At 36.0% G+C, this 115,343-nt stretch carries 112 protein-coding genes, 14 tRNA genes, 3 rRNA genes and 4 pseudogenes (1 of these 133 only partly in view); 109 read left to right on the forward strand and 24 right to left on the reverse strand.

The genetic code is table 11. From position 1 onward, the window contains the following. Positions 1-17: 17 nt before the first annotated feature. The gene (locus tag OB_RS04580) at positions 18-1,361 is read right to left on the reverse strand and encodes an FAD-dependent oxidoreductase (protein ID WP_011065265.1); all 1,344 of its coding nucleotides are present in this window, start codon (positions 1,359-1,361) and stop codon (positions 18-20) included. A 105-nt stretch (positions 1,362-1,466) separates the two neighbouring features. After that, the gene (locus OB_RS04585; RefSeq protein ID WP_011065266.1) at positions 1,467-2,810 is read right to left on the reverse strand and encodes a sodium-dependent transporter; all 1,344 of its coding nucleotides are present in this window, start codon (positions 2,808-2,810) and stop codon (positions 1,467-1,469) included. 310 nt (positions 2,811-3,120) lie between these two features. On the opposite strand from OB_RS04585, the gene OB_RS04590 reads away from it, so the two are divergent. From OB_RS04590 to OB_RS04600, 3 genes are all read left to right on the forward strand, one after another. Beyond that, positions 3,121-4,614 carry an aldehyde dehydrogenase family protein gene (locus OB_RS04590; RefSeq protein WP_011065267.1) on the forward strand — a complete coding sequence of 498 codons (1,494 nt, stop codon included), beginning with the start codon at positions 3,121-3,123 and terminating at the stop codon, positions 4,612-4,614. Between the two features lie 61 nt (positions 4,615-4,675). Beyond that, positions 4,676-5,845: a saccharopine dehydrogenase family protein gene (locus OB_RS04595; protein ID WP_011065268.1), complete on the forward strand. Its 1,170-nt coding sequence runs from the start codon at positions 4,676-4,678 to the stop codon at positions 5,843-5,845. Between the two features lie 20 nt (positions 5,846-5,865). Further along, positions 5,866-6,234 carry a DUF3870 domain-containing protein gene (locus tag OB_RS04600; RefSeq protein WP_011065269.1) on the forward strand — a complete coding sequence of 123 codons (369 nt, stop codon included), beginning with the start codon at positions 5,866-5,868 and terminating at the stop codon, positions 6,232-6,234. A 314-nt stretch (positions 6,235-6,548) separates the two neighbouring features. On the opposite strand, the gene OB_RS04605 is transcribed toward OB_RS04600, so the two are convergent. The 3 genes from OB_RS04605 to mreBH form a co-directional block, all read right to left on the reverse strand. Beyond that, positions 6,549-7,745 (reverse strand): acyl-CoA dehydrogenase family protein, encoded by a 1,197-nt coding sequence (locus tag OB_RS04605; protein WP_011065270.1) that lies wholly within the window; start codon positions 7,743-7,745, stop codon positions 6,549-6,551. Positions 7,746-7,751: 6 nt separating this feature from the next. Next, the gene (locus tag OB_RS04610; protein ID WP_011065271.1) at positions 7,752-8,897 is read right to left on the reverse strand and encodes a CaiB/BaiF CoA transferase family protein; all 1,146 of its coding nucleotides are present in this window, start codon (positions 8,895-8,897) and stop codon (positions 7,752-7,754) included. A 369-nt stretch (positions 8,898-9,266) separates the two neighbouring features. Next, on the reverse strand, positions 9,267-10,274 hold the full coding sequence (gene mreBH, locus OB_RS04615; RefSeq protein ID WP_011065272.1) for a rod-share determining protein MreBH: 1,008 nt from the start codon (positions 10,272-10,274) through the stop codon (positions 9,267-9,269). 481 nt (positions 10,275-10,755) lie between these two features. Here mreBH and OB_RS04620 point away from each other — a divergent pair, with 481 nt between their 5' ends. Beyond that, positions 10,756-11,592: a CAP domain-containing protein gene (locus OB_RS04620; RefSeq protein ID WP_011065273.1), complete on the forward strand. Its 837-nt coding sequence runs from the start codon at positions 10,756-10,758 to the stop codon at positions 11,590-11,592. A 173-nt stretch (positions 11,593-11,765) separates the two neighbouring features. On the opposite strand, the gene OB_RS04625 is transcribed toward OB_RS04620, so the two are convergent. Further along, positions 11,766-12,749, reverse strand: coding sequence for an NADPH:quinone oxidoreductase family protein (locus OB_RS04625; RefSeq protein ID WP_011065274.1), 984 nt, complete (start codon positions 12,747-12,749; stop codon positions 11,766-11,768). A 151-nt stretch (positions 12,750-12,900) separates the two neighbouring features. Between OB_RS04625 and OB_RS04630 the strand changes: the two genes are divergently transcribed. The 3 genes from OB_RS04630 (at position 12,901) to OB_RS04640 (ending at position 15,444) form a co-directional block, all read left to right on the forward strand. Next, on the forward strand, positions 12,901-13,620 hold the full coding sequence (locus OB_RS04630) for a lysophospholipid acyltransferase family protein (protein WP_011065275.1): 720 nt from the start codon (positions 12,901-12,903) through the stop codon (positions 13,618-13,620). A gap of 148 nt (positions 13,621-13,768) precedes the next feature. Further along, complete coding sequence (locus tag OB_RS04635) at positions 13,769-14,764, forward strand: glutaminase (RefSeq protein WP_011065276.1); 996 nt, start codon at positions 13,769-13,771, stop codon at positions 14,762-14,764. Between the two features lie 14 nt (positions 14,765-14,778). After that, a complete protein-coding gene (locus OB_RS04640) occupies positions 14,779-15,444 on the forward strand; it encodes an SOS response-associated peptidase (RefSeq protein ID WP_011065277.1) in 666 nt (221 codons plus the stop codon). Positions 15,445-15,642: 198 nt separating this feature from the next. On the opposite strand, the gene OB_RS04645 is transcribed toward OB_RS04640, so the two are convergent. Next, a complete protein-coding gene (locus OB_RS04645) occupies positions 15,643-16,995 on the reverse strand; it encodes an alanine/glycine:cation symporter family protein (protein ID WP_011065278.1) in 1,353 nt (450 codons plus the stop codon). Positions 16,996-17,161: 166 nt separating this feature from the next. Between OB_RS04645 and OB_RS04650 the strand changes: the two genes are divergently transcribed. The 15 genes from OB_RS04650 (at position 17,162) to OB_RS04720 (ending at position 31,013) form a co-directional block, all read left to right on the forward strand. Then, positions 17,162-17,644, forward strand: a complete 483-nt coding sequence (locus OB_RS04650; protein WP_041544093.1) for a low molecular weight protein-tyrosine-phosphatase — start codon at positions 17,162-17,164, stop codon at positions 17,642-17,644. A gap of 3 nt (positions 17,645-17,647) precedes the next feature. After that, positions 17,648-17,944, forward strand: coding sequence for a hypothetical protein (locus tag OB_RS04655; protein ID WP_011065280.1), 297 nt, complete (start codon positions 17,648-17,650; stop codon positions 17,942-17,944). Between the two features lie 33 nt (positions 17,945-17,977). Next, positions 17,978-18,802, forward strand: coding sequence for a YihY/virulence factor BrkB family protein (locus OB_RS04660; RefSeq protein ID WP_011065281.1), 825 nt, complete (start codon positions 17,978-17,980; stop codon positions 18,800-18,802). A 185-nt stretch (positions 18,803-18,987) separates the two neighbouring features. Further along, on the forward strand, positions 18,988-19,866 hold the full coding sequence (locus OB_RS04665; RefSeq protein WP_041544468.1) for a transporter substrate-binding domain-containing protein: 879 nt from the start codon (positions 18,988-18,990) through the stop codon (positions 19,864-19,866). Positions 19,867-19,879: 13 nt separating this feature from the next. Next, complete coding sequence (locus tag OB_RS04670) at positions 19,880-20,572, forward strand: amino acid ABC transporter permease (RefSeq protein ID WP_011065283.1); 693 nt, start codon at positions 19,880-19,882, stop codon at positions 20,570-20,572. A gap of 160 nt (positions 20,573-20,732) precedes the next feature. Then, a complete protein-coding gene (locus tag OB_RS04675; RefSeq protein ID WP_011065284.1) occupies positions 20,733-21,536 on the forward strand; it encodes a YfkD famly protein in 804 nt (267 codons plus the stop codon). Between the two features lie 365 nt (positions 21,537-21,901). Next, on the forward strand, positions 21,902-23,209 hold the full coding sequence (locus OB_RS04680; RefSeq protein WP_011065285.1) for a Na+/H+ antiporter family protein: 1,308 nt from the start codon (positions 21,902-21,904) through the stop codon (positions 23,207-23,209). A gap of 55 nt (positions 23,210-23,264) precedes the next feature. Then, positions 23,265-24,050: a delta-lactam-biosynthetic de-N-acetylase gene (pdaA, locus tag OB_RS04685; RefSeq protein ID WP_011065286.1), complete on the forward strand. Its 786-nt coding sequence runs from the start codon at positions 23,265-23,267 to the stop codon at positions 24,048-24,050. Between the two features lie 260 nt (positions 24,051-24,310). Beyond that, positions 24,311-26,449: an ATP-dependent Clp protease ATP-binding subunit gene (locus tag OB_RS04690; protein WP_011065287.1), complete on the forward strand. Its 2,139-nt coding sequence runs from the start codon at positions 24,311-24,313 to the stop codon at positions 26,447-26,449. A gap of 511 nt (positions 26,450-26,960) precedes the next feature. Further along, positions 26,961-27,833, forward strand: coding sequence for a ComEC/Rec2 family competence protein (locus OB_RS04695; protein ID WP_011065288.1), 873 nt, complete (start codon positions 26,961-26,963; stop codon positions 27,831-27,833). A gap of 75 nt (positions 27,834-27,908) precedes the next feature. After that, on the forward strand, positions 27,909-28,757 hold the full coding sequence (locus tag OB_RS04700; protein ID WP_011065289.1) for an SPFH domain-containing protein: 849 nt from the start codon (positions 27,909-27,911) through the stop codon (positions 28,755-28,757). A 12-nt stretch (positions 28,758-28,769) separates the two neighbouring features. Continuing rightward, entirely contained in the window at positions 28,770-28,949 is a 180-nt protein-coding gene (locus OB_RS04705; RefSeq protein WP_011065290.1) for an Arc family DNA-binding protein, read from the forward strand. 137 nt (positions 28,950-29,086) lie between these two features. Further along, complete coding sequence (locus OB_RS04710) at positions 29,087-29,464, forward strand: GntR family transcriptional regulator (protein ID WP_011065291.1); 378 nt, start codon at positions 29,087-29,089, stop codon at positions 29,462-29,464. Beyond that, the gene (locus tag OB_RS04715; RefSeq protein ID WP_041544094.1) at positions 29,454-30,308 is read left to right on the forward strand and encodes an ABC transporter ATP-binding protein; all 855 of its coding nucleotides are present in this window, start codon (positions 29,454-29,456) and stop codon (positions 30,306-30,308) included. Before OB_RS04710 ends, OB_RS04715 begins: the two co-directional genes overlap by 11 nt. 3 nt (positions 30,309-30,311) lie before the next feature. After that, positions 30,312-31,013 carry a hypothetical protein gene (locus OB_RS04720; RefSeq protein ID WP_011065293.1) on the forward strand — a complete coding sequence of 234 codons (702 nt, stop codon included), beginning with the start codon at positions 30,312-30,314 and terminating at the stop codon, positions 31,011-31,013. Positions 31,014-31,076: 63 nt separating this feature from the next. Here OB_RS04720 and OB_RS04725 read toward each other — a convergent pair whose 3' ends face one another. From OB_RS04725 to OB_RS04745, 6 genes are all read right to left on the reverse strand, one after another. After that, the gene (locus tag OB_RS04725) at positions 31,077-31,853 is read right to left on the reverse strand and encodes an ABC transporter permease (protein WP_011065294.1); all 777 of its coding nucleotides are present in this window, start codon (positions 31,851-31,853) and stop codon (positions 31,077-31,079) included. Then, on the reverse strand, positions 31,853-32,761 hold the full coding sequence (locus OB_RS04730) for an ABC transporter ATP-binding protein (RefSeq protein WP_011065295.1): 909 nt from the start codon (positions 32,759-32,761) through the stop codon (positions 31,853-31,855). Before OB_RS04730 ends, OB_RS04725 begins: the two co-directional genes overlap by 1 nt. Then, a complete protein-coding gene (locus tag OB_RS18750; RefSeq protein ID WP_269445920.1) occupies positions 32,758-32,898 on the reverse strand; it encodes a PLD nuclease N-terminal domain-containing protein in 141 nt (46 codons plus the stop codon). Before OB_RS18750 ends, OB_RS04730 begins: the two co-directional genes overlap by 4 nt. Positions 32,899-33,063: 165 nt before the next feature. Beyond that, the gene (locus OB_RS18285) at positions 33,064-33,192 is read right to left on the reverse strand and encodes a YfhE family protein (RefSeq protein WP_152023694.1); all 129 of its coding nucleotides are present in this window, start codon (positions 33,190-33,192) and stop codon (positions 33,064-33,066) included. A 174-nt stretch (positions 33,193-33,366) separates the two neighbouring features. After that, a complete protein-coding gene (locus tag OB_RS04740) occupies positions 33,367-33,927 on the reverse strand; it encodes a GNAT family N-acetyltransferase (RefSeq protein ID WP_011065297.1) in 561 nt (186 codons plus the stop codon). Between the two features lie 383 nt (positions 33,928-34,310). Further along, the gene (locus OB_RS04745; RefSeq protein WP_011065298.1) at positions 34,311-35,210 is read right to left on the reverse strand and encodes a TIGR01777 family oxidoreductase; all 900 of its coding nucleotides are present in this window, start codon (positions 35,208-35,210) and stop codon (positions 34,311-34,313) included. Between the two features lie 75 nt (positions 35,211-35,285). Between OB_RS04745 and recX the strand changes: the two genes are divergently transcribed. Together recX and OB_RS04755 are read left to right on the forward strand one after the other, a co-directional pair. Continuing rightward, on the forward strand, positions 35,286-36,104 hold the full coding sequence (gene recX, locus OB_RS04750) for a recombination regulator RecX (protein ID WP_011065299.1): 819 nt from the start codon (positions 35,286-35,288) through the stop codon (positions 36,102-36,104). Positions 36,105-36,166: 62 nt separating this feature from the next. Beyond that, positions 36,167-36,496: a YfhH family protein gene (locus tag OB_RS04755; protein ID WP_011065300.1), complete on the forward strand. Its 330-nt coding sequence runs from the start codon at positions 36,167-36,169 to the stop codon at positions 36,494-36,496. 37 nt (positions 36,497-36,533) lie between these two features. Here the strand turns inward: OB_RS04755 and OB_RS04760 are convergent, their stop codons facing one another. Further along, complete coding sequence (locus tag OB_RS04760) at positions 36,534-37,523, reverse strand: metal-dependent hydrolase (protein ID WP_011065301.1); 990 nt, start codon at positions 37,521-37,523, stop codon at positions 36,534-36,536. A gap of 80 nt (positions 37,524-37,603) precedes the next feature. Here OB_RS04760 and mutY point away from each other — a divergent pair, with 80 nt between their 5' ends. Continuing rightward, on the forward strand, positions 37,604-38,668 hold the full coding sequence (gene mutY, locus OB_RS04765) for an A/G-specific adenine glycosylase (protein WP_011065302.1): 1,065 nt from the start codon (positions 37,604-37,606) through the stop codon (positions 38,666-38,668). 13 nt (positions 38,669-38,681) lie between these two features. Here the strand turns inward: mutY and OB_RS04770 are convergent, their stop codons facing one another. Then, positions 38,682-38,846 carry a hypothetical protein gene (locus OB_RS04770; protein WP_231846990.1) on the reverse strand — a complete coding sequence of 55 codons (165 nt, stop codon included), beginning with the start codon at positions 38,844-38,846 and terminating at the stop codon, positions 38,682-38,684. A gap of 176 nt (positions 38,847-39,022) precedes the next feature. Between OB_RS04770 and OB_RS04775 the strand changes: the two genes are divergently transcribed. The 3 genes from OB_RS04775 to OB_RS04785 all read left to right on the forward strand — a co-directional run bounded on the left by OB_RS04775 (position 39,023) and on the right by OB_RS04785 (position 41,859). Continuing rightward, complete coding sequence (locus tag OB_RS04775; protein WP_011065304.1) at positions 39,023-39,205, forward strand: gamma-type small acid-soluble spore protein; 183 nt, start codon at positions 39,023-39,025, stop codon at positions 39,203-39,205. 191 nt (positions 39,206-39,396) lie between these two features. Next, positions 39,397-39,924 (forward strand): nucleoside tri-diphosphate phosphatase, encoded by a 528-nt coding sequence (locus OB_RS04780; RefSeq protein WP_011065305.1) that lies wholly within the window; start codon positions 39,397-39,399, stop codon positions 39,922-39,924. Between the two features lie 180 nt (positions 39,925-40,104). Next, positions 40,105-41,859 carry an ABC transporter ATP-binding protein gene (locus tag OB_RS04785; RefSeq protein WP_011065306.1) on the forward strand — a complete coding sequence of 585 codons (1,755 nt, stop codon included), beginning with the start codon at positions 40,105-40,107 and terminating at the stop codon, positions 41,857-41,859. Positions 41,860-42,344: 485 nt separating this feature from the next. Here OB_RS04785 and OB_RS04790 read toward each other — a convergent pair whose 3' ends face one another. Beyond that, positions 42,345-43,643 (reverse strand): glutamate-1-semialdehyde 2,1-aminomutase, encoded by a 1,299-nt coding sequence (locus OB_RS04790; RefSeq protein WP_011065307.1) that lies wholly within the window; start codon positions 43,641-43,643, stop codon positions 42,345-42,347. 168 nt (positions 43,644-43,811) lie between these two features. Here OB_RS04790 and OB_RS04795 point away from each other — a divergent pair, with 168 nt between their 5' ends. The 4 genes from OB_RS04795 (at position 43,812) to perR (ending at position 46,018) form a co-directional block, all read left to right on the forward strand. After that, positions 43,812-44,237 (forward strand): potassium channel family protein, encoded by a 426-nt coding sequence (locus tag OB_RS04795; protein ID WP_231846991.1) that lies wholly within the window; start codon positions 43,812-43,814, stop codon positions 44,235-44,237. A 58-nt stretch (positions 44,238-44,295) separates the two neighbouring features. Next, on the forward strand, positions 44,296-44,772 hold the full coding sequence (gene bcp / locus OB_RS04800; protein WP_011065309.1) for a thioredoxin-dependent thiol peroxidase: 477 nt from the start codon (positions 44,296-44,298) through the stop codon (positions 44,770-44,772). 10 nt (positions 44,773-44,782) lie between these two features. Further along, the gene (locus OB_RS04805) at positions 44,783-45,346 is read left to right on the forward strand and encodes a cob(I)yrinic acid a,c-diamide adenosyltransferase (RefSeq protein WP_011065310.1); all 564 of its coding nucleotides are present in this window, start codon (positions 44,783-44,785) and stop codon (positions 45,344-45,346) included. A 228-nt stretch (positions 45,347-45,574) separates the two neighbouring features. Beyond that, positions 45,575-46,018, forward strand: coding sequence for a peroxide-responsive transcriptional repressor PerR (perR, locus tag OB_RS04810; RefSeq protein ID WP_011065311.1), 444 nt, complete (start codon positions 45,575-45,577; stop codon positions 46,016-46,018). A gap of 58 nt (positions 46,019-46,076) precedes the next feature. Here the strand turns inward: perR and OB_RS04815 are convergent, their stop codons facing one another. Next, on the reverse strand, positions 46,077-46,442 hold the full coding sequence (locus OB_RS04815; protein ID WP_011065312.1) for a YgzB family protein: 366 nt from the start codon (positions 46,440-46,442) through the stop codon (positions 46,077-46,079). 125 nt (positions 46,443-46,567) lie between these two features. On the opposite strand from OB_RS04815, the gene OB_RS04820 reads away from it, so the two are divergent. The 26 genes and pseudogenes from OB_RS04820 to OB_RS04945 all read left to right on the forward strand — a co-directional run bounded on the left by OB_RS04820 (position 46,568) and on the right by OB_RS04945 (position 60,602). Further along, positions 46,568-47,443, forward strand: coding sequence for a nucleotidyltransferase-like protein (locus OB_RS04820; protein WP_011065313.1), 876 nt, complete (start codon positions 46,568-46,570; stop codon positions 47,441-47,443). Positions 47,444-47,835: 392 nt separating this feature from the next. Continuing rightward, positions 47,836-49,399: ribosomal RNA gene (locus tag OB_RS04825) — 16S ribosomal RNA — on the forward strand. Positions 49,400-49,634: 235 nt separating this feature from the next. Further along, positions 49,635-52,556: ribosomal RNA gene (locus OB_RS04830) — 23S ribosomal RNA — on the forward strand. 133 nt (positions 52,557-52,689) lie between these two features. Continuing rightward, positions 52,690-52,805 (forward strand): 5S ribosomal RNA (gene rrf, locus OB_RS04835). The 16S, 23S and 5S rRNA genes sit together here with 14 tRNA genes alongside, the layout of an rRNA operon. 75 nt (positions 52,806-52,880) lie before the next feature. Beyond that, positions 52,881-52,955, forward strand: a tRNA-Asn gene (locus OB_RS04840). Between the two features lies 1 nt (position 52,956). After that, positions 52,957-53,048 (forward strand) — tRNA-Ser (locus tag OB_RS04845). 9 nt (positions 53,049-53,057) lie between these two features. After that, positions 53,058-53,132, forward strand: a tRNA-Glu gene (locus OB_RS04850). Positions 53,133-53,142: 10 nt separating this feature from the next. After that, positions 53,143-53,218 (forward strand) — tRNA-Val (locus OB_RS04855). Positions 53,219-53,244: 26 nt separating this feature from the next. After that, positions 53,245-53,321 (forward strand) — tRNA-Met (locus OB_RS04860). A 9-nt stretch (positions 53,322-53,330) separates the two neighbouring features. Beyond that, positions 53,331-53,407: transfer RNA gene (locus OB_RS04865), tRNA-Asp, on the forward strand. Between the two features lie 32 nt (positions 53,408-53,439). Next, positions 53,440-53,512, forward strand: a tRNA-Phe gene (locus OB_RS04870). A gap of 15 nt (positions 53,513-53,527) precedes the next feature. Next, positions 53,528-53,611, forward strand: a tRNA-Tyr gene (locus OB_RS04875). Between the two features lie 15 nt (positions 53,612-53,626). Beyond that, positions 53,627-53,700 (forward strand) — tRNA-Trp (locus OB_RS04880). Positions 53,701-53,705: 5 nt separating this feature from the next. Beyond that, positions 53,706-53,778, forward strand: a tRNA-His gene (locus OB_RS04885). 24 nt (positions 53,779-53,802) lie between these two features. Continuing rightward, positions 53,803-53,877: transfer RNA gene (locus OB_RS04890), tRNA-Gln, on the forward strand. Positions 53,878-53,879: 2 nt separating this feature from the next. Beyond that, positions 53,880-53,954, forward strand: a tRNA-Gly gene (locus tag OB_RS04895). Positions 53,955-53,962: 8 nt separating this feature from the next. Next, positions 53,963-54,036 (forward strand) — tRNA-Cys (locus tag OB_RS04900). Positions 54,037-54,040: 4 nt separating this feature from the next. Continuing rightward, positions 54,041-54,122, forward strand: a tRNA-Leu gene (locus tag OB_RS04905). 192 nt (positions 54,123-54,314) lie between these two features. Beyond that, positions 54,315-55,154 (forward strand): annotated as a pseudogene (locus OB_RS18860) (transposase). Positions 55,155-55,557: 403 nt separating this feature from the next. Then, positions 55,558-56,350: pseudogene (locus tag OB_RS04920) on the forward strand (AraC family transcriptional regulator). Positions 56,351-56,446: 96 nt separating this feature from the next. Then, positions 56,447-57,256, forward strand: coding sequence for a DUF899 domain-containing protein (locus OB_RS04925; RefSeq protein ID WP_011065315.1), 810 nt, complete (start codon positions 56,447-56,449; stop codon positions 57,254-57,256). A gap of 135 nt (positions 57,257-57,391) precedes the next feature. Next, positions 57,392-57,844 (forward strand): VOC family protein, encoded by a 453-nt coding sequence (locus tag OB_RS04930; protein WP_011065316.1) that lies wholly within the window; start codon positions 57,392-57,394, stop codon positions 57,842-57,844. A 236-nt stretch (positions 57,845-58,080) separates the two neighbouring features. Further along, entirely contained in the window at positions 58,081-58,620 is a 540-nt protein-coding gene (locus tag OB_RS04935; RefSeq protein WP_011065317.1) for a DUF1572 domain-containing protein, read from the forward strand. Positions 58,621-58,662: 42 nt separating this feature from the next. Beyond that, positions 58,663-59,113 (forward strand): annotated as a pseudogene (locus OB_RS18065) (N-acetyltransferase family protein). A 136-nt stretch (positions 59,114-59,249) separates the two neighbouring features. Beyond that, positions 59,250-59,648 (forward strand): enoyl reductase, encoded by a 399-nt coding sequence (locus OB_RS04940; RefSeq protein WP_011065318.1) that lies wholly within the window; start codon positions 59,250-59,252, stop codon positions 59,646-59,648. A gap of 99 nt (positions 59,649-59,747) precedes the next feature. Further along, on the forward strand, positions 59,748-60,602 hold the full coding sequence (locus tag OB_RS04945; RefSeq protein WP_011065319.1) for a CPBP family intramembrane glutamic endopeptidase: 855 nt from the start codon (positions 59,748-59,750) through the stop codon (positions 60,600-60,602). Positions 60,603-61,526: 924 nt separating this feature from the next. On the opposite strand, the gene OB_RS04950 is transcribed toward OB_RS04945, so the two are convergent. The 4 genes from OB_RS04950 to OB_RS18865 form a co-directional block, all read right to left on the reverse strand. After that, positions 61,527-62,246, reverse strand: coding sequence for an EcsC family protein (locus tag OB_RS04950; RefSeq protein WP_011065321.1), 720 nt, complete (start codon positions 62,244-62,246; stop codon positions 61,527-61,529). Positions 62,247-62,485: 239 nt separating this feature from the next. Then, positions 62,486-62,824: a DUF4097 family beta strand repeat-containing protein gene (locus OB_RS04955; protein WP_041544098.1), complete on the reverse strand. Its 339-nt coding sequence runs from the start codon at positions 62,822-62,824 to the stop codon at positions 62,486-62,488. Between the two features lie 123 nt (positions 62,825-62,947). Continuing rightward, positions 62,948-63,682: a 23S rRNA (adenine(2058)-N(6))-methyltransferase Erm(A) gene (gene erm(A), locus OB_RS04960; protein WP_011065323.1), complete on the reverse strand. Its 735-nt coding sequence runs from the start codon at positions 63,680-63,682 to the stop codon at positions 62,948-62,950. Positions 63,683-63,740: 58 nt separating this feature from the next. Further along, positions 63,741-63,800 carry an erythromycin resistance leader peptide gene (locus tag OB_RS18865; protein ID WP_193778340.1) on the reverse strand — a complete coding sequence of 20 codons (60 nt, stop codon included), beginning with the start codon at positions 63,798-63,800 and terminating at the stop codon, positions 63,741-63,743. Between the two features lie 340 nt (positions 63,801-64,140). Here OB_RS18865 and OB_RS04965 point away from each other — a divergent pair, with 340 nt between their 5' ends. The 14 genes and pseudogenes from OB_RS04965 (at position 64,141) to OB_RS05020 (ending at position 73,808) form a co-directional block, all read left to right on the forward strand. Beyond that, a complete protein-coding gene (locus OB_RS04965; RefSeq protein ID WP_231846992.1) occupies positions 64,141-64,668 on the forward strand; it encodes a GNAT family N-acetyltransferase in 528 nt (175 codons plus the stop codon). 188 nt (positions 64,669-64,856) lie between these two features. Next, positions 64,857-66,056: an alpha/beta hydrolase gene (locus OB_RS04970; RefSeq protein WP_011065325.1), complete on the forward strand. Its 1,200-nt coding sequence runs from the start codon at positions 64,857-64,859 to the stop codon at positions 66,054-66,056. 134 nt (positions 66,057-66,190) lie between these two features. Beyond that, on the forward strand, positions 66,191-67,033 hold the full coding sequence (locus tag OB_RS04975; protein ID WP_011065326.1) for a TraB/GumN family protein: 843 nt from the start codon (positions 66,191-66,193) through the stop codon (positions 67,031-67,033). A 165-nt stretch (positions 67,034-67,198) separates the two neighbouring features. Continuing rightward, positions 67,199-67,486: a CPBP family intramembrane glutamic endopeptidase gene (locus OB_RS18870; protein ID WP_379604990.1), complete on the forward strand. Its 288-nt coding sequence runs from the start codon at positions 67,199-67,201 to the stop codon at positions 67,484-67,486. 187 nt (positions 67,487-67,673) lie between these two features. Then, entirely contained in the window at positions 67,674-68,528 is an 855-nt protein-coding gene (locus OB_RS04980) for an alpha/beta fold hydrolase (RefSeq protein WP_011065327.1), read from the forward strand. A gap of 286 nt (positions 68,529-68,814) precedes the next feature. Then, complete coding sequence (locus tag OB_RS18375) at positions 68,815-68,967, forward strand: hypothetical protein (protein WP_160162346.1); 153 nt, start codon at positions 68,815-68,817, stop codon at positions 68,965-68,967. Between the two features lie 100 nt (positions 68,968-69,067). After that, positions 69,068-69,436: a DUF4181 domain-containing protein gene (locus OB_RS04985; RefSeq protein ID WP_011065328.1), complete on the forward strand. Its 369-nt coding sequence runs from the start codon at positions 69,068-69,070 to the stop codon at positions 69,434-69,436. Positions 69,437-69,540: 104 nt separating this feature from the next. Next, positions 69,541-69,982: pseudogene (locus tag OB_RS04990) on the forward strand (NUDIX hydrolase). A 415-nt stretch (positions 69,983-70,397) separates the two neighbouring features. Further along, positions 70,398-70,616, forward strand: a complete 219-nt coding sequence (locus tag OB_RS04995) for a hypothetical protein (RefSeq protein ID WP_231846993.1) — start codon at positions 70,398-70,400, stop codon at positions 70,614-70,616. Between the two features lie 370 nt (positions 70,617-70,986). After that, positions 70,987-71,448 (forward strand): PH domain-containing protein, encoded by a 462-nt coding sequence (locus OB_RS17845; RefSeq protein WP_160162347.1) that lies wholly within the window; start codon positions 70,987-70,989, stop codon positions 71,446-71,448. A gap of 155 nt (positions 71,449-71,603) precedes the next feature. Beyond that, on the forward strand, positions 71,604-72,278 hold the full coding sequence (locus OB_RS05005; protein WP_011065334.1) for an HAD family hydrolase: 675 nt from the start codon (positions 71,604-71,606) through the stop codon (positions 72,276-72,278). Positions 72,279-72,327: 49 nt separating this feature from the next. Then, entirely contained in the window at positions 72,328-72,864 is a 537-nt protein-coding gene (locus OB_RS05010; RefSeq protein WP_231846994.1) for a GNAT family N-acetyltransferase, read from the forward strand. 25 nt (positions 72,865-72,889) lie between these two features. Beyond that, the gene (locus OB_RS18085) at positions 72,890-73,339 is read left to right on the forward strand and encodes an SMP-30/gluconolactonase/LRE family protein (protein WP_011065336.1); all 450 of its coding nucleotides are present in this window, start codon (positions 72,890-72,892) and stop codon (positions 73,337-73,339) included. Between the two features lie 196 nt (positions 73,340-73,535). Continuing rightward, positions 73,536-73,808, forward strand: a complete 273-nt coding sequence (locus tag OB_RS05020; RefSeq protein WP_011065337.1) for a YesK-like family protein — start codon at positions 73,536-73,538, stop codon at positions 73,806-73,808. Positions 73,809-74,192: 384 nt separating this feature from the next. Here OB_RS05020 and OB_RS05030 read toward each other — a convergent pair whose 3' ends face one another. Then, positions 74,193-74,894, reverse strand: a complete 702-nt coding sequence (locus tag OB_RS05030) for a DUF5694 domain-containing protein (RefSeq protein ID WP_011065338.1) — start codon at positions 74,892-74,894, stop codon at positions 74,193-74,195. A 94-nt stretch (positions 74,895-74,988) separates the two neighbouring features. Between OB_RS05030 and OB_RS05035 the strand changes: the two genes are divergently transcribed. Further along, positions 74,989-75,402, forward strand: coding sequence for a 3-oxoacyl-[acyl-carrier-protein] synthase III C-terminal domain-containing protein (locus OB_RS05035; RefSeq protein WP_011065339.1), 414 nt, complete (start codon positions 74,989-74,991; stop codon positions 75,400-75,402). 374 nt (positions 75,403-75,776) lie between these two features. On the opposite strand, the gene speD is transcribed toward OB_RS05035, so the two are convergent. Next, the gene (speD, locus tag OB_RS05040) at positions 75,777-76,157 is read right to left on the reverse strand and encodes an adenosylmethionine decarboxylase (protein WP_011065340.1); all 381 of its coding nucleotides are present in this window, start codon (positions 76,155-76,157) and stop codon (positions 75,777-75,779) included. Positions 76,158-76,405: 248 nt separating this feature from the next. Here speD and OB_RS05045 point away from each other — a divergent pair, with 248 nt between their 5' ends. The 27 genes from OB_RS05045 (at position 76,406) to OB_RS05175 (ending at position 107,792) form a co-directional block, all read left to right on the forward strand. After that, on the forward strand, positions 76,406-76,918 hold the full coding sequence (locus OB_RS05045; protein ID WP_011065341.1) for a DUF4178 domain-containing protein: 513 nt from the start codon (positions 76,406-76,408) through the stop codon (positions 76,916-76,918). Between the two features lie 87 nt (positions 76,919-77,005). Then, positions 77,006-77,677, forward strand: a complete 672-nt coding sequence (locus OB_RS05050; RefSeq protein ID WP_011065342.1) for a PspA/IM30 family protein — start codon at positions 77,006-77,008, stop codon at positions 77,675-77,677. A 63-nt stretch (positions 77,678-77,740) separates the two neighbouring features. After that, positions 77,741-78,352 carry a DUF4247 domain-containing protein gene (locus OB_RS05055; protein ID WP_011065343.1) on the forward strand — a complete coding sequence of 204 codons (612 nt, stop codon included), beginning with the start codon at positions 77,741-77,743 and terminating at the stop codon, positions 78,350-78,352. A gap of 15 nt (positions 78,353-78,367) precedes the next feature. Continuing rightward, positions 78,368-78,763: a DUF350 domain-containing protein gene (locus OB_RS05060; RefSeq protein ID WP_011065344.1), complete on the forward strand. Its 396-nt coding sequence runs from the start codon at positions 78,368-78,370 to the stop codon at positions 78,761-78,763. 79 nt (positions 78,764-78,842) lie between these two features. Continuing rightward, positions 78,843-80,381: a polyamine aminopropyltransferase gene (locus tag OB_RS05065; RefSeq protein WP_011065345.1), complete on the forward strand. Its 1,539-nt coding sequence runs from the start codon at positions 78,843-78,845 to the stop codon at positions 80,379-80,381. A gap of 147 nt (positions 80,382-80,528) precedes the next feature. After that, a complete protein-coding gene (locus OB_RS05070; protein ID WP_011065346.1) occupies positions 80,529-81,314 on the forward strand; it encodes a MerR family transcriptional regulator in 786 nt (261 codons plus the stop codon). A 97-nt stretch (positions 81,315-81,411) separates the two neighbouring features. After that, positions 81,412-82,197, forward strand: coding sequence for a CPBP family intramembrane glutamic endopeptidase (locus OB_RS05075; protein ID WP_011065347.1), 786 nt, complete (start codon positions 81,412-81,414; stop codon positions 82,195-82,197). A gap of 243 nt (positions 82,198-82,440) precedes the next feature. Then, positions 82,441-83,949, forward strand: coding sequence for a malate dehydrogenase (quinone) (mqo, locus tag OB_RS05080; protein ID WP_011065348.1), 1,509 nt, complete (start codon positions 82,441-82,443; stop codon positions 83,947-83,949). A 187-nt stretch (positions 83,950-84,136) separates the two neighbouring features. Next, positions 84,137-84,658 (forward strand): LysM peptidoglycan-binding domain-containing protein, encoded by a 522-nt coding sequence (locus tag OB_RS05085; RefSeq protein WP_011065349.1) that lies wholly within the window; start codon positions 84,137-84,139, stop codon positions 84,656-84,658. A 318-nt stretch (positions 84,659-84,976) separates the two neighbouring features. Then, a complete protein-coding gene (locus tag OB_RS05090; RefSeq protein WP_011065350.1) occupies positions 84,977-85,324 on the forward strand; it encodes a PadR family transcriptional regulator in 348 nt (115 codons plus the stop codon). Beyond that, positions 85,317-85,958: an HAAS signaling domain-containing protein gene (locus OB_RS05095; RefSeq protein ID WP_011065351.1), complete on the forward strand. Its 642-nt coding sequence runs from the start codon at positions 85,317-85,319 to the stop codon at positions 85,956-85,958. The genes OB_RS05090 and OB_RS05095 overlap by 8 nt, the downstream gene beginning before the upstream one ends. Before the next feature lie 690 nt (positions 85,959-86,648). Beyond that, positions 86,649-86,951 (forward strand): MerR family transcriptional regulator, encoded by a 303-nt coding sequence (locus OB_RS05100; RefSeq protein ID WP_011065352.1) that lies wholly within the window; start codon positions 86,649-86,651, stop codon positions 86,949-86,951. A 189-nt stretch (positions 86,952-87,140) separates the two neighbouring features. Continuing rightward, complete coding sequence (locus OB_RS05105; RefSeq protein WP_011065353.1) at positions 87,141-87,857, forward strand: DUF5058 family protein; 717 nt, start codon at positions 87,141-87,143, stop codon at positions 87,855-87,857. A 27-nt stretch (positions 87,858-87,884) separates the two neighbouring features. Next, on the forward strand, positions 87,885-88,595 hold the full coding sequence (locus tag OB_RS05110) for a hypothetical protein (RefSeq protein ID WP_011065354.1): 711 nt from the start codon (positions 87,885-87,887) through the stop codon (positions 88,593-88,595). Between the two features lie 17 nt (positions 88,596-88,612). Beyond that, on the forward strand, positions 88,613-90,040 hold the full coding sequence (locus tag OB_RS05115) for an amidohydrolase (protein WP_011065355.1): 1,428 nt from the start codon (positions 88,613-88,615) through the stop codon (positions 90,038-90,040). Between the two features lie 621 nt (positions 90,041-90,661). After that, a complete protein-coding gene (locus OB_RS05120) occupies positions 90,662-91,435 on the forward strand; it encodes a 2,3-dihydro-2,3-dihydroxybenzoate dehydrogenase (RefSeq protein WP_041544100.1) in 774 nt (257 codons plus the stop codon). 25 nt (positions 91,436-91,460) lie between these two features. Next, complete coding sequence (gene dhbC / locus OB_RS05125; protein WP_011065357.1) at positions 91,461-92,657, forward strand: isochorismate synthase DhbC; 1,197 nt, start codon at positions 91,461-91,463, stop codon at positions 92,655-92,657. Continuing rightward, the gene (locus tag OB_RS05130; protein WP_011065358.1) at positions 92,651-94,270 is read left to right on the forward strand and encodes a (2,3-dihydroxybenzoyl)adenylate synthase; all 1,620 of its coding nucleotides are present in this window, start codon (positions 92,651-92,653) and stop codon (positions 94,268-94,270) included. Before dhbC ends, OB_RS05130 begins: the two co-directional genes overlap by 7 nt. Positions 94,271-94,283: 13 nt before the next feature. Further along, positions 94,284-95,168, forward strand: coding sequence for an isochorismatase family protein (locus OB_RS05135; protein WP_011065359.1), 885 nt, complete (start codon positions 94,284-94,286; stop codon positions 95,166-95,168). 13 nt (positions 95,169-95,181) lie between these two features. After that, positions 95,182-102,303 carry an amino acid adenylation domain-containing protein gene (locus OB_RS05140; RefSeq protein ID WP_011065360.1) on the forward strand — a complete coding sequence of 2,374 codons (7,122 nt, stop codon included), beginning with the start codon at positions 95,182-95,184 and terminating at the stop codon, positions 102,301-102,303. Then, positions 102,287-102,502 (forward strand): MbtH family protein, encoded by a 216-nt coding sequence (locus tag OB_RS05145; RefSeq protein WP_041544102.1) that lies wholly within the window; start codon positions 102,287-102,289, stop codon positions 102,500-102,502. Before OB_RS05140 ends, OB_RS05145 begins: the two co-directional genes overlap by 17 nt. Before the next feature lie 66 nt (positions 102,503-102,568). Next, positions 102,569-103,930: a DHA2 family efflux MFS transporter permease subunit gene (locus OB_RS05150; RefSeq protein WP_231846995.1), complete on the forward strand. Its 1,362-nt coding sequence runs from the start codon at positions 102,569-102,571 to the stop codon at positions 103,928-103,930. Further along, positions 103,930-104,628, forward strand: coding sequence for a 4'-phosphopantetheinyl transferase family protein (locus OB_RS05155; RefSeq protein WP_011065363.1), 699 nt, complete (start codon positions 103,930-103,932; stop codon positions 104,626-104,628). Before OB_RS05150 ends, OB_RS05155 begins: the two co-directional genes overlap by 1 nt. Before the next feature lie 165 nt (positions 104,629-104,793). Next, positions 104,794-105,111 (forward strand): ArsR/SmtB family transcription factor, encoded by a 318-nt coding sequence (locus tag OB_RS05160; protein ID WP_011065364.1) that lies wholly within the window; start codon positions 104,794-104,796, stop codon positions 105,109-105,111. Positions 105,112-105,221: 110 nt separating this feature from the next. Continuing rightward, on the forward strand, positions 105,222-106,163 hold the full coding sequence (locus tag OB_RS05165) for an alpha/beta hydrolase (protein ID WP_011065365.1): 942 nt from the start codon (positions 105,222-105,224) through the stop codon (positions 106,161-106,163). A gap of 323 nt (positions 106,164-106,486) precedes the next feature. After that, positions 106,487-107,002 carry a DUF2243 domain-containing protein gene (locus OB_RS05170; protein WP_011065366.1) on the forward strand — a complete coding sequence of 172 codons (516 nt, stop codon included), beginning with the start codon at positions 106,487-106,489 and terminating at the stop codon, positions 107,000-107,002. Beyond that, positions 106,992-107,792, forward strand: coding sequence for a cytochrome c oxidase assembly protein (locus OB_RS05175; RefSeq protein WP_011065367.1), 801 nt, complete (start codon positions 106,992-106,994; stop codon positions 107,790-107,792). The genes OB_RS05170 and OB_RS05175 overlap by 11 nt, the downstream gene beginning before the upstream one ends. A gap of 90 nt (positions 107,793-107,882) precedes the next feature. Here the strand turns inward: OB_RS05175 and OB_RS05180 are convergent, their stop codons facing one another. Then, positions 107,883-108,242 carry a Lin0512 family protein gene (locus OB_RS05180; protein WP_011065368.1) on the reverse strand — a complete coding sequence of 120 codons (360 nt, stop codon included), beginning with the start codon at positions 108,240-108,242 and terminating at the stop codon, positions 107,883-107,885. 182 nt (positions 108,243-108,424) lie between these two features. On the opposite strand from OB_RS05180, the gene OB_RS05185 reads away from it, so the two are divergent. The 9 genes from OB_RS05185 to OB_RS05225 all read left to right on the forward strand — a co-directional run. Continuing rightward, positions 108,425-109,141, forward strand: a complete 717-nt coding sequence (locus OB_RS05185; protein WP_011065369.1) for a GntR family transcriptional regulator — start codon at positions 108,425-108,427, stop codon at positions 109,139-109,141. A 186-nt stretch (positions 109,142-109,327) separates the two neighbouring features. Next, on the forward strand, positions 109,328-109,753 hold the full coding sequence (gene phnG, locus OB_RS05190) for a phosphonate C-P lyase system protein PhnG (protein ID WP_011065370.1): 426 nt from the start codon (positions 109,328-109,330) through the stop codon (positions 109,751-109,753). 28 nt (positions 109,754-109,781) lie between these two features. Then, entirely contained in the window at positions 109,782-110,369 is a 588-nt protein-coding gene (gene phnH / locus OB_RS05195; protein WP_011065371.1) for a phosphonate C-P lyase system protein PhnH, read from the forward strand. Continuing rightward, the gene (locus OB_RS05200) at positions 110,369-111,472 is read left to right on the forward strand and encodes a carbon-phosphorus lyase complex subunit PhnI (protein WP_011065372.1); all 1,104 of its coding nucleotides are present in this window, start codon (positions 110,369-110,371) and stop codon (positions 111,470-111,472) included. Before phnH ends, OB_RS05200 begins: the two co-directional genes overlap by 1 nt. Further along, a complete protein-coding gene (locus OB_RS05205; protein WP_011065373.1) occupies positions 111,469-112,338 on the forward strand; it encodes an alpha-D-ribose 1-methylphosphonate 5-phosphate C-P-lyase PhnJ in 870 nt (289 codons plus the stop codon). The genes OB_RS05200 and OB_RS05205 overlap by 4 nt, the downstream gene beginning before the upstream one ends. After that, positions 112,331-113,170, forward strand: a complete 840-nt coding sequence (locus OB_RS05210; RefSeq protein ID WP_041544103.1) for an ATP-binding cassette domain-containing protein — start codon at positions 112,331-112,333, stop codon at positions 113,168-113,170. The genes OB_RS05205 and OB_RS05210 overlap by 8 nt, the downstream gene beginning before the upstream one ends. Before the next feature lie 13 nt (positions 113,171-113,183). Further along, on the forward strand, positions 113,184-114,365 hold the full coding sequence (gene phnM, locus OB_RS05215) for a phosphonate metabolism protein PhnM (RefSeq protein ID WP_041544484.1): 1,182 nt from the start codon (positions 113,184-113,186) through the stop codon (positions 114,363-114,365). A gap of 15 nt (positions 114,366-114,380) precedes the next feature. Further along, complete coding sequence (gene phnL, locus OB_RS05220) at positions 114,381-115,100, forward strand: phosphonate C-P lyase system protein PhnL (RefSeq protein WP_011065376.1); 720 nt, start codon at positions 114,381-114,383, stop codon at positions 115,098-115,100. Continuing rightward, on the forward strand, positions 115,090-115,343 hold the beginning of the coding sequence (locus tag OB_RS05225; RefSeq protein ID WP_011065377.1) for a PHP domain-containing protein. Its footprint extends 553 nt past the window's final position; only the first 254 of its 807 coding nucleotides appear in the window; the start codon lies at positions 115,090-115,092; its stop codon lies off the right edge, out of view. The genes phnL and OB_RS05225 overlap by 11 nt, the downstream gene beginning before the upstream one ends.

Raw genomic sequence — 115,343 nt, forward strand, 5'->3', positions numbered from 1 at the left:
TGCAGACACTGCTTCGACTAATCCTCTAGCTGTTCCATGGCTTTATAGCCTAGTATATTTAAAGGATCTTTTGCGCCTGAATAAATGGGGGAATAACCTAATTCTAATGAAGCCAAATCTGCTACTGTTAACTTACCTTTGATAGCTGTAGCTAGAACAGCCATGCGTTTATCTGCGCCGTCAAATCCAATTACGCTTCCACCAAATAATTGTCCGGTATTTTTATCATAGACAATTTGCATCCAAAGCTCCTTTGAGCCAGGGTAATATGCTGCATGAGAATAACCTTTCATTATCGTTTCTTCGAATGCAATCTCATTATCGATTAACGTCTGTTTGTTTTGCCCAGTAGCTGCAACAGTTAAATCAAAGACACGCAAAATTGATGACCCAATTATTCCATCATCAGATATAGGATTGCCACTTAAGAACGAAGAGATAATGAATGCTTGCCTATGAGCTGGCCAAGCTAAGGCAATATGAGCAGGTTCTCTAGTTATGAAATCAGTAACTTCTACTGCATCACCGAGAGCAAAGATAGTTGGGTCGGTAGTTTGCATATATTGATTTACTTTAATTCCACCAGTTTCTCCAATTTCCAATCCGGCATCAATGGCAAGCTCTGTATTTGGTTTTATTCCTATTGCCATAATAGTCATATCAGCTTGGATCGTTTTATCACTCGAAAGGTGTAAGGTGGTACCATTATCTGAAAAGCTTTTTAATCCATCATTGACATACAAAGCTATTCCTTTTTCTTGTAAATGTTCATCTATATGTATTGCCATTTCTTTATCGATTCGTTTTAATACATGCTCAGAACGATCTACTAGAGAACAGGAGAACCCTCGATGACACAGACTTTCTGCCATTTCTAATCCAATAAAACCTCCGCCAATAATCGCAGCAGATTGCGGATTATTAGATTGAATAAACTGTTCTATATTATCCATATCTTCAATCGTCCTTAACGGAAACGTATTAGATTGTTGTAATCCAGCTATATCAGGTAATACAGGCGATGCTCCTGGGGACAATATAAGAATATCATAGTCAGCTTTGTGTTCTGTTTTATACTTTTCATATACAACGCTTTTTTGTTCCCGGTTAATTTTGGTAACATTTGCATGTGTTTGTACGGTTAGGTCATATTTTTGTGCAAACTTTTCTTCAGGATAAATTAATTTTTGACGATCAGTAATTGTACCTCCCAGATAATATGGCATACCGCAATTTGCAAAAGATACATATCCATTTCGTTCTAGTACAAGAATTTCTGCCGTTTTATTCGTTCTTCTAATTTGTGCGGCAACCGTTGCTCCACCCCCAACACCACCGACAATAATAATTTTTTTAGACATATTATTCACTCCCAATTAGTAAGACTTTTACCAGTTGACTAGTTTAAGCTCGTTATAAAAAACCTCTCATCAAATAGATGAGAGGCACAAAATATCTATTTAGTTTTATATTACCCCGATTGAGTAAAGAAAAACGATAATAATGGTAAAAGGTACTACCCAACGCATGAGTTGATACCATGTTTGGAATATACCGTTACCTAAATTATTTCCATAACTAAATTCTTGCTTAACAAGCTGTTTATCCATTTTGAAGCCAATAAATATAGATATAAATAAACAACCAGCCGGCAACATAACGTTACTGACAAGAAAATCACTGGCATCAAAAACAGTCTTACCAAATATATGAAAATCAGCAAGTAAATTTGAGGATAACGCAGCTGGAATACCAGCAACAAATACAAGAATACCTGCTATCCAAGCAACCGATTTTCGAGAAACATTCTTTTTTTCAGTTACAGCTGCAGTGATGATTTCTAGCATACTGAAAGAAGATGTTAAGATAGCGAATAAGAATAAAAGTAAAAATAGACTTAAGAAGACTTCACCAAACGGCATTTGTGCAAATGCTTCAGGAAGAACAATAAATAGAAGTCCTGGACCTTCTGCTGGCTCTAACCCAAATGAAAATACAATTGGGAAAATCGCAAGTCCTGCTAGCAATGATACAAATATATTCATGATCGAAACGGAAGCTGCTGAGCTGCCTAAGCTTACATCTTTATCTAAATAAGAACTATACGTAACCATCACTGAAATACCCACTGCAAGTGAGAAAAATGCCTGACCTAATGCATATAGAATATTTTCACCATTTAATTTTGAAAAATCGGGTTGAAGGAAGAACTGAATTCCTTCCATAGCACCATCGAAAGTAACAGATCGTATAACAATTATAATAAAGAATATAAATAACAATGGCATTAAAACTTTACTATATTTCTCAATTCCATTTTTTATACCGGAAGATATAACAAAAGAATTAATAAAGATAAATAGTGCAAGACCTACAATAGTTAGTAATGGATTACCTGTTATAGATGCAAATAATTCTGCGTATTGTGCATCATCGGTAATCACCATTCCGGGAATAGAAAGAAGACTGTAAATTAATACCCATCCGCCTACAACGGAATAGAAAGACATTAATATAAAGGCACCAATTACTCCCCAATGACCAATAAAGGAGAATATACTTTTTGGAGCAAGCTTCTGATAGGCTGAAATTGCCTCTTTTTGTGCACCTCTACCTATAATAAATTCGGCAATTAACAAAGGTAATCCGATAATGACTGTGAATAAGATAAAGATAAAGAAGAAAGCTCCTCCACCATTCATCCCAGTCATATATGGGAATTTCCAAATTGCTCCTAATCCAACCGCAGCCCCAGCGGAAGATAAGATAAACCCTAGTTTTGATGCCCATTGATCTTTTTGTTGATCCATAATGTCAAATTCCTTTCGTTATAAAAAAATTATTTTATAAGTATAACATAAAAGAACAAGATGTTAAGAGAAGGTATTAGATTTGTAAATACAATGAAAAAATTAACAGTATTTATTATCAATGTAAGCATTCGTATAAGATTTGACTTTTAGTGAATAAAAGAAAAAAACATCAAATACATTAAGTAATGATTTATTAGTAAATTTACGTATTTTAAAAATAGTTGTAAAATTTAAACATTGTCATTTATACTTGTGTTGGTAAGGTTTATAACTTTTATTGCTTCAAATTTAAAAGGAGGGATTATAAGTGACAGCGCTTACATTAGAGACGGATGTATTAAAAAATTTTATTGATGGTAAATGGGTAGATGTGAATAATACCACTGCCGTTACAAATCCTGCAAATGGTGAACGTATCGTGCAAGTACCATTGTCTGATCAATCTCATGTTGAGGAGGCTGTTCAGGCTGCGATAAAGGCTCAAAAGGAATGGGCACTTGTTCCTGCACCTCAACGTGCAGAAGTATTGTACCGTGTTGGAATGATTATGAAGGATAAAAAAGAACGACTATCTCGTCTGTTGACCATGGAGAATGGAAAGGTACTAGAAGAAGCAAGAGGAGAAGTACAAGAAGGAATCGATATGGCTTTTTATATGGCTGGGGAAGGTCGACGATTGTTTGGCCAAACTACACCAGCGGAATTAAAAGATAAATTCGCGATGAGTCAGCGGGTTCCTGTAGGTGTCGTCGGTATCATTACACCATGGAACTTCCCGATTGCAATTGCTACTTGGAAGTCATTCCCAGCGATTGTAGCTGGAAATGCGGTGGTTTGGAAACCAGCAACGGAAACTCCCATTATGGCATATGAGTTAGCTAAAATATTTGAAGAAGCAGGATTACCAAGTGGTGTCATCAATGTTGTTTTTGGTAAAGGATCAGAAGTGGGAGATTCGATGGTTCAGCATAAAGATATCAGAGTTATATCGTTTACGGGATCGAATGACACAGGGAGAAATATTGCATCAGATTGTGGGAAGCAGTTAAAGAAGGTATCACTTGAAATGGGCGGAAAGAATGCAGTGATTGTTATGGATGATGCAGATTTAGACTTAGCGGTAGAAGGAATTCTCTGGAGTGCGTTTGGAACGAGTGGGCAGCGTTGTACAGCTTGCAGTCGTGTGATTGTTCATCATAAAGTAAAAAAGACGTTGGAAGAGAGACTTTTAGCTGCAATGGATCATTTAACGATTGGTAATGGATTGGAAGACGGAATTAAAGTAGGACCAATTATCAATGAAGCAGGATTAAATAAAATCAAGAAATATATCGAAGTGGGCAAGCAGGAGGGTGCTACTTTATTAGCAGGAGGAACTGAATGGGAAACCAATAATCCAGGGTATTATTTTACTCCGACCTTATTCACCGATGCTAAGCCTGACATGCGGATTGCACAAGAGGAGATTTTTGGGCCTGTTGTTTCATTAATTGAAGTAAGTAGTTTTGAAGAAGCCATTGAAGTAAATAATCAAGTTACGTTTGGCTTATCCAGTTCTATTTTTACAAAGGATGTAAATCGTGTTTTTAAAGCACAACGTGATTTAGATACGGGCATTGTTTATGTGAATGCTGGAACAACAGGTGCTGAGATTCATTTACCTTTTGGTGGAACGAAAGGAACTGGAAATGGACATCGTGACTCTGGCGTCCAGGCGTTAGATGTATTCACTGAATGGAAGGCGATTTATGTTGACTATAGCGGAAAATTACAACGTGCCCAGATAGACACAGAGGAATAATTTCTTAGAATCATTCGCCTTGATTGTAGTGAATTTTTAGTGATTACAGGGAGGGAGTAACATGAAGATTGGTGTATTAGGGTCTGGTTTAATGGGGAAAGAGGCGGCGGTTGATCTAACGCTAAGTGAGGGAGTAAAACAAGTCGGTTTAGCAGACATTGATTTACTAAGAGCGCAGGAAGTCTGTGACCAGTTGAATTCTCAGAAACTAACTGCATATCAAGTAGACGCGAGTAACCAACTGGACCTAGCTAAATTCATGCGGCAATTCGATGTAATTATTAATGCTTTATTTTATTCATTTAATGAAGTAGTGGCTAGAACAGCCATTGAAGTAGGTGTATCCTCAGTTGATTTAGGTGGGCACATTGGGCATGTGACGGATAAGGTATTGACTTATCATGAAGATGCTAAACAAGCACAAGTAACGGTTATTCCTGACTTAGGAGTAGCTCCAGGGATGATTAATATTTTATCTGGATATGGTGTAAGTAAACTGGACCATACGAAGAAAATTAAACTCTATGTAGGCGGAATTCCGGTTAAACCAGAGCCGCCACTTGAGTACAACCATGTTTTTTCCATGGAAGGTGTCTTTGATCATTACACTGACCCATCGTTGATAATAAGAAATGGTCTTGTTCAAGAAGTGTCTTCTCTAAGTGAAGTAGAACCTATTCACTTTGAAAAATTTGGACCATTAGAAGCATTTCATACATCAGGTGGTACATCAACTTTATCATTATCATATCCCTATTTAGACACACTAGAGTATAAAACTATTCGCTATCCAGGGCACGCAGAAAAATTTAAATTACTTGTAGATTTAAATCTTACTCGCTTGGACTATCAAGTTGATATTAATGGAATGAAAGTAAATCCAAGAGAGGTATTTTTAAAAGTACTTGATCCAATAGTCGAATTAGGAGACAGGGAGGACGCGGTACTTTTACGGGTAGTGGTAGAAGGGGAGAAGGACGGGAAATCGACCTCTCATATTTTCGAAATGACCACTTATAAAGATAAAGATACAAAAGTTACTGCAATGGCTAGAGCGACAGCAAATACGATTTCTGTTGTGGCACAAATGATTGCTAATGGAACGATAAATACAAAAGGTGTGTTACCGCCTGAAAAAATGGTGCCTGGAAAGCAGTACATTGATGAAATGAAGAAAAGAGGGGTAACCATCAAAGAAAGTGTATCTATAAACAAGCAAACATCAGTGTAGGTTATAAGGGGATGACTAGGGTGAATACAGTATTTATTGCAGGACACGCAAAATTGCCTTCAGGTATGGCAGCTAAGAGTATCTATGAAACATTAACCATTACTGCAGAAATTGATAAAAAATATGGTGTTATTGTGACTGCTGGTTGTACACTTGCTACAGATCATGGAAAGCAATTTGTACAAACGATATTAAAAGGGCATAGTTTACAAGACGGCATTCAATTCCCACTTGATCACATTAAAAGGCATTATTTAGGGAAAGCAGGCAATGCATTAGCTTCCGCATTAATGGACTTATTTAAGCAATATGAGCAATACCAAAAGTCTGCTTATGTGCAAGAAGAATGCGGTGTAATCTCTGCACCATCGAGCAGAATGAATAGGTGAAAATAGAAAGATAAAACAAAAATCCACTCGGAAAAGCGAACTTGCTTTCTCGAGTGGATTTTTTCAGTGTGGTGTCAGGAAAACATAAAATTAAGCAGCAGTGGATAAACGTACTAAGTGATATAGTCGCACTTATGCCAATGGGGTGAAAATCATCGGTTTGTCGCCTCACTGTGATTCCATTATCTCAGTTGATTCGCTCCAGTCCCTACGTTTCTAAACGGGCGTTTGCGCTTTTGTTCGTGAAATGATATTTTCATCCACCATAATCGACTTCTATTGTCAAAAGCTAAGAATGTATCCTTTTTTTAAAACTATTTTGTTTCCTCCCATGCTGGAAGCATTTGATTAAGCAGCTTATCTTCTCGATAACCTAATACGTATTCCGCTTGCATAATGGTATGGACTTCTCGTGTTCCTTCGTATATAACGGGTGCCTTTGAATTACGTAAAAATCTTTCTACTGGGTATTCATCTGAGTATCCATAAGCTCCATGTATTTGTACAGCGTCATCAGCTGCTTTATTAGCAAAATCACATGCTTGCCATTTTGCTAAAGAAGTTTCTCTTGTATTTCGTTTTCCTTGATTCTTTAATTCGCCAGCGCGGTAAACAAGTAGCTTACTCATTTGATAACCGGCTTCCATTTTAGCGATCATTTGTTGAACTAACTGGTGTTTACCGATTTCTTTTCCGAATGTTTCTCGCTCATGGCAATATTTTACGCTCGCCTCAATACAAGCCATAATTTGCCCAACCGCACCAGCAGCTACCGTAAATCGACCATTATCTAGTGCAGACATGGCAATCTTAAATCCTTCTCCTTCTTTACCGAGCAAATTTTCTTTTGGCACTTTAATATGGTCAAAGAATATTTCCCCAGTATTTCCAGATCGAATACCATGTTTTCCTTTGATTGCTTTAGAAGAGAACCCTTCCCAAGATCTTTCCACGATAAATGCAGATATTCCTTTATGTTTTTCGGATCGGTCCTTTGTATAGGCGAAAACAATGAAATGATCTGCGATATCACAAAGAGAAATCCATGTTTTTTGTCCATTTAAAATATAATGATCTCCTTGCTTTACCGCTGTCGATTGAAGAGCAGCAACATCGGATCCAGCACCGGGCTCTGTTAATCCAAAGGCCCCAATTTTTTCGCCTTTTGCTTGGGGGATAAGGTATTTTTGTTTTTGTTGTTCATTTCCCCATTGCAATAATGTCATACTGTTCAGACCAGTATGCACCGAAACGGCAGTTCGAAAAGCTGTATCGCCACGTTCCAATTCTTCGCATACAATGGCAAGTGAATTATAGTCCATTCCACTACCACCATATTGTTCGGGAATACATACACCCATTAAACCTAATTCCGCTAATTTATTTAATAGAGTCGGGTCAAATTTGCCATTACGATCCCATTCGCTAATATAAGGCATAATTTCCTTGTCAGTAAAATCTCTGACTGTCTTTCTTAATAGTTGTTGTTCCTCGCTAAAATGAAAATCCATTATTTCCTAATCTCCTTTCAAATGTATATAATCGGTGTTATGTTCTCCAGGGTTAGGCGGTGCGTGACGATAGGTAATTGGTGTCCTGGAAAATTTCAGTGGGTTACCAATAAGTTTGATTGGACCTGCCGTTTGATGATGCATAGATACAAACATTTCTCTACTTTGTAATTGTGGGTCTTTGGGAAGTTTATCGATAGTTTGGATTGGACCACATGGAATTTTTTCTTCTTGTAAAGCTTTTATCCAGTAATCAGCTGGTTGGAGTATTAGAGATTCTTGAAGTAATGGGATTAAAATGTCACGATGTTGAACACGGCTGGCGTTTGTTCGAAATCGATTATCGTTTAATAGGTCATCTAATTGGAGTATGTGGCACAATCTCTTAAATTGTGCATCATTTCCTACCGCGATAACAATATCTTTATCTTCGGTCTTAAATGTTTGGTAAGGTACAATATTTGGGTGATTATTTCCTAGTGATTTTGGATTTTGACCTGACATTAAATAATTACTTGCAACATTTACTAAAGAACTAACAGCGGTATCATATAAGGATATATCTATTTTTTGTCCTTTACCTGATTGCTGTCTTTCTAACAAGGCTGCTTGGATTCCAATACAAGTATATAAGCCAGTTAATACATCTGTTATTGCAATACCGACTTTTTGCGGTCCAGATTCGGGGCTACCTGTAATACTCATTAGCCCGCTCATTGCTTGAATAATGAAGTCATATCCAGGCATATCCTTATATGGACCAGTTTCACCAAAGCCAGTTATAGATGCATATATAATACTTGGATTAAGCGTGGAAAGTGTTTGATAATCTAATCCAAAACGTTCCATCGTGCCAGACTTAAAATTATTTACAATTACATCTGATTCTTTAACAAGTTCCTTCAAATAATGAATACCACTTGAGGATTTAAGGTCAATTGTAATACTCTTTTTATTTCGATTTGCACAAAGGTAATATGCACTTACTCCATGTTGAAATGGGGGACCCCAATCTCTAGTTTCATCACTTCCTCCAGGAGCTTCTACTTTAATTACTTCAGCGCCTAAATCAGCCAGAATCATAGTACAATAAGGACCAGCAAGAACACGAGTAAGATCCAAAATCTTTAACCCTTCTAAACTCATCGACAAAATTGTATTCCCTCCTTATACATGAATGAAAAAAGCCAGTTCAAATATCATTGCGTTAAGCAATTATTTGAACTGGCTTTTTGTGGGTAGCTACTCTGGCAATGAGTATGCATACAAAATAGTCAGCATGGCATATAAAAATAGTATATGGTCAAGGTATGACGCATATTACATGACCACAGAGATGAACGTGGAATACGCTTTCATGTGGCTCTAAATTTATTATAAATCGAAAAAGTATATTTGTAAACGCTTTATTTAGAAAAAATAGAATTCCACACAATATTATAGAACAATTTGTGTGGAATTTGTTATAGACGTCGCAGAGTACTGGGGAATCCCCCGTACTTCCACTAGGTTAGTCTTTTTTTATTTTGCAGCTTTTTGTAATTTATGAATCATTTTTAACGCACGTCCAGTTCCGATAGCAACTGATTCTAATGGATTTGGCGCCATATGCACAGGAACGCTGATCTCGTCCGATAGCCATTCTCGCATACCGTTGAGCAATGATCCTCCTCCAGTCAGAACAATTCCGTTGTCTACAATATCGCCACTTAATTCAGGAGGACATTCTTCAAGAGTGGAACGGATCGTTTCTAAAATCTGCTCTAAGGATTCTTTGATAGCTTGATAGATTTCAGTGGAAGTAACTTCGATCGTTTTTGGTAATCCTGTAACCATATCACGTCCACGTATTTCCATAGTAACTTCTTTATGATTCGGATGCGCATAGCCGATTTCCATTTTAATATTTTCAGCAGTACGTTCACCAATTAAAATATTATATTGCTTACGAATATGCTGTATAATTTCATCATCCATTTTATCGCCAGCAGTACGTACAGAATTGCAAGATACAATTCCACCAAATGAGATAATCCCTACCTCAGATGTACCTCCACCAATATCCACAATTACATTAGCGAACGGTTCATCTACCGGTAAATCAGCACCAATAGCTGCTGCTACTGGTTCCTCAATTAGATGAACTTGTTTTGCTCCATAACTAGATACAGCATTATGAATCGCTCTTCTTTCCACGCTTGTACTTCCAGAAGGTGTACACACGACTACATTTGGTTTACGCATAGACATACCGAGCTGTTTACTTACTTTTTTTAATAGTTCTTTCAACATTTGTGCAGTTACATCATAATCCGCAATAACTCCATCCTTTAAAGGACGAATGGGAATGATATTTTTCGGTGTTTTACCGACCATTTCTTTAGCTTCAGCTCCGACAGCCATTACTTGTTTCGTATTAACATCAATTGCCACTACTGATGGCTCGTTTAAAACAATTCCTTTTGTCTTTGAGTATACAAGAATATTAGCAGTACCTAAGTCAATTCCGATTTCAGCATTTGAAAACATATAATAAATCCTCCATTGATGACAGAATATATTTGAAAACATTAAGTTGTAGACAAATTTCTATATAATACTATTCTATTCTACACACATTTTTGTGGGGGTAGTTAATTTTAATCTACAAATCTCAGCAATTCAAAAACATATATATCATTTAATCTAATAATTAGCTAGTATAAGTAACAATTTTGTTACATTCATGCTTAATTTGTAATATATAGCCTATTCCTGAATGATGTCAACACTAACTTTGTAGTAAATTCTTCCTTAGTAAATTAGTTTTTCCAAGCTTGGGTAAGATAACCTGAAATAGAATTATAGAATACATAAGGGATTAATAGACTTGAAGCAATTAGTTATATGCATCTACAGTCGCATTGGTAAAGCATACCACTAATATTTCAATTATTACATCAAAACCCATGCTATAGTGTTATTGCACACAGCAAGACAACACAAAAAACAAAAAGGAGCGTGCGTCTAGATGTTTAAAAAAGTAGGAATTGTTGCTGCGTTATCAGCTTCATTAGTATTTGGAGGAGCTTTTGCAAGTCAAGCAGATGCGTCTGCAAATGAACAACCATCTATTCAAACTTCATATAAATTCTTGTATTCTGTAAATGGTCAGTGGGGTGAGCTTTCCCAAGATCAAATTAACTCTATTAAAGATAAAATATCTAAATTAGATTGGCAGAATATTAATTTGGAAACTATCATAAATAAAGTTAAGCAAGAACAACCTAAACAAGATACTTCTAATAAAGAAGAAAAGCAATCTGAATCTAATGAAACACCTGCTCAACCAGAGCAATCTGAAGAGCAAAATAATGACCAGCAAGCTAATGACTCAGGAGAGCAAGCTTCTGAAGAAGAAGCAACTCCACCATCTCAACAAGAAGAACAAAATAATCAAGATCAACAAGATCAAGAACAAAACGAAGAAGTAAGCCAATTTGAGCAACAAGTTGTTGAACTTACTAACCAAGAAAGAGAAAAGCAAGGATTACAACCACTTGAGCTAGATACTGAGCTTAGTAAAGTAGCTAAAGAAAAGTCTAAAGATATGCAGTCTAGTAACTATTTCGATCACAATAGCCCGAACTATGGTTCTCCATTTGACATGATGCAAAGCTTCGGTATTGATTACAATACTGCTGGAGAAAACATTGCACAAGGTCAAGGTTCTCCAGAAGAAGTAGTTAATGCTTGGATGAACAGTGAAGGTCACCGTGCTAATATCCTAAATGGCGACTACACTCACATTGGGGTAGGACACGTTGAAAATGGAAACTACTGGACTCAAATGTTCATTGGAAAATAATAACGCAATTAAGAAGGATGGTTGATTGATAGCCATCCTTCTTTTTTATGGGCTTGGGGTTCTACGGATGCGAACCTCGCCTAGATAAAACCCTGCTCTATTAACTATTTTTAAGCTTATCAAAATTAAGTCAAGTTTTCCCTGTATTCATCTTACTTTCACCTTAATTCCAATTATAAAGCTACAATCGTTCGTCCTGTTGTTCTACCAGCAAGCATTGCTTCAAAAACTTGATCTAAGTCTTCTAATGTAACTTCTTGAATAGATTCATTCTGGAATATTGTCGGCTTCAAGTCTGTTGCTAATCGATGCCAGGCGGCTGTGCGCTCTTCCATTGAACAAGTAACAGAATCAATTCCTAACCAGTTAACCCCTCTGCCGATAAATGGAAATACGGTGGTCTGTACATCGGTTCCTGCTGTGAAACCACTAGTTGCAACCGATCCACCGCGTTTTAGAGTATTAAGAATATAAGATAATGTATTTCCGCCAACTGGATCAACTGCGCCAGCCCATTTTGTTTTCTGTGGCGAGGAAGGTGCTTCTTCCTGTAAGTCTTGACGGTTAACAACCTCACTTGCTCCGATTTGTAATAAATATTCTTTTTTATCTTCTTTTCCGGTACCTGCAATTACTTCATAACCGAGGTTGGATAGCATATTGACCGCAAGACTTCCTACTCCTCCTGTAGCACCTGGGACAACGACTGGTCCTTGTTCAGGGGTTAATCCATTATTTTCTAGCTTTTGAATAGATAAAGCAGCCGTTAAACCAGCTGTTCCAAGTATCATAGCTTCTTTTAATGTAAGACCATCAGGTAAAGGAATCACCCATTCACTAGGAACTCTAGCTAGCTGTGCATAGCCACCATGATGACCAGTGCCTATTCGATAACTTGTGGCAATAACTTCCTGTCCTTTTTTGAACGAAGGATTGTTTGATTCCCGTACAATTCCTGCTAAATCAATTCCAGGAATCAAAGGAGACTTTTCAGCTAACGAACCATCTTTAACTACATACGCATCTTTATAGTTAATACTGGAGTATGCAACATCAATCCAAACATCGCCTTCTTGCCAATAATCTTCATTTACATTTTCTATTTTGTGGTGTAAGCGATCTTCTTCTTTGTATAAAACAAATGCTTTATAACTCATCATGATTCACTCCTTAATAGGTATTACAAAAAGGATAATATATAATAGCCACTTCAATCAATTTATTCGTTTTTCGACAAATTTCTTCATTATAAATAGTAATCATAGTATAATAACCTTTGTGTGCACGTGCACAGAGGGAGTGTTAAGTATGATGCGAACAATTGGATTCTTTGTTTATGCGTCCTTACTGATTATAGGGACTATCTTTAAATTACAAAAAGTGAAAAACTGGGCTGATACTGGACTTGCTGTAGAAAAACAGGACGAGATATTTGCAACGCCAAAAATAGTATCTCAAAAAGCAATTGCCAAAACAGGAACAGATGTGAATGTAGAAGGGTTACAAAAAGTACCATCAGGACCAGTTTTGTTTGTAGCAAATCATCAAGGAATATTTGATATATTGGCTTTCTTAGGATATCTTGAGCGTCCAGTTGGCTTTATTGCAAAAAAAGAAATCAAAAAGATTCCGATAATCTCTACGTGGATGGAATTTGTCCATTGCGTGTTTATCGACCGGACAGATCGCAGGCAATCGATGAAGGCGATCCAACAAGGGATAAAAAATTTAGAAAATGGAAATTCAATGCTGATTTTTCCTGAAGGTACTAGAAGTAAAGGAAGAGAAGTAAGTAGTTTTAAAGCCGGCAGCTTTCGTTTAGCAACGAAATCTAACGTTCCTATTGTTCCTGTAAGTATAGATGGAACGTATCAAATGTTAGAAGAAGATGGTGGTAGAATTAAAAAATCTTCCATTCAAATTGTTATTGATGATCCAATTATGCCTGCACAATACGAGAAAATGAAAAGTGCAGAAATTGCTAGTAATGTAGAGCGTATAATTAGAAAAAGGTTACATGATAAATAAATGAATAGCATTTGGATAAACACTTTTGAACGGAAGGCATTCCTTTTATTCTGAGTGTTTTTTTGTATGGATTAGAAACAAATAAGGGTAAAATAAAAAAGATAAGGGAATAGGTAGATATAGCAATATAGAAATGAGGTGTTTAAAAATGGTGCAGGGATCGGTTAATTTAAATACAGAGAGAGGGAAAGAGTGGTTACAAGATTATGTTGATAATTGGGTGAACTTCTATCAGAAACAAACAGATGAAGGGAAAGTAGCTAGTTACATACCAAGGCTTGAACATGCTGATCCCAATGCTTTAGGTATTTCTATAATTGGTAAAAATGGTACGGTCATCCGTTCTGGAGATACAGATCTAGAATTTTCCATTCAAAGTATATCGAAAGTGTTAAGTTTTATTGTAGCTTGCATGGAAAGAGGCCTCTCCTATGTCCTTCAAAGGGTTGATGTAGAACCTACTGGAGAATCTTTTAACTCAATTATGCATTTAGAGATCAATCAACCAAAAAAACCATTTAATCCACTTGTGAATTCCGGGGCTATTACAGTTTCTTCTTTATTAAATGGTAGAACCTCTGACCAAAAACTAGAACCCCTATATCAATTATTAGAAAAAATACTTGGACATCGACCTGAAATTGATGTGGAAGTATATGTTTCTGAGCGAGATACTTCGATGCGAAATAGAGCAATTGGATATTACCTACTGGAAGAAGGTTACCTAGAGTCTGATTTGAGTATTACGTTGGAAACCTATTTTAAACACTGTTCATTAAACGTAACAGTGGATGACTTGGCTATGATAGGTTTAGTGCTATCTAATGATGGAGTACATCCGAATACAGATGAACCACTGATTCCAAAACAAATTGCTAGAGTCGCGAAATCACTCATGCTTACATGCGGCATGTATGATGCGTCAGGGAAGTTTGCTTCATATGTAGGTATTCCTGCTAAAAGTGGAGTATCTGGAGGAATACTTGCAGTGGTCCCACCAAGAGTCCGCGATCAAAATCTTCCATTTCTAGAAGGATGTGGTATTGGAGTATTTGGACCAGCTTTGGATAAGCAAGGGAATAGTATTGCAGGCATTAAACTCCTGCGACATATAGCAAATCAATGGGATTTAAGTTTATTCTAAGGGAGGAATAATCTTTGTGTGGCAGATATACGTTATTAGCAGATGAATTAGCAATTAAAGAAGCGTTTGGAATACAGCAATCGTTGGACTTGTATGAGCCCAGCTATAATATAGCTCCTGGACAGAAAGTATTATCGATTATACATGATGGTAGACAGCTACATGCTGGATATATGAAATGGGGATTGGTTCCTTCCTGGGCACAAGATCCAAAAATTGGATACAAGATGATAAATGCTCGAAGTGAAACTGCACATGAAAAGCCGAGTTTTAAGCGACTGCTTTCTTCAAAAAGATGTCTAATTATTGCGGATAGTTTCTATGAATGGAAAAAAGAAGTAGATAAAAAACAACCGATGCGCATCTATCCAGAAAATAAAAAAGTCTTTGCTTTTGCAGGGTTATGGGATAAATGGCAAGGTGATAACAATCCGTTGTTTACGTGTACCATTTTAACAAAGCAAGCGAATCAAGATATGGAAGAACTTCATCATAGAATGCCTATTATTTTACCTAAGGATAGAGAAGAAGAGTGGATAGATCCTAAAAGCTATAGTTCAGAAGATTGGAAGCATTGGCTTGATGATATAGATCAAGATAAATTAGTACATTATCCTGTTAGTACGCATGTGAATAATGCAAAAAACAATGATGAAAAGTGTATATTGCCGATTGTATAAAGGTGAATAGAGCAATGTATAGATGAAATTAAAAGAAAGAGGTTGGGATATAAAAAAGCTTTAGTCAAAAGACGATTGATAGTTAGAATACGCAGGTTATATTTCTGAAGCGGATTTCCAATAATCATTCATTCGAATTTATTTTTTGCATAAATACTTTTGTCCCAACCTCACTGCTTTTATCAAGTTGATAATTTTTTATCCAGTTCTTTTTGCTTGTTGTTTTTCTTCTTTTGCAATTTTCATAAATCGTTTCGTTTCATAGACTACTACTCCAGATAAACCGAGGAGACCAATAATATTCGGTACAGCCATTAAAGCATTGAATATATCTGACATTAGCCATACTACATCGATTACCTCAACTGCTCCATAGAAAACAATCAGAACAAAAATTAATCGATATGCGCGCATTGCATTTTGATTCTTAAATAAATACCCAAAACATTTCTCTCCGTAATAAGACCATCCAACGAGAGTGGAAAATGCGAAGAATACGATAGAAATAGTTACTATATGTTCTCCAAATCCACCTAAGAAATATGCAAATGACGCCCCAGTTAACGAAGCTCCGTCAGCTCCCGTACTATACATATCTGCCATTACAATAGTTATGCCCGTAATAGAACAAACAATAATTGTATCAATAAACACTTGTGTCATTGATACTAATGCTTGTCTACCTGGATAATCTGTTCTGGCAGCAGCTGCGGCAATCGGAGCAGAACCAAGCCCAGCTTCGTTAGAGAATACACCACGTGCTACCCCATATCGTATTACGGTACCTAAAATTCCTCCGCCAACAGCACTGCCAGTAAATGCATCTGTTAAGATAAGATTAACTGCGGCTGGAATTAGATCAAAATTCATAACCATGATGGTAAGACCACCAAATACATAAATAACAGCCATAATTGGTACGAAGAATGAAGTAACTTTTCCAATTGTTTTAATTCCTCCAAGGACAACAAGTGCAGTAAGGACAGTTAGCACAATACCTGTTACCCATGTAGGGATAGAAAACGATGTTTGTAACGCATCTGAAACGGAGTTAGACTGTACCATATTCCCGATACCAAATGCTGCAATGGAACCAAATATAGCAAATATAATACCTAACCATTTTAAATTTAAGCCACGTTCTAAGTAATACATTGGTCCGCCGGCCATTTTACCGTTATCATCTGTGACACGATATTTCACTGCTAATATGGCTTCAGAATATTTGGTGGCCATTCCAAACACAGCAGTTATCCACATCCAAAAAACTGCACCAGGTCCACCAGCAACGACCGCAGTTGCAACCCCAACAATATTACCTGTACCTATGGTTGCGGCCATCGCAGTTGTTAATGCCTGGTAATGACTAATGTCACCTTTTGATTTCTTATCTTGTTTTTGTGGGCTAAATGCTAGTCTTAAAGCATACGGTAACGCCCTAATCTGCAGGAATCCAAGTCGAAAAGTGAGGTAAAGCCCTGCTCCAACAATTAAAATCAATGTTGGTGGTCCCCATACAAATGAACTTACCTCTTCTAAAAACTCTTTCAATTTTCTAGCCCCCTCTTTTTTTGTATAGTATATAATATTTCGAATATTCGTTTGGATGTCAAGAGGAAATTTAATACATTTTATATTTTTTATCGAAATTTACATGTATTTGCTTATCAAATCTAGTCGCTTATAATAGAATAAAAAGAGAAAGAGGTGGAAATTGTTGATACGTGTTTTATTTGTTTGCCTTGGAAATATATGTCGTTCTCCAATGGCGGAAGCTATTTTTAAGCATATGCTTGAAATTGAAAATTTAACTTCAATCATTCAAGTAGACTCTGCTGGAACGGGAGATTGGCATATCGGTAAGCAACCACATCGCGGAACTAGAAATATCCTGGGTAATAAGGGTATTTCATACAAGAATATATATGCCAGACAAATGGAGAAAAATGATTGGAAAAAATTTGATTATATTATTGTCATGGATGAGCAGAATATAAAGGAATTGCAAAAACTTCAATCAAATAAAGGTATGACTATTGCTCGTTTACTGGATTTTGTAGAAGGTTCACAAGTATGTAATGTTCCCGATCCTTATTTTAATGGGGATTTTGAATACGCGTATCAACTTATATTAAGTGGATGTCAACATTTACTTCAATTTTTAAAAGAAAGCCATCAATTAACGGATAAGGAGAGATGAATCATGGGTAAACGTAAAATCTTACTTGGAATGGTAGTCGGAGCAGTTGCAGGTGGTGCAACCGCATTAATAGATAAGGAATCAAGAGATTATGCAAAGAAAAAGTTAGTACTAGCTAAAGCAACTTCATCTTACTATACAAGCCATCCATCTGAAGCAATTAACGGTATTAAACAAACGGTGGATAAATTAAATAATGCTGTGGCAAGTGGATCTTCCAATGCGATCAATGCTCTAGAACAAGTAGAACAAACTTTAGATAAAGTTACGAATAAAATAGATCGAAAAGAAATAGAGTAATACAAGAGAGGATGACAGGGGGAGAGAGATACATTGGAAAGTTGGATAAGCCTAGGCAAGAAATTTTATCAACGAATAGAAGAGGTTGATGTATTTGGTTTGGCAGCACAACTTGCTTATTTCTTTTTGTTATCTTTATTCCCTTTTCTATTGTTTTTACTTAATCTAATCGCCTATTTACCGATTGATATTGAGCTTATTATGCAGACGATTGGTACATTTGCTCCTGAACAAGTAATGCAATTGATTTCTACAAATTTAGATACGTTAACCGAACAAAATACTGGTCTTTTATCAATTAGTATTTTAGGTACCTTATGGGCAGCTTCAAATGGTGTGAATGCAATTACAAGAGCTTTTAATAGATCTTATTGGATTGATACGGAGCGTTCATTCTTTACGACAAGATTAATATCTATTGTATTAACAATTGGCATGGTTATTATCATTTTATTAGCTCTGTTGTTACCTGTATTTGGAAGAATGATTGGTTTGTATGTATTTTCTATGTTTGGATTTACAACTGGGTTTATCGAAATTTGGGAGACCCTAAGGTGGATTATCTCCTCCGCTATTTTCTTTATAGTTCTATTATTTTTATATAAGCTAGCACCACATAAACGGATTGTCTTTTCAGAAGTAATATGGGGGACAGTATTTGCTACTTTTTCTTGGCAGTTAGTATCGTGGGGTTTTTCTTTTTATGTTAATAATTTAGGAAATTACTCCACGACTTACGGAAGTTTAGGAACGGTTATCGTTTTGATGATTTGGTTTTATTTGTTTGGAATTATCATTATCACTGGCGGAGTATTAAATGCTTTTATACAAGATCAACGAAAAAGAATTTTTAAATAAATTGAAGCCGAAGGAAAATAAAATTTATTTTCCTTGGCTTTTTTAATATATATGATTCTTCCTGTTATACATATTGTGAATGTAATAATTTATACAGTTTATACTAATTCTTTTACACATAGATGTTATCTGTTATAATAATTTTCAGATTCATATTATAACAATAGGGGACGGTGGAAGAAAAAATGAAGAAGGTAATGTTAAGCTTATTTGTACTCATGTTTATTCTGCTTTTAGCTGCGTGTGGAGCGAGCGAAGAAACTGGAGAAACACCAGAGAATAGTGATAATGAAGAAACAGCATCTGATGAACGATGGGAAAGTGTGCAACAATCTGGGGAACTTGTTGTTGGGACATCGGGAACATTAATTGCTGCGTCTTATTACGATGATGAGGATGAATTAACTGGTTATGATGTAGAGATTATGAAAGAAATTGCTAAGCGATTAGATGTAGAGATTAAATTTGAAATTATGGGCATAGACAGTATGTTACCAGCTGTTCAAAGTGGAAGAATAGATTTAGCTGCAAATGATATCGAAATAACCGATAAACGTAAGGAGCAATTTAATTTCAGTGAACCTTATAAGTATTCTTATGCTACAATGGCGGTTCGTGAATCAGATAATTCCGGAATTGAAAGTTTGGAGGATTTAGAAGGTAAAAAAGCTGGTGGTGGTGCGACCACTATATATAGCCAAATTGCAGAACATTATGGTGCGGAAGTCGTTACTTATGGGAATGCACCGAACGAGGCTTATTTAAGTGATGTAAGTAATGGAAGAACAGATGTAGTAGTCAACGACTATTACTTAACTAAGTTTGGGGTAGCTGCTTTTCCTGATTTTGATTTGCACTTACATCCGACCATTAAATTCCATCCTAGTCAACAAGGTGTGATTATGCCAAAAGACGCGGATGTTATGACAGAAGAAATCAACAACGTACTTCAAGAAATGAGAGAAGATGGAACATTAAGCGAACTAGCAAAACAATTTTATGAAGAAGATGCGTCTGTAGAACCTGAAGAAGAGATTGAAGAAATTGATGGATTAGGTTTGTAAAAGGTGTTAATAGATGACTATTATTTTAATGACAAAGTTGTTTAATATTTTTGATGTTGAACTTGCTTTACAAAATTTACCTTTCATATTAGAGGGGTTACCCTATACAATCATGATTGCCGTAGCAGGTATGGCAATTGGATTAATTTTTGGCTTATTTCTTGCATTGGCGAGAGATTCAAAAACAATACTATTACGTTGGCCGTCTAGAATCTATATATCCTTTATGAGGGGAACACCAATGCTTGTCTTTCTCTTTATTATATATTTTGGATTACCTTACATGGGGATTGAGCTATCGGCTATTTCAGCTGCGATTCTAGGGTTTGGGCTTAATAGTGCTGCTTATATTGCGGAAATTAATCGTTCATCGTTAAATAGTGTTGATAGAGGACAATGGGAATCAGCAAAAGCACTTAATATGACTTATTGGCATACATTACGAAAAATTATTTTGCCACAAGCAACAAGAATAGCAATTCCACCATTGACCAATGTTTTTATGGATATCGTTAAGGCGACATCATTAACTGCGGTAATAACTGTGCCCGAACTTTTCCAAAAAGCACAGATTGTAACAGGTCGAGAATTTGATGCGATGACAGTGTATATTTTAGTTGCTTTAATATATTGGCCGATTTGTATTTTGATTGGAATGCTTCAAGAAAGATTAGAAAAAAGATACAGCGTTTATGTAGCTAAATAAAATAGTTTTTTTAATAAGAGTGAGATTCAGGCAAAAGTAGAAATAAGCCTCAATCTTGCTTTTTTAAATTAACTTATGCTATTAAATACCATTTTTGAATTCAATGCATAGTTTTACTGCCTTCAGAAAAAAATATAAAAAAACGAAAGGAAGGTAAATTATGCTTAATAACATTAGTGCGAGATTCTTGTTTATCGCAGTATTATTTTCATCTCTCACCTTTCCTCAACTTGCAGTAGCTGAAGAAGACTCGAATAAAAATGAAGACTCGGCCATTCCTAGTCATGTTCTTGATATTTCCAAAGAAAATACCTATCCAAACTCTACAGAAGATCAAGAAGTAGTTGAACCAAGCGATTGGACAATAGAAATATTAGAGGATGTTGAAATTCCTATTGAAAATCCAGAGTTAATAAAAATTTTAAATGAAAGCTCCATAAAACCATCTCCTATTGCGATAGGATACCGTGGGATGGTCTACTTAGGCAGATGGCCACTGAATTATCAATCAGAAGAATCAAATATTAATTGGGAATACCAAGAAATTAATGTGAATGAAATGAATAACGTTGGAGGAAATGAAGTTCAAAATATGAATTATATTCAGCAGCAGGAAAAAGAAGTAAAAGGTGCTCTAACTAATAAAATAAGTAATCCTAGTGATGTAAAAAAAATGATGTTGTTAAAATCGAAGGAAAAGACAAAACTTCCTCTGTCATATAATACTATTTTTGGACAAAATACAAAGTTAACTAATTCCTATTCTGTACCTACCCAAAAACATGGAACACTACAAGCATTTGCACCAGCGGTAAATGAGAAAGGGAAAGTTACATTCGGGGAAGTATATATTGAGTTAAAAGGATCGAATAAATCGATAAAAATCAAAAATGTAACGAAACAAGGTATTGGAGCTTGGATACCTATCCAAGACCACGTTTCTTTCTCGTTTAATGTTAAATAACTATGGAGAGCTGTCTAAAAGGCGGCTTTTTTGTTATTTGATCAATTTCTCCTCATCCATCAATGGGGATTAAATATAGTTGGTATAAAATTCGAGTGTTGCGCTATTTTTCCATTGCAGACGGAGCTTTTAGCAGGTATGTCTTAAACTAACTAGGAAAAGAAAGCGACTCTACCTAGCATATTTTTAAGCTCCGTTGATCTGAGTAGGAGTCGTCGTCTTCAATTACAGTAGAATTCTCTTAATCCAAACATTATTATGAAATTGATTTACGCAAAAATAAATTTAAAAAAAGGCTTGAATTTTATCCTTTAATGCTTTATCATGATGAAGTAATAAAGAGATAAGAATGGTGGGGAAGTACAATGGAATGGGTCGTTATATTATCTGTATTAGTAATGACGATACTATGTTTGCTAAGATTTAATGTAATACTGTCTATTGTTGTAGCAGCGATTACGGCAGGATTACTTTCTGGTTTAAATATAAGTGATTCAATTACAATGATGGTAGAAGGAATGGGAGGCGCTGCCAATACAGCTCTAAGCTATATTCTACTAGGAGCTTTTGCGGTTGCGATTAGTTACACAGGAATAACAAGTTTATTAGTTAACTTTATTATTCGTATATTAACAGGCAAAAAGACAATGATGTTACTCGCTCTAGCTGGTGTAGCATCACTTTCACAAAATCTAGTGCCTGTGCATATTGCCTTTATTCCTATTCTTATTCCACCTCTATTAAAAGTATTTGATAAAATGAGAATGGATAGACGTGCGGTGGCAATTGCACTAACATTTGGTCTGAAAGCTCCTTATATAATGATACCTGCTGGTTATGGTTTGATTTTCCACGGGTTAATTATCGACGGATTACAAAATAACGGTGCTGAGATCACAACCAACCAAACAACGATGGCTATGTTAATTCCTGGTTTAGGGATGGTTGTTGGACTTTTAGTAGCGATATTTATTACGTATCGAAAAGATAAAGAACCAAAAGAAACTCAAGAAGATACATCTTCTAATATAGCTACGAAAACAGAATCGAATATCACGTTTGAGAAAAAGCATGTGTTAACATTAGTAGCCATAGGGTTGGCATTAATCGTACAAATTATATTTGATAACCTTATACTGGGAGCATTAACAGGTCTCGTAGCTTTACTTCTCTTTGTTGTTATACCTTTTAAAGAGATGGACCGTGTGATGACAGATGGGATTTCAATGATGGGTACCATTTCATTTGTAATTCTGATAGCATCTGGATTTGCAAATGTATTGGAACAAACTGGGGCAGTACAATCCTTAGTAGAAGTAACACAAACATTAAGCGATAATCAAGCAGTAATAGCGTTCGTATTATTGATATTAGGGTTATTTATTACGATAGGAATAGGTACTTCTTTCGGTACAATTCCAATAATTGCAGCATTATTTGTTCCTATATGTATTGCTGCAGGCTTTTCTCCAATGGCAACAGCAGCACTTGTCGGTACGGCAGGGGCTCTTGGAGATGCTGGTTCACCAGCTTCAGATAGTACGTTAGGGCCGACTTCAGGATTAAATGCAGATGGAAATCATAATCACATTTGGGATACATGCGTACCTACGTTCTTGCATTATAATATTCCTTTATTTATATTCGGATGGATAGCGGCAATGGTTCTATAATGCATAAAAAAATATCAAACAGGATAAGGTAAGAAAAAACTTAGGTGGGGATTGTATGAAAAAAACAACATCTTTACTCGTTTTTCTTACCTTTTTTGTTGTATTACTACCTTTAAACACTGTTCAGGCTTATGGGTGGGGGTATAGTAAAAATTCAAATCATGAAATACCGGATATTGGTTCATATCAAGCATTGTTAGATAAATATAATGCGTATTATGTCGATGATTCGGGAGAAAAAGTATTATATTTAACGTTTGATAATGGTTATGAACAAGGATATACGGATGAAATTCTTGATGTTTTAAAGGAAGAAAAAGTACCTGCAACCTTTTTTGTAACCGGTCATTATGTTAAAAGTAAACCAGATTTAATAAAACGAATGGTGGATGAAGGACATATTATTGGAAATCACTCTTATCACCATCCAGACTTTACTATTATGAACAAACAAGCCATACAAAAAGAAGTAGAGGAATTGGAAGCTGCAGTAGCCGAAGTAAGTGATCAGAAAGAAATGATGTATTTGCGCCCGCCAAGAGGAGTATTTAATGAAGATACATTAAAATGGTCAAATGAATTAGGCTTAGTCCATATCTTTTGGTCACTTGCTTTTATGGACTGGAATACAGACGGTCAAAAAGGCTGGCAATATGCGCACGGTCAAATAATGGATCAAATACATCCTGGTGCGATTATTCTCCTCCATGCTGTCTCATCAGATAATGCAAAAGCATTGAAACAAGTAGTCAAAGATTTAAAAGAGCAAGGCTATACATTCAAAAGCTTGGATCATTTGATGTTAAAAAATCAATTACCACAAGGTTTTCCTATGTACTAAAATGGGAATAGTAATATTGTAAAGGTTAAAGGAGCTGTTTTCATCTACGGCTCCTTTTGTGTATTTTAATAACTTGGCAAAGGTCAAACTTTTTATAAAAAAATTTGACTAAAATACTTGAAAGTCAAAATAGGTCAGAGTATAATGTAAATATAGTCAAAGATAGTCAAAGTCAAAAATGGTTGTGACATCGCATAGGCGAAAGTCATATATTAAAAAGTAACAGGCTATCTTAACTGTAATTAGAGGAGGAATGAGAAATGAAGTGTCAAAACTGTGGTCAAAATGATGCAACAATAAATGCACAAATGCAGATGAATAATCAACGAATGGAAATTCATCTATGCCATGAATGTTTCCAAGCTATTCAAGGAAATATGATGAACTCTGACTTTTTCTCTAATTCTCCATTCGGCAATATGGATCAAGCATTTGCCAATAACTTTTCTCAAGGAAATGGTGGAAGTGCTACTGGTACACGCACTAAACAAAAAGCAAGTAAAGGCAATGGCCTTATTGATCAGTTAGCAAAAAACTTAACTGATCAAGCGAGATCAGGAAATGTAGATCCTGTCATTGGTAGAGATAAAGAAATTAAACGAGTTACGGAAACATTAAATAGAAGAAATAAAAATAACCCAGTTCTTATTGGTGAACCAGGGGTTGGTAAAACTGCTATTGCGGAAGGACTAGCAGTCAATATAGTAGAAGGTAATGTCCCAGCTAAGTTAATGAATAAAGAAATTTATTTATTAGATGTAGCTTCATTAGTTGCAAATACTGGAGTTCGAGGTCAATTTGAAGAAAGAATGAAGAAGTTAGTTGAAGAATTACAATCAAGAAAAGATGTTATCTTATTCATTGACGAAATTCATTTAATCGTTGGAGCTGGAACAGCAGAAAGTTCACAAATGGATGTTGGTAACTTATTAAAACCAGCATTGGCACGTGGAGATTTACAAATAATTGGTGCTACAACACTTAAGGAATATCGACAAATAGAAAAAGACGCTGCACTTGAACGACGCTTGCAGCCAATTATGGTAAACGAACCATCTTTTGAAGATGCAGTAACCATATTGGAAGGTATCAAAGAGCGATACGAAAAATTCCATGAAGTTCGTTATTCTGAGGATGTCATTCGTGCATTTGTTAACTTATCAAGTAGATATATTCAAGATCGTCATTTACCTGATAAAGCCATCGATTTAATGGATGAAGTAGGTTCTAGATTGAATTTATCCAATGCACAGAAAGACTCTGCTACACTTCAACAACAACTCGACGAAATCATTAAGAAGAAACAAGAAGCTGCTGATATAGAGGATTATGAAAAAGCAGCAAACTTAAGATATCAAGAAATTCAATTACAAAAACAATTGGATAAAGTTGAAGAAGGCGAAAAAGTTTTAGATGTTGATATCAGTGATATCGAGTTGATTGTAGAAGAGAAGACAGGCATTCCAGTAACGAAGATGCAAAAAGATGAACAAGAAAAAATGAAAAATCTGTCTGATCAACTAAGTCAGAAGGTGATTGGCCAGAACGAGGCAGTGCAAAAAGTAGCAAAAGCAATCCGTCGTAGTCGTGCAGGCTTAAAAGCAAAACAACGTCCAATCGGATCATTCTTATTTGTTGGACCTACAGGTGTGGGTAAAACAGAACTTACGAAAGTACTAGCAGAAGAACTATTTGGTTCCAGAGATTCTATGGTAAGACTAGATATGAGTGAGTATATGGAGAAACACGCTGTATCTAAAATAATTGGTTCACCACCTGGTTATGTAGGTCATGAAGAAGCTGGTCAACTTACCGAGCGAATCCGTCGTAATCCATATTCTATTCTTCTACTAGATGAGATTGAAAAAGCTCATCCAGATGTACAAAATATGTTCTTACAGATTATGGAAGATGGTCAATTGACTGATTCTCAAGGTAGAAAAGTAAGCTTTAAAGATACAGTTATCATCATGACAAGTAACGCTGGTACTGGTGTAAAACAGGTTAATGTTGGTTTTAATCGTGAAGCCCATGAATCTGTATCCACACTAGAAAACTTGAGCGAATACTTTAAACCAGAATTTCTAAACCGATTTGATGCTATCGTTAACTTCCAAGAGTTAGCAGAAGAAGACTTGCTACAAATTATTGATCTTATGTTGTCTGAATTAGAAGCAACAATAAAAGAAAATAAAATGACAATAACTATATCTGAAGAAGCGAAACAACAGTTAGTAAAATTAGGATATGATACACGTTTTGGAGCGCGTCCTTTACGTCGTGTTATCCAAGATAAGATTGAAGATCCATTAACTGATCTCATTCTAGAAGGTGAAGATATAACTTCTATTAATGTTGATGTCAAAGAAGATGAAATTGTTGTAAACCAAGCTTCTTAAATATGAGCAATAGCTAAGCGCTAAGCCAAAGTTGGCTTAGCGTTTTTTTTGTAGGAAATTATAAGATTTTGGGGCTGTGGATAAACAACTAAGTTAATTAGCCACGTCCAGCGCAAGCGCTCATCACCTATTGTCCTTCCGGAAACCTCCTTACGATAAAGAAGACTGCCGAATGTACTTTGTGAGGCATAGTCGCACTTATACCCGTGCGGTGAAAGTCAACATCGATTCGCATACGCTTATCGTGTTTCCTTTATCTCAAAGAAATAAAGAAGTTCGACTAGTCGAACCACCCCTTGAAAACCAGGGGCGCAGGACATACGGTGATAAACGGGCGCTTGCGCTTTTGTTCTGTGTACATACTTCCTCTACTTCTACTTCTACTTCTACTACTTTTACCTTTTATAATAGAATATTTTAACCTAAATAATATTAATTTCCATTTTACTCTTTTCATAACATAGCTTATACAGGTTAACACTAATACAAATAAGTTTAGAAGGTGTTAATTATGAAAAGACAGCTATGGATAATAATATTACTGCCTTTTATATTATTTGCAGATCCAGTATCTATCTATGCAAATCAAGCTCCTGGTATGCGAGTTCATTTCATTAATGTTGGTCAAGGTGATAGCATCCTAATAGAGACACCGCTTGATCGTACCATATTGATTGATGGGGGTCCTCCAGAGGCAGGAGAAAAAGTCGTGGATTATATAAAAAAACAAAAGATTAATCAAATTGACGTACTTATTTCAACCCATCCTGATATTGATCATATTGGTGGGTTATTAAAAGTTTTAGATTCGGTTGAAGTAGAAGAAGCATATGATACTGGGAAATTACATCCTACAAAAACATTTGCGAATTATATCAATAAACTAAGGGATTTAGAAATCCCTGTACATTTAGCAGAAAAAGATGTCCCTATTGAAGTTGACCCGATGATTCAAATTGATGTGTGGAATAGTTATCATCGATTTAGTACGAATAACGAATCTTCCATTGTTCTAAAGTTAACATACGGTGATATTGATATGTTGCTTATGAGTGATGTTGGCAAATCCCAAGAAAAACAGATAATGAAGAATTATGATATCCAAGCTGAAGTAATTAAAGTCGGCCATCATGGTTCAAAAACAAGTTCATCATTGAAGTTTTTACAAGAAGTAAGCCCAAAAATTTCAATACTTACCTATAGTAAAGAAAATCGATATGGACACCCTGTAAACCGAGTCATAGAGAATTTATATGCTGTAAAATCGTCTATTTATTCAACTGCAGCATTAGGGAATATAGTGTTAGAAACGGATGGGAAATCATTAGTCATTACTCCAGAAGAAAATCCAATTCAAAAGTTCATCAGGGAGTCTGTTGGATAACAGGTGTATTTAATTTACAATATTATACAAAAGTGATATCATATTAATATAAATTTAATATGAAAAGGTGATATCATGATACAAGAAAGAAAGGCATGGAGTTTAAATGGTATTATTGGTTTAGGGCTTATTATTGCGTTAATTGCAGTTGGTGCTTTTGCATTTATTCAGCAGCAATTTATTATTGGTATATTTCTTGTGTTAGTTGCAGCGTGTTTAATTAGTGGAATAACGATCGTACAGCCAAACCAATCGATTGTAGTGATTTTTTTAGGAAAGTATATGGGGACTGTGCGAAGAGAAGGAATTGTTGTAACTATCCCTTTTTCTGTAAGACGGACGATTTCATTACGTGTGCGTAACTTTAATAGTAATCGACTAAAAGTTAATGATGTAAATGGTAATCCTATTGAAATAGCAGCAGTAGTAGTGTTTAAAGTCGTGGATGCTGCTAAAGCGGTTTTTGATGTTGATCAGTATGAACAATTTGTAGAAATACAAAGTGAAACTGCGATTCGAGCAGTTGCCACAACGTACCCTTATGATTCATTTGAAGACAATGATTTAACCTTAAGAGGAAATGCCGATGAAGTTTCGAATGAATTGACACAAGAATTACAAGAGCGCTTAAAAGTGGCAGGTGTAGAAGTAATTGAAGCAAGGTTGACGCACTTAGCCTACTCTACAGAAATTGCCCAAGCGATGTTACAGCGTCAACAAGCTAGTGCAATTATTTCTGCTAGAAAACAAATTGTAGATGGAGCAGTAGGTATGGCTCAGGATGCAGTTGCTCGTTTAGAAAGGGATGGCATCGTTGATTTGGATGATGAAAGACGCGTAGCGATGATTAATAATTTACTTGTTTCCATTGTATCTGATCAAGGAACGCAACCTGTAGTGAATACAGGTTCCTTGTATCAATAAGTAGGAGTTTTTATGCCAAAAAAAAAGAACTTTCCGCTACGTATTGATCCAGAACTCTACGATATATTACAAAAATGGGCGCAAGATGAATTTCGAAGTGTAAATAGTCACGTAGAATTTTTACTGCGGGAATCTACAAAACGAGCAGGAAGATTACCCAAAAAACAAGATAAAAAAATAGGTGAAGACTAAGGCAAAGCGTATGCTTTGTCTTTTTTTGTTCACTAAGAGCATATTCCTCACTTTATTAAAAAATGGGTTTGACTTTTATAATCTTATGTTATATGGTTAGTTACATAAGTAATTAACCAATTAAGGAATGAACTAAAATGAGAAAAGAACTGGATGAAAATAAGCCTATATTTTTGCAAATAAAAGACCACGTAGAAGACTCGATTATGGATGATTCTTATAAATCTGGAGATCGAGTACCTTCTACAAATGAATTTGCCGCCTTTTATCAAATTAATCCTGCTACTGCTGGTAAGGGTATAAATGAATTGGTGGCAGAGGGAATTTTGGTGAAAAGGAGAGGGGTAGGCATGTTTGTTACAGAATCTGCCAAAGATATTGTAATTGAAAAAAGAAAGCAAACATTTTATGACCACTATATGCTTCCATTAAAACGAGAAGCAAAAAAACTCCGTATGGATAAAGATGAGATATTAGAAATGTGGCAAAGGGAGGATAATGTTAATGAAGATTGAAGTAAACAACCTTAGTAAAAAGTATGGTGATAAGTATGCTTTAAATAATGTCTCCTTCACACTTGAGAAAAATAAAATCTACGGCTTACTCGGTAGAAATGGAGCTGGGAAAACCACGTTTATGGATATTCTTAGCGGCCAGACCATGGCAACTAGTGGGGACATTAAATTAGACGGGGAAAGCCCGTTTGATAAGCAAAAACTAACGGAATCAATCTGTTTAGTTAAAGAATCAAATAATTTTCCAAAAGAAATTACGATAAAAAATGTGCTTAAGATATTCTCCTTTTTCTATCCACACTGGGATCAGGATTTTGCGGAGCAACTGTTGGGAGAATTTAATTTATCAAAGAAATTAAAAGTAAAAACATTATCAAAAGGTATGGAGTCAGCTTTAGGAATTACTGTTGGTTTAGCAAGTAGAGCTCCTATAACGATTTTTGATGAACCATATATTGGTATGGATGCTCCATCGCGTAAGAGGTTTTACGACTTTTTGTTAGAGGACTATCAAGAAAATCCAAGAACATTTATTTTCTCTACTCATTTAATTGATGAAGTAAGCTTAATGTTTGAAGAAGTATTAATCTTGCGAGAGGGTACGTTGGCTTTACAAGAGGATTCTGAAATATTAAGAGAAAAGACGGTGGCAGTTACAGGTCCAACAGCTAAGGTAGATGCTTATTTACAAGGAAAAGAAGTAATAGAAAGAAAAGATTTAGCAGGTAATTCGATGGCATATACGTACGGTACAAAAGAAGAAGCCGTATCAGCGGGACTACAAGTAGAAGGTGTTCCTATTCAGGAATTAATGATTCATTTGACGGAAAGGAAAGGGGCATAGAACATGAATAATCAGGTAAAAGGGCTATTATATTACTATACCCAAGATTTAGTACGGACTTCAAAAATATTTTGGTCGATTTTGATTACGATGCTGGTGGCTTTAAGTTTTCTTGCTTATTTTTTGATAGATGTAGGCGCTACGGAGTTTTACTGGGCGATGCCATTTGCCACCTATACAAATGTTTGCATTATTGCGTTTCAATGTGTGAAAAAGGATATACCATTTGGATTAAAAATGGGAGCAATCCGTAATAATATCTTTCTTAGTTATTTTTATTTTTTCCTAGCTTATTCTTTGTTTATGGCGATTTTAGGTAATACCGTCCAACTTGTTACAGAGGGAATGCATCATTTATTTGGAGTAAATAATTTTATCTTTTCTCATCCAGCAATGTTACTAACGGATAACTGGTTAACACGAACTATTATTGATACCTTTTTTATGTTCTTTCTTATGGCATTATTATTTTTAGTAGGATTAATTTTTTATCGATCGGGATTAATTGGTGGCGGGCTATTCTTAGCAGCATTCTTAGTAGTAGCTTTATACGGACTATTTGATGGTTGGTTAATCGATGCGTTTGCAAATATTTTACCAGATACGTCCCTACTAACATTCTTTATCTTATTCCTAATCGGAGTAGTACTTTATTTAATTAGCTATCTATTTATAAAAAGGATGACGGTTGTACAAAAAGTATAAAAAGAGTTCTAACATTCCGTTTGGAAGTAAGAAATTCCCAACGGAATGTTAGTTTCTCTATATTTACTTCTCTAATTGTTGTCTTTTAAAAAGCAATACTGAAAGTAACAGTAATATAGCTATTATTAAGACGGTAGTGATACCGGTATATATGAGGTCATTAGGAATGGTGCCTTGTTCTATAGTTCGTTTAATGTAATCAGATAAATGAACAGGGCTCCATTTCAGTGAGCTTTGAAAGACTTGCGTTAAACCTGATAGTATCATTAAAGTTGCTATTGATAGAAATGCAATTAATCCCTGTGATTTTACAAATGTATTGTAAAAAATAACTACAGTAACAACTAGCGATAACCATAATCCATAAAAAAAGATAGTTTGTACGATATGAATAAATGATAAAGGGCCGTATAGCAAATAAATATAATACCAACTTACAAGCATACCTAATATCCAAGCAACCCATACTAATAATAGTAGTGAAGCCCATTTCGCAGTTACATATGAGTGGTGGTCAATAGGCTTTACTAAGATAATTTCTGACACACCGCTTTTATGTTCATTTGCAATAATCCCCATAGACATAAAAACAATTACTAATACACCCAAGCTACTTAGCTGTCCAAGTGTCATCATCACGACTTGTGCTACCGTATACTCAGGCAAAACAAATTTCATACCTTCAGGCATTTCACCAACTGCTTCTAAAATTTGTGGTAAGAAATAATTAGTGATTGGGTCTAAAATCGATAATAATATAATCACAAGTGGAAACCAAATCCATTTTTTAGTTCTCCAAGTTTCTACAACTTCTTTCTGAAATAAAGTGTTCCATTGCATTATCGATTCACCGCCTTCATAAACATGTCTTCTAAGGAAGCTCTTGCGATAGAAAAATCCGTTAGTTCCCAGTTATGAGTAGCTGCTTCAAATAAAATTTCTTCACGAGCAGACGGTATGTCAATCGCTGTTACCCAGAGTTTATTCTTATCAATATAAGTATCGGATACATTGGATAACTGACTTACTTTTTCTTGATACATTTCTAAGCTATCTTGAAATTCTAATTTAATCATCGAAGTTTGATAGGTATCTTGTAGGTTACTAATAGATCCAGATTCAATAACCTTACCTTGGTGTAAAAGGATGAGCTCGTCACTTACTTCTTCAGCATCACGCAATATGTGAGTGGAGAAAAAAATAGTCATCTCTTTCTTTAGCTCTTCCATGAGTAAAAGTATTTCTTTTCTACCGATAGGATCTAAAGAAGATACAGGCTCGTCTAATAATAATAACTTTGGCTGATGAATAATTGCCTGAGCAATCCCAAGACGTTGTTTCATCCCACCTGAATAACTAGCAATTCTCTTATCTTTAGCGTCAAATATACCTGTTTTTTGTAAGAGTTCATTCGCACGTGACTTTGCTGCTGTTGGAGATAAAAGGCAAAGTTTTGCACAATAAACTAAAAATTCATAGCCGGTCATCCATGAATAAAACGTAGGGTATTGCGGTAGATAGCCGATGTAATTTCGGAAATCTCCTTTTTTAGGTCGATTATGAAATATAATTTCTCCAGAGCTCGACTGTAATAACCCAGCAAGCATCTTTAGCGTTGTCGTTTTTCCTGCTCCATTTGGCCCGATTAGTGCTACACAAGCATTGTCTGGAACTTTAAAATCTATTTGGTTAATTATCGTCTTTTCTTTATAGGTTTTAGTTAACTTATTTACGGTTAATAAGTTCATTTATTATTCCTCCTCGCAAAGAGAAAATAAATAATTGGACCAAATATATTTAGAAATATAATTACGATTAACCAAGCAAATTTCATACTATCGAATGATTCTTTATTTTTGTTCCAATCGATGAGCGCAATAATCATTAAAATGATTTGTATGACAACGAAAGGCAAAATAATTGGTATGTATTCTAGGTATTGTACTAAATCCTCCACTATAGATCACTTCACTTTCTCTTATTCATTAGTATTAGTACGATTGATTTTAAGAAAAGATTCATGTATTTCAAAGAAAAAAGCCGAAGCTTCTTAGCCTCGACTTTTTCTTTGAGAGAATTGATCATACACTCGATTTGCACGTTTGAATTCTTTTGCGTACAAAACTTCTTGTGTTTTTGAAAGGAACTTTTCTTTTTCCGAAGATCGTTGCTTTACCATAGAGCATCCCTCACTTTACCTGTAGCATAACCTATATTGGAATTTTTATACAAAATTTCATTTAGCAAAAAAGTTCTCTAAGTTATAACTGAGGGAATGAAGCTTCGTAATAATTCACGCTAAATAGTGCTGAAAATATAGGTGAACATAAAAGATGACCTATTAAATGTTCATTTAGGATACTTCCTCACCCGTACTTTCCACAGGAATATCCATTTGAAATTGTTGATAGGATAAATAATGTTCTTTTGTGATTACAAATAAGTCATATATGTCATCAGGACCATTTACTCGTTGATACATCTGCGGATATACATCATTTGCAAAAGTAATATAAGGTAATTTTAATACTGCTTTTTTAGAACGCTCATTTGATTTGCGAACTTTCATAAAGATACCATCTATTGCATGTTCCATGAATAATTCATAGAAAAAAGCATCTTTTGCTGGACGATTATATCCTTTGCCAAAGTATGGTTGACCTATCCACGTAGCTAGAAATCCATAATTATCCTCTATATCAAATAAATTAATAGTACCAATGGGTTGTTGATATTCATCAATAATCGTACGAGAAATTAATTCTCCTCTTTCTTCGGCTTCTATGGTTTGTTTGGTTAAGAAGTAAAACTCATCTGATGTTGTTGCTTTATGTCTAACAAAAGGGAACACTTCCGGATGCGCCATCAAATCAAAAAGCACAGGCACCTCCTGTAAATCACGCATTTTTAGCATAAAAAATACCCTCCTTATTCCAGGTGGGTATAGACAGATACCAATATAATAAGGAATCTGTGAGTGGCCCACCCTCGAATTTTCATTTATAGATCTCAACAAAAATTCGGGGTGGGAATCGAACCCACTAGAACCAGGTAGTACCCGGTGGCGCACCATTTGCCTTCCCTATTTAATTCTGCTTGAAATTTCTATACGATTCATCTCTTTCATCTTTTAGTAGTTTTATTTTACAACCTTTTTTAAAAAAAGGGAACCATTTTTTTGTGAAGAAAATATAAATTTTTTTACCAATCAATTTCATAATTAATCTTAATATATTTAGTGTCATATTAGGATGAAGCGTGGTTTGATTTCCATTTCCGTACTAAATGTTTTTCGCTTTATGATGTTGAGTTCTTGATATTCTCTATTGCTCCATCTAATTTTGGGTATTTAAAGAAAAAACCATGATCGATCGCTTTTTGAGGATATGCATATTGGCCCTTTGTTATTAGTTGCGCCATCTCACCTAAAGTCGCCTCGATAACCAGGCGAGGTACATGAAACCAATATGGTTTTTTATAAGTTTTAGCAATTGTTTTCATAAAGTCTTTGTTACGTTTTGGATCAGGTGCGGTCACGTTTATCGGTCCAGTTACCGTGCTATTGTGCATACAGAATAAAATTAACTGAACAGCATCATCAATATGAATCCATGATAGCCATTGTTCACCGTTACCTATTCTTCCACCGGCGAAAAGTTGCGTTGGCAATTTCATCATTGGAAAAGCGCCTTGATTTCCTAATAATATTCCTAATCTTGTAAAGACAGTCCGTATACCGAAAGACTTTGCTGCTTTTGCAGTTTCTTCCCATTTTTCCGTTACAGAGGCTAAATAGTCTTCAGCAGCTTCAGTAGTCTTTTCTGTGAAAATGAAATCCTCTGACATGCCATAATAACCAACTGCAGAAGCACTAATAAACACTTTAGGTTTGGTATTCATTTCTTTCATTAGTTGTATTAAATAATTGGTTATTTTTAATCTACTATCGAGAATAGATTGTTTCTTTTGTTCAGTCCAATATCCAAACAATGATTCACCGGCCAAATTAATTATACATTCAAAAATAGGAAGAGAATCAGCTTGAACAGTATAATCTATGTAAGTCTTTGTAGAAGTGTTCACTTTATTTTCTACAGACCTAGTAAGTATATATACGTGATAATCTTGATTTTGTAATTGGGTAGTTAGTTTAGAACCAAGAAATCCAGTTCCACCACTTATTAAAGCATTTTTCATATAAAATAGCCCTCCTTTATATTAGTTCATTCGTTTCGTAGTTTTTGCTATGATGTATAAAGAGGTGAATAACCAATGAAAAAAATTGCTCGTATCACAACGCAAAAAAAACATAAAAATCGATATAATATCTTTTTGCAAACTCCTGATGGGGGTGATGCCTACGGTTTTAGTGTAGATGAAGCGATATTAATTGAATATCGTCTTTCTAAAGGGATGGAGCTTGAGGATGAAATGATTTCCATTCTCGAGCAAAAAGATACATTACATAAAGCATATACCCTTACTATACACTTTTTAAGCTATCGAATGCGCTCAGAAAAAGAAGTTAGCGATTATTTACAAAAAAAAGAAGTAGATGAGGAACATATTGCTGAAATTATTAAACGATTAAAAAAAGAAAAATGGGTAGATGATCAACAGTTTGCGGAGATGTTTGTTCGGTCTCGTATAAATTCGTCTTCTAAAGGTCCTAAAATGATACAACAAGAATTATTTGAAAAGGGGGTAGATGGAAGTAAAATAACCTCTGCACTTGAACAATATCCCGTAGAAGAGCAGAAGCAGAAAGTCGAAAAGCTAATCAGTAAAAAACTCCAATCAAAATCAAAAGATTCCCATCAAAAAAGAATCGATCAAATCAAACAAAACCTAATGCAGAAAGGATTTGATTCAGGAGTAATAAGTATGGTTATTCAACAAATGGACACGACAGAAGATACAGATCGTGAGTGGGAAGTTCTTCAATTGCAAGGAGAGAAGCTTCTTTATAAGTATCAAAAAAAACACAGTGGTTTTGCTTTAAAGCAAAAAGTGATGGAAGGTCTATACCGTAAAGGATTTTCATTCGATATGATTAATCAGTTTATTGATCAGTCACTCCAAGATGAGTAAAATCAATGGTTTCCAGATAGCATTGCTGATACAATAATATAGGATGAATAGGGGGAAAAGATATGAATTTTCGTTATAGTGATTATTCTATTGAACAATTACACCGAGAAATTGGGGATTTAAAAGAAAAAGCACAAAAAGCAGAACAACTTGGGAATGTTTCGGAAGTACAAATATATGAGCGGAAAATGCAAGTTGCATTAGCATATACAATAAATCCAGATGATTTTAAGAAAGATGAAATTTATCAATTGAAGATGGAACCAGGTTATACATTTAAAATTGATTATATTAATGGCGTATTTGCGTGGGGATATCGTATAAATTTATTAGATGAAGTGCGCGAAGAAATTGAAGCATTGCCAATCTCGCTGTTAGGCAAGAAGTTATAAGAAAAGGGATGGTTAGCAAAAAAGCTAATCATCCCTTTTATGGTGAAGAATCACTAGGAACTAATTTACTCTGTAATTTTCTTTCTGAGAAAATCCAGCCTGTATACGAAGTAACAATTTCTAAATTTGCATTTATCTGTACGACTGCTACAAATGGATAGTAATCTTTTGAACGGTAGCGTAAATCAATAAATCTGACTTCTGTTGTTCCTTCTTCTTGTTCATACGTTTCCCATCGATAAATCGGCGAAAAATTCAAGAAAGATTGGATGTTTTTATCTTGTATTGCAATATTCATTATGTCACTTTCTGGAAGTGGTACCCGTAGAAATTCGTCAATAATTTCAATATGACGATTCTCAACTCTCCCTACATAAAAACGTTCTGGAGTAGTTATAGCAACACGCCAATAGTTTTGTTTTATCGTAGGCGAGGTTACTACGGATACAGTTTCTGGATAGTATTCATGAATTTTTTTGACGATTTCTCTTTTGTCCATAAATCGTTTAATGTAGTATAGTACAATGACTGAGTAAATGATTACCCAAGTAATACCAGGATTAGCACCTAAAGCCCATGCTGCAATTCCAGCAACATTTAGGAAGAAAATGTAGGGATCAAAAGTATTAATGAACCCTTTCGCTATCCACTTTTTAGAAAATGGCCGGAATGCTTGTGTACCATATGCATTAAATAAATCAACAAACACATGGATAACGACAGCTAATAGCGTCCATAACCAAAGATGTAAATAACTAACTTCAGGTACAAATAAATATATTAACCCGGATACGAGAAAGCTCCAAATGACAATTGCTGGTAGAGAATGGGAGGCTCCTCGGTGGTGGCGTATATAAGTTGCATTATTTTTTAGTTTAAACACCGTGTCAAAATCAGGTGCATGAGACCCAACAACGGTACCAACTAATACAGCATGAAATAGTGTAGGGTCACTTTGCACTACTGGATCAATGGTTGCTAAACCACCTAATGCAACACCCATAACTATATGCGTACCAGTGTCCATATAAGATTATCCTCCTTAATAATTACCAGTAAATAAAGTCAAACCAGTCGCTATTGTAACATAAAGGACGTGGAATTAAGATGAATAAAAGGTTACAAAGTATTAACATTCCAGTTTTTCAAACGGATTTGCTGGAATGGTATTATTTGAATAAACGTGATCTTCCTTGGCGAAGAGAACCAAACCCTTACAAAACATGGGTATCAGAAATTATGCTACAACAAACAAAGGTAGATACGGTTATACCTTATTTTAATCGCTTTATGGAGAAATATCCAACCGTTTATGATTTAGCTAAAGCAGACGAACAAGATGTATTAAAATCTTGGGAGGGTTTAGGTTACTATTCCCGTGCAAGAAATTTACAAACCGCAGTTCGAGAAGTTGTAGATACATATAATGGTGAAATACCTAATAACGAAAAGGAATTGGCAAGTTTAAAAGGAATTGGCCCGTATACAAAGGGAGCAATATTATCGATTGCTTTTAATCAACCTGTTCCTGCAGTAGATGGAAATGTTCTTAGAGTGTTTTCTAGGATTTTACAAATAGAAGATGATATTGCAAAACAATCAACAAAGAAAGAAATAGAGCAATATGTTGGAGAAATTATATCTCATCAAGATCCTTCTTCATTTAATCAAGCCATTATGGATTTAGGTGCAACTATCTGTACACCCAAAAAACCAACGTGTATGTTTTGTCCGGTAATGGAACACTGTCAAGCTTTTCAACATGGAATCCAAGAGCAATTACCAATTAAGAAAAAAGCAAAGAAGCAAAAAATAAAGCAGTATGTTGTTTTACTTATTAGAAATGATCAAGGAGAATATGTAATTGAAAAACGCAGTGATCAAGGATTACTAGCAAATTTATGGCAGTTCCCGATGGTTCCTCTTGATGAAGTAGGTATAGATCAAATTGAACAATGGATGTATGATAAATGTGGTATTGATTTACAAATGGAATCAGATTGTGACAATTTAAAGCATACTTTTAGTCATATTATATGGGAAATGGACATAAAAAAAGCAAGTACCTCTCAAAATTTCTTAAATAAAGATTCATTAATGTTTATTGCGAAAGAAGAAATTGATAATTTCCCATTCCCTGTGTCCCATCAAAAAATGATGAAATTTTTATAAAAAAAATCAGGATTTATCCTAATGGATGTCCTGATTTTTTTTCTATGCGTTGGAACATTTCTTTATTTATCTCATGAAGAACGGAAAGTCCTTCAGAGTTAATATAGGGAAGTATTTGTGATAAAGCATACTGGAAGTATTGAAGTTCTCCGTCCTCCCAGTCAGTTTTACTCATCATCGACAGTTCAGAAAAATCTCGTTGAAGCTTAATTGGTATCTCCTCCTTAGGAATTACAATTATATTTTGTGTAATTATGAAATACACATCCGTTCCATTTTTTTGTGGAAAAAAAGTAAAAAAGTTTGGATAAGATATGAGTTACTGGACAAATTATTATTGCGGAGGTGATATTGATGGCTAAAAAGCAAAATCAACAAAATCAAACTACTGCAGCAGGTACGAATGCACAGCATGTTAAACAACAAAACCAACAAGCTGCTCAAGGTCAAGGACAATATGGTACTGAGTTCGCTTCTGAGACAGATGCACAACAAGTGAAAAAGCAGAACCAAAAATCTCAACAAAACAAAAAATAACATCTGTTTCTATTTAAAGAAAGAGTTCCCTTTTAATGTAAAGGGGACTCTTTTTAATATCCCCTCTTTGTAATTATCTTTTCATCAGATTATGTCTATTCTTGTTCGTTTAACTTTATATTTCTAGATAGAACACTTATAATAGTAATAATTAAAGAACGATCGGGTGATAAGAAAAGGAGAGGAGTACAATGGTTTCTCCAAATGCAGGATCTAAAGTTTCTATACAAAGCTACAAACATAATGGACAACTACATCGAACTTGGGAGAATAGTGTGATCTTAAAAGGTACGGAGAGTGTGGTTATTGGAGCGAATGATCGTACAAAAGTGATTGAAAGCGATGGTCGTTCTTGGATTACAAGAGAGCCGGCTATATGTTATTTTCATTCCAAGTATTGGTTTAACATTATCGGAATGCTACGTAATGATGGGATTTACTACTACTGTAATATCAGTTCGCCATTTGTTTACGATGGTGAAGCTTTAAAATATATTGATTATGATTTAGATGTAAAAGTTTTTCCGGATATGACATTTCAATTATTAGATGAAGATGAATATGAAGAACATCGAAATTTAATGAATTATCCTCAAGTAATTGATCGTATTTTACATCAACAATTAGAAATTTTAATTCGATGGATCCGACAAGGAAAAGGACCATTTTCCCCCGACTTTGTCGATAATTGGTATGAAATGTACTTAACGTATCATTGATTAAAGCTATTTTATTGCAATCACCACATAGAAAGAGGTATCCTTGTTACCGTGAGTTGTAACAAGGTTTTTTAATTGCATAGGGAAGTAAAAAAGTTAACAGGTGCACACTCGCCGTTACAAAATGCGCTTGTGCCTTTGTCACGTAACGAATCACATCGATAGAGGAAGATGATGTACATGAGCAGTATTAAACAATATATGGAATTTGTAAAACCATATAAGTGGAAAATAGTTTTGACATTACTTATAGGAGTCATGAAATTTGGTATTCCATTATTAATGCCATTAATTCTGAAGTATGTAATTGATGATATTATATCTGTAGAAGGATTGTCGCAATCTGAAAAAATTAGCCAGTTATTTTGGGTGATGGGAATCTCGTTTGTTATTTTTCTTGTTCTTCGTCCACCTATTGAATATATAAGACAATACCTTGCTCAATGGGTAGGTAATAAAATTCTATTCGATATTCGTGGTAAATTATTCGATCATCTACAAAAATTAAGCTTAAAATTCTATTCTCAGACAAAAACCGGAGAAATTATTTCCCGGGTAATACATGATGTCGAACAAACGAAGAATTTTGTGATTACTGGATTAATGAATATCTGGTTGGATTTAACTACTATTTTAATTGCAATTGTAATTATGCTAACAATGAATGTTCAACTAACTCTTGTTTCCATTATTTTATTCCCGTTATTTGGTTTTGCAGTAAAGTACTTCTTTGGCCGATTGCGTAAACTTACGCGAGAAAGGTCACAAGCACTAGCGGAAGTACAAGGGCATCTCCATGAACGTGTACAGGGAGTACCAGTAACACGTAGTTTTGCGCTTGAGGATTATGAACAAGAGCAATTCGATAAAAGAAATAGTAATTTTCTTGATAAAGCATTACGTCATACGGATTGGAATGCGAGGACATTTGCTGTAACGAATACAATTACGGATTTAGCACCTTTATTGGTTATTGCATTTGCTGGTTATCAAGTTATTACGGGTGTGGTTACATTAGGTACCATGGTCGCTTTTGTAGGATATATGGAACGTGTGTACAGTCCATTACGTCGTTTAATTAATTCTTCAACTACATTAGTACAAGCGATAGCATCGATTGATCGTGTATTTGAGTTAATGAATGAGAAATATGATATATCGGATAAACAAGACGCGGTTGATCCTGGTAGACTAAGTGGTAAAGTAGAATTTGAACATGTTTCATTTCAATATGACGAAGAAGAATTACCAGTTCTTAAAGATGTTACGCTTCAGGTAGACAAAGGTGAAACAATCGCTTTCGTAGGTATGAGTGGCGGTGGGAAATCGACATTAATTAGTCTTATTCCTCGTTTCTATGATGTAACAAATGGAAGTGTAAAAATTGATGGGACAGATATTCGTGATTATGAATCTAGGTCTTTAAGAGATAATATTGGTATGGTATTACAAGATAATATACTTTTCTCTGAGTCGATTGAAATGAATATCCGTATGGGGAATCCCGAAGCTACGGATGAAGAAGTAATACAGGCAGCAAAAGCAGCTAATGCGCATCAATTTATTGAATCCTTACCTCAGGGTTACGGCACCATGGTAGGTGAACGAGGTGTTAAACTCTCTGGTGGACAAAAACAACGCATCGCTATTGCAAGAGTATTCTTGAAGAATCCACCAATTCTTATATTTGATGAAGCTACTTCTGCACTTGATCTTGAGAGTGAACATCTTATTCAAGAGACAATGGAGCGACTAGCTTCAGACCGAACAACATTCATCGTTGCGCATCGTCTAGCGACAATTACACATGCAGATAGAATTGTTGTTGTTGAAGACGGACAGATTATTGAATCTGGTTCGCATGATCAATTAATGAAGCTACAAGGGCATTATTATGACTTATATCAAATTCAATATTTAGAAGAAGATAATTAGAAAGAAGAGGTTGGGACAAAAGTATTTAATCAAAAGACAAATTCAAATGATCGGCCTGTAAAAACCCGCTTCAGAAATATACAGCGCTTATCCTAAAGCGGCTGGTGAGCCTCCGGATGCTTATGCATCGGGGTCTAACCTAGGCCTTGCTCCCATAAGAAAAGGTAGACTACGACAGCATTACATCGCACGCAGAAAATCGTTTTTTGATTTTCAAGGAGTCTCCGTATATTTCTTACGCTTGTTCTGGATTTCACTCGTCTTTTGACCAAAACTTTATGTTATGTCCCGACCTCTTCTTTATTTGTTATGTCTATAATGTTAAACATTTTGATATAGATAATAGCAAATAATAGAATAAACCTAATAACACATAATCAGAACACGTATTCTGATTATGTGCATATTAAAAAAGCATATGTTTTTTATTGTGAAAAAAGGGCCTACAAACTGATATTCCAGCTTGTAGGCCTTTATTTTATTAACTATAATGTTTTAGCCATTTCAGCAAAGCTTCGACCAACAGCATCAATAGTATTTTCAATGTCTGAATCTTTATGTTCTGTTGTTAAGAACCAAGCTTCATATTTAGAAGGTGCTAGATTAATTCCTTCTCGCAACATTAGTTGGAAGAATTTTGCAAAGGCTTCTCCGTCTGAAGCATCTGCTTCTGCGTAATTCGTTATTTGATCGACACCGAAGTACACCGTTAAAGCACCACAAAGTCGATTAACAGTGATATGAATACCATGCTCGCGAGCTTGTTCGAGAATGCCTTCTTCGAGTCTTTTCCCGAGACGATCTAATTCTTCATAGACGCCTTCTTCTTTTAACACTTCTAAACACGCGATACCTGCAGCCATTGATGCCGGATTACCTGACATCGTTCCAGCTTGATATGCAGGACCTAGTGGTGCCACTTGTTCCATTATATCTTTTCTACCTCCGTAAGCACCGATAGGCAAACCACCACCAATTATTTTACCCATAGCAGTCATATCTGGTTCTACACCATAAATCTGTTGAGCACTTCCATAAGTGAATCGGAATGCAGTAATTACTTCATCGTATATTACTAATGCTCCTGCTCGGTGGGTTAATTCATTTACCTCTTGTAGAAACCCTTTAAAAGGTTCTACGATTCCAAAATTCCCAACGATTGGTTCAACAAGTACAGCAGCTACTTGATCTCCCCATTTATTTAATGCTGCTTTATATGCTTCAATATCATTGAACGGTACAGTAATTACATCCGATGCGGTTGAAGCTGGAACCCCAGCTGAATCTGGAGTACCTAATGTAGAAGGTCCCGATCCGGCTTCCACTAAAACAGCATCAAAATGCCCGTGGTAGCAACCAGCAAATTTAATTATTTTTGTACGCCCGGTATAAGCTCTTGCTACACGAATCGTTGTCATTACAGCTTCTGTACCAGAGTTATTAAATCGAACCTTCTCTAATGAAGGAATTGCTTCTTTTAACATTTGGGCAAATTCATTTTCTAAACACGTTGGAGTACCATATAGAACACCGGTTGTTGCAGCATGAGCTATTGCTTTTGCTATATGCGGATGTGCATGGCCGGTAATGATTGGTCCATAAGCCGCTAAATAATCAATATATTTATTATCATCCACATCCCAAAAGTAAGCCCCTTGTCCTCGTTCCATATATACAGGTGAACCTCCACCTACAGCTTTATATGCACGAGAAGGAGAGTTAACTCCTCCTACAATATGTTGAAGAGCCTCTTGATGTAGCTTTTCTGAATTTGTAAATTTCATCAGTTATTTTCCTCCTCTATCTAACCAGTTACTAATATATCAAAAATCACTTAGAAATTCTTATAAAACGTACATTTTTATTTTTTGAACAAGCTCTTTGCTCTTTGGCATATACATAGAATAACAGCCATTAAGAGGGGATTGTTAATCATGATATTACCTTGGATCATGTTAATTGTTATTGTAATTATAGGAGGGAAGTGTATATATGATTTCATCCAAACAAATAATGTCAATCAATTATTTAGGATGAGAGAGGGGCATTTCTCGATAGAAATCTTCATTGCAATGGTTGTCGTGTATATAACAATCATGCTTGGATATGGAATGATATATTTTATACTTTCTCTTGAAGGGATTGTACTTGTAGAACATGGGGAACTTAGACAAGTCAGTATTATTGGATCATTAATACACTCTGTTTATTTTAGTGGGGTTACACTTTTAACGATCGGTTATGGAGACATTATCCCAATAGGTATTGGGAGATTAATTGCGGTATCAGAAGCTCTAATCGGATATATTTTGCCAGCGGCGTTTGTGTTAAAGGTAGTGCAAATTGGATCTAGGGAATCTAGGAGCAGGGATGAATGAATATCTCTATTTAATGTGATATATTGAAAGAAAATGGTTATATTGTGGAGGGTTAATAATGTCTGTAGAAATAGGTTCAAAAGTCAACGATTTTAGTTTACCAAATCAACATGGTGAAAATATAAGCTTGTCTGATTATCAAGGGAAATATGTAGTTTTATATTTTTATCCAAAAGATATGACACCAGGTTGTACAACAGAAGCATGTGATTTTCGGGATAATCACGAAAGCTTTAAAGAATTAGATGCAGTAATACTGGGAGTTAGTCCTGATCCAGAAGCAAGACATCAGAAGTTTATAGACAAACATGAATTACCATTTAATCTTCTTTCAGATGAAGACCATCAACTCGCAGAACAATTCGACGTTTGGAAGTTAAAGAAGAACTTTGGGAAAGAATATTATGGAATTGAGCGATCTACTTTTATTATAGATAAAGATGGAAAACTAATAAAAGAATATAGAAAAGTAAGAGTGAAGGATCATGTTTCTGATGCTTTAGAATACATCAAAGAAATCAATGAAGTGGGATAGAGGTTAAATTATGCGTATATATACCAGATCTGGAGATAAAGGTTTAACTTCATTAGTATATGGACAACGAGTTCCGAAGAATCATTTGCGAGTAGAAGCATATGGAACATGTGATGAAGCAAACTCAGCAATTGGATTAGCGGTTAGTGTACTTGGAAACAAAGAGTGGGAAGGTAAACAGGATTTTTTAGATCAATTACATCGCGTGCAAACAATTTTATTTCATGTTGGAGCGGAACTTTCAACGCCAATGGACAAAGAAGTGTACTGGAAATTGAAACAATCGCATATAGATGAAATGGAAAAACAAATAGATAATTGGCACGAGGAATTAGAACCATTAAATAATTTTATTTTACCATCTGGACATTTAGCTTCGAGTGCCTTGCATAATGCACGAACAATTGTAAGACGAGCAGAACGTATAGTAGTAGGTTTAGATGAGGAAATCGAGAATAAACTTGTACTATCTTACTTAAATCGTTTATCTGATTTTCTATTTGTTGCAGCACGATATGTCAACAAAAAACTTGGCGGACAAGAACAAGGTTTACATGTTGATTTAACCAAGTAGCACCTCTGCTTAAGATATAAAGGCTAATGATATTGCTTACAATTCTGTTTTAATAGAACAATATGTTAAAGCACAGAAAAGTACTGAATAAAGGTCCACTTTAATAGTTAATGATCGGGTTATGCAATTGTTGACAGAAAACAGCCTATGAAGGTAAACTATTTATAAGGATTATAATATAATAATTTTATTAACTAAAATATATTACTGAAAGAGAGGTGTTTAACGGTGTCTGAACAACGTCTGCGTCAAGCAATCGATACATTGAAGGAATCAGGCGTCCGTATTACACCACAGAGACACGCAGTACTGGAATTTCTTTTAAATGCTATGGTTCATCCAACTGCGGATGAAATCTATAAAGCTTTAGAAGGTAAGTTTCCAAATATGAGTGTTGCAACCGTGTATAATAACTTACGTGTATTGAAAGATATCGGACTTGTCCGTGAGTTGACCTATGGTGATTCCTCTAGTCGATTTGACTGTAACACGTCAGATCATTACCATATTATTTGTAATGAATGTGGGAAGATAGTTGATTTTCATTATCCTTCATTAAATGAGGTTGAATCTCTAGCGGAACAAGTAACTGGATTTGATGTAAGTCATCATCGCTTAGAGGTCTATGGTAAATGCGATGATTGTCAAGCAGTAAATACGAAAAAGCATTAATGGCATTAAAATACCCCGTCAGGCGACGGGGTTTATTTTTATGCTTAAATTAATTTGATTATTTCTTTTTATATTTACGTGAATTATACTTCTCGTCAAATTCAATTCCTTCGAGATTCTTGTCCATGGTGAGTGGCTGTTTACAATGCATACATGCATCCACACGGCCAAGCATTTTTGTAGGTTTTTCACAACTTGGACATATTACAGGTACAGCTCGAAGTGACAAAGTACCAATCCATACATATACTGCACAACTAAGGATCACCATTAAGGTACCTAAGATAAAGAAAATTACCATTAACCATTCAATATTCTTGGTTAAAATACCACCATACATTGTGATTATACCTGCAAAAACAAGTATTAATGCAAATGTACGAATCTTATTTATTTTACTTGAGTATGTAAGTTGTTGTGACATGGTTGTCCTCCTTATTCTTCCATTGTAGTATAGCATAATTAATGAAAATATTGAATTTGAATAGAGGATTTCACTAGAATTTAACGAATATATTAAATATTAGGTGGTAGTGGGGAGGCATCTTAATGGAAAATTTTTTAAGACCAATTTACCAAGAGCATGCAAGTAATTCAAACACATTGGGAATTTTAACAATAGAAGCAACTCAATTCGATCGTCCGTTAACGGATGGTTTTGATAGTATTTTACTTATTATTGTACGTGAACAATCAAATAACTGGTTTGTGAAACATTATGAAGTAGAGGGGAAAACTGCTGCCCTTCATTTAGTAAAAGAAGAGATTCTAATGGAGTGGATAGACACGAGCGGTTATAGACGAGCGGTTGAATGGATTATATATGGAAGGACCGTCTACGATAGAAATGAATATGTAAAACAGTTAAAAGAAGAATTAAGGTTTTTTCCGGAAGACAAAAGAGACTTAAGGAAGGTTATAGATTTTGGGAAACTTGTAAAAAGTTATAGTGAAGCGAAATTACTATACGATGCTGGAGAGATAAGAGATGCACATAGTAAAATCCTAAATTCATTACATTACTTAGCAAGATTATCAGTTATTGATCATGGTTATTATCCTGAAGTGACTGTATGGAACCAAGTGAAAAACATTGATCTTGAAGTGTATAAATTATACGAAACGTTATTAGACAGTAACGAGTCCATTGAGAAAAGAATTGAGTTAATGTTGATAGCCATGGATTTTGTAATGAATAATCGTGCATACTCCGCTTCAAAACATCTCCTTGATATAATGGATAAACAAGATCAACCTTGGTCATATGCTTCTATTAAGGCAATTAATGATGTTCAGCATTACACATATGATCTAAGTGCAATACTTTCTTATTTAGTTGAAAAAGGTATTATGGAAGTGATTTTATTAGAGACGAAAAACCCAGTTGTATTTCAACGGGCTTACAGAGTGAAAGAATACCAATAGTAACATTTTTATTAAGTATGAATATAATGAGATGGTGAAAGCGCCTAGTAAACGATTATTTTACATTAACCCCAGATCTTTCCTTGATTTAATGCTTGTGTTAAAAAAATGTAAAATAATCGTTGACTTTCATTATGAGCCATGGTAAAGTTAATTTCGTTGCTGATTTGAGCAAGCGTTCAGCAAAAAAGATTTTAAAAAAACAACAAAAAAGTTGTTGACATGAAAAACACAGCATGATATATTTAAGAGGTCGCTGCTTGAGAGGGCGACAACGAAATTGCTCTTTGAAAACTGAACAAAACAACCAGTACGAAAGAAGAAAAACACCTCGTTTTTCTTGAAAAGAAATGAAGTCAGAAATTGACTTCTGAAGCACAAGAAACACAACTTTTATGGAGAGTTTGATCTTGGCTCAGGACGAACGCTGGCGGCGTGCCTAATACATGCAAGTCGAGCGCATGAAATTATTTGATTCTCTTCGGAGTTGACGATAATGGAATGAGCGGCGGACGGGTGAGTAACACGTAGGCAACCTGCCTGTAAGACTGGGATAACTCGTGGAAACGCGAGCTAATACCGGATAACACTTTTCATCTCCTGGTGAGAAGTTGAAAGGCGGCTTTTGCTGTCACTTACAGATGGGCCTGCGGCGCATTAGCTAGTTGGTAAGGTAACGGCTTACCAAGGCGACGATGCGTAGCCGACCTGAGAGGGTGATCGGCCACACTGGGACTGAGACACGGCCCAGACTCCTACGGGAGGCAGCAGTAGGGAATCTTCCGCAATGGACGAAAGTCTGACGGAGCAACGCCGCGTGAGTGATGAAGGTTTTCGGATCGTAAAACTCTGTTGTTAGGGAAGAACAAGTACTATAGTAACTGATAGTACCTTGACGGTACCTAACCAGAAAGCCACGGCTAACTACGTGCCAGCAGCCGCGGTAATACGTAGGTGGCAAGCGTTGTCCGGAATTATTGGGCGTAAAGCGCTCGCAGGCGGTTCTTTAAGTCTGATGTGAAATCTTACGGCTCAACCGTAAACGTGCATTGGAAACTGGGGAACTTGAGTGCAGAAGAGGAGAGTGGAATTCCACGTGTAGCGGTGAAATGCGTAGAGATGTGGAGGAACACCAGTGGCGAAGGCGACTCTCTGGTCTGTAACTGACGCTGAGGAGCGAAAGCGTGGGGAGCGAACAGGATTAGATACCCTGGTAGTCCACGCCGTAAACGATGAGTGCTAGGTGTTAGGGGGTTTCCGCCCCTTAGTGCTGAAGTTAACGCATTAAGCACTCCGCCTGGGGAGTACGGCCGCAAGGCTGAAACTCAAAAGAATTGACGGGGGCCCGCACAAGCGGTGGAGCATGTGGTTTAATTCGAAGCAACGCGAAGAACCTTACCAGGTCTTGACATCCTCTGAACACTCTAGAGATAGAGTTTTCCCTTCGGGGACAGAGTGACAGGTGGTGCATGGTTGTCGTCAGCTCGTGTCGTGAGATGTTGGGTTAAGTCCCGCAACGAGCGCAACCCTTGATCTTAGTTGCCAGCATTAAGTTGGGCACTCTAAGGTGACTGCCGGTGACAAACCGGAGGAAGGTGGGGATGACGTCAAATCATCATGCCCCTTATGACCTGGGCTACACACGTGCTACAATGGATGGAACAAAGGGAAGCGAACCCGCGAGGTCAAGCAAATCCCACAAAACCATTCTCAGTTCGGATTGTAGGCTGCAACTCGCCTACATGAAGCCGGAATCGCTAGTAATCGCGGATCAGCATGCCGCGGTGAATACGTTCCCGGGCCTTGTACACACCGCCCGTCACACCACGAGAGTTGGTAACACCCGAAGTCGGTGAGGTAACCGTAAGGAGCCAGCCGCCGAAGGTGGGACTAATGATTGGGGTGAAGTCGTAACAAGGTAGCCGTATCGGAAGGTGCGGCTGGATCACCTCCTTTCTAAGGATTATTACGGAATCGTACTTGGTTGTTTGGTTCAGTTTTGAGAGAGCAATCTCTCGATTGAATAAACTTCTTTTACAGAAGTTACTACATTGTACCTTGAAAACTAAATAAGAGTAACAACGACATCAAATTAGAAAGCTGAAGCAACTATTTTTAATAGGAGCTGAAGCTAGATTATTTTTTTGAAACAAGGCTATTAAATTAGCACGCTTATTTACTGAAATAACTTAGTTAAGTGAATAAGGGCGCACGGTGGATGCCTTGGCACTAGGAGCTGACGAAGGACGGGACTAACACCGATATGCCTCGGGGAGTTGTAAGTAAACTTTGATCCGGGGATTTCCGAATGGGGAAACCCACTGTTCGTAATGGAGCAGTACCTATACCTCAATACATAGGGTATAGGGAGCAGACCCGGGGAACTGAAACATCTCAGTACCTGGAGGAAGAGAAAGAAACCTCGATTTCCTGAGTAGCGGCGAGCGAAACGGAAAGAGCCCAAACCAGAAAGCTTGCTTTCTGGGGTTGTAGGACACTCCTTTGGAGTTACAAAGAAATTCTTTAAATGAATCGATCTGGAAAGGTCAGCCGAAGAAGGTAACAGCCCTGTAATTGAAAAGGAATTTCCTCCGGAGTGTATCCTGAGTACGGCGGAACACGTGGAATTCCGTCGGAATCCGGGAGGACCATCTCCCAAGGCTAAATACTCCCTAGTGACCGATAGTGAACCAGTACCGTGAGGGAAAGGTGAAAAGCACCCCGGAAGGGGAGTGAAATAGAACCTGAAACCGTGTGCCTACAAGTAGTCGAAGCCCGTTAATGGGTGACGGCGTACCTTTTGTAGAATGGACCGGCGAGTTACGATCCCATGCAAGGTTAAGTGGAAGACACGGAGCCGCAGCGAAAGCGAGTCTGAATAGGGCAAATATAGTATGTGGTCGTAGACCCGAAACCGTGTGATCTACCCATGTCCAGGGTGAAGGTCAGGTAACACTGACTGGAGGCCCGAACCCACGTATGTTGAAAAATGCGGGGATGAGGTGTGGGTAGGGGTGAAATGCCAATCGAACACGGAGATAGCTGGTTCTCTCCGAAATAGCTTTAGGGCTAGCCTCAAGATGATGAGTACTGGAGGTAGAGCACTGATTGGACTAGGGGCCCCTACCGGGTTACCGAATTCAGTCAAACTCCGAATGCCAGTTACTTAAACTTGGGAGTCAGACTATGGGTGATAAGGTTCATAGTCGAAAGGGAAACAGCCCAGACCGCCAGCTAAGGTCCCAAAGTATACGTTAAGTGGAAAAGGATGTGGAGTTGCCCAGACAACCAGGATGTTGGCTTAGAAGCAGCCACCATTTAAAGAGTGCGTAATAGCTCACTGGTCGAGTGACTCTGCGCCGAAAATGTACCGGGGCTAAACGTATCACCGAAGCTGCGGATTGTTCTTGCGAACAATGGTAGGAGAGCGTTCTAAGTGCTGTGAAGTCAGACCGTGAGGACTGGTGGAGCGCTTAGAAGTGAGAATGCCGGTATGAGTAGCGAAAAAAGAGTGAGAATCTCTTTCACCGAATGCCTAAGGTTTCCTGAGGAAGGCTCGTCCTCTCAGGGTTAGTCGGGACCTAAGCCGAGGCCGATAGGCGTAGGCGATGGACAACAGGTAGATATTCCTGTACCACCTCATGATTGTTTGAGCGATGGGGGGACGCAGTAGGATAAGGAATGCGCACCGATGGACGTGTGCGCCCAAGCAGTGAGAAAGTCAGATAGGCAAATCCGTCTGGCAATTTCAAGCTGTGATGGGGAGGGAAATTGAGTACCGAAGTTCCGGATTTCACACTGCCAAGAAAAGCCTCTAGTTAGATCATAGGTGCCCGTACCGCAAACCGACACAGGTAGGCGAGGAGAGAATCCTAAGGTGAGCGGGAGAACTCTCGTTAAGGAACTCGGCAAAATGACCCCGTAACTTCGGGAGAAGGGGTGCTCCTTCATAGGAGGAGCCGCAGTGAATAGGCCCAAGCGACTGTTTAGCAAAAACACAGGTCTCTGCGAAGCCGAAAGGCGAAGTATAGGGGCTGACACCTGCCCGGTGCTGGAAGGTTAAGGGGACGAGTTAGCTCTTCGGAGCGAAGCTTTGAACCGAAGCCCCAGTAAACGGCGGCCGTAACTATAACGGTCCTAAGGTAGCGAAATTCCTTGTCGGGTAAGTTCCGACCCGCACGAAAGGTGCAACGACTTGGGCACTGTCTCAACGAGAGACCCGGTGAAATTATACTATGCGTGAAGATGCGCATTACCCGCGACAGGACGGAAAGACCCCGTGGAGCTTTACTGTAGCCTGATATTGAATGTTTGTGCAGCTTGTACAGGATAGGTGGGAGCCTTTGAAGCGTGAGCGCTAGCTTACGTGGAGGCACCCGTGGGATACCACCCTCGCTGTATGAACATTCTAACCCAGGACCGTGATCCGGTTCGGAGACAGTGTCAGGCGGGCAGTTTGACTGGGGCGGTCGCCTCCCAAAGAGTAACGGAGGCGCCCAAAGGTTCCCTCAGAATGGTTGGAAATCATTCGTAGAGTGTAAAGGCAGAAGGGAGCTTGACTGCGAGACCTACAAGTCGAGCAGGGACGAAAGTCGGGCTTAGTGATCCGGTGGTTCCGCATGGAAGGGCCATCGCTCAACGGATAAAAGCTACCCCGGGGATAACAGGCTTATCTCCCCCAAGAGTTCACATCGACGGGGAGGTTTGGCACCTCGATGTCGGCTCATCGCATCCTGGGGCTGTAGTCGGTCCCAAGGGTTGGGCTGTTCGCCCATTAAAGCGGTACGCGAGCTGGGTTCAGAACGTCGTGAGACAGTTCGGTCCCTATCCGTCGTGGGCGTTGGAAGTTTGAGAGGAGCTGTCCTTAGTACGAGAGGACCGGGATGGACACACCGCTGGTGTACCAGTTGTTCCGCCAGGAGCATGGCTGGGTAGCTACGTGTGGTAAGGATAAGTGCTGAAAGCATCTAAGCATGAAGCCCCCCTCAAGATGAAACTTCCCATCACTTCGAGTGAGTAAGATCCCTCAGAGACGATGAGGTTGATAGGTCCGAGGTGGAAGCGTGGCGACACGTGCAGCTGACGGATACTAATTGATCGAGGACTTATCTAAGTTCTTATATTGATGTCACGTTACTCTTATTTAGTTTTTAGGGTACAATCCTAAAAAAAGTGTTGCATTTTGTCTAAGAAATGCATATAATATAACTTGTCCTTATTTTTTTGGACTACATATTATACGAAAGTCTGGTAGCGATAGCGAAGAGGTCACACCTGTTCCCATGCCGAACACAGAAGTTAAGCTCTTCAGCGCCGATGGTAGTTGGGGCTTTGCCCCTGCAAGAGTAGGACGCCGCCAGGCGATATTAAATCATTATTTCCGGGTTTGCCTTTAAGGACAAGCGATGAAAGATAAATATCATTATTTATGGATCATTCCACAGTAGCTCAGTGGTAGAGCAATCGGCTGTTAACCGATCGGTCGTAGGTTCGAATCCTACCTGTGGAGCCATGGAGAGCTGTCCGAGAGGCCGAAGGAGCACGATTGGAAATCGTGTAAGCCGCTACCGCGGCTTCGAGGGTTCGAATCCCTCGCTCTCCGCCATTACACAATGGCCCGTTGGTCAAGCGGTTAAGACACCGCCCTTTCACGGCGGTAACACGGGTTCGAATCCCGTACGGGTCACCAATAATAATGTGGAGGATTAGCTCAGCTGGGAGAGCACCTGCCTTACAAGCAGGGGGTCGCAGGTTCGAGCCCTGCATCCTCCACCATATATAAAGTATAGTATTCCTCATATCGCGGGGTGGAGCAGTCTGGTAGCTCGTTGGGCTCATAACCCAAAGGTCGCAGGTTCAAATCCTGCCCCCGCAACCAAATAATAATGGTCCGGTAGTTCAGTTGGTTAGAATGCCTGCCTGTCACGCAGGAGGTCGCGGGTTCGAGTCCCGTCCGGACCGCCATCTAAATTAATTGGTTTATAGAAACAATATATGGCTTGGTAGCTCAGTCGGTAGAGCAGAGGACTGAAAATCCTTGTGTCGGCGGTTCGATTCCGTCCCGAGCCACTTTTTTATTTTTATGGAGGGGTAGCGAAGTGGCTAAACGCGGCGGACTGTAAATCCGCTCCTTCGGGTTCGGCAGTTCGAATCTGCCCCCCTCCACCATTTTAATAAATATTTAGGGGTATAGTTTAATGGTAAAACGAAGGTCTCCAAAACCTTTGATGTGGGTTCGATTCCTACTACCCCTGCCAATATGGCGGTCGTGGCGAAGTGGTTAACGCACCGGATTGTGGCTCCGGCACACGTGGGTTCGATCCCCATCGATCGCCCTTTTTTTATCTAAATATAATGATTGGGCCATAGCCAAGCGGTAAGGCATCGGGTTTTGATCCCGTGTACCCTAGGTTCGAATCCTAGTGGCCCAGCCATTGCGGAAGTAGTTCAGTGGTAGAACACCACCTTGCCAAGGTGGGGGTCGCGGGTTCGAATCCCGTCTTCCGCTCCAGAGACAGTGGCGGTATAGCCAAGTGGTAAGGCAGAGGTCTGCAAAACCTTTATCACCGGTTCAAATCCGGTTACCGCCTCCAATATGCCGGTGTGGCGGAATTGGCAGACGCGCACGACTCAAAATCGTGTTCCTTCTGGAGTGTCGGTTCGACCCCGACCACCGGTATCTTGAGATTATTTTTAATTAACTTAAAAAACTTTCTTATGCTCGTAAGCCTTGATTTTAAAGGTTTACGAGTTTTTTTATTCTGGTTCTATAATATTTGTTGGGGTAAAAGAAAAATAAAAAACACGCAATCTCCTATTTTTGTTATCATTGTTTAAACCACTAAACCAAACAAAAAGGAGATGCGTGCAACTGAATTCTAACATAACATTACCTGGGTTGGAAGAAGGAAATATATTAGATACAGAAGTACGAGAAGGTATTTATTACATTAGTTGGGAGTTGGAGAGAACCTCTCATCGTTTTCCACAATGTGGAGAGTGGACAAACAAAGTACATGATTATCGTACGCAGAAAGTTCGTCACCCTAGCATATTCGGGAGGTAAACGATTATTTTTTACCGAAAGAGAAGATATAGATGCGTTTTCTGCGGAAAATGATTTTTTGAAAGAAACCCTTTAGTCAAACGTTATAAAAGACAATCTATTGAGTTTAATCAAGTATTGTCATTAGAGCTTGTTCATGGAAAAGGCTTTCGAGACTTGGCGACACGTTTTCATACATCGCCAACTATCATTATGTGTCGATTTGATGAGATTACTGCATCGAAGATGAAGGAAACACAAGCATTGCCTAAAGTGATAGCGATTGATGAGTACAAATGGGATGCAGGAAACGAGAAGTATCAAACGGTTATAGCTGATCCGATTAATAGAAAACCATTAGAGATCTGCCAACGGCCCTAATGCTTTAAAAAATACTAAAAATAACTCTATCAGTTTTATGAACTTGTGCAAAATGCAGGGCTGCCGGAATTACTAAAAGCAAAAGAAACCTTTCACAATTGACGAAAAGAAATTATGAATAGTTTTGCCTTTGATTTACATAATGGTTATATCGAAGGAATCAACAATCAAACAAAGGTTATAAAACGAAATGCATTTGGATTTAAGCGATTCGATCGCTTTCGAGCAAGAATACTATTACATCATCAATATAAAAAGAAAGCTACCCCTAATAGAAGCTGCTGAACTAGAAAAGTATAAAGATCTTATATTTTTTTATAAACAATATCATGCTGATATAAAAGGCAACCCATTCTATACTAGTTTACTAAAAGAAATTGATAAATCTATTGACTCCATTTTTATTAATTATCTAAATGTAGTTTTTTAGAATAATGAAGATATACTTGGAGTTCTTCAAACATAAAAATATAATAATGAGTAATTTAAAAAAAGTACAAAGATAATGAAAGTGTTTATCCCAAATATCTTTGGCAGCACAGTACCACAATTACTTTTGTAAAACACCGATTTGCATCTAAAGGGCCAGAATGTTGAAGAACAGATACTGAATTTCCCTGTAAATATAAGGGATTTTAGTTAAAGTAGATTTAATCTTAAGATAATTGAGATGGAAGGTCATTATAAGATGCCGGACAGATATTCAGATATTGGCGAAGTGATTAATATATTCATCAACATATCTATGAACCGCTTTCGCTCTCCCGGCTAGCTAGTCATGTAGCCTATAGTCCGTATCATTTCACAAGAATTTTTAAAGAAAGAATGGGTCTTTCACCGCTATATTATGTTTCGTCTCTTCGATTGCAAAAGGCAAAAGATTTGTTGCTGAGCACGAATTTAACGATTCGCGATATCGGCACGGAGATAGGAAAACAAAGTTTAGGAACCTTTACGACTCGATTTACGGAAAAGGTCGGTGTGACGCCATCCCAATTTCGGAATTCAATGATGCAAGCGGACAATCGCCTTCGTTCTTTACAGGAACTTACAGATTGGTGTGAACTGTACTTTCTTTCAAATCAATATGCTAGCATAGCAGGTACCGTTCAAGGTGCGTTCCTTTCCAAGGTGTGATCTTGATAGGTTTATTTGCTAAACCAATTCCTGAAGGGCCTCCTTTATACGGAACACTGCTTCCTTCTCTAGGAGATTTCTGCTTTACGGGAATCCAACCAGGCATCTATTATCTTATGGCTACATCGGTATCCTGGGAAATGCCATCCACTGATATTCTGCTACCGTATAGAACTTTACGTACCCGAACGAGGGAGCCGATTATTGTAGAAACCAATCTCGCTGTTCCGCATCAACAAGTTACACTTTACTCTCCGTGACTGGACGATACGCCAATCCTGATTTCCCTGCCTTTGTTGATGAATCGTTTCCTCAAGCGGGCTCGTCAAAACCGCAATCGGTAAGAAATTTCATAAGATGACCCATGTTAGGATTAAGAGGAATCATAAAAAACATTCATGGAGGGCGAAAATTCATAGCTTGTGAAAGGAGAAATGATGATGTCAGAAAAGAAGAACCCAACACTACCCCAAATCGTGTCACGTGACGAATGGCTTGAGGCTCGTAAGGAACTGCTGTACAAAGAGAAGGAATTTACTAAGGAACGGGATGAACTGAATGCCGAACGCCGTCGACTCCCAATGGTGGAGATTGATAAGGAATATGTCTTAGATGGTCCACATGGTAAGACCCGTCTGCTTGATCTGTTTGAAGGGCGTCCTCAACTTATTGTTCATCATTTCATGTTCGATCCCGAGTGGGACGCAGGCTGTCCGGCTTGCTCACTGGCTGCGGACAACATGGGTTACCTTTCCCATTTGCATGCACGTAACACGTCACTTGCTCTAGTATCCCGTGCGACACTTCCCAAGCTTCAGCGCTACAAGGAACGCATGGGGTGGAACATTCCTTGGTACTCATCCTACGATAGCGACTTTAATTATGACTTTCATGCTACGCTTGACGAATCCGTTGCTCCTATCGAATACAATTACTTGACCAAGGATGAGCTTGTTCAGAAGGGCGTACCCGTTGACTCCGGACAATCAATGGAGGTGCCTGGCGTGAGCACCTTTCTTCGTGATGGTGAAAGGATTTTTCATACCTATACGACTTACGCCCGTGGAACTGACCTAATCCTTGGTACTTTCAACTACCTTGATTTAACAGCACTCGGCAGACAGGAGGACTGGGAGCAGCCCCCCGGACGCAGTGACGGAAGAGGTAAGACTTGGCTCCGCCGTCATGACGAATATGATCATTCCGAAGAGTCAGGCTCCTGTTGCCATCCGGAAAAGAATAATTCGTAAACAAAGTATTGAGAGCTGGAGAGGTAAAAATCATTGAATCATATACTTTTCATTGCTATTCCCTAATAAGGAACAGCGCCAATATTGTAGCATATAAGGACTGGTAATAAATTTTACACATAAGGAGATAAAACTATGACAAAAAACAAATTACTAAGAATGGACAATGTCGGCATCGCTGTAGAATCCCTTGATAACGCAATCTCTTTCTTCGAGGAGATTGGCTTGAACCTTGAAGGGAGAACCACTGTCGAAGGTGAATGGGCTGGACGTGTAACCGGACTGGGGTCTCAATGCGTGGAGATTGCTATGATGGTTACCCCAGATGGCCACAGCCGACTTGAACTTTCGCGATATCTCACCCCGCCTACTACATCAGATCACCGGACTGCTCCTGTAAACGCACTCGGTTATCTACGCGTCATGTTCATTGTTGAAGACATTGACGAAATGGTGGCCAGACTTACTAAGTATGGTGCCCATCTCGTAGGCGAAGTGGTTCAGTACGAGAACTCGTATCGGCTCTGCTACATTCTTGGAACCGAGGGACTTTTAATCGGTTTGGCGGAACAACTCGGTAATAAATAAGTGAGTGACGTTATAAATAGCCTTTACTGAAATGTTATATGCCAATCCACCTCGATTTGAAAAAAATCCTTATTCAATAAAAGGGCTCAGTTGTTGATTAAGGGATACGCCTCAATCGGGCCATTATGTTGAATAAAGGAAGGAAATTATTATAAGAAAATAGAACTTAATCAGAGGATATTATTTTTTCATTGGTTGAGAAGTATATTTAACAACTGAGTAACGGGGGAATGGTAATGAATTTTGGAAATGAGTATTTGAAAGTTGTCCGAGAAAGGTTTAAAAGTGTTAAAGACCTTGGGGATAAGACAATAAATCAATTATCAGAAGAAGATATTCGTTGGATCTTAAATGAAGAATCGAATAGTGTTGCAGTTATTGTTAAACATTTAAGTGGAAATATGGTATCTAGATGGTCTGATTTTTTAACTTCAGATGGAGAAAAATCTTATAGGAATCGCGATCAAGAATTTGAGAATAATATATCTTCAAAGCAAGAATTGATTGCAATTTGGGAAAAAGGTTGGAATATACTTTTTAACACATTAAGTGATTTAGGAGAACAGGATTTATTAAAGAATATTTATATTCGAAGTGAAAGCCATACGGTAGTTGATGCGATAGAAAGACAAATGGCTCATTACGCTTATCATGTAGGACAAATTGTTTATATTGGAAAGCAATTAAAAGATAAGGATTGGAAAAGCCTTAGTATCCCAAAAGGGAAATCAGAAGAATACTTAGAATATATGCAGAAAAAACATATGGAAAAATAAGCTTATTATTACATTGTATTATGCACTTAAAGGAGAACAAAAATGGAAATACGGTTAGTGATAGGGTCAGACTACTATGCAATATCCCCACTAATCAATGAGTAAGGGACGGAAGGCAACTGTCTGATATGTTACCAAAAATTATTCTTTGACCATTTTACAAATACAAGTTTCGTCGCTGAAAAAGAAGGAGAAATTGTTGGATTCCTCATAGGCTTCCTTTCTCAATCTTATTCTAATGAGGCATATATTCACTTTGTAGGAATTCATCCTGAATATAGTAAGCATAACATCGGAAAAAAAATTATACAACGAATTTTTTAATGAAGTTAAACAAAATGGTCGCAAATTTGTCCGCTGTGTAACGTCTCTTATAAACAAAGTTTCGATTGCCTACCATACCAAGATGGTGTTTGAAATTGAAAAGGGAGATAAAACGATTGATGGTGTTTCCGTCAATACTGACTATGATGGACCAAATCAAGATTTGTGAAAGAGTTAATTTAATTAATAAACATCTTCCATTAAAGGGCGCAATAATGGAACAAAGGTATGCTGGAATTGGGCGCATTTCCGAAGTAACTCCACGGCCTTATTCTCCTAAAACGCATTGGTAAGATTAGGCTTTTTTGTCCCTATATAACATTGGAATCAAACCATTCAATATAGGAAAAATTACTTTAAAAAACCGAGTAGGCGTAGCACCAATGACACGTATTAGTGCTACCGAAGAAGGTTTTGTAACAAATAAAATGGTTAATTATTATGGATCTTTTGCTGAAGGTGGATTTGTACTTATTATTACTGAAGATACTTATATTAATGATAAGTATAGTCAAACGTACTATGATCAACCGGGTATTGCTTTTGATGAGCAAGCACATGAGTGGAAAAAAGTTGTTGATGCAGTTCATTCAGCAGGATCAAAAATCTTTATGCAGTTACAACATACTGGTCCACTATCTCAGGGAAATCGTTTCGCTAATGAAACAGTTGCTCCTTCTTCTATTCAACCAAACCAACAGTAGGGTTGATCGTAATTCATTAACATTAAGAAGATTGAAACTATAGATTAGTTTTATACGTAATTTTTAACAATACCACATTAATAAGAAAGGAGCATTCTATTGGATTCGTCGAAATTCAGTATTAGTCGGTTGCTTTTCTACTTTGTACTCGTATCATTATTTCTCTTTGTATCAGGTAATGTCGGACGATTGTTGATAGAAACTCAGGGTATGGATCGACAAATAGGCATGCTTTTACAAGGAGTGATTTTTACTGGATTAACGCTTATTGTACTATATATACTTAAAAGAAAAAATCCAGACGTGTTTACAAATATTGGCTTGAAGGGTGTAAATTCACCATCTAAATTGATCGTCGGAATTTCGTTGCCTTTTATTTTACTTGTATCAGGAGTTTTAACAGCTTATTTATTTGGAGGCATTGAAAATGTCAGCTTGAACTTGACAATCAGTGTTATAGTTGCCATTTTAATCAATGCAGCGACAGCATTTATGTATGAGGCATTTCCAGAAGAAGTCTTTATCCGTGGACTAATATTTGAAGAGTTGCATAAGAAATTTCGCTTTAGCATCTCGTTGATTTTGCAACCGTTAATCTTTATCTGTGTGCCGATTACAGTGATGGCATTGACGTCAATATTCTTTAGTGAGCCATTTGCAATAACTATTGATTATTTTATATTACTCTTCACTTTTGGAATTGCTCTACAGCTATATAGAAAGTATACAGGAACAATATGGATGAGTATTATCTTCCATATTGTTTATCTTGAAGTGGCTAGATATATTTCGATGGGTGGCATGTATGACCCAAATGTCGCACTCTTAGAGTTTGATGAGACATTTGGAGGATTCATGACGCTATACTTGTCATTTCTGTTTATAGTGGTATTTAGTGTGGTGGTGTTGTCAGTTTTATTATTAATTGATAAAAAAAGAAGTTATAAAAACTAAACATCTATTTCCATTCATTAATTCACATTAAAAGTTTAAACATATTTAGTGTGTGAAAGATTGTATTTCAACTATCGGGCGTTTTCACGGAATAAAAAATGTGTCACTATTGTTTTTTAGGGCAAGATTGTTTCTTAATTAGAGACTTGAAATGAACGAAAAGGGTGTTTTTTATGCAGATAAATAGTTTAAGGCTAAATAGTATAAGCCGTAGTTTTGTCATTTGTTTCATAATGCTTTTGTCTTTATTAATCCTCGATGTAAATATTTTTCCTGAGAAGCGCCATTTAACGGGATAAGAATTCAAATGAGGTGAAATATCAATAACTAATTACGTCAAAACACCGTGGCATCTTTGGCCAATAGCATTATTCTTTATATTTATTTATGCTAATGGCGTTTATGATTACTTTATGATGTTAGGGCACAATGTTGATTATTATGAGTCAAAAGGTTTCAGCGAAGAAACACATAAGTATTTTACAAATTACCCCATAGGACTCTTAGTGTTGTGGACGATTAATATTATTTGTGGGATGTTGTCTTCTATCTTACTTCTATTTCGTACTCGATTAGTAGTCTGGATAGCTTTCATTTCTGCTGTCTCAATGTTCTTGTTAGCAGCGATAGGCTTTATCTTTATGAAGCGTTGGGAAGCTCTTGGAACTTTTGTGTCTTTGTTTGATATAGGTTTACTTATATTAACCTGGACTTTTTACTTTTATTGCAGGCATTTGAAAAAGAAAAGGATACTAAAATAAACATAAATCTGGAAAAGGACTAGAATTGAAGTGATTACTCAACTAATGGGATCACGTTATCAAAAGTGAAAAATTATACGTTTAGAAATAATTCAGACACATTTTAATAATTGAAAAAGGACACGACGCCGACCCATATATTAAAGCTCCCGAATTGGGAGCTTTAATTTTTTGGTATATTCAAAATCCTGAGGCGGTAAGCATTCATCGCTGTTTCCCCTAACTGGTCCAGTAAATTGTAATTAGCGTAGGCACCAACAATTGCTCCAAAACCTGGGACTAATTGAAATAATTTAACTAAATCAATATAATCACGATACTCTTGCTGAAAAGCCCGCCAATCCATATCTAATAAATGCTGCTTTTCCTGTTCCCAATTTTCGATAATGCGCAAGGTCTGTTTCCGTGTTTTTTCATTAGAGAAGGCTAATTGAAAGATATGTAAAATGAATAATCGTTCTTCATATTCCTTCGTATTAAAGCCATATATCGTAGCAGCTTCAAATAGAAACTTTAATTTAATTGAAAGTAACAATGGGAAATCAGCAAATCCCAGTAATATTCCACCTGCACCGGTCCCTGCGCCTTCCGCAGATGCAGTTTTTCTATAAGTAGATAACTTTTCTTTTACAAGTTGATCTTGCTGATACAAATTCAATTCCTGTACTTCTGGTTTTCGCGTAGTCATATGAGAACCAACCAAAGTTGCCTTCACCATATTTTTAATACTATCGGTTATGATACTGTGTATCTTCTCAGGAATCCAATTGTTTATTTTTGTTTGTGCTTTTTTAGAAAGCTGATTAAATAAGCTAGGTTTCGCATACATCTTTTTACGCCATTGTGCTAATTCTTGGGAAACGATGTCCTCATAAGCAACCAAAAAATGACCTCCTCACTTACAATTTTAAATAACGTTAGATCTATTAGTCATGCGGAAATTTTGACTTAATCTGGAGGTTTATCCCCCTGAATAAATCAAGGTAAATAATTCAAATAAATTGTATAAACACTTGACTGGAGGTAAGAAAGTTAGATCGGCTTTTCTTCACTAATCTTAGATTGCGAGCAAATTTATTTGACAAACCTACAACCAAAGCTCCCCAGAAATTAATTAGCATACTAATATATAGTAATACTACCAGCACCTGTTTTGAGTTTAATCAAGTTCTCTCCATTACCAATAACGGTATTACCGGTATATTGACCCAAAATATCAATTTTCCCTGAACCTGTTTGCACATCAAATTCTGCGTTGGCAGGGTTTTGTTCTGTTTCAAGGACGATTTTTCCATGTCCAGTTTCCAATTGAATCGATTGATCAATATGATCGTTTGCAAAAGTAATTTGTCCAGCTTTGGTTTTTCCGGTAATGTTTCCAACCACATCATCAAATGTCATTTGTCCGTTTTCGGATTCAATATGGACTTCCTTCGTCTTAATCGATTTCAGGTCAACCATCCATTGGTGTTTTACCTATTGCTAACGATTGTAGAGTATAATGCGTGAATAGAGTGAGTCTAACAAAGTATCTAAGGGAAATAAGTTTAAGGGGTTGCTCTCAATAAAGCAATCCCCTTAACACTACTTATTAAACAATTTGTAACTATTGAAAAGAGATAAAAATTGTTTAAAGTTAACGTTATTTAAGTCAGCTATTTTTGCATGCCTCAAGGCTTGTCTGAACTGATTTTTAGTAAAAAGAGCGTGATATTCTTTGTTTACCCATCTATAGACAAACGATTGATATTTTTTGTAGTCTTTCTTTAAAATCAATGGCTCGTGGCGTTCAAGGACGATTAATACAGAATCCACGCTTGGCCTCGGGTGGAAATAAGTTCGAGGCACTTTTGTGAGGATTTTGATATCCATTTCAACCATCAACAGCAAACCTAAAGCTCGTTTAGTATTTTGTAATCTTTTTGCAAAACCTTTCTCCACGATAAGGTAACTAAATTTCGACTGGCTTTCAGAAGCGATTTTTTTGACAATATCAGTACTGATGTTAAAGGGAATATTACCAAATATTTTATAGTCTTTGTTTTTGTGGAAGTTAAATTTCAGAATATCCGTATGGATAACTTTTATATTCTGAAAAGGCTTCACCGCTTTTTGGGTGACTTGACACAAGTCCTCATCAATTTCTATAGAATGCACCCACCGACTCATTTTGACAAGCTCTTTGGTAAAATGCCCTTTTCCTGATCCGATTTCTATTACGTTATCTTGTTTATTGATACTCGTATGATCCAATATTTCTTTTACATGCTTTTTAGAAGTAATAAAATTTTGAGTGTCCTTTGGGTTTTTATGGTTCATTATAACCTTCTCCTTGCTGGTTATAATGAACTGACATTAAAAGTTCATTATAACCAATTTATTTTTGATCTGGTTGATAATGAACTCTATTAACGACACATATAGCACAAATTCCCATACTTTTATCTCCTTTCCATTTTTTTAATATGAATGAGATAAAGTAAAATCGACTACTGCTATGCTAGAACACATATTTGAACCCTCCATGAGCTGCTTTTTATGAAACTGATTATACCATTATGAAACTGATTATACCATTTTCGTAAATCAAATGTTCAAATATAGGAAGTTCCTCGTTTGTGCCCTTTAAAACAGTAAACTCTGTTCCGCAAACGGGCGCTTTTCCGGAGTGAGGATCTGCGCCTATTCAGTATTAGAGCGATTTAATTGAATAAGTAATTGTGCAAAGTAGGTTAATTTGAAATAATTGGTATTAAGTTAAAGGACAGTTTAATGGAGTGATAGAAAATTTTTTTCAAAAGGGGTATTTTATGAGCGGGCATAGGTTTTTTCCAGAGTTAAAAACTAGCAGATTAAAATTAAGAAATGTAAACAGTGACGATACGGATTTTATTTATAAATTATTTAGTAACGAAAAAGTGTGTGAATTTCTTTACGATGAAGAAATATTTACGAAAAAAGAGGAAGCAATTGAATTTATCGAGTGGAACTCAAACCCAGAAAAAAAGGAACATAACAGATGGATTTTAGTAAAGAAAGACAATAATGAACAGATTGGCACCTGTGGTTATGACTTATGGGATAGAACCAATAATATAGCAGAGATAGGGTATGATTTATGGTATGAATTTTGGGGGCGGGGATATATGAAAGAGGCATTAATAGCTGCAATTGAAAACGGCTTTAGTAAAATGAATCTCAATCGGATAAATGCTTATGTTGCTTTACATAACAAAAATTCTTTGAAATTATTAGAAGGTCTGGGATTTAAAAATGAAGGCATTTACAGAGAAGCATTTGTTTAAAGGGAGTTACTATGATCATTATTCCTTTTCTTTACTAAAAAGAGATTGGAAATAACGACTGGTCTCTATTCCAAAAATGGGCCAAATTATGGAATAACTTTTGTGTAACATGAAACATTTTGTCTTTGAGATTCGTAAGTCAATTGATGGTATTGAAGAACCATTCTGAAGATATAGGAGGAGAATCAATGAACTTAGACGGTTATTGGGAAGGAAAAATCGAGGTTCCAAACCAGCAACTCCCTATTATTGTGGAATTTGAAGAAGAGGATGGTAAGTTGAGTATTCCTGTTCAGGGATTGAATGATTGCCCGTTAAGCCATGTGAAAGTTGACGATTCTAACGTATTTTTTGAAATGGAGATTCAAGGAGATATTCTCACTTTTGATGGTCAATTTGAAGAGGAAAAAATAAAAGGAATCTTTACTCAGCAAGGACGATCATTTTCGTTTGAGTTGGTGAAAGGGAACTTAGACAATGTATCCGAACTTGTGGATAAAGATCTGACGGAAATAGAAGTTTCAGATGGTGTGATGAAAGGAAAAGTTGAGACTCCTGAAGGACAAGGACCTTTTCCGGTAGCGATAATCATTGCTGGTTCTGGTCCAACGGATAAAGACGGTAACTCTAAAGCATTGCCGGGGGAAAATAATAGTTTGAAAATGATCGCTGAAGATTTGGCCTCAGAAGGGATTGCAAGCATTCGTTATGACAAACGGGGAGTTGGAGATAACATGATTCTGGGAGGAAATGAAAAGGATCTACGCTTTGATGATTATATAGACGATGTTGTAGCATGGATGACATATGCTGAAAACAACGATTTGTTTTCTAGTGTGAGCGTGATTGGTCACAGTGAAGGATCATTAATTGGTATGGTGGCGTCTTATCAAGAGGATGCAGATGCATTTGTGTCGTTGGCGGGAGCAGGAAGGCAAGCTGATGATATTCTAAATGAGCAATTAGAGACACAGCTTTCCGGTGACCTGTTGAAGGAAGCCAAGGAGGTTTTGGATAACCTTAAACGTGGCGAAACCGTTAAAAATATCAGCTCGGAATTACAAAGCATCTTTCGTCCTTCCGTTCAGCCATATATGATGTCCTGGATGGGATATAATCCAAGGCAGGAGCTGGCCAAAGTAGATTCCCCAATACTGATTGTCAATGGAACAAGAGATTTGCAGGTTCCGGTCTCTGATGCTGAGATTCTTTACAATGCTAAACCGAATTCCGAGTTTCTTATTATAGAGGATATGAACCACGTATTGAAAGAAGCACCTGCCGATCAGAAGGGAAATTTAGCTACTTATTTTAATCCGGATATTCCTTTAGCAAAAGGTTTGATGAATTCAATTATTGATTTCCTGAAAGAGAACAGTAATCGTTAATTGTTCAATCAACGGGCGAGAATGGAATAAAAGTAGTTAAATGTGTAACTAAATCAATTAATGATGCAAATAGTACTAAAATTGATAATTAGGATAATTTTATTATAAAAGACTACTAATAGGAAGGTGACCTAATGGCAAATAATTATAAGGGAAATGGTGGATTACTATGGAGAATTGTTCATAATCAGACAACCCTGTATGTTCAAGGCATCATTCATTTAGGTCATGAAGATTTCTATCCGCTTGCAACTGAAATTGAAAAGGCTTACGAAAGTGCCGATGTAATTCTCCCAGAGATTAATGTGATAAAACCTGATGTAAATGAAGAAGAAATTAATAAATTGGCTTTATTTCATGAGGGGACGACATTGGATGAAGTTGTATCAGTGGAGTATATACAAAAACTTTCAGACATATTTGATGCGCAAGGACTGTCTCTAAAGAAATTTAATAAATATCAACCATGGTATATAGAAAGTTTATTAGGAGCATTCGTAAGAGAAAAAAGCGAGGTAGCACCAGAGTATGGGGTCGATTTATATTTCCTAAAACGAGCTTCAAACGATGGAAAAGAAATTATTGAATTAGAAACGGTTGAAGATCAATATAACGTTTTTAGTGGCTATAGTATAGATACACAAGTCCAAATGCTAGAACATACGATACAAACATATGAACAGCAAGCTGATTGGATAAACCAATTGGGATATAACTGGATACACAGCAACAGCAATAGCGGTAGAGAAGCACTAATTAAAATTGTATCTAATGACCTTGAGCGTGCTGATGGTGAATACCAAAAAGAGATGAATGACACTCGCAATATGAATATGGTTAACAAACTTGATAAACTATTACAAAGTAATAGTGGAAAAACCTACTTCGTTATAGTCGGTTGTGGACATACGGTGATTAAGCCAAGTCTCCCAAGCGAACTTGAAGAAAAAGGATACAATGTTGAACGTGTTTATTAATACGAAACAAAACAATACTTTAGCACAGTATTGTTAAGGGAAGAGTTACATTTAAGTTTGGGATCTTCAATATCGAACTTCAGCAAAAGGGCGCGATTATCTAATAAAAATCGCGGAAAGTACAAGTAGTAGTGAAATAATAGAGATCAGTCCATAAATTTCCTTATTCTTTTTTTAGCATTAGCGATCGTAACGCCAATTTTAGAAGAAATTATTTTTAGAAGAGGTATATTCCAAACACTTGAAAATATATTTAACACTCCTATAGCACTCATTGGAAGTTCTGCAATTTTTATGCTTGCACATTCTTTTACCCGATTAATTTTGCCAGGGATATTTGTAATGGGATTAATTTTAGGTTATTTATATAAAAAGCACAGAAGCATTTACGCCCCAATAATTTTACATATGTTTATTAATGGTGTAAATGTAATCACAGTAAATTTCTTGTAACAAAATAGCTTGGAGTTGAAGATATATTTAGTAGAAAATGCTTTTGCATGATAATAAGGAAGTATGAATTGGTCTTGACTTTCTGTAAAGGTGCTTATCAGTAAAAAAGACTTGCACCTAATCTTTGAGAAAAGGGCCATTTAATGAAATAACAATTGCTACTAAGAACTGATTTAGGGGTGGGATAATGGAGAGAATCATTGGTACATATGACGTAGATAATCAAACTATCGAATATTCAATCATAGGAAAAGAAGGTGTACCAGTTCTAGTCATGCATGGTGGTCATTCCAGTTGTTATGAGAAATTTGGGTATGGTTCACTCGTTGAGAACGGATTTAAAATTATTACACCGTCAAGGGCGGGGTATGGGAAAACTTCAAAGGAAATTGGAGAAAGTTTATCTAAGGCTTGCGATTACTATTTAGGTCTTTTGAATCATTTGGGCGTTGAAAAAATACATCTTATTGCTGTTTCAGCTGGTGGACCAAGTGGTCTTTATTTTGCTTCTCATTACCCAGAAAGAGTCAAAACATTAACGTTACAAAGTGCTGTTACAAAAGAGTGGCACACACCTAAAGACAAAATATATAAAATAGCACAGATTCTGTTTCGTCCTTCCATGGAAAGAATGACTTGGAAACTCACTTCAAGCATGAGCAATCGTTTCCCTAATTTTATGTTTAAACAAATGACACCTTCGTTTAGTAAGCTTCCGTATAAAAAAATAAAAGAAAAGATGGCAGACGAAGATGTTGATGAAATCAGACGTATGAACAATCGCCAACAATCAGGGTACGGCTTTTTAATTGATTTATCGCAAACAAAGGAGATCACTATAAAGGATTTGAAAGCTATATCTTGCCCCACTCTCATCCAACACAGCAAACATGATGGGTCAGTTCCATTAGAACATGCTTATTATGCACATCAGCAAATTCCAGATTCGAGATTATGCTTACTTGATACATGGGGGCATCTTATATGGCTTGGTCAAGGGTCAAAAGAGGTAAATAAAAAACTTATAGAATTCCTGTTATAGTATTCAAAACCAATCAAAACCAATCAAAACGACTTAACAGGTTCTTCTGCAATCGGGCGCCATTCCAGAATAAGGCTTGGCGCTCGTTCCATACATAAGGGTCAGATTGCGAAACATTTATAGTGGCAAATCCGTAATTAAACGAGGGGGGATAATGTGGACTTTTATTTTACATTTTTATATTCGGTTTAATCGTGTTTTTAAATCTGGGCCTTTATTTGCCGTCTTTAATGGCGGTTAATGAGGAGGACATAGGCAGAAACGGTAGTCATTTAAAGAAATATAAATGGTTTCAAAAGTGTTAAACGATAAAGAGTATAAACAACTGATTGTTCACGACAAAGATGTACGTGAGGTCATTGGAAAGTTTGATAGTAAGAAAATTGATAAGAAGCTTTTCCAGAATAGGTACCGAAAAAAGCTACAAAATATATTATAAAAAAGTCAAATAGTCTTGCCAACGGATGCGATTACGAAACAACAACAATCGTCATTTACGCTAATGAAGCAGGGTAATAGTTTGGAAGGGGGTATTTAAGGTGGTAGCTCTTATTATCATTTTATTTGCTATTCTAGTTTTAGATCAATTTATTAATCGAAAGCTAATAAAAAAATTGAATATAAAGAGGTCTGACTTAGGTGAAAAATACGTAAATAAACTACATAAATATGGTGAAGGAATACTCTATTGGGCTAGTTTTATTGTGATGATTATAGCAATAAATGAACTTCCATATCTCAGAATACTTATCTTTGTTGGTATGACTGCTTTATTCGCATTTCGTACCATAATGAAATGGATTTATGTAAGAGAAAGGAAAACATACCTTTTAAGTGCTATAACTTGTGTCTTATTTATTTTAGGATCGGTTACTTATGGGGTGACAGATTACTTTAATTTCATTTAATACTAACAGGTGCAGTTGTGTAGGAAGCATCGTGCGTGAATCGTGTCATTTAGACGAATAAGTAGTTACTTATGTATCAATTATCGAAGGATGGTGGGAAAACTTTGAAGAGAGTTGATGTTGCCTATGTACTGCTATATGATAGCGATGAAGAAAATATATTGATGGTGAAAAATAAAGGAAGTCAATCCTCTTACTATACACTCCCTGGTGGTGAAGTGGAAAATGGAGAAACTTTAGAAGACGCAGCTATTCGCGAAGTTAAAGAAGAAACAGGCTTAAACGTTGAACTAGATGGTGTTTTTGCAGTGAGTGAAGCTTTTTTTTGAAGAGCGAGAGCATCACGCAATATTCTTTACTTTTAAAGGTAGAATTATTGATGGTGAAATTAATATATTATTTCCAGAAGAGATTGAAGAGGTAACTTGGATGGAGGCAAAAATAGCAAAAAAGTATGCATATATACCGATTGTAGAAAAAAATCTTATAAATGGCGAGTCCATTATTCCATATATTCTTCGTGGGAAGGTAGTTCATAACGCTTAAAACTTCTTCAACAAAAGGGCGCTTTCACGGAATATAAAATGTGTTACTATTGTTTTTTAGGGCCAGATTGCTTCTTAATTAGAAACTTGAAATGAACGAAAAGGGTGTTTTATTTTGATAGATAATTTAAGGCTAAATAGTATAAGCCGTAGTTTTGTCATTTGTTTAATAATCCTTTTGTCTTTATTAATCCTTGATTTAAATGTTTTTCCTGAGAAGTCAGTATTATCAGAGGTGGTAATTGCAGGATTGGCTTGTATATTAATAATTTTGTTGATAGTTCCTAGTTGGATACAAGTATTTAAGTCCATTAAGTAGAATTACAAAAACAATTAAACAATTGGGCGTATTTCTATAATATTTAACGCAAGATAATTTATGAGGGTGGGGGAGTTAAATGAAGTTCTTTAAACCTATGACTAAAACAGAATCGTATAACTGGAATAAAGGAGCCATACTTGGTTTTTATATCTATATGCTACTTTTATTCATAGACCAAACTTATAGTATATTATTTGCAAGTAATCTCCTTTCTTCTTCTGTAATTTTTTGGGCTGGATTGATAGTGGTTTTTGGACAAGAAATTATTTTAAATTTCAGAGATAAAAGAAAATCAGGTAGAACTATAGTGTGAAAATGTTTTTTGCTGTTCCATTATAGGGTGCGATTATCGAGTAATGATTGACAGCAGAGTCATATATAAGGACCATTTAGTTCATTATACATAACCATAAGGATGTGATATTTGTGGTTGCAATGAAAGAATTTTTATCGAGTTTATTGCTTATAATTAGTTGGTTTATATTTGCAGTGAGCGCCTATTTACTTTATTGCACAATTATAATGCCAATGCTTGCTATCATACCTTTACTAATCTCTTTTGTTATTGGTTTTCTATGTTTTTATTTATCAAGAAAGTTGGATGACAGAAGGAAGAACTATTAGTTTCCGTTATCGGGCGCTTTAACGGAATAAAAAAGCGTTCAAATTTGCATTATCGGGCAGTGAAAGAGGTGAGCCAAATATTTTTTGTTTCTAAGAAAGACGCTTTTTACTCTGTTGTTATACGGGGAACCATAGTTTTGATTTTAAGTGTTGTTATTCGTTCTATTATTGCTTTTAGCGCATCTAATTTTATTGAAGGATTAGTTGGATTTATTATAGTGGTTTTACTTATTTGGGCGTGGTTTAGTACGGGTTATCAAATTGTAAACGATATTGTTAAAGTAAAGGCTGGACCATTTAAAAAAACAATAAATATACAAGAAATTAACAAAATTAGTAAGAGGAAAAGTGTGTGGACAGCAGCTGCTTTAGCTACTGATAGATTGGTAATACAGTACGGAAAATATAATTTGGATATTCTTGTGTCTCCTAGGAATGAGAGTGATTTCATTAAACTCCTTCTGAGCAAAAAACCACAAATTCAAATTGAAAAAGCGTTATCCCAAAAATATAAAATCTAAGATCCACTCATTATTTTTTGAATAGTCAATCTAGAAAGGTCTAGTAGTGTAATTCCGGAATCGGGCGCTTATCCGGAATAAAACCTGCGCTCAATATTGGAGAAAAGGGTCATTTTATTAAATAAATATATAAGCAGTGTAAGGGGGTTGGAAAAATGATAAAGGCTGTCCTATTTGATTTAGATGGAACTTTATTAAATCGAGATGAATCTATAAAAGGGTTCGTAAACCACCAATATGAACGACTGAAAAAGTGGGTTGGTCATATACCCAAAGATAAATACATTACAAGATTTTTAGAACTCGACAAGCGTGGGTATGTTTGGAAAGATAAGGTATATCAGCAATTAATCCAGGAATTTGATATTTCCAAAATGACTTTGGAGGATTTGCTACAAGATTACATCAGTGAGTTTAGGTTTAATTGTGTTCCTTTTGATAATTTAATTCAAATGTTAGAAGATTTAAAGAGCAAAAATGTCCTTTTAGGTATGATTACAAACGGTTATGGGCAATTTCAAATGGATAACATTAAAGCCTTAGGAATTGAGCGATATTTTGATGTGATTTTGGTATCTGAGTGGGAAGGGATAAAAAAACCTGACCCTGAAATTTTTAAAAAGGCTTTAGAAAAACTTGACGTACCGCCTGAGCAAAGTATATTCGTTGGGGATCATCCTAAAAATGATGTAAAGGCTGCTCAAAGTATTGGAATGAAAGGAATATGGAAAAAGGATCTCCAATGGAACGATGTTGAAGCGGATTTCACAGTTAATGACTTGATGGCACTTCCATTAATCGTTAAGAATTTAACTAGAAGAGTGGAGTAAAAGCTCACTCTGAAAAGAGTGTAATTTAGATCAAGGGTGATAGAAATTGTTGAATTTAGAAAAAGTGACTAAAGGTAAAGAAAGCATTTTACATAACCTCATGCAATTCTATATATATGAATTTAGTAAGTTTGTCCCTGAAATTAGATTAGAACAAGACGGCACGTATAAACTATTTAACTTAAATAGGTACTGGGAAAATTCCAATTTCCACGCATTTTTTATTAAGTTAGAAAATGAATACATTTGCTTTGCTCTTGTAGAAAGTGAATCAAAATCCTTTCCTAATACTTTTCATGAGTTCTTTATCATTGCAACATATAGCGGGAAAGGTTATGGGGAAAAGGCTGCAACAGAACTTATGCTTATGTTTCCAGGTAATTGGATTATCACTCAAATTGAAGCAAATTATCCCGCTCAGGCATTTTGGAGAAAACTTGTTTATAAGCTAACTAACGGGGATGTAACTGAACGATATGATAAAGAGAGAAGGTCCATCCAAGAATTTCACACATCCTCAATAGTAGATGTTGCACAGTACTTCTACCGCAATAGACATTTCAGAAATAACATTAATATAGCTTAACTTCATTATTTTTTTATCTCCAATCTTGAGGAATATATTTTCTAACCAGGGGGTATGTCCTTTAGGCCCTATTGCTCTAGCTGCATGTTTACAAGTCGATGCAACATGTTACAATGCTGTTACCAAAGAGACAACAGAGCTAAAAGAGGGAAGAGTCGTAATTGATTTAAAGGATATTGAGGGATCTCCTGATGGAATGACCATCGATGTCAACGACCGGTTGTGGGTAGCGCTTTGGGGAGGATCTCGAGTCATCTGTGTTGATCCACGGCTGGGTAAAATCGTTGAATCAATTACCTTACCTGTTTCAAATGTGACAAGTTGTACATTTGGAGGTCCTAAAATGCGAACGCTTTATATTACAACAGCGAGTGAAGGGATAGGGAATGATAAGTTTAAATTAGAACCGTTGGCAGGATCATTATTCTCATGTCAGGTGGGAGTACAAGGACTAGCTTCTATTCCGTACGTATAATGATGTAGTCAATAGTGGTCTGAGGTGTACCATCGTTCGTACAATCAGGAGGCAAAGTAGCGACCGGCTTATAGGAAATGCTGTTTTGCTTCTCCATATTCCTTCTAATAAAAATAAGTTAAAATTAAAGTGAATATCATTAGTTACCATTGTAGGAATAGATTGTATAATAAGTAATTGCAAAAGGGGGATTCAGATGGATGCAATAATGCTAGAAGGTTGGACGCCTATATTGCTTATGGGTATTGGTAGTGCTATTATTCTCTTTTTTATATCTCGTAAAATTTCTAGAAAAGCCTTATTATTAACCTCCACTTTATTGAGTGTAATTTGTATTGGAGTTGTCATTTACAGTAAAGACGTTGTTGGTGGATGGGAAGGGATAGGATTAGGAGTAGTTACATTTATTGTTTTCATAGGAATATGGCTAGGTACAATAGTAGGGGCTGTTAAAAGAAGTACCAATTAGGGTGACTTTCAATTGAATTATCGTATGGTAAATCCTATGAAATATCTTTTCCACCATGGGTCGCCCTTCTTATGGATTTAAGGGCTCGATGATAATCTAAGGAGGAACTTTTGTGTCACAATGCACGAACTGTAGTTATAAATGGAAGGTTAGAGAAATTTTGTCTCTCGGATTCTCAAAGCAAGGAAAAAACTGTCCAAATTGTTGTTGTAAGCAATACATTTCTGCAGAAACTCAAAGGTTATTCACATTTGGTTATCTAAGCATTTTATTCGTTCCATTTCTACTTTTTCGTATCAAACTAAGTGATAAAGATGAACCAATGTGGTAGCTTCATACTAGGTTTTGTATTGCCAACAAAATTGGAACCTTTTGTGCTATTTATTATAAATAACTTAGTGGTTGAACGATCTCACAGGCTTCACTTTCTTTAAGAAATTGATTAACAATAGCAGGATGTGAAGCACCTACAATAAATAGTATTCGATCTTCCTTTGAACGAATCAAACGCGTTAGGTTTGAGAACATTATTAGATTTCTTTTGTACCACCAACTTAGCCATTTTATGCCGATATAATTGTTGATATCGCCAATTCGAGCAATATTTACATAATGCTTATGTATTTTATTGAGCCAGATTGGATCATTTAACTCTTTATAATAATCTATAATACGCTTATTTTTCGTTAATTCAGGTACAAATAAATCATTATAGATTTCATTGAAAAGGTCTGGTTGATTTACTTTTACCCACTTCTCAATTTCTCCATAATCCATGTCGGCATCCCCCATCCAATCAACAGAATATATCTGTTCATGCCCAAGCCTTACACCTAAACGAAAACCTATTTGAAAAATTTCATTCATTTCTAAATTGTAAGTTCCGAGTTTGTATTGCCTATACTTTTCATTAGTGAATACACTATCTTCTGGTACCTTTTCAACGGCAATCTTTGTTGGTTTAAAGTTTACTAATTTTGAAACTAGTTCCTCAATTTCTGTTTGCCTTTTGTTAGAATACAAACCTTCATGTTCAGCCATGTGAAAGGTTCCGAGTACAAGAACTTTCGCCTTTTCTACATTCATTGAGATTCCCCCCTTTTTAGTAATTACGTGCTAGTTTAATAATATCTTAATTTCTCTACTGAGCGATATAGGATTTATTGATGCAATATATGATGTGGATTCATCAAATAAAGACAATATTGTTTACCCACAAGACGGTTTTTCTAAAACAATTGGAAAAGAGGAGCATATAGTTTTTTTACCATTTGACGGTTCAATGGCTGTTCCTGATGCATGTATCATGATTGAAAAACTATTAGAAAGAAATAAATTGAACATTAAAGATGTTGACGCTTTTTGTTTCTCTCAGTTTGCATTGACCAATATATTAAAAATCCAAGATCATTTTAATATTCAAGAGGAAAAAGTCGTCTATATTGGAGATAAATATGGGTATACGACTACAAGCAGTCCATTTATTAGTCTATATGAGGGAGTTAAGTCTAGACAAATTAAACGGGGAGATACGGTATTGTTTTGGACTATTGGATCGGGTCATGAAATGGTCGCTATGTTATTTAAGTATTAATTTTTTCGTTACTCTAGAATATTACTATTTGTATTATGAAGCTGATTGGCTGGATTGAGTTCAATAAATTTACTGGGCTTAATCCAGTCGATTTTTAACTTATTTGGGCGCAAAAATGATGAAAATAAAAAGTAGAGGTATAGGTAAAAATGTTATGAAGAATTCAGGTATAGATGGTTCTTTAAATAAAGAAGCAGGTCAAGAGGACGTTTGCAACCACCTAAAGAGGAATTGAATTTTCCAGATTGGAAACTATGGTTTAAATTAATATAAAATCAGTTTGATATTCCGATAATTATCTTCATATATAATGAAGATGGGCTAATAATCAAAGAGTTGAAAGCAAGCTAAGCACAGCGAAGGACAATGTAATCTTACTTTATTTTTTGTATTGGCTTTGCATTCACAGGTCCCATGCCTCGTGGTATTTCTCTAAATTGACCAACGCTGGATTCGAGGGCATCTGCAATATGTTTTACCGCAATATTTGGATCTACTTTATCTCCGCATGTATAGACATCGATACTTGCATAACCATGCTCTGGGAAACTATGGATAGTTAAATGGGATTCAGAGATTATAACGACACCGCTTATCCCATATGGTGCGAATGGATGAAACACAACTTCACGTACTTCTGCACCAGCTAAGACTGCCGCCTCTACAAATGTATCTCGAATAAAATCGATATTGTTTAACTTTTCTAAGTTGCATTCCCACAGCTCAGCAATGATATGCCTTCCCAATACATCCATGTGATGAAACTTCCCCTTACATAAAATATTTACTACTCGTATATAGATGAGTATAAACCGATTATATTGTTTATGCAATTTTTCTAGATTAGAATAAAGAGGTATATACTTCGTTTTTTATAAGTAGTTTTAACTACAACATCTTTAAATTTTTATTTTTTAGGTCAATCAGTTAGAATTAGAATAGGATAAAAGGTCATATGATTATTATAAACAATAATGATGACTAGTTTATGTGGGGTGAATTTGTGGGACTATTTTCTAAGCTTTTTTCCAAAAATAAAAAAAGTGAACCTGCACCGAAAGAAAGAGACGTATTTACGATCAAAGTCGGTGATATTGTAACATATGATTTAGTGGATTATGAAGTTGTCGGGAAAATAACGTATCGTTCTGGAAATTATGAGTGGTATAGTTACCAGTTATTAGAAGGAAAGAATACGGTATGGTTAGCAGCAGAGATGGATGATGAATTAGAGTTAGGGATTTATAATAAAATTACTTTCCCTGTTTCTAAGCCATTTCCAAAAGAACTTAGTCATGAGGGTAAGACTTATTATTTTGATGAATCTGGCATGGCTAGAATAATTGGTGAAGGTAGAAGCGCCAATTTACAAGGATCTGAAGTAGAATATGCAGAATATGTGGATGAAGATGAAGAAGGATCTATCAGCTTGGAAGTATGGGGATCTGAAGTAGAAGTGAGTGTCGGATATCCAATTGAATCCTATGAAATTAAAATTATGGCTGGTTCATTATAAATTAATGAAACCTAAACGAGAGTTATCCCGTATTACATGATGTCAGAAAAAAATACTAATTGATTATAATTTGAAGGAGAGAATTATATGTTTAAGTTTTTTAATCGAGTGAAGACAGTGGTAAGTTCAGAATTGAATTCTGCGCTTGATAAAGCAGAAGATCCGGTAAAAATGTTGGATCAATTCATGCGTGATATGGCAGAGGATATCCGCGAAGTAGAAACAGCTGTTGCAAAGCAAATTTCCAATGAAAAAATGCTAAAACGTAAAGCTGATGATGCGAAAGCAATGATGGAAAAACGTCAGAAACAAGCAGAGCAAGCAATTGAAGCGGGAAATGATGACCTAGCTCGACGCGCCCTGCAAGATAAGAAAGAGCATGAAGCCACTGCAACTAGCTTGAATGAGTCTTGGACAACAGCGAAAAATGATGCTGAAGTTCTTAAATCAAAATTAGATGAAATGAAAAAGGAATACCAAGAAATGAAATTGAAGAAGGATTCCTTAAAAGCACGTGCTGAATCTGCTAAAACAAGAACAAAAATTAATCGTACGATGTCATCTATCGGAAATGATAGCTCTAAACAAGGTTTTGAGCGAATGGAAGAGAAAGTAATGCGATATGAAGCAGAAGCAGAGACAAGTGAAGCGATGTCTTATGAAAGCCGATCCTTAGATGATGAGTTTGAGGAATTAAATAAACAGAATGGTGTTGACGATGAGTTAGCAGCATTAAAGGCTAAAATGAATAAAGAGTAAGTTGTCTAGATAAGGGCAGTGCTTTAATTAGCTGCCCTTTCTTAAAGGTGGAGGGGGATTGATTTGTGTAAAAGATGGATGTTATGTATAGGGATGTTACTGTTCATTCTGTTAGCAGCGTGTTCTTCAGAGGATGAGGCAATTACGGCAGAAGATATCCCAGATGAACCACAGAAACAAGAAATCAAACAAACAATTGAAAATGCTGCTAACGGCAATGATGAAATTGACGATGTAATTGCAGACGTATTTCCGCTTATCACAACTATAGATGGCGATACGAACGATTCGAAAGTTTATGCAACAACAAGATTTACGTTGTCAGAGTTAAGTCTTCTATTTTCTAATCAGTTCCAAGCGGAAGAGATCAGTGAAGTAAAGGATAATCAACAGATAATTATTTTTAATGATACCTTTGTGACCTTGCGTAAAAATGAGGCTGACCAAGAAGTATTATTGATTGAAGTCGCTGATGAGGAATTTGTAAGGAGAAATTATTCTCCAAGCTTTTTAGGTACATATTTTTCCATCCGACTATTAGATAGTATGTTCGGAAACAATTGGAATCGTAATTCAAATGGAGACTATTCTGGTATGGGAAGCTACGGCGGTTCTGGTGGAATTGGCCGCGGAAACACGACATTTAGAGGCGGCGGACCTGGAACAGGAAAATAAAAGGAAGGTGATTATATGGAATTGTTTATTTCTACATTAATTTATTTTGTTATCGCAATAATTATTGTCTTAGCTGGATTATTTATTTTTGAGAACATGACCCGTAAATATAAGGACATGGAAGAAGTGAAAAATGGAAATGTAGCAGTGGCTTTATCTGTTATTGGAAAAATTGTAGGAATCTGTATTATACTATCTTTTGCAATTTATAATAGCGGAAGATTTACTGATACGATTATTTGGGGTATTGTCGGTGTGGCACTACAAATGATTGCATATTGGTTATTCGATTTATTTACAAGAAATTTCTCGGTAGAAGACGAGTTGAAGAAGAACAATATCGCCGTTGGTGTTATGTCCGTGGGAGTATCTATTGGCCTAGCATTTGTAATTGGCGCATCGATTACGTAAAAATATGAGAGTTTACAGCCAGGTATTTGCTTGGCTGTTTATCGTTTTATGGCTTTTTTCTTTATAGTGGAGTGGATGAATGTTGAATGATAAAGCAATTAGACAAAGTAAAATTATTTATTGGTCCTCGGGAATTGTGTCCATTTGTGGTATTATTTTCGAGGTTTTATTTGGTGCGTTAGGTTCCTACATATTAGGTGATGGTGTTAAACAATATACACTTACGATCTCCTTATTCTTAACAGGTATGGGAATAGGAGCTAGCTTAAGTGAGAAGTTTATGCGGAATCTGATCATTAAGTTTGTTTGGATTGAATTTTGTGTAGCATTAATTGGTGGTTTTTCTAGTTTTATTATGTTTGGTATAACCGCTTTTGCACCAGCTGGAACGGATGCGTTTTACTTATATTCTATTACGCTAATCATTGGTGCCTTAACAGGAGTTGAGCTACCAATATTAATTCGTAAAGCAAATGAAATCGGTGTGACGTTAAATAAAAGTACCGCTCGTGTGTTATTTTCTGATTATGCAGGGGGACTAATCGGCGGGGTATTATTTGTCTTCTTATTCCGACCTTATTTTGGTATGGTAAAAACAGCATTTTTAGTTGGATTAATTAATTTAACAGTTGCATTAATTGTCTTATGGTTATTTAGAAAAGAGATTCGGCATTTTATCGTACATGCTGTCATCGGGGGAGTCATTGGTGTGTTACTAATAGCCGGATTGTTTTTCGGTGAAGAAATGGCGTTTAATTTTGAACAAAAATTGTATCAAGATCCAATAATTCATATGGAAGAGAGTAGCTATCAAAAAATCACAGTTACACAAGATGAGAAAGATATTCGACTTTATTTGGATGGATCTTTGCAATTTAGCTCGGTCGATGAGCATCGCTATCATGAAGTGCTCGTCCATCCGGCCATGGCAAATGTAGAGACTCCAGAGAATGTCCTTATCCTTGGTGGCGGCGATGGAATTGCAGCTAAGGAAGTTTTAAAGTATCAAGATGTGAAACAGGTTACGCTCGTTGACTTAGATCCAGCAGTTGTGGAGTTGGCAAATGAGAATCGGCATTTGCTAGAGATTAATGAAGGGGCCTTAATGGATGAAAAAGTAGAAGTGAAAAACATGGACGCCTTTCAATTTTTAGAAGATACATCGGAATGGTATGATGTTATTCTTGTAGATTTGCCTGACCCAAACAATGAAAGTCTAAATAAGTTGTACACGAAGGAATTTTATTCCTTGGTACGCAATCACTTAAAACCTGAGGGGACACTCATGGTTCAAGCAACAAGTCCAGTTTTCGCCAGAGAGGTATATTGGACGATTTCAGAGACGATTAGTTCAACGAATCTGAATACGGAGAATTTACATGTAGATGTACCGAGTTTTGGTAATTGGGGATTTGTTATGGCAAGTCGTGAGGAGATTGATTTAGATATAATGGAAATACCGGTTTCTACTAGATTTTTAACAGATGATATGATGCCAGCACTAACTGCATTTGGCAAGGACGAAGATCAACAGATACCGAACTTTGAGTTAAAAGCAAATACGCTTATTGACCCTCACTTGATTCAAATTTATGAAAAAGCATGGGAGAATTATTAACTTTGGACAAGGAATAAGTGGATATATTAGCCTTAAAAGCGATACCTATTGCAGCGTATCGCTTTGTTTGTATATCGTAGGAAATAGACTTACCTTTTACATAGTTTTAGAATGAATGGGTCTATAATATTTCAGAAGGAGGAAGTTATGTATACCATTGGACAAGTTGCCAAGTTTTTAGGTGTTTCTAGAGATACATTAAAGTATTATGAGGAAAAGAAATTGGTTAATCCTATCCATGATGGTGTGAATGGATATCGAAAATATAATCAATATGATATTCATGACGTAATTACAACGAATTTCTATAGAGAGATTGATATAGAAATTAAGAAGATACAAGAGATAAGAAACAATATGAGTATAGACAATCTAGGTCATTTATTAGAAGAGAAAAAAGCGAAAATACGTGAGGAAATTGAACATAAAAAGTTACTACTAAACAAAATCGATGCTGTTAAAAGAGATCATGTTAATATTAATAAATATTTAGGCGATTTTACGGTTAAAGAGATGAAACCGCTGGAACTAATTGGAGAAATAACGGACTTTACCGCTTATGATGAATATGAAATTATAAGAAATAACACCGCGAACAAGAAGGCTGTTACTTTATCAAGTGCGAGGCGTGTCATCCACTTCAATGAAAAAGGGATTAAAGATGAAAAGTTTATTATCGTTAAAAAAATCGAAGAAAATAAAGTACACGGTAGAATTATATCTTATACCAAATGTCTTTATATGGTAATAGAAAATGGTAGGGCGGTAGATGGCGGAAAGAATATTGATAATGAAATTGGTGAAAGACTTATAAAAATTGCTCGGGAAAATAACTATGAATTAGTAGGTATTGCATATATCAATATTTTAATGACGACGTATGAAGAAGGACTCGAGCGTGTTTTTCTAGAAATGTACGCCCCTATAAAATAATTAAGTAAGGTATTGAGCTAAGGGTAACCCATGAGTTTAGAATGATAGTGTCAGCGTTTCATGATTTTAACACTATTATTTAAGGGAGTGGCTCAATATGAAAAAGAAAAAAGCATTTCAAAAACCTTTAGTAGGCTTCATTGCATTAACCTATGCTATATTTATTGTTTTTTTTATCGGAATAGGAATTAGTTTGTTATTAGAAGTACCTCCGAGTATAACGAATACGTTACAAATTATTTCTTCATGGTCATCAACCTTTGCATTTCTTATTTTGTTTAAACGGATTTATCCGGGAGTAAAGTTAATAACTTTTGTAAAAGAATTATTTACTATAAAAATAAAGCTTTCAGTTTTAACTACGATTATAATCATTCAAGTTATAATCATCGTTACTACAATATTTATATTAAGCCATATAAATCAGAGTTTAGCATTATTCTATTTAGGACCATTACCATTATTCATTATGTTTATTGATAATTTAGTTAGGGGACCTTTAGGTGAGGAGCTAGGTTGGAGGGGATATGCATTAAATGAACTTCAAAAGCGGTGCTCTCCTTTGAAATCTTCTATCATAGTAGGCGTTTTATGGGGAGGTTGGCATACACCACTGTGGTTTGCTACGGGATATACGGGTATTCATTTATTCAAATATATTTTGCTTTTTATGATTGGAATTTTATCATTTTCTATAATTATGGCGTTTTTCTACAATCTAAATAAGAATCTAATGATCCCGATAATTATGCATCAGTTGTTTAACTACTCTTTGGTGATTGTTAAAGGAGATCTATTAGACATTCTCACATATGTCATGATTTTATATTTAGTAGTTGCAATTCTAATGATTTCTATAAATCCCAAGAGTATTTTATACTGATAATTTTATCCTTTATTGAAAAAGTTACCAGAATCATATCTTGAAGGTAACTTATTCCCTGATATAGTTTGTTTAATTGATTTTTAAGCCATTTTCTTTAACTTACATATAATAAACAGAAAAATGGTAATATTATATTTACTTCATATATATTAAAAAATTTTCACAATAGGTTTATAATGGAGAATAAGGGGTTAATGTTTTATTTATGTTTTAAAATTTTGGGGGATAAGGAAGGATAAAATGAGTAACAAACACACGCAAGCAGACGTTATCTTAATTGGTGCTGGCATAATGAGTGCTACATTAGGATCACTTCTGAAAGAACTATCACCAAACTTAGAAATTAGAGTATTTGAGAAGCTCGAAAATCCTGGAGAAGAAAGCTCCAATGAATGGAATAATGCTGGTACAGGGCATTCAGCATTATGTGAGCTTAATTATACTTCCGAAAGAACAGATGGATCTATTGATATCAATAAAGCGGTTAAGGTCAATGAACAATTTCAACTATCAAGACAGTTTTGGTCTTACCTTGTAAATCGTAACTTGATTCGTAATCCCGAAGACTTTATCAGAGCGTTACCACATATAAGCTTAGTACAAGGTGAGGATAATGTTACATTCCTTAGAAAGCGCTTTAAGGCATTAGTGAATCATCCATTATTTAATGGTATGGAGTTCTCCGATGATAACGAAAAGTTAAAAGAGTGGATGCCGCTTATTATGGATAAACGAGATACAAATGAACCTATTGCAGCGACAAAGATTGATTCTGGTACAGATGTTAATTTCGGTGCTTTAACGCGTCTTTTGTTTCAAGAGTTTGATCATAAAGGCATTGATGTGAATTACAATCATAGTGTAGAAGATATTAAACGAAATAGTGAAGGATTATGGGAAGTAAAAGTTCATGATATGAACGATGAAAAGATTGAATACCATACTGCTAAATTCGTCTTCATCGGTGCTGGTGGTGGAAGTTTGCCATTACTTCAAAAAACAGGTATCAAGGAATCGAAACATATTGGTGGCTTCCCTGTTAGTGGTTTATTTATGGTATGTAATAATCCGGAAGTAATCGAGCAGCACCATGCGAAGGTCTATGGGAAAGCTAAAGTTGGTGCACCACCGATGTCTGTTCCGCATCTCGATACGAGGTTTATTGACGGGAAAAAATCGTTACTATTTGGACCTTTTGCCGGTTTTTCACCAAAATTTTTAAAAACAGGTTCATTATTTGATTTAATGCATTCTGTGAAATCGGATAATCTTTTTACCATGCTTTCTGCTGGTATGAAGGAATTACCGTTAACAAAATATCTCATTCAACAGGTTGTCCTATCGAATGAAAAACGTATGGAAGAATTACGTGAATTCATTCCTAATGCACAAAGTAAAGATTGGGATATTGTTATAGCAGGACAGCGTGTCCAAGTAATCAAGGATACGGAAGATGGAGGAAAAGGTACACTACAATTTGGTACGGAAGTTGTTTGTGGTGAGGATGGAACCATGGCAGCACTATTAGGCGCTTCCCCAGGGGCATCTACCGCAGTACATGTGATGCTAGAAGTGATACAAAAATGTTTCCCTGAGCATTTGCAAGAGTGGGAACCAAAAATTAAAGAAATGATACCTTCTTATGGCATAGCACTTTCTGAAAATCCAGAGTTATATAAAGAGATTGAGGTATCTATCGAAAAGGCACTTGGTTTAAAGAACGAAGAGCCCATGGTAATACCTTCTTGATAAGCAAAAGAAAGATCTGTGATATCCTATCACAGATCTTTTTCTATGCCGTCAAAGTAGGTTGATAGTCTTACCTACTTTTACATCTTTATTTCAGTTCATTAACAACGTTAGAAGAAGGAATCTCCTGTGCGTAATTTATAAGTGGAAAATGATAGAAACATAAAACACATAGGGGGTTATCAACATGAAATTTTTAAAATTACTTACACTGTTGGCTATCACATTAGGTGTAGTACTATTTTCAAACGAAGCACATGCTAGCAGTAAGTATACGGTACAAACGGGAGATGTTCTGTCTGAAATCTCGAAGGAACATAATGTAAGTGTTGCAACATTAATAGAGTTTAATACATTTATAACAGATCCAGATATTATTTTTGCTGGTCAGTCAATTACAATTCCAGATGCAAAGGGTGAAAAATTCACAGTAACTGCTTATACAGCAGGTCATGAATCTACCGGTAAAGAACCGGGAGATCCAGCTTATGGTATTACCGCATCGGGTACAGAAGTGCAAGAAGGACAAACCATTGCTTGTCCAGAATCCATGTCATTTGGAACTAAAGTATATATACCATATTTTGATAATACATTTACATGTGAAGATAGGGGAAGTGCCGTAACTGAAGGAGACTTAGATGTATATATGTCAGATGTGGATGAAGCAATAGAATTTGGTGTAAAAGAATTACAAGTCCAATATTAGGTTGAAATCAATTTTATAAATACAATATGTAGATTAGTATTTTACTAGCTAGTAGAGGGAGAATATTCCTTTGTTAGCTAGTTTTATTAATGTTTCTGTTTTGAAATTACAATAAATTGCTCATATCTCTTTGATAGGAGTTATTTTTTTATTAACTAATAGATGATACAGTACTATCTAAATTTCAATATATTCCAAGTCAAACGCCTTTAAATTCTCCTTCATTGTTATAATGTTGAATAATATTAGTAATATTAAAACTGTAAGGCATCACTATATGTTATTGACATCTAGATGTCAATAACATATAGTGAGAATATGGAAAATTTTAACGATGATAAATGGATTACACAAATGAAAAAAGGTGTTTATGAACTGGCTATTTTATTATTAGTCAGCAAGCAAGATATGTATGGTTATGAAATTAATAATGCGTTGAATAACTTACCAAGTGTGAGCTTGGCTGCGGGGTCCATCTATCCAATTTTAAAAAGGATGGTTAATAAAAACTGGATTTCCTTTTACTGGGTTGATTCTGAAGATGGTCCAAGACGTAAGTATTATAAAATAACGGAAGAAGGAGAAAGTGTTGCTCAAAAAAGAATTAGCGAGTACGAGGAGTTATTTGATTCATTACAAAGCTTAAGAGGAGGATTATATGAATGAAAAAGACATATTTACTATTGATGATTATTTAGCTCAATTAGAATCACAATTACCAAATGATATACCAAAATCAGAGAAAGATTCACAACTTTTGGAAATCAAAAGTCATTTAGAAGAAATCGTGAATGAAAATGAGGAGAGAAATGTAAATAGACAGGAAGCTGAAAAGTTAGCAATTAATGAGTTTATTTCTGCAGATATGTTAGCGAATCAAATTAATAGTGAATACAAGAATAATAAGAACAAAGATTTTGATTCAGATGACTTTAGGTTCAAAGGGAGTATGGGTTTTCTTTTCTCTGGTATGGGATTACTACTAGTGTCAGTGTTTCGAGGAGCATTTGAGTTAGAAATGACACTTGTTGGCTTAATTGCTATTGCTGCAGTATTATTTGGTTTAAGTTCTAAGTCTATTCGATGGACAAGTGAAAGAGTAGATTATATAAAAACAATATCAAAAAATCTCTTATATATAATTCTTCCGATGGGTGCTGTTACATTTATGATTAGAAGCTTTTTGGATGGAGCAGTGAATTTTACTGCATTCTTCTTCTTTCTTTGTTTTATGTTTATAGTTTTTGCGATCATTTTTTACTTGAGAAGACTCTTTTATCAAAAGAAGTTAAATATTTAAATAGATGAGTCATCTCTATCACAACGAACAGTTTTTAAAATGGATGATTATGTGGAGAATTCAGTCCGAAAAAGATCTTTTAACCTAGTGAGGACATGTACGGGAAAGATTTTGTTTAAATTAAATTTGAATAGCATTTTAGGATTTTATATCGTCTATCGCAAGTGATTGGTAGTAATACTCCCTTCTTAAATCCTTAGAGAGAATGCTATAGAGCCTTTAGGGTGCATCTTGTGATAATAACATTCAAGTGAGAGAAAGAAATCCCGATGAAAGAGATTTTAATTTCATCGGGGTTTTTTGGGTGTATATAATTTGCTGAATTCTCCTTGATAGTGAATAGCACGGTCCTAACTCCATCAATTCAACATTAAGAATCTTATAAACATCATTAATTAAAGCAGTGATGTTGACAGTTTTTCCTACTTCCCTTGAAAAATGGTTCAGCTATAAAAAATAGTTAAATAAGCTTCTAGTTGTTAACGACATGAATATTGTTGAATATATATTGATCAATGATGTCTTAGCCTCATGACAATGGTAATGTTTTTACCGTAAATAATTTAATTAGTTACATATAATGTACCTTTTTTAATGAATTAACAAATGTAATGAAAATTACTTGGTATAATGTAAAGATATATCAATACATGGATAATTTTGTAATTAATTAAATAGGGGAGGAAAAGTATGACTTCATACAAGAACAAAAAAGTCATTACCATTGGAATAGTAAATGAATTAACTGGTCTTTCTGTACGACAAATTCGTTATTATGAAGAGCGGGGATTAATTTACCCAGAAAGATCGAAAAATGGTACTCGAAAATATTCCTTCTCTGATATCGAGACACTGATGAATATTGCAGAGCAGCGAGAAGAAGGTGTGCAAACTAGAGAAATAAAACATAATATGCAGAAAAAGAAAAACAAGCAAAAGGTTAAGGAAGAGATGCTCCGTGGACAGATTAACGCACATTTTCATAAAAAATAACTGTGTAGTGAAATATAAAGCTGTTGAAATTTATTGTTAGAAAATCTTACAAATGAATTGCAGTATGATAGGAACTCCTTTTTAATGTATAAGTATAAAATAAAATAATTGAATCTTTAGATAATACTAAATTACTAGTTTATTATCTTTAATTAATTATAGGTAGTATAAAAAGGAGGAGTTTTGATAGTGGAAGCAACTATGACTGTTGCAAATAGTCCTATTGTATGGTTATTCGCTTTCCTGGTTATTAGTGTGGTCGCTTTTCAAGGAATAAAATTTATTTTTTTAGCGTTAAAGACGAGTCCCAGTGTAGGAATGACGAAAGAAGAGACGAAGAGTGCAATTAAAGTTGGAGCGATAAATGCAATTGGACCTTCATTAGGTATTATTATTGTTGCGATATCATTAATTGCTTTATTAGGAGAGCCGCTTACCTTGATGCGCATCGGTATAATTGGGTCCGCAGGGATTGAGGCTACAGGGGCTCAGCTTGCAACTTCATCTGCAGGTGTTGACCTAGGGACATCAGCCTTTACGAATGAAGTATTTACATTAGTAGTGTGGGTATTATGCTTAGGCGGAATCGGATGGTTATTAGTTGTTACATTATTTACAAAGTCACTTGGGAAAATGCAAGCAAAAATTGTTAGTAAGAATAAAAATAAACAATTTCCAATCATGATTATTCTCTCAACAGCAGCGATGTTAGGTATCTTTAGTAACTTTGTGATGGATGAAATGGTAAAAGGAGTGACAAGTGCAGCTGTTATTTTTGCATCAGCTATTGCGATGATTCTTGTTTCTTTAATTACTAAAAATATCAAGAAACTCAAATGGTTAAATGAATACTCCTTAGGAATATCAATTATTGTTGGTCTGTCTGTTAGTTTTATGATGTTCTAATATAGATAAAAAGGGAGATGAGTATGAATGGAAGTAAGTAGAAGAGTCATAGAAACAGAAGAAATACAGTCAGCCAAGGCATTGAGTATGTCACTATTTCACCAACGATCTCATTTTTGGGGTAGGGTAACTATTTGGACTGTAATCCTATTAACCATTAGCTTACCTTTTACTCTATCATTTTATCTTGGTTATCACCCTGGGTGGCAAGCCATATTAACTGGATTTTTAGCATACGCATCTGTAGTGGGAGTGATTTGGTTTGTCGAACCAATTTCATATTATCCAACACTTGGGGTATCAGGAACATATATGGCATTTCTTACTGGAAACATTGCCAATATGTGCTTACCATCAGCAGCAGCTGCACAGAATGCGATAGGAACGGATCCTGGTTCTAAAAAAGGAGAAATTGCAGCTGCATTAGCAATTGGTGCTGCTTCCATTGTAAATCTATTATTTTTAATCATGATTATTTTAGGAGGATCCTATATCCTGTCTATTATTCCTGAGTCCGTGAAATCTGTGTTCCCCTATATTGTACCTTCTATTTTTGGTGGGATATTTGCACAATTCGCATTGAAAAAACCACTATATGGTGCAATAGCAATTTCGATTGCTTTACTATTATATCTACTTTCTATACCGACGTTAATTAAAGGATTGTTATGTATTATTTGTACCGTTTCTATAGTACTTGTAATCGAGAAAAAGAAATTTAAAAATAAAGTAGCCTAATTCTAGGAGGATGTTTCATGAGTAAAAAAGATATTTTAGATTGGATAAGTACAAATGAGGGGGTTTTTACGGACATCGCGAAAAATATTTGGGAAAATCCACAATTAGCTTATGATGAAGATTATGCAAGCCAGCTACAAATAGATACGTTAAAAAATGAAGATTTCCGTATTCAACCTAATATTGGTGGGGTTCCTACTGCATTTGTAGCTGAATATGGGAGTGAAGCACCAATTATTGGTGTACTAGGCGAGTTCGATGCTTTGCCCGGTTTATCACAAACAGTATCACCAACAAAGGAAGAAATTGTAGCTGATGGACCAGGGCATGGATGTGGTCACCATCTATTAGGAACAGCTGGTGTTGAAGCAGTAATTGCATTAAAGGATTATATGAAAAAAGAAGGTATTAAAGGAACCATACGTTATTATGGGTGCCCAGCAGAGGAAGTACTTTCAGGTAAAACATATATGGCAAGAGAGGGTGTATTTGATGATTTAGATTGTTGTTTGACTTGGCATCCTGGTACATCAAATTTTACAGTGAATCAAAGTATGCAGGCGATGGTTTCTGTTGAATTTGTATTTACAGGGATAACAGCACATGCTGCTGCAGCACCGCATGCCGGAAGAAGTGCTCTTGATGCAGTAGAGTTAATGAATGTCGGTACAAATTATATGCGAGAACATGTTTTAGATGGATCACGAATTCATTATGTTATAACTAATGGTGGACTAGCTCCAAATGTTGTGCCCGATCAAGCGAAGGTATGGTATTACTTACGAGCTGCTACGAAGGAACAAGTGAATGATATGTTACGAAGAGTGAAAAAGATTGCAGATGGAGCAGTGTTAATGACAGAAACAGAAGTGGAATCAAATATCTTAGCATTTGCTTACGAAACACTTCCAAATGAAACATTAAATGACGTAATGTATGAAAATATGATGCAATCGGAGATATCATTTACGAAAGAAGAAGAAACATTTGCAACACATTTATTAGAAAGTATTGATTCAGAGATTGTAGAGATGTCGAAAAAACAATTACGTGATCAAGTAGATGATTTACTTCCGACACATATAACTAATAATAAGCAATTACTAGGGTCTTCAGTCGGAGGCTCAACGGATGTGGGGGATGTAAGTTGGATTACACCTACTGGAATGGTGATGACTACTTGTGCACCTGTTGGGGTCCAGGCACATACTTGGCAAGCCACTTCAGCTTATGGTTCTTCCATTGGCTATAAAGGGATGCATTTAGCAGCGAAAACAATGGCATTAACTTTATATGATCTTTTTTCAAATGAAGAGCTTGTTGTTCAAGCAAAAGAAGAATTTAAACAAAGTACAATAGACAAGCCTTATAAAGCTGGGATACCTGATGATGTTAAGCCACCAGTAAAAAGGAAAGTAGATCCTGTTCTTGCATCCATGAAGTAAATAGAAAATATACGTAGAGCATTCTCATTTTGATGAGGGTGCTTTTTTGATAGTTAAGAAGCATTTGTAGGAAGAAATTTTACACCTAAATTAGTAGAACACACTCGTGATGGTTCTTAACAGACGCTTGTGCTTTTTCTCAAATTAGCAGATGGCTAAAGGATTATTTTATCGAATCTATACAAAAAATGTAGGAATTTAGAAGGAAACGAAAATAGCATGGAAAAAATTATCTTTATTTCCATGCTGATTTTTTAGTTATTAGGTGAAAATCGCACTATATCAACACTTAAACTGTATAGTTGGTTCTCATTTCCTTAAATTAAACTCAATGATAATTATTTTGGATGGTAATAACTGTATTTTAGAGATAAGTAACTGTTATAGACCGGTATATCAACCTTCAGGAAGTTATGATGAGCATAATATATTGTATGTATCCTAAATAATATAGGCTTTTTTACCTTGTTGACGGATAGGTTCATGTATTCTAAAGTATTCAGTATATGATAATGATAATCATTATCATTTAAATTACCAATTGATACCAACTAAAGCTCGTCTTTATTTTTTTATATCTCATTGAGAATGATTATCAATTGAAGGAGGTATGGTGAATTGATGGAAAAGAAAGTTGCCATTGTTACGGGTGCAGCTCAAGGAATGGGATATGAAGTATTTCATGCTTTAGCAGTGAGAGGTTATGTAACGATAGGAATTGATATCCAAGAAGAAAAGCTACAAAAAATTAAAGATATAGCTGAGACGGATCATTTAGCAGCTGAAACATTTTATGCTGATGTCTCTGATAGTACAAGGGTCAATGAAATTATTGATCAAGTATATAAAACCTATGGAAGAATAGATGTTTTGGTTAATGCAGCTGGAGTACTTTCACTAGGAGAGGTAACGACACTTTCCGATGAAGACTGGGAGCGAACATTTGCTGTAAATACCAATGGCGTTTTTCATGTTTCGAGAGCTGTATGTAATCGAATGAAAGAAAATAAACAGGGTGCAGTAGTGACTATTAGTTCCAATGCAGCGTCCGTACCGAGAACGTCAATGGCAGCTTACAGTGCTTCCAAAGCCGCTTCCCTGATGTTTACGAAGTGTCTAGGCTTAGAAATGGCGAGTCATGGAATTCGATGTAATATCGTATCACCAGGTGCGACGGATACAGAAATGCAGAGGGCATTTTGGAAGGAAGAAGCAGATATAGAAAAAGGAATAAAAGGTATTCCAGAACAATATCGAGTGGGTATTCCATTGCAAAAAATAGCGAGTACAACAGAGATCACTGAAGCAGTGTTATTCCTACTATCGGATAGTGCAAGTCATATAACCATGAATAATATTGTTGTAGATGGAGGAGCCACATTAGGTGCGCAATAGATGGAATTAAAGGGAGCTGAATAGTATGTCTGTAAAGACGTTAAATGAAGAGCAACAATTAATTAATCAATATAGTCAAGAAGATTACTTATTGTCTTTTCCAAGCAAATGCATTTTAGGTAAAGGGAAAGCAGTTGAACTAACTAATTCGGAACAAAACGGATTGCCATTTAGCAAAAGAATCGAATCCCTTCTACATAAAGGAACATTGAATGGGATGGAAAATCCAATTGTTATTGGTGCTTTGCCATTTCATCAACAAGATAAAGGGACATTAGTTATACCAGAAGAAATTCAGCAATCAGAAGTACAACAAATTGTAGATAATTCATTGTCATCAGATAATGTCTCTTCAACACATATACAATCGATTCCCTCTGGTAAGGAATATGCAAAAGCAGTGGAGAGGGTTACGAAAGAAATTCAACAAGGAAAGTTAGAAAAAGCGGTTCTTGGCAGGGTTCTACAAATAGATGTAGACAAGCAACCAACTATTTCACAACTCGTTCAGAACCTAATTACACATAATCATGATAAGTATAATTTTGCCTTAAATACATCAGAAGAAAATAAAGAAAAAACATTAATTGGTGCTAGTCCAGAATTATTAATTTCCAAAAAAGGAAGCATCGTTGTTTCCAACCCTTTGGCCGGATCGCGTCCAAGGCAAAAAGATCCAGAAAAAGATGTATTAATGGCGCAGGAATTACGCCATTCAGAAAAAGATTTGCATGAACATAAGCTTGTTGTTCAGTCTGTAGCAAATGCATTGCGACCTTTTTGCAAGGAGTTACATGTACCAAAAGAACCATCTATCATTCATACAGAGACAATGTGGCATCTTTCAACAGAAATCATTGGTCATTTAGAAGATCCGTTTACACAATCAATTGAAATAGCTGAAAATTTGCATCCAACACCAGCGATATGTGGAACTCCAAACGATATTGCATTGGAGAACATTAAGCAGCTTGAACCATTTAACCGAGAATATTTTACCGGTTTAATTGGTTGGAGCGATAAAAATGGAGATGGTGAATGGGCGATTACAATTCGCTGTGCGGAGATAGAACAAAATAGGATTCGTATGTTTGCAGGTGCAGGAGTTGTACAAGATTCAGTCCCAGAAGAAGAAAAAAACGAAACGGCTGCGAAGTTACAAACGATGCTACGTGTATTTGGAATAGATTTTTACGAAGAGGAAGGGAATGGATCATGCTAGAAGGGTATAAGCCATGGCCAGAGAATCTTAGAAAGTACTATCAAGAAACTGGTTGCTGGACGGGAGAGACTTTCGGAGGAATATTAGAGCAACAAGCTAGAGACAGAAAAGACAGTATTGCGATTACTGATGGAGAGAAATCCATTACGTATCAGCAATTAGATGAAAGAGTAAACAAACTAGCTGCAGGATTCATGAAATTAGGTATAGAGAAAGAAGATAGAGTAGTTCTTCAACTACCAAATACTATTGAATTTTTTGAGGTTTGTTTCGCGTTATTTCGAATTGGTGCTTTACCTGTTTTTGCTCTACCGCTGCATCGAAAAATGGAAATTAGTTATTTCTGTGAATTTACAGCAGCTAAAGCGTATATCATTCCAGATGTATTCGATAAATTTGACTACAGAGATCTAGCAAATGAAATAAATAACTCTATTCCTACTCTGGAGCATACGATTGTTGCAGGTGAAACAGATAATTTTATTTCATTAGAAGAATTATATATGGATGATTCAGCATCTTTTCCAACTATTACTGGAAGTGATTTAGCTTTTTTCCAATTATCAGGTGGAAGTACTGGATTACCTAAACTAATTCCGCGTACACATGATGAGTATATTTATAGTCTTCGGAAAAGTGTGGAAATATGTCGAATTAGTCAAGATACGAATTTCTTAGCGGTTCTACCTGTTGCACATAATTTTACGATGAGTTCACCAGGAGTTTTTGGTGTCATATATGCTGGTGGGAAAATTATTCTAAGTAAATATCCTAGTCCTGATGTGGCTTTTCCGTTAATAGAAAAGGAGAAAGTAGATTTCACATCATTGGTTCCACCATTAGCGATTGTATGGTTACAAGCGCAGAAAAGGACAAAAGCAGATTTACGTTCGTTGGAAGTCATTCAAGTTGGTGGAGCAAAATGCAGTGTTGAAGTTGCGAAACAAATTGGCCCGGCGTTTCACTGTAAATTACAGCAAGTATTTGGTATGGCAGAAGGCCTAGTAAATTATACGAGATTAGATGACGACGATGAAGTAGTTATTCATACACAAGGCAAACCGATGTCAGCGTATGATGAAATTCGTATTGTGGATGAAGAAGATAATGAGCTACCAGTAGGAGAAACAGGACAACTTCAAGCGAGAGGTCCATATACCATCATTGGTTATTTCAATGTAGAAGACCATAATGCAAAAGCTTTTACTTCGGATGGTTTTTATCGCACTGGAGATTTAGTCAAACTAACGGAGGAAGGGTATCTAATCGTTGAAGGAAGAGATAAGGATCAAATTAATCGTGGTGGCGAAAAAATTGCCGCAGAAGAGGTAGAAAATTATATCCTATCACTTTCAGGCATACATGATGTAGCAATGGTGAGTATGCCAGACAAATTTCTTGGAGAAAGGTCTTGTGCCTTTGTCATAAAAAATGATGAAGAATTAACGAGCAATGACATAAAGGATTTCTTACAGCATAAAGGAATAGCTAATTTTAAAATCCCAGATCGGATAGAATTCGTGGATCGTTTTCCATATACAGCACTAGGTAAGGTGAGTAAGAAAAACTTAAGAGCAATGATAAAAGAAAAAATCACACAAAAAAGTTATTAAGGAGAGATAAATAATGTCAATACCGTCTATAGCAAGTTATACATTACCAACAGAAAATGAATTACCAAAAAGTAAAGTGGATTGGAAAGCAGAGGCAAGCCGTTCCGTATTATTAATTCATGATATGCAACAATACTTTTTAGATTTTTATGGTCAAGATTCGCCTCTTATTCAACAATTGATACAAAATATATCGACGATAAAAGAGACATGTACAAAGCTTGGAATCCCTACAATTTATACTGCACAACCTGGAGATCAAAACCAAGAAGATCGAGCGTTACTTACAGATTTTTGGGGACCAGGTCTAGATGATGATATAGAGCAGACAAAAATTACCGACCAATTGGCACCAACGGAAGACGACATGGTACAGACGAAGTGGAGATATAGTGCATTTAAGAAATCACAACTATTGGAATGGATGCAGGAAAACGGGAAGGATCAATTAATCATTTGTGGTGTCTATGCCAATATTGGCTGTATTGTTACTGCGGTTGAAGCATTTATGAGTGATATTCAACCATTTATTGTTGCAGATGCGATGGCAGATTTTTCGAAGGAACAACATGAAGAAGCATTAGTGTTTGGAGCAGGACGTTGTGCAAGACCATTAATGATGAAGCAATTAATAGAGGATATTTCATCTGAAGAAACAATTACGGTGCAATCGATTAAAGTACAAGTAGCAGAAATGTTGGAAGTTTCACCGGATCAATTAAATGAGCAAGATGACTTAATTGAAAGTGGATTGGATTCGATTCGAATTATGATGCTAGCAGAAGATTGGAGTTCTAAAGGAATAGATATAAGTTTTATAGAAATGATTGAATCTCCTACGTTAGAAGCGTGGTATCAAAAATTAGTTCCAGAATACGAAACCATACAGGTAAAGTAAGGGGATGTTTTAGGTGATTGAAACAATGAAGAATTATCCAATATCTGATGCCCAAGCTGGAATATGGTTTGCGCATCAATTGGATACGACAAGTGCTAGTTATAACATGGGAGAATATGTAGAAATAAAAAATTCAATGAATGTAGCACTTTTCATCGAATCAATTAAACAAGTAGTAAAGGAAACGGATAGTTTGCATATGAAATATGGTGAGGATGCAAACGGACCATGGCAACAACTACAAGAACCTAATCATATCGAAGTGCAATACATTGATATTAGTCAGATGCAATCGGCTAAAGAAGAAGCAATCCAACTAATGAAATCGGATCTTCATCGTAGAGTAGATTTGAGGAAAGACGATGTATATAAACAAATCGTACTAAAGATAGATTCCAAGCATTATCTTTGGTATCAGCGCATCCATCATATTGCGATGGATGCATATGGATTTTCATTGCTTACTAATCGCGTGGCTCATATATATAGTAGTAAAGTAGCGCAAAAGCAGTATAAACAAACGCCATGGAATCCATTTTATAAAGTATTAGAGGAAGAGGAAATCTATAAGGAATCTGATCAATATATAGAAGATGGCAACTACTGGATTGATCGTTATCAACACTTACCTGAACCTGAAACACTGACAACTAAATATGAAAGTGAAAATAGTACGGTTAAAGTCTCGACCATTTTAAAAAATGACCAGTTAAAGAGACTAAAAGAAAAAGCGAAACATATGAAAGTTGGCTGGCCGGATCTTATTATGGCAGTAAAGGCAATCTATATGTATCGAATGAAAGGCAATCAAGATATTATTTTAGGGATTCCAATGATGAATCGATTAAAATCCGCATCCATTCAAATCCCTTGTACACGGATGAATGTTTTGCCACTTCATATTTCAGTTCATCCGACGTCATCCTTTCAAGATCTTGTAGAACAGATATCTGTGAAGATAAGAGAGAATAGTCAGCATCAACGGTACCGTCAAGAACAACTGCAACGAGATTTAGGTAAGGTAGGAATGGATTCTTCGCTATTTGGACCACAGGTGAATGTTATGCCATTTTCATATAATCCTGTCTTTGCTGGAACGAAAGCAATAACGTATAAATTAGCGACAGGTCCGGTGGAAGATTTATCCTGGAATATTTATGAACAAGGTAATGAAGATGGAATTACACTAGATTTAGAGGGGAACGCTGGAAAATATACGAGACAGGAATTAGAAATCCACGCTGATCGGTTATTACATCTGATTCATACATGTACAGAAATGGATGAACAGTCCTCGATGAGCAGTATTTCTGTTCTCCTTTATGAAGAGAAAGAGCAAATATTAGATAAGTGGAATAGAAACGCAAACCATTTTCCAATTACTGATCCAGTAAGTCTTTTTCAGCAGCAAGTACAGCTGACACCAGAAGCACTAGCAATTCAGCATGATGAAGCAGCGTTAACATATCGTGAATTAGATGAAAAATCGAGTCAACTCGCGAAAGTACTTATAAAAAAGGGCGTTGAAAAGGAAAGATTTGTGGCGATTAGTCTAGAAAGAACGGATAAATTACCAATTAGTATACTCGCTATATGGAAAGCCGGTGCAGCTTATCTTCCGCTTGATCCGACCTATCCAGAAGAGCGATTGGAATACATGTTGGAGAATGCAGACCCTATCATGATTCTGACAGACGGAGCATCGTGTCGTAGTATACCAGATTCGTTTGTACCGATTATGTTTAATCTGGATGAGGGACTTTTTAATGAAGAAGTAAATAACCAATCTCCATCTTCTATTAATCTTTTTGCTGAGCAATCACTAAAACATGCAGCGTATATGATTTATACATCAGGATCAACAGGAAAACCAAAAGGAGTCGTTGTTCCAGCTGAAGGTCTTGTCCATTTTCTACAATATATGAACAATGTGTTTTCCTTATCTGTAAAAGATCGATTATTAGCTTTAACGACGATTTCATTTGATATCTCTGTATTGGAATTGTTCTTGCCACTAGTTAGTGGAGCGACTTGTGTATTAATGAAACGTGAGATTGTGCAGGATCCAATCTTACTTAATCAAACTATCAACAATCAGAAAATTACAGCAATACAGGCTACGCCAACACATTGGCAAATGATCTTAGCGCATCAACAAGCATCATTAACAGATGTAAAGGCGTTAGTAGGAGGAGAAGCACTCCCATCCTATCTAGCAGAAGAAATGGTAAAAACATGTCAATCTGTAACCAACCTTTATGGTCCTACGGAAACAACCATTTGGTCCACTGTATATGAGTTGGACAAGGAAGAACCAAAGGGTTTGATAGGAGCACCGATAGACGAGACAGCCGTATACGTTCTAGATCAAGATCTACAACTAGTACCTCCAGAAGTAGATGGGGAGTTGTATATTGCTGGAGCTGGAGTCACTAGAGGATATTATGGCCGTCCTTCTTTAACTGCAGAGCGATATGTAGCTAATCCATTTGGTGATTCGGGAAGTAGAATGTACCGTACAGGTGACATTGTACAATGGACAAGCAACGGCAGTCTTGAATATATAAAACGTGCGGATGATCAAGTTAAGTTGCGAGGTCATCGTATTGAATTAGGAGAAATCGAAAAGGTGATTTCATCATTTTCTCCTAATATGAGTGCAAAAGTCATCGTTCGTGAAGATACACCAGGAAATCAGCAACTTGTAGCCTATTTAGTTGGCGCAGATGAAATAACCAAGGAAGAATTAATAACGCATGCGAAGCATACAGTGCCTGAATATATGATTCCAGATTCAATCGTTTACTTAGATGAATTCCCATTAACACTTAATGGGAAACTGGATAAGAAGAAGTTGCCACAACCTGAATATTATCATGTTGAAGTGGAGCAACAGTTAAATGAGGATGAGCAGGCGCTTCATGATATTTTTTCAAAATTACTACATTTACCAGTTATTTCTATTGAAGATTCATTTTTTGATTTAGGTGGACATTCTTTATTGGCATCTCATTTAATTGCGCAAATTAGGGATAAATGGAATAAGGAAATTTCTTTTTCTACTGTATTTAACTATCCAACTATTAAAGAGTTAGCGGTATTAATAAAAGAAGTTTCAGAGACTTCTACAGAAATTGTTGCCGTTGAGGATAGAGCAAGTGCGTTGTTATCTTATGAACAACATCGTTTATGGTTTATCGATCAAATGGAAGGACCAAGTGCGACATACAATATTCCATTCGAAATAGATTTAAATGGAAAATTGAATAAGCATGCTTTACAAGTAGCATTAGACTATGTAGTAAAGCGTCATGAATCATTACGAACTGTCTTTTCCATGGATGGGGAAACGCCTGTGCAACATATTTTACCAGCAGATCAGTCATCTATTCGTCTAGAGATAGTAGAGTCAAATCCAGAAGAATTAGCAAGTGTTGTAGAGGAAGCGAAGCAATTTCATTTTGATATTACAAAAGAGCCTCCAGTAAAGGCAGTCCTATTTAAAGTAGCAGAAGATAAGCATGTGTTATTACTCTTATTCCATCATATTATTGCAGATGGATGGTCATTAATACCACTTACAAAAGATTTATCAAAAGCCTATAAAAATAGTCTAGAGCATACTGATATTACGGATGAACCTTTAGCAATTCAGTATCAAGATTATGTGGCTTGGCAACAAGAGCAGATGGGAAAATCATCTGCAGAGGAAGAGTTGGATTATTGGAAGCAACAATTAATCGAATTGCCAGCAGAAACACCATTGCCATATGATGTACAACGACCAAAAACTCGGCAAAATGAAGGAAAGCATTATCCGTTTATCATTGATCAACAATTACAATCAGCAATAACGAACTATGCAAAAGAAAACAATGTAACGACTTTTATGGTGCTTCAAGCTTCTCTAACTTCTGTTTTGTCCAGGTTAGGTTCTGGAGTAGATATCCCGATAGGTACGCCGATTGTTGGTCGAAATAATCAGCAATTAGATGATTTAATCGGATTCTTTGTAAATACATTAGTGCTGCGGACAGATGTATCCAATAACCCAACATTTCATGAATTAGTGAGCCGAGTAAAGAAAACCAATGTGGAAGCGTATGATCGCCAAGATATTCCATTTGATAAAGTAGTGGAAATTGTTAATCCGGAGCGCTCTGCATCGAGACATCCACTCTTTCAGATGATGTTAATCCTTCAGAATGCACCGAACCCTGTGGTAGATATTCCACAAGTTGACAGCGATGTGAAGGTGAGTGGAACGGGTACAGCGAAGTTTGATTTGACATTTGAATTATGGGAGCAACCAAATGAAGCTGGAGCATTGAACGGCATTATTGAATATCGAACTGATTTGTATAAGGATAATCAGATTGAGTATATGTGTCAACAATGGCTAACCTTTTTAAAACACGCGTTGGAAACACCAGACAAGACAATAGGAACTATTCCTTTTATATCGACGGAAGAAAGACAATTTGTTCTAGATTATAAAAAACAAGCCAACAATGAATCAACCGACAGATCGATTGTTCAAATATTTGAATCACAAGTGGACAAGTATCCACATAATATTGCTGTTTCGTATGAAGGGGAGCAGCTCACTTATCAGCAATTAAACGAGCGCGCTAACCAAATGGCTAGATATTTAATGGATCAAGGTGCTGGACCCGAAAAACTAATATCAATTATGTTACCAAGGTCTATTTCCATGATGGTAAGTATTTTAGCTGTCTTAAAAACAGGTAGTGCTTATGTACCTGTAGACCCTGATTATCCTGATGAAAGGATAAGTTATATATTATCAGATGCTAATCCGTCTATTGTGATCACGAATGAGAAGAGTAATCAAACAACAGAGGATTTTACTAGTCTACACGTAATTGATATAGCTGATGTAAGCAGTCGTATATTACAGGCGTATTCTAATCAAAATATCAATCAATCGATTTCAGCAATGAATGCGGCTTATATCATATATACGTCTGGTTCAACAGGAAAGCCTAAGGGTGTGGTAATACCTCATCATAATGTCATTCGCTTATTAAACGAGACGGATGAATGGTATCACTTTAACTCTGACGATGTATGGACGATGTTCCACTCGTACGCGTTTGATTTTTCTGTTTGGGAAATCTGGGGAGCATTACTTTATGGTGGAAAATTAGTTATTGTCCCATACAACGTAAGTAGAATGCCAATCGAATTTCTTGATTTACTTGTACAAGAACAAGTAACGGTGTTAAACCAGACTCCTTCTGCATTTTATCAACTCATGTATGCAGAACAGGAAAGAAGGGACTTATCTCGAAAACTATCTCTAAGGTATGTCGTGTTTGGTGGGGAACAGCTAGAATTAGCAAGGTTAAAAGACTGGTTTACGTTACACGAGAATTCTACAACAAAACTGATTAATATGTATGGAATCACAGAGACGACGGTGCATGTTAGTTACCTTGAATTAAATGAAGAGATTATCGATCAACAAGGTAATAGTTTAATTGGAACAAATATCCCCGACCTAGAAATATATATTTTAGACGACTTTTTACAGCCAGTACCGATTGGTGTTACAGGGGAGATGTACGTAGCCGGAGGTGGACTGGCCAGAGGATATCTTAATCAAAGTTCCTTAACAGCCTCTCGGTTTGTAGCTAATCCTTTTGGTGAAGCAGGAAGCAGAATGTATAAAACAGGGGATTTAGCAAAATGGTTAGACGACGGAACCATTGATTATATTGGGCGCTCGGATCATCAAGTGAAAATCAGAGGCTATCGAATTGAGCTAGGTGAAGTTAATGCTCATATAATATCCCATGAATCTATAAAAGAAGCAGCTACTACTGTACTTAATCAACATGGAGATAATCAACTTGTATCTTATATCGTAACAGATAAGGAAGTCAGAGACGCTGACTTAAAAGCTTATATCGCTTCTTTCTTACCTGGTTATATGATTCCATCTACCTTTGTTCACATAGATAGGATTCCGTTAACGGCGCACGGAAAATTAGATACGAAGAATCTACCATTACCTGATTACACTGTAAATGTAACGGGAGAAGGTCCTCGGACACCGAGTGAAGAGTTACTTTGTGAATTGTTTAAAGAAATTCTTCATTTAGATGAAGTAGGTATTCACGATAGTTTCTTTGACTTGGGAGGACATTCCTTATTAGCCGTTACATTAATGAATAGAATAAGGGAATTGTTTGGGAAAGAACTAGGAATTGGAGTCTTATTTGAGGCACCTACAGTAGCTGAATTAGTACATGTATTGGATGGAGATAATGATACATCGAGTTCGTTAGATATGTTGCTTCCATTACGAAAAAGCGGTTCAGAACTGCCACTATTTTGTGTACACCCGGCAGGCGGATTGAGCTGGTGCTATGCTGGTTTAATGAGTACACTCGGACCAGAATTTCCGATATATGGACTTCAAGCAAGAGGAATTTCCGAAGCTGAAGCAAAACCTGACTCATTAGTAGAAATGGCACAGGACTATATTGCGGAAATGAAACGTGTACAACCAGAAGGACCATATCGAGTCTTAGGCTGGTCACTTGGTGGAAATGTGGCACATGCTATCACCGTTGAATTACAAAAGCTTGGTGATGAGGTAGAGTTAGTCTTCATTATGGATTCCTATCCAAGTGATTTTGTTCCGCTTTCTGGTGAAGAAGGAGAACAAGATGCCTTGATTGCCTTACTTACATTAGGTGGATATGATCCTGAACAACTTATGCATAAAGAAATTTCCATTGAAAACGTAGTTGAACTTCTTAATCATCATGGTAGTGCGTTGGCTAGTTTAGACAAACAAACCATTATAAATTTGAAAGAGACTTATAGAAATTCAGTTAAGATTATGTCGGAATACAAACCAAAAACATTCGATGGAAATATGATCTTCTTTAAATCAACCATTGTACCAGATTGGTTTACGGATGCAGATCCTAGTAAATGGACACCATTCATATCTGGAGAAATGCTAGAGTACGATATTCATTGTCGACATAAAGATATGTGTCAACCTGAACCGCTTGCTGAAATTGGAGCAATCGTTGAACAAGAATTACAAAAAAAGAAAAAAGATAGAAAGGATGAATATAATGACAAATCCATTTGAAAATAAGGATGGAAATTACTATGTACTTATAAATGATGAGGGCCAATATTCACTTTGGCCCGACTTCATACAAGTTCCTGAGGGTTGGAATATTGCATATGGACCAGAAGGATTAACTGTTTGTCAGGACTATATCGAAGACTATTGGAATGATTTACTTCCAACTAGCTTGAAAAAGAAAAAGCTGAGTATTTCTTAAATGATTGGTTCGTCATTTTTACATTCAAGAAAAGTAGTTTGTTTCATCTATATATTAGCAATGTTTATGGCTTCATTAGATGGAACAATTGTATATGTAGCATTACCAACGATTGGAGAAGACTTAAACGTATCATCAGCAGATTTAAGTGGTGTGACGGTTTGGTATCTTGTAGGTGTTGCTGCGATCCTGCCTATTGCGGGATGGCTTGGAGATCGATTTGGAAGTAAGAAAGTATTTTTAAGTGCATTGTCTATATTTACGATTGCATCTATTATTTGTGGACTTGTTCAAACAGTAGGCCTACTAAATATCGCACGTTTTATACAAGGTCTAGGCGGAGGTATGCTTGCTCCTATCGGCATGGCGATGATATTCCGAACTTTTTCAGTAGAAGAACGTCCTAAAGTATCTCGTTCTCTTGTTTTACCGATAGCAATTGCCCCAGCATTAGGTCCTATAGTAGGCGGGTTAATCTTAGAAATTCTTTCTTGGCAATGGATTTTCTTTATCAATATACCAATTGGAGTTATCGCAATTGTTATTGGTATGTTCTATCTAACCGAACATCAAGAGGAAAATGTAGGGAGAATGGATTGGAAAGGATTTGTTCTCATTGTTGTAGGTTATCCTTTATTAATGTTTTCTTTAACACAAGGTTCTTCAAGAGGTTGGACTTCGATTGAAATACTTGGTTCTGCAATTTGTGGATTACTATTAGTCAGTGTATTTATATTGCATGCAATAAATAAAGAAAAACCTATTATGGATGTAAAGCTATTATCCGAGCCTACATTTCGTAAGGTAAGTATACTTTCTTTCTTTGCTGTTAGTGGTTTACAAAGCTTACTTTTTATATTTCCAATTATGTATCAACAGGCAGTAGGTGCAACCGCACTGGAAAGCGGTATTGTTGTATTTATTGAAGCAATTGGATTAATGTTGGCTTCAAGATTAATGCCGTTTTCGTTAAAAAAGCTAGGCGTCTACCGAGTCATTTTGTTTGGATTTTTAGGCGCATGTATCAGCTTTATACTAATGAGCATAGTTGGACCTTTTGCTAATCCTTGGGTGTTAAGAATACTATTATTTACGATCGGATTAACATTAGGACATTCGGTAATTGCTATGCAATATACGACATTTACGAATATAACTTCTCAAAATATGAGTAAAGCAACGACGTTATTTAATGTTCAAAATCGTTTAGGAGCAGCGATTGGTATATCAATGATTGCTAGTTTACTTATTACGCTACAAGATGAGGCGGAAAGCATTATGGACCCTAATCCGTATCAGATCTCTATTTTCATTGCTGCAATATTTCTAGCAATTTCATTTATACTTACGTTTAAAAACCGTCATATTATTAAGCATAGTGATAAACAAACAAATCGTAACTCTATTAAAGGAGAAAAAGCGGGGTAATGACTATCTATGCTTGTAAATTACCTTCCTATCAAAATTGGCAGGAAGTGCAATTCTACAGCCAATATATTTCACAAAAAAGAAGAGATAGGATACAGAAATTCAAAAAAGTGGGGGACGCTTATCGTTCCCTCACGAGTGAACTTTTACTTAGAAAGATACTATTTGATCAATTTCATCTTGTTGATGTAACTATTTCTACAGATAAACAAGGAAAACCGTATTTACCTTATCATTCAAATATACATTTTAATCTTTCTCACTCTGGAGCATGGTGTGTATGTGTAGTAGGAGAAAAACAAGTTGGTATTGATATTGAGTATATTGACGTGATACCTGAAAATTTGATTTTTACAATTCTTTCAGATGAAGAGCTGGCTTCTGAGGATAATTTACACCATCTTTTTTTTGAAAAGTGGACAGTCTTGGAAAGCTATTTGAAAATGATAGGGACTGGTCTATATCTCCCGTTAGGGTCTGTAGAAATGAAATCAACTAGTGATCGAACGTACAGCGTAAAGCATCGTGAAGGAAAGTATCCAGCAGGAACGAGTAACTGTTATACATTCGACGAAAATTACAAGTTATCGATTTGCACAAGGGAGTTAGATAAAAATATGCATACATGTATCTATCAGTATGATTTTGATAAACTAGTAAATTCATCAAAAGGAACGAATCCACAAGCTCTCATTTAGGGAAAACAGTTAGTTCAATTAACATTCAATTTAAGGAAAACACTCTTCATTTTGTCTATAAATATTTATAAGACATAGGGAGGGTGTTTTTTATTGACAGAAAACCATAAAAAATTTACATTATGATTAAGTGTTCGAACCTATGAACATAAAAGGAGGTATGTAATGAGTCAACAAACAATGAAGCTTCTAAGAGAGTGTACTCCTGTTTTCAATATTTTACGGGATGAGAATAGACAAGAGATTTTGATGCTCCTATTTGATGAAGGACAAATGTCGGTCAATCAAATTGCTGATCGTTTAACACTTTCTAGACCTGCTATCTCTCATCATTTAAAACATCTTCTTGACGCAAAAGTAGTTACTGTACAAAAAAGTGCTACAGTGAGATATTATAATCTTTCACTCGAACACTCTATTGTGATGTTAAAAAGACTTATTCAGTCTTTAGAGAGTGATCAACATAATATAGCAAAAAACTAGCACCTGCCTGAGGATAGGGGCTTCTTGTCTTTATGTTTGAATGTTCGGCTTTATTAAAAGGTTTTGGGATACCTTGTTTGATATAAAACGAAACGTAGGAGGAACTAAAATTGTCATATAATGAGCAAGCAGCATGGCGAGAAATTATGCAAAAACTACCTGAAGTATACCATTTCACGGAAGACTATTATCCAACAGAAGAGTGGTGGGACTGGAAAGGTCATCAAGTTCACTTAGATTGTTTTCGTAACGCAAAGGCTCCTGCTAAAGTGATTTTACTTCATGGTGTAGGAACAAATGGCAGGCAGATGTCAATGATTTTAGGCGGGCCCCTTGCACAAGATGGTTTTGAAACAATAGCGATTGACATGCCAACTTACGGTGTCACGAAGGTAAACAAAGAAGTAGTTGTAAAATACGATGACTGGGTTGATTTGGCTTGTGATTATATTGATCATGAGTTAAAGCGAGATGATAGACCGATTGTTCTTTATGGATTAAGTGCAGGTGGAATGGAAGCATATCATATAGCAAGCAAAACGAAAAATGTAAAAGGGATTATAGGCATGACATTTTTGGATCAACGATTGCAGCAAGTTCGAGATGAGACAACTAATAATCTCTTTTGGAGCCGTGTAGGTATTCCGATGGCATCGGTTGCTTGTAAATTTGGACTTGAAAACTTCAAGATGAAAATGAGTGCACCTGCTAAAATGAGTGCTTTGTGCAATGATAAAAATGTTATGAAAATATTTAACCGCGATAAGACATCTGCCGCTAATGTAGCAAGTATGAGATTTTTAGATACCTATGCAAACTATACACCAGCTATAGAGCCAGAAGATTTTGATGTATGTCCTATTCTTTTAACACAACCGGCTGAAGATAAATGGACACCGTTACATTTGAGCAAATTAGTATTGGACAGAATAAATAAAGTCGATGTAGAGATAGTCAATCTAGAAAATGGGGGCCATTACCCTGTGGAACAACCAGCGTTAGATCAAATGCATCAAGCTGTCCTAAAGTTTTTGAATAAAGTTATACAGTAATATATTGGAACTTATATCACAGATCAACAGATGTAGAGTCTTTACTATACTGTCTTTAAGATATTACAAAAGCTGACATTTAAATAAAGAAGTCGTAGTTAATAGTTCTAAGGGGAAATCCCCCTAGAACTATTTTTTTACTCCATATATAAATTGTAATAGAAGAAATATATTCTTAAAGTTAGATGAAAGTAATTGCTGTATCAATATTTATTTATGTTAAATTATGTAATATTGTAACTAGAGTACTTAAGAACTAGACTAGAAGAAGTTGATTGAGGGTAAACATAGTCTAAAACCATAAGATATTGGAGGTTTGTACTATGGGTATTCTATCTAAAAATGTTAGTGAAACATCATTATATTCGACAAAATCCAAGTATGCAGGACGTAACTTTTTGTCTGGATTATTATTTGGTATTGGTTTAGTAGCTTTTATTGATGAAGTGGTTTTTCATCAGTTATTGCAATGGCATCATTTTTATGACCGATCAACGACTGAAATCGGATTGATCTCAGATGGTCTATTTCATGCATTCAGCTGGTTTGCAACGATAGGTGGTTTATTTTTATTTGCAGATCTCCGACGTAGAAATGCATTTTGGTTAAAGCGCTGGATTGGAAGTGTTTTATTAGGTGCAGGTCTATTTCAATTATATGATGGAACGGTACAACATAAAATAATGAATCTTCATCAAATACGTTATGTTGATAATGTTATTATCTATGATATTGTTTGGAATTCAATTGCAGGATTACTGATTGTTATAGGGGCGATACTCGTTTTTCAAACACGTAGGAAATCGAATCCTTTAAAAGGAATGAATCTTGATGAATAGTCATGGATATCATGAAATTAGTATGCAGGTGACGGATTGGGTAGTTGCTGTAGTTGTTTTAATATTAATATGTACTTATATTGGTGCAGGATTAAATTCAAATAAGAAAGAACACTTGAGCACTTGGCCATTCTATAGGTACATATTATGGATAATTGGCTTTCTATTAGTTGGTATTTCATTAGTAGGACCAATAGCTGAATTAGCTCATCGTAATTTTACTGCTCATATGTTAAGTCATTTATTCCTAGGCATGCTAGCGCCGTTATTACTAGCACTTGCAGCACCAACTACATTACTACTGCGTATGTTATCAGTTCAGCATGCGAGAATTTTATCCAAACTATTAAAAACTTCATTTTTTAGTTTCGTAAGACATCCGGTAATCGCGTCAGTACTAAATATAGGTGGATTATGGGTGCTTTACACCACGGACTTATATATGCTAATGCATGAAAATTTATTCGTCCATCTCATTGTTCATTTTCATATATTTGTGGCAGGTTATCTATTTACTATCTCAATGATATATATTGATCCAGCACCGCATCGGTTTAGCTATCTGTATCGAGCAATTGTATTAGTATTCGCTTTAGCTGGGCATGGTATATTATCAAAGTATATTTATGCGAATTCTCCAGTAGGAGTGCCAAAAGATCAAGCAGAAACTGGTGGCATTTTGATGTACTATGGTGGAGATGCGATTGATATCGTAATCATCTTTATACTATGCTTACATTGGTATCGCTCAACGCGCCCAAAAGCGAGCTTAAATGCAAGTCCAAATTAAAAGTACACAAAGCACAGACGACTGGTGAGCCCCCGATGCATAAGCATCGGTAGACTCACCTAAGCCTTACTCCATTATAATTTGTTCTCTTTAATATCCTACTTCTACCGCAGCGTTAACCATATACATTAAGTCATTTTCATCATCTTTATCTTCTAAAATAATGCCACTCGACGTAGCCATTCCTCCATCTGTTATATCTACTTCTACAGTTCCATAAGGGATGGTTTCTTTGATTTTACTAATATCTAAATTATCTCGATCAAGGGGTACTGCAAGACGTACCGTTACGTTCATGTTTTCAAGACTATTATCTGGTAGGCTGTTCTCAATCCCAGGCATTGAGTTTGACCAAATAGCATTTTGGACTGCTCTAGTCGCTGCTTTGGTTATATTTTGACCGTGTACATCGATTCCCATCCCAGTTTGAATAAAGAGTATCTTGTTCATGATAAAACTCCTTTCATCGAAATATATAGTACAATTCCCAGCAGACTATGAACATAAACCTAGTGGAGATAGATGAGTGGGGTGCTAGCTCTCATTATTATTCATGAAGTTATCTTTGTTTATATAGTAGAAATTCATGATATTATAAAAGAAATGATATAGGTACCCGAGAGGAAGATTCTTTGGAAAATAAAGAAATGCTGATTGTAGATGATCTTATGAATCAAATAAAACAAAAAAAGATACAACCAGGAGAAAAATTCCCCTCTGAAAATGCCTTAACAGAAATGTATAAAGTCCCAAGAATGACAGTAAGAAATGCATTTAATACTTTAGAAGAGCGGGGATTTATTCAAGCTTCCCAAGGAAAGGGTCGCTTTCTAAAAGGAAAATCAATTCAAATAAAGTTGCCTTTAACTGGAGATACGAGCTTCACAGAAAAAATGGAGCAGATGGGATATAATTTACAAACGAAAAATGTCTTGTTCAAAAAAGTTGACTATAATCCATCTATATTTAATCGATTGCATGCTAGTGAAAACGAAAATGTCTATCAGGTTGTAAGATTACGTTATATTAATGGAGAGATTATTGCCATTCACTATTCTTTCATAAAGGAATCTACGGTTCCAAAGATTGTAGAAGAAGGACCAGAAATTTTATCTATGTTTCGTTTTTATAGGCAACAAGGATTTAAGAAATTTACGAGTAACAAATCAATTTTAAGTGTTACTTTTCCAACTTTAGAAGAGCAACAATTATTGGAATGTAAGAGTATGATTCCATTAATTGTAGTCGAAACCGACTGCACGAATAAAGAAACCAATCAAATCTTAGAATATACGAAAATACTTTATAGAAGTGATACATTTAAATATGATATATCTACTATTACATAAGCAAGGATCAATCTAACGTCAGAGATTGATCCTTGCTTTTTTTGTTGAATGCATTGTTCTGATCTCCCATGACCTTCTTTAATAAATCCCCGACTTTATACATTCCTTTACATATACTTAACCAGTTCTTAACACACAACAACTTGGCGACAAGTTAGGATTAATTTGTGAAGGAGGTTATGAAAAATGAAACGAAAACGTAGAACTGAAATTCTTATTCAGGGAGATGCGAATTTAGTAGATAACCTTGCGGAAGAAATTAAGCAGAACTATCAATGGCAGGAATTTTCACCACCATCCTATAGTCTTACGATGATGAAAATGCGTGAAACAGCGCAACAGTCCCTATTCCACATCGGAGAAGTACTTGTCACAGAGGCAAAGGTGGAAGTTAGTGGTCAAATAGGAGTTGGCATCGTAATTGGGATGAAAGATGACCTATCAATTAATTTAGCAATGATCGATGCTGCATATAAAGCGGAATTGCCAGAAACAATTAATTGGAATCAGCTTCTTATTAAAGAGGAACAAAGAATTCATACGAAAAAGGTAAAGAAACAGCAGGAAATACTCAAGACAAAAGTACATTTTGACACAATGGATGTTGAATAAATTAATTCCTATTGTAGGAGGAAATTCTATGGTTACTAATTTTGTTCATGATACACAACACACATATCGGGTGCTTCTTGATAATATGTCGAAACCAGGAAAAATCTCATCGATAGAATCAAAGCCTGAACAAGAGCTGCATTGCTTCCCTGCAACATTTCTAGTTGCTTTAACATTATTTGATGCAGAGGTGACTTTTCATGTGGTAGAGCGTGAAACAAAGCTTGCAAATTTACTATCTCAATATACCGTTGCAAAACAGGTAGCAATTGAAAAAGCAGATTATATCATCTCCACAAATAATGCAGACAGTAAGGAAGTACTAAATGCGTTAAAAAAAAGTTGTGTTGGTACTTTAGCCGATCCACATCAGTCTGCAACGTTAATTGTTGAACAACAAAACATCATTGAAAATGGAAATCTTAAATTATCCGGTCCAGGAATTAGCGAAACACATAGTGTCGGATTAGAAGTCTCTGAGGCATTTTGGTTAGAAAGAGACAGAAAAATAAAGGAATATCCACTCGGGATAGACTTAATATTTACGGACCAAAATTCAAATATTGTTTGTATACCTAGAACAACAAAAGTACATAGAAAAGAGGTAGATAAATAATGGGCTATGTCGCTGTTAAAGGAGGCACAGAAGCAATAGAAGCCTCTATCGACCGTTTGAAATATGAACGGCTGAAAGAAAGGTCAACTATCGAAGTGGAAACTATCTTGGCATCAATGCGACAACTTGTAGATCAGGTAATGTCGGAAGCAAGTTTATATAATCCATATTTAGCTGCACTTGCTATCAAACAAGCTGAGGGAAGTATGGAGGAAGCTGTTTTCTTACTTCGAGCTCACCGTTCTACATTACCAAGACGCTATTACAGTAGAACAATAGAAACAGCATCTATGTTTGTAGAAAGAAGAATATCAGCTAGCTTTAAAGATATTCCAGGTGGACAACTATTAGGGGCTACGTATGATTATACCCATCGATTGCTAGACTTTAATTTAATCTATGAAACAAAAGCTGAAATTGAAAGATGGTTAGAACAATTTCAGGCGGAACAGTCAGAAGTTACGGATGAATTACTCTTCTTTCCGAAGGTAGTGGATTATTTAAGAGAGGAAGGGTTATTCGAAACTTATCCGTTAAATGATCAATTACCAGATGATGTAACAAAGAGGAGTCTCTCCTTTCCATCCTCACGTAGTGAACGATTGCAAGTATTGACTCGAGGACAGACGGGCGCAGTTACATCGTTGGGTTATGCTTCACTAAGAGGATACGGACAAGTTCATCCGACAGTCGGAGAAGTTCGAGTAGGTTCCGTTCCAATTCATGTATCTCCTCCTCATGAAGCTGGGGACGATAAAGATGAAGATTATTATATTGGTGAAATTACGATCACAGAAGTCGAATCCTTCGTACCTGTAATGAAGGAGAAAGACAAAAAAACGAAAGAATTACAGTTTGAAATTGGTTATGGAGCATGCTTCGGTCAGAATGAAACAAAAGCAATAGCTATGAGTATACTTGATCAATGCTTGGAGAACAATCAGGCTCCGTATCCAACACATGATGAAGAATTTGTTTTACTTCACATTGATTCTGTAGAATCGACAGGTTTTATTTCTCATTTAAAACTTCCGCATTATGTTACGTTCCAATCAAAGTTAGATAGTATCCGCAATGTGAAGAAGGGAGGAAATAAAACATGATACATCAAAAGACACATTTTGCATTTTTGGATGAAAGTTCGAAGAAAGAAATACGAAGGGCAACGTTAAAAGCAGTTGCAATACCAGGATATCAAGTGCCTTTTTCATCTCGAGAAATGCCAATTGGAAGGGGATGGGGAACTGGAGGTCTGCAGCTAACCCTCTCACTTGTTGGCAAAAAAGATATTTTAAAGGTAATAGATCAAGGAGCAGATGAGTCTGTTAATGCTGTCAGTATAAAAAAACTTGTTCAATCAACTACCAATATTGAAGTGACGGAAAAAACACAAGATGCAACGCTTATACAGTCTAGACATCGGATACCAGAAATCCCGCTAACACCGGACCAAATACTTGTATTACAAGTGCCGATGCCAGAGCCATTAAGAGCATATGAATCGAAGGAAGCAGTCACTAAAAACTTACATGCAGAACAAGAGTATAGCGGAATTTGGATGATGCTTTTTGAGCAAATCATTAAATATGGCAGACAAACAACAAATGCAGATCACCCTGTAATGGTAAATAATCATTACATTATGGCTCCAAGTCCAATACCAAGATTTGATAATCCAAAGATGAATCAATCAGAGGCATTGATTTTGCTAGGGGCCGGGCGAGAAAAGAAAATATATGCTGTTCCACCATTTACACCTATCGAATCACTTGCTTTTAATGATTATCCTTTTGCCAAGGAAGATTTCACAGGTAAACAATGTAAACTTTGTGGATCAAGCGATGTATTTCTAGATGAATTAGTTGATGAAAAAACACAAGAAACCTTCTATCAATGTAATGATTCAAGCTATTGTATGGAAAAACTCAACAATATGAATACCAAAGAGGTGGAATCGATTGATGTATGAGAAACCAACACTCTCTATTCAGAATTTAAATAAACAATTTGGTACCGGCTGTGATCACTGTTTAAATCATGAAACAAGAGTATTGAATCAAAATTTTTGTCCAGAATGTGGAACGGTGTATGCATGCCAAGATATTTCATTTGATTTGTTTCCAGGGGAAATTCTTGGGGTTGTAGGAGAAAGTGGAAGCGGCAAGTCCAGTCTGATGAAATGCATGTACTTCGATTCAGATGTGACATCTGGTGAGATGTATGTTGATCATAAAGATTTTGAAGGTGAAAATCTAGTTCATTTATCAGCTCAACAAAAACGGTATATTCGAAATCATCATTATGGAATGGTTTATCAAAACCCAGCAACTGGACTAAAAATGGATTTTTCATCTATAGGAAATATTGCAGAAAAGCAAATTGCAGCAGGAAATCGGAATGTAAATCAAATGGAATCTACTGGAAAACGTTTATTAGAAACAGTACATATTCCCATATTTCGAATGAAAGAAGAACCGAAAAATTTTTCTGGGGGAATGCAGCAACGCGTTCAAATTGCAAAAGCATTATCCAATAATCCACCAGTATTATTTTTAGATGAAGTAACAACTGGATTAGATCTTTCAGTACAAGCTGATGTACTAGATTTAATTAAAAATATTCAACTGGAATTCGGAATTAGTATGGTAGTTGTTTCACATGATTTAGCTGTTATTCGAATGTTAGCAGACCGAACAATTGTGATGTTAAATGGGAAAATTATCGAACAAGGGTTAACCGATCAAATTTTAGAAGACCCTTTCCATGCTTATACACAACAGCTCGTCTATTCATTATTATAGGAGGTTGTCTATGTTGTACGTTATTCACAATGGAAACATTATTATGGAAGACTCGATTTTAACTGACCATGCAGTTGTTATAGAAGGAGATAGAATTAAAGATGTGATTACAGAAGAAGAAGCGATTCAACTCTCTAATGTAGAGTTTATTAATGCAAACGGAGGATTCATATCACCCGGATTTATTGACATTCATTCGGATTATATTGAATCAATTGTTTCTCCTAGACCTACGAGCATGATGGATATGGATATTAGTCTAAGAGAAGCAGAGAAAATATTAATTAGTCATGGTATAACTACCATGTTTCATTCTCTTTCCTTTTATAAAAAAGATTTATTTACACATAAGCCAATACGTAATCCAGAAAATGTGCAGCGGTTAGTAGAAGCGATTCATGAAACACATGATCGACCACATCTTATCAGGCATCGCCTGCATGCTAGATTTGAATTAGATAATATCGAACAAATCGAGCAACTCGTAGAGAATATTGAAAACGATAAGGTGCACTTGCTATCTTTTATGGATCACACTCCAGGCCAAGGTCAGTATCGCGATTTAGAAGTATTTAGTAAGACGTTAAAGGGATATAGAAATTTATCGGATGATGAAGTTAATGTCATTATACTAGAGCGAAAAAGTCGAGAACAAATGACACTAGAAAAAATAGCGGAAGTTGCAAAAATAGCTGATAACAAAGGAATTGCTGTCGCTTCACATGATGATGATAATGAGGAAAAAGTAAAGTTAGTTCAATCTTTTGGTACGACGATTAGTGAATTTCCGATTACCTTAAATGTGGCTAAAGAAGCAAAGAATCTAGGATTACAAACCATTGTTGGGGCTCCAAATGTCCTTCTTGGTGGTTCTCATTCTGGAAATCTATCGGCTATCGAAGCAATACATGAAGACGCTGCAGATATATTATGTAGTGATTATTTTCCAGCTGCACTACTATTAGCTGTATTTCAATTACATGAAGAACATCAAAAAGAGCTTCATGAGATGTTTAAAATGGTTACATTAAATCCAGCCAAAGCTGTACGAATGGATGATGAACTTGGCTCCATAAAACCTGGGAAAAAAGCAGATATCTTAATCATTAATCAAATGGAAGATGGATATCCCATGTTAACAAAAACAATGGTAAACGGGTCGTTAATCACCACTACCAATTATAGATTTAACTAAAAGTGAGGGGATAGCATGGCACTATTAGAAGTGAGCGATTTTGGAAAACAATTTATCAATCATCGTTTACAAGTTAAAAGACAAGCGGTTAAGAATATTCACTTTACATTAGAAGAAGGGCAATTTTTAGGGATTATCGGTAAAAGTGGCAGTGGTAAATCGACCATCTTAAAAAGTATTTATCGCACCTATCTTCCAGATCAAGGAACTATATATTTTGATTCCAATCATCTAGGAAAAATTGATATTACCAAAATATCAGAAAGAGAAATGATTTACTTGCGAAAATTTGAAATTAGTTATGTTTCTCAATTTTTAGATGTACTGCCACGAATTACTTGTCGCGAATTGGTTGAAAAATCCCTTCAAGAAATGGGGGTAGAACATGCTATTGCAAGGGTCGAAGCAGAATCTGCTCTTAATCATTTTGAGATAGACGAAAAACTTTGGGATGTGTACCCAAATACATTTTCTGGTGGGGAGAAATTGAGATTGAATATTGCTATGGCAACTGTGAAACAGCCTCGTCTCTTGTTATTGGATGAACCAACAGCGAGCCTTGATCAAAATTCCAAAATAAAGGTTCGTGAAGTAATTGAAAAGCTAAAGCATAGTGGGACCACGCTAATTGGGATATTTCACGATATAGAGTTTATAGAAGGACTTTGCGATTCTATTTTTAATATGAATGACCACCAACCTGTCACAACGGTAGGGAATAAGTATGAAGGTTGATTTACATGTTCATAGCCATTACTCAGATGGTTCAGACGCTGTGAGTAAAGTGATGAAGCAAGCTAAGAAAAATGGTGTTACTCATCTTAGTTTTGTTGATCATGATACGGTTGATAATTTACTGGATATTCAGCAACAGGCTATACATTTCGATATAGATGTGATTCCAGGTATTGAAATATCTGCCTATGATTTTAAGCGAAAACGTAAGGTGCATGTTCTTGGATATAATTACAAGCCTGA

This window comes from Oceanobacillus iheyensis HTE831, assembly GCF_000011245.1.
GTDB lineage: Bacteria > Bacillota > Bacilli > Bacillales > Amphibacillaceae > Oceanobacillus > Oceanobacillus iheyensis.

Coding starts and splice junctions, on each gene's coding strand:
- OB_RS04820 (WP_011065313.1), top strand. CDS start 46,568: ATGGAAAATTTTTTAAGACCAATTTACCAAGAGCATGCAAGTAATTCA.
- OB_RS04760 (WP_011065301.1), bottom strand. CDS start 37,523: ATGGACACTGGTACGCATATAGTTATGGGTGTTGCATTAGGTGGTTTA.
- mqo (WP_011065348.1), top strand. CDS start 82,441: ATGAGTAACAAACACACGCAAGCAGACGTTATCTTAATTGGTGCTGGC.
- OB_RS04580 (WP_011065265.1), bottom strand. CDS start 1,361: ATGTCTAAAAAAATTATTATTGTCGGTGGTGTTGGGGGTGGAGCAACG.
- OB_RS05160 (WP_011065364.1), top strand. CDS start 104,794: ATGAGTCAACAAACAATGAAGCTTCTAAGAGAGTGTACTCCTGTTTTC.
- OB_RS05095 (WP_011065351.1), top strand. CDS start 85,317: ATGAATGAAAAAGACATATTTACTATTGATGATTATTTAGCTCAATTA.
- OB_RS04585 (WP_011065266.1), bottom strand. CDS start 2,810: ATGGATCAACAAAAAGATCAATGGGCATCAAAACTAGGGTTTATCTTA.
- OB_RS04970 (WP_011065325.1), top strand. CDS start 64,857: ATGAACTTAGACGGTTATTGGGAAGGAAAAATCGAGGTTCCAAACCAG.
- OB_RS04795 (WP_231846991.1), top strand. CDS start 43,812: ATGTTAATTGTTATTGTAATTATAGGAGGGAAGTGTATATATGATTTC.
- OB_RS05005 (WP_011065334.1), top strand. CDS start 71,604: ATGATAAAGGCTGTCCTATTTGATTTAGATGGAACTTTATTAAATCGA.
- OB_RS04665 (WP_041544468.1), top strand. CDS start 18,988: ATGAAGAAGGTAATGTTAAGCTTATTTGTACTCATGTTTATTCTGCTT.
- OB_RS05020 (WP_011065337.1), top strand. CDS start 73,536: ATGGATGCAATAATGCTAGAAGGTTGGACGCCTATATTGCTTATGGGT.
- OB_RS04785 (WP_011065306.1), top strand. CDS start 40,105: ATGAGCAGTATTAAACAATATATGGAATTTGTAAAACCATATAAGTGG.
- pdaA (WP_011065286.1), top strand. CDS start 23,265: ATGAAAAAAACAACATCTTTACTCGTTTTTCTTACCTTTTTTGTTGTA.
- OB_RS05205 (WP_011065373.1), top strand. CDS start 111,469: ATGATACATCAAAAGACACATTTTGCATTTTTGGATGAAAGTTCGAAG.
- OB_RS05135 (WP_011065359.1), top strand. CDS start 94,284: ATGTCAATACCGTCTATAGCAAGTTATACATTACCAACAGAAAATGAA.
- OB_RS18375 (WP_160162346.1), top strand. CDS start 68,815: ATGGTTTCAAAAGTGTTAAACGATAAAGAGTATAAACAACTGATTGTT.
- OB_RS05100 (WP_011065352.1), top strand. CDS start 86,649: ATGACTTCATACAAGAACAAAAAAGTCATTACCATTGGAATAGTAAAT.
- OB_RS04780 (WP_011065305.1), top strand. CDS start 39,397: ATGGTTTCTCCAAATGCAGGATCTAAAGTTTCTATACAAAGCTACAAA.
- OB_RS04635 (WP_011065276.1), top strand. CDS start 13,769: ATGGTGCAGGGATCGGTTAATTTAAATACAGAGAGAGGGAAAGAGTGG.
- OB_RS04815 (WP_011065312.1), bottom strand. CDS start 46,442: ATGTCACAACAACTTACATACTCAAGTAAAATAAATAAGATTCGTACA.
- OB_RS05210 (WP_041544103.1), top strand. CDS start 112,331: ATGTATGAGAAACCAACACTCTCTATTCAGAATTTAAATAAACAATTT.
- OB_RS04655 (WP_011065280.1), top strand. CDS start 17,648: ATGGGTAAACGTAAAATCTTACTTGGAATGGTAGTCGGAGCAGTTGCA.
- recX (WP_011065299.1), top strand. CDS start 35,286: ATGAAAAAAATTGCTCGTATCACAACGCAAAAAAAACATAAAAATCGA.
- OB_RS04675 (WP_011065284.1), top strand. CDS start 20,733: ATGCTTAATAACATTAGTGCGAGATTCTTGTTTATCGCAGTATTATTT.
- OB_RS04630 (WP_011065275.1), top strand. CDS start 12,901: ATGATGCGAACAATTGGATTCTTTGTTTATGCGTCCTTACTGATTATA.
- OB_RS05180 (WP_011065368.1), bottom strand. CDS start 108,242: ATGAACAAGATACTCTTTATTCAAACTGGGATGGGAATCGATGTACAC.
- mutY (WP_011065302.1), top strand. CDS start 37,604: ATGAATAAAAGGTTACAAAGTATTAACATTCCAGTTTTTCAAACGGAT.
- speD (WP_011065340.1), bottom strand. CDS start 76,157: ATGGATGTATTGGGAAGGCATATCATTGCTGAGCTGTGGGAATGCAAC.
- OB_RS04955 (WP_041544098.1), bottom strand. CDS start 62,824: ATGGTTGACCTGAAATCGATTAAGACGAAGGAAGTCCATATTGAATCC.
- bcp (WP_011065309.1), top strand. CDS start 44,296: ATGTCTGTAGAAATAGGTTCAAAAGTCAACGATTTTAGTTTACCAAAT.
- OB_RS04605 (WP_011065270.1), bottom strand. CDS start 7,745: ATGGATTTTCATTTTAGCGAGGAACAACAACTATTAAGAAAGACAGTC.
- OB_RS18285 (WP_152023694.1), bottom strand. CDS start 33,192: ATGGTAAAGCAACGATCTTCGGAAAAAGAAAAGTTCCTTTCAAAAACA.
- OB_RS04975 (WP_011065326.1), top strand. CDS start 66,191: ATGGCAAATAATTATAAGGGAAATGGTGGATTACTATGGAGAATTGTT.
- OB_RS04930 (WP_011065316.1), top strand. CDS start 57,392: ATGACAAAAAACAAATTACTAAGAATGGACAATGTCGGCATCGCTGTA.
- OB_RS05030 (WP_011065338.1), bottom strand. CDS start 74,894: ATGAATGTAGAAAAGGCGAAAGTTCTTGTACTCGGAACCTTTCACATG.
- OB_RS05115 (WP_011065355.1), top strand. CDS start 88,613: ATGAGTAAAAAAGATATTTTAGATTGGATAAGTACAAATGAGGGGGTT.
- OB_RS04790 (WP_011065307.1), bottom strand. CDS start 43,643: ATGAAATTTACAAATTCAGAAAAGCTACATCAAGAGGCTCTTCAACAT.
- OB_RS04730 (WP_011065295.1), bottom strand. CDS start 32,761: ATGAACTTATTAACCGTAAATAAGTTAACTAAAACCTATAAAGAAAAG.
- OB_RS05120 (WP_041544100.1), top strand. CDS start 90,662: ATGGAAAAGAAAGTTGCCATTGTTACGGGTGCAGCTCAAGGAATGGGA.
- OB_RS04715 (WP_041544094.1), top strand. CDS start 29,454: ATGAAGATTGAAGTAAACAACCTTAGTAAAAAGTATGGTGATAAGTAT.
- OB_RS04680 (WP_011065285.1), top strand. CDS start 21,902: ATGGAATGGGTCGTTATATTATCTGTATTAGTAATGACGATACTATGT.
- mreBH (WP_011065272.1), bottom strand. CDS start 10,274: ATGTTTTCAAATGCTGAAATCGGAATTGACTTAGGTACTGCTAATATT.
- OB_RS05130 (WP_011065358.1), top strand. CDS start 92,651: ATGCTAGAAGGGTATAAGCCATGGCCAGAGAATCTTAGAAAGTACTAT.
- OB_RS05050 (WP_011065342.1), top strand. CDS start 77,006: ATGTTTAAGTTTTTTAATCGAGTGAAGACAGTGGTAAGTTCAGAATTG.
- OB_RS05075 (WP_011065347.1), top strand. CDS start 81,412: ATGAAAAAGAAAAAAGCATTTCAAAAACCTTTAGTAGGCTTCATTGCA.
- OB_RS04980 (WP_011065327.1), top strand. CDS start 67,674: ATGGAGAGAATCATTGGTACATATGACGTAGATAATCAAACTATCGAA.
- OB_RS05170 (WP_011065366.1), top strand. CDS start 106,487: ATGGGTATTCTATCTAAAAATGTTAGTGAAACATCATTATATTCGACA.
- OB_RS05065 (WP_011065345.1), top strand. CDS start 78,843: ATGTTGAATGATAAAGCAATTAGACAAAGTAAAATTATTTATTGGTCC.
- OB_RS04595 (WP_011065268.1), top strand. CDS start 4,676: ATGAAGATTGGTGTATTAGGGTCTGGTTTAATGGGGAAAGAGGCGGCG.
- OB_RS04805 (WP_011065310.1), top strand. CDS start 44,783: ATGCGTATATATACCAGATCTGGAGATAAAGGTTTAACTTCATTAGTA.
- OB_RS04755 (WP_011065300.1), top strand. CDS start 36,167: ATGAATTTTCGTTATAGTGATTATTCTATTGAACAATTACACCGAGAA.
- dhbC (WP_011065357.1), top strand. CDS start 91,461: ATGTCTGTAAAGACGTTAAATGAAGAGCAACAATTAATTAATCAATAT.
- phnG (WP_011065370.1), top strand. CDS start 109,328: ATGAAACGAAAACGTAGAACTGAAATTCTTATTCAGGGAGATGCGAAT.
- OB_RS04775 (WP_011065304.1), top strand. CDS start 39,023: ATGGCTAAAAAGCAAAATCAACAAAATCAAACTACTGCAGCAGGTACG.
- OB_RS04745 (WP_011065298.1), bottom strand. CDS start 35,210: ATGAAAAATGCTTTAATAAGTGGTGGAACTGGATTTCTTGGTTCTAAA.
- OB_RS05060 (WP_011065344.1), top strand. CDS start 78,368: ATGGAATTGTTTATTTCTACATTAATTTATTTTGTTATCGCAATAATT.
- OB_RS05145 (WP_041544102.1), top strand. CDS start 102,287: ATGACAAATCCATTTGAAAATAAGGATGGAAATTACTATGTACTTATA.
- OB_RS04935 (WP_011065317.1), top strand. CDS start 58,081: ATGAATTTTGGAAATGAGTATTTGAAAGTTGTCCGAGAAAGGTTTAAA.
- phnL (WP_011065376.1), top strand. CDS start 114,381: ATGGCACTATTAGAAGTGAGCGATTTTGGAAAACAATTTATCAATCAT.
- OB_RS04770 (WP_231846990.1), bottom strand. CDS start 38,846: ATGATGAGTAAAACTGACTGGGAGGACGGAGAACTTCAATACTTCCAG.
- OB_RS05155 (WP_011065363.1), top strand. CDS start 103,930: ATGACTATCTATGCTTGTAAATTACCTTCCTATCAAAATTGGCAGGAA.
- OB_RS04925 (WP_011065315.1), top strand. CDS start 56,447: ATGTCAGAAAAGAAGAACCCAACACTACCCCAAATCGTGTCACGTGAC.
- OB_RS04620 (WP_011065273.1), top strand. CDS start 10,756: ATGTTTAAAAAAGTAGGAATTGTTGCTGCGTTATCAGCTTCATTAGTA.
- OB_RS04710 (WP_011065291.1), top strand. CDS start 29,087: ATGAGAAAAGAACTGGATGAAAATAAGCCTATATTTTTGCAAATAAAA.
- OB_RS05085 (WP_011065349.1), top strand. CDS start 84,137: ATGAAATTTTTAAAATTACTTACACTGTTGGCTATCACATTAGGTGTA.
- OB_RS05070 (WP_011065346.1), top strand. CDS start 80,529: ATGTATACCATTGGACAAGTTGCCAAGTTTTTAGGTGTTTCTAGAGAT.
- OB_RS04695 (WP_011065288.1), top strand. CDS start 26,961: ATGAAAAGACAGCTATGGATAATAATATTACTGCCTTTTATATTATTT.
- OB_RS04670 (WP_011065283.1), top strand. CDS start 19,880: ATGACTATTATTTTAATGACAAAGTTGTTTAATATTTTTGATGTTGAA.
- OB_RS04705 (WP_011065290.1), top strand. CDS start 28,770: ATGCCAAAAAAAAAGAACTTTCCGCTACGTATTGATCCAGAACTCTAC.
- OB_RS04995 (WP_231846993.1), top strand. CDS start 70,398: ATGACTAAAACAGAATCGTATAACTGGAATAAAGGAGCCATACTTGGT.
- phnH (WP_011065371.1), top strand. CDS start 109,782: ATGGTTACTAATTTTGTTCATGATACACAACACACATATCGGGTGCTT.
- OB_RS04740 (WP_011065297.1), bottom strand. CDS start 33,927: ATGCTAAAAATGCGTGATTTACAGGAGGTGCCTGTGCTTTTTGATTTG.
- OB_RS05200 (WP_011065372.1), top strand. CDS start 110,369: ATGGGCTATGTCGCTGTTAAAGGAGGCACAGAAGCAATAGAAGCCTCT.
- OB_RS04625 (WP_011065274.1), bottom strand. CDS start 12,749: ATGAGTTATAAAGCATTTGTTTTATACAAAGAAGAAGATCGCTTACAC.
- OB_RS05150 (WP_231846995.1), top strand. CDS start 102,569: ATGGCTTCATTAGATGGAACAATTGTATATGTAGCATTACCAACGATT.
- OB_RS04720 (WP_011065293.1), top strand. CDS start 30,312: ATGAATAATCAGGTAAAAGGGCTATTATATTACTATACCCAAGATTTA.
- OB_RS05090 (WP_011065350.1), top strand. CDS start 84,977: ATGGAAAATTTTAACGATGATAAATGGATTACACAAATGAAAAAAGGT.
- OB_RS04690 (WP_011065287.1), top strand. CDS start 24,311: ATGAAGTGTCAAAACTGTGGTCAAAATGATGCAACAATAAATGCACAA.
- OB_RS05110 (WP_011065354.1), top strand. CDS start 87,885: ATGGAAGTAAGTAGAAGAGTCATAGAAACAGAAGAAATACAGTCAGCC.
- OB_RS18750 (WP_269445920.1), bottom strand. CDS start 32,898: ATGATTATTGCGCTCATCGATTGGAACAAAAATAAAGAATCATTCGAT.
- OB_RS04700 (WP_011065289.1), top strand. CDS start 27,909: ATGATACAAGAAAGAAAGGCATGGAGTTTAAATGGTATTATTGGTTTA.
- OB_RS04725 (WP_011065294.1), bottom strand. CDS start 31,853: ATGCAATGGAACACTTTATTTCAGAAAGAAGTTGTAGAAACTTGGAGA.